Source organism: Actinoplanes campanulatus (genome assembly GCF_014647795.1).
GTDB lineage: Bacteria > Actinomycetota > Actinomycetes > Mycobacteriales > Micromonosporaceae > Actinoplanes > Actinoplanes campanulatus.
The window spans coordinates 1-107,802 of record NZ_BMPW01000027.1 but is presented as its reverse complement, the minus strand read 5'-3'; the positions used below and the strand labels follow the sequence as shown (position 1 = coordinate 107,802).

At 72.1% G+C, this 107,802-nt stretch carries 94 protein-coding genes and 1 riboswitch; of the genes, 21 read left to right on the top strand and 73 right to left on the bottom strand.

Going from position 1 to position 107,802, the window contains the following annotated elements; genetic code table 11:
* Positions 1-481: 481 nt before the first annotated feature.
* Positions 482-1,738: a tyrosine--tRNA ligase gene (tyrS, locus tag IEZ13_RS39325; protein ID WP_183226556.1), complete on the bottom strand. Its 1,257-nt coding sequence runs from the start codon at positions 1,736-1,738 to the stop codon at positions 482-484.
* 46 nt (positions 1,739-1,784) lie between these two features.
* On the opposite strand from tyrS, the gene IEZ13_RS39320 reads away from it, so the two are divergent.
* Complete coding sequence (locus IEZ13_RS39320) at positions 1,785-2,567, top strand: polyphosphate kinase 2 family protein (RefSeq protein ID WP_183226558.1); 783 nt, start codon at positions 1,785-1,787, stop codon at positions 2,565-2,567.
* 49 nt (positions 2,568-2,616) lie between these two features.
* Positions 2,617-3,237, top strand: a complete 621-nt coding sequence (locus IEZ13_RS39315) for a hypothetical protein (protein ID WP_183226560.1) — start codon at positions 2,617-2,619, stop codon at positions 3,235-3,237.
* A 31-nt stretch (positions 3,238-3,268) separates the two neighbouring features.
* Here IEZ13_RS39315 and ptsP read toward each other — a convergent pair whose 3' ends face one another.
* From ptsP to IEZ13_RS39245, 14 genes are all read right to left on the bottom strand, one after another.
* Positions 3,269-4,915 (bottom strand): phosphoenolpyruvate--protein phosphotransferase, encoded by a 1,647-nt coding sequence (gene ptsP / locus IEZ13_RS39310; protein ID WP_183226561.1) that lies wholly within the window; start codon positions 4,913-4,915, stop codon positions 3,269-3,271.
* Positions 4,908-5,183 (bottom strand): HPr family phosphocarrier protein, encoded by a 276-nt coding sequence (locus IEZ13_RS39305; RefSeq protein ID WP_183226563.1) that lies wholly within the window; start codon positions 5,181-5,183, stop codon positions 4,908-4,910. The genes ptsP and IEZ13_RS39305 overlap by 8 nt, the downstream gene beginning before the upstream one ends.
* A gap of 11 nt (positions 5,184-5,194) precedes the next feature.
* Positions 5,195-6,235, bottom strand: coding sequence for a zinc-dependent dehydrogenase (locus IEZ13_RS39300; protein ID WP_183226564.1), 1,041 nt, complete (start codon positions 6,233-6,235; stop codon positions 5,195-5,197).
* Positions 6,232-6,678, bottom strand: coding sequence for a PTS mannitol transporter subunit IIA (locus IEZ13_RS39295; protein ID WP_183226565.1), 447 nt, complete (start codon positions 6,676-6,678; stop codon positions 6,232-6,234). The genes IEZ13_RS39300 and IEZ13_RS39295 overlap by 4 nt, the downstream gene beginning before the upstream one ends.
* Positions 6,671-6,979: a PTS sugar transporter subunit IIBC family protein gene (locus tag IEZ13_RS39290; protein ID WP_183226566.1), complete on the bottom strand. Its 309-nt coding sequence runs from the start codon at positions 6,977-6,979 to the stop codon at positions 6,671-6,673. Before IEZ13_RS39290 ends, IEZ13_RS39295 begins: the two co-directional genes overlap by 8 nt.
* A 16-nt stretch (positions 6,980-6,995) precedes the next feature.
* On the bottom strand, positions 6,996-8,099 hold the full coding sequence (gene mtlA, locus IEZ13_RS39285) for a mannitol-specific PTS transporter subunit IIC (RefSeq protein WP_183226567.1): 1,104 nt from the start codon (positions 8,097-8,099) through the stop codon (positions 6,996-6,998).
* A gap of 117 nt (positions 8,100-8,216) precedes the next feature.
* On the bottom strand, positions 8,217-9,152 hold the full coding sequence (locus IEZ13_RS39280) for a 1-phosphofructokinase family hexose kinase (protein WP_183226569.1): 936 nt from the start codon (positions 9,150-9,152) through the stop codon (positions 8,217-8,219).
* Entirely contained in the window at positions 9,149-9,910 is a 762-nt protein-coding gene (locus tag IEZ13_RS39275; protein ID WP_183226570.1) for a DeoR/GlpR family DNA-binding transcription regulator, read from the bottom strand. The genes IEZ13_RS39280 and IEZ13_RS39275 overlap by 4 nt, the downstream gene beginning before the upstream one ends.
* A gap of 187 nt (positions 9,911-10,097) precedes the next feature.
* On the bottom strand, positions 10,098-10,808 hold the full coding sequence (locus IEZ13_RS39270) for an NUDIX domain-containing protein (protein ID WP_183226571.1): 711 nt from the start codon (positions 10,806-10,808) through the stop codon (positions 10,098-10,100).
* Between the two features lie 52 nt (positions 10,809-10,860).
* A complete protein-coding gene (locus IEZ13_RS39265) occupies positions 10,861-11,514 on the bottom strand; it encodes an adenylate kinase family protein (protein WP_183226572.1) in 654 nt (217 codons plus the stop codon).
* 17 nt (positions 11,515-11,531) lie between these two features.
* Complete coding sequence (locus IEZ13_RS39260) at positions 11,532-12,113, bottom strand: hypothetical protein (protein ID WP_183226573.1); 582 nt, start codon at positions 12,111-12,113, stop codon at positions 11,532-11,534.
* Positions 12,114-12,156: 43 nt separating this feature from the next.
* Positions 12,157-12,651 (bottom strand): type II toxin-antitoxin system PemK/MazF family toxin, encoded by a 495-nt coding sequence (locus IEZ13_RS39255; RefSeq protein WP_221246269.1) that lies wholly within the window; start codon positions 12,649-12,651, stop codon positions 12,157-12,159.
* 60 nt (positions 12,652-12,711) lie between these two features.
* Positions 12,712-13,464, bottom strand: a complete 753-nt coding sequence (locus IEZ13_RS39250) for a CAP domain-containing protein (protein ID WP_183226576.1) — start codon at positions 13,462-13,464, stop codon at positions 12,712-12,714.
* A gap of 128 nt (positions 13,465-13,592) precedes the next feature.
* Entirely contained in the window at positions 13,593-14,441 is an 849-nt protein-coding gene (locus tag IEZ13_RS39245; protein ID WP_183226577.1) for a hypothetical protein, read from the bottom strand.
* A gap of 235 nt (positions 14,442-14,676) precedes the next feature.
* On the opposite strand from IEZ13_RS39245, the gene IEZ13_RS39240 reads away from it, so the two are divergent.
* The gene (locus tag IEZ13_RS39240; protein ID WP_183226649.1) at positions 14,677-15,270 is read left to right on the top strand and encodes a DNA-3-methyladenine glycosylase; all 594 of its coding nucleotides are present in this window, start codon (positions 14,677-14,679) and stop codon (positions 15,268-15,270) included.
* Here IEZ13_RS39240 and IEZ13_RS39235 read toward each other — a convergent pair.
* The 3 genes from IEZ13_RS39235 to IEZ13_RS39225 form a co-directional block, all read right to left on the bottom strand.
* A complete protein-coding gene (locus IEZ13_RS39235; RefSeq protein ID WP_183226650.1) occupies positions 15,221-17,392 on the bottom strand; it encodes a HelD family protein in 2,172 nt (723 codons plus the stop codon). The two genes, IEZ13_RS39240 and IEZ13_RS39235, sit on opposite strands and share 50 nt — an antisense overlap.
* A 148-nt stretch (positions 17,393-17,540) precedes the next feature.
* Positions 17,541-17,963: an HIT family protein gene (locus tag IEZ13_RS39230; protein ID WP_183226578.1), complete on the bottom strand. Its 423-nt coding sequence runs from the start codon at positions 17,961-17,963 to the stop codon at positions 17,541-17,543.
* 48 nt (positions 17,964-18,011) lie between these two features.
* On the bottom strand, positions 18,012-18,494 hold the full coding sequence (locus tag IEZ13_RS39225) for a ricin-type beta-trefoil lectin domain protein (protein WP_183226580.1): 483 nt from the start codon (positions 18,492-18,494) through the stop codon (positions 18,012-18,014).
* 148 nt (positions 18,495-18,642) lie between these two features.
* On the opposite strand from IEZ13_RS39225, the gene IEZ13_RS39220 reads away from it, so the two are divergent.
* Entirely contained in the window at positions 18,643-19,158 is a 516-nt protein-coding gene (locus tag IEZ13_RS39220) for a hypothetical protein (RefSeq protein ID WP_183226582.1), read from the top strand.
* A 672-nt stretch (positions 19,159-19,830) separates the two neighbouring features.
* Positions 19,831-21,201, top strand: a complete 1,371-nt coding sequence (locus tag IEZ13_RS39215; protein WP_229795600.1) for a pyridoxal phosphate-dependent decarboxylase family protein — start codon at positions 19,831-19,833, stop codon at positions 21,199-21,201.
* A 211-nt stretch (positions 21,202-21,412) separates the two neighbouring features.
* On the opposite strand, the gene IEZ13_RS39210 is transcribed toward IEZ13_RS39215, so the two are convergent.
* Positions 21,413-22,417, bottom strand: coding sequence for an extracellular catalytic domain type 1 short-chain-length polyhydroxyalkanoate depolymerase (locus IEZ13_RS39210; RefSeq protein WP_203834061.1), 1,005 nt, complete (start codon positions 22,415-22,417; stop codon positions 21,413-21,415).
* Positions 22,418-22,579: 162 nt separating this feature from the next.
* Between IEZ13_RS39210 and IEZ13_RS39205 the strand changes: the two genes are divergently transcribed.
* Positions 22,580-23,614, top strand: coding sequence for a hypothetical protein (locus IEZ13_RS39205; RefSeq protein ID WP_183226584.1), 1,035 nt, complete (start codon positions 22,580-22,582; stop codon positions 23,612-23,614).
* A gap of 1 nt (position 23,615) precedes the next feature.
* Here IEZ13_RS39205 and IEZ13_RS39200 read toward each other — a convergent pair whose 3' ends face one another.
* From IEZ13_RS39200 to IEZ13_RS39190, 3 genes are read right to left on the bottom strand one after another with little or no spacing between them, the layout of a single operon-like run.
* Positions 23,616-24,029, bottom strand: coding sequence for a CBS domain-containing protein (locus tag IEZ13_RS39200; RefSeq protein ID WP_183226585.1), 414 nt, complete (start codon positions 24,027-24,029; stop codon positions 23,616-23,618).
* A 50-nt stretch (positions 24,030-24,079) separates the two neighbouring features.
* On the bottom strand, positions 24,080-24,925 hold the full coding sequence (locus IEZ13_RS39195; protein ID WP_183226586.1) for an NAD(P)H-hydrate dehydratase: 846 nt from the start codon (positions 24,923-24,925) through the stop codon (positions 24,080-24,082).
* A complete protein-coding gene (locus IEZ13_RS39190) occupies positions 24,909-25,625 on the bottom strand; it encodes a histidine phosphatase family protein (RefSeq protein ID WP_183226587.1) in 717 nt (238 codons plus the stop codon). The genes IEZ13_RS39195 and IEZ13_RS39190 overlap by 17 nt, the downstream gene beginning before the upstream one ends.
* A 178-nt stretch (positions 25,626-25,803) precedes the next feature.
* Here IEZ13_RS39190 and IEZ13_RS39185 point away from each other — a divergent pair, with 178 nt between their 5' ends.
* Both IEZ13_RS39185 and IEZ13_RS39180 read left to right on the top strand, forming a co-directional pair.
* Positions 25,804-26,682, top strand: a complete 879-nt coding sequence (locus IEZ13_RS39185; protein WP_183226588.1) for a sulfite exporter TauE/SafE family protein — start codon at positions 25,804-25,806, stop codon at positions 26,680-26,682.
* 54 nt (positions 26,683-26,736) lie between these two features.
* Entirely contained in the window at positions 26,737-29,148 is a 2,412-nt protein-coding gene (locus tag IEZ13_RS39180) for an EAL domain-containing protein (RefSeq protein WP_183226589.1), read from the top strand.
* A gap of 129 nt (positions 29,149-29,277) precedes the next feature.
* Here IEZ13_RS39180 and pulA read toward each other — a convergent pair whose 3' ends face one another.
* The gene (gene pulA / locus IEZ13_RS39175; RefSeq protein ID WP_229795598.1) at positions 29,278-34,653 is read right to left on the bottom strand and encodes a pullulanase-type alpha-1,6-glucosidase; all 5,376 of its coding nucleotides are present in this window, start codon (positions 34,651-34,653) and stop codon (positions 29,278-29,280) included.
* A 324-nt stretch (positions 34,654-34,977) separates the two neighbouring features.
* On the opposite strand from pulA, the gene IEZ13_RS39170 reads away from it, so the two are divergent.
* Entirely contained in the window at positions 34,978-36,021 is a 1,044-nt protein-coding gene (locus tag IEZ13_RS39170) for a LacI family DNA-binding transcriptional regulator (RefSeq protein WP_183226590.1), read from the top strand.
* Between the two features lie 127 nt (positions 36,022-36,148).
* Here IEZ13_RS39170 and IEZ13_RS39165 read toward each other — a convergent pair whose 3' ends face one another.
* From IEZ13_RS39165 to argH, 5 genes are all read right to left on the bottom strand, one after another.
* Positions 36,149-37,060, bottom strand: coding sequence for a sugar ABC transporter permease (locus IEZ13_RS39165; protein WP_183226591.1), 912 nt, complete (start codon positions 37,058-37,060; stop codon positions 36,149-36,151).
* A 1-nt stretch (position 37,061) separates the two neighbouring features.
* Complete coding sequence (locus IEZ13_RS39160; protein ID WP_183226592.1) at positions 37,062-38,063, bottom strand: carbohydrate ABC transporter permease; 1,002 nt, start codon at positions 38,061-38,063, stop codon at positions 37,062-37,064.
* Between the two features lie 66 nt (positions 38,064-38,129).
* Complete coding sequence (locus IEZ13_RS39155) at positions 38,130-39,431, bottom strand: extracellular solute-binding protein (protein ID WP_183226593.1); 1,302 nt, start codon at positions 39,429-39,431, stop codon at positions 38,130-38,132.
* Between the two features lie 400 nt (positions 39,432-39,831).
* Positions 39,832-43,200 carry a DUF4132 domain-containing protein gene (locus IEZ13_RS39150; protein WP_183226594.1) on the bottom strand — a complete coding sequence of 1,123 codons (3,369 nt, stop codon included), beginning with the start codon at positions 43,198-43,200 and terminating at the stop codon, positions 39,832-39,834.
* A 75-nt stretch (positions 43,201-43,275) separates the two neighbouring features.
* Positions 43,276-44,727 carry an argininosuccinate lyase gene (argH, locus tag IEZ13_RS39145; RefSeq protein ID WP_183226595.1) on the bottom strand — a complete coding sequence of 484 codons (1,452 nt, stop codon included), beginning with the start codon at positions 44,725-44,727 and terminating at the stop codon, positions 43,276-43,278.
* A 150-nt stretch (positions 44,728-44,877) separates the two neighbouring features.
* Between argH and dapE the strand changes: the two genes are divergently transcribed.
* Complete coding sequence (gene dapE, locus IEZ13_RS39140) at positions 44,878-45,936, top strand: succinyl-diaminopimelate desuccinylase (protein WP_183226596.1); 1,059 nt, start codon at positions 44,878-44,880, stop codon at positions 45,934-45,936.
* Between the two features lie 68 nt (positions 45,937-46,004).
* Here the strand turns inward: dapE and argG are convergent, their stop codons facing one another.
* From argG to egtA, 13 genes are all read right to left on the bottom strand, one after another.
* A complete protein-coding gene (gene argG / locus IEZ13_RS39135; protein ID WP_183226597.1) occupies positions 46,005-47,237 on the bottom strand; it encodes an argininosuccinate synthase in 1,233 nt (410 codons plus the stop codon).
* Complete coding sequence (locus tag IEZ13_RS39130; RefSeq protein ID WP_183226598.1) at positions 47,234-48,127, bottom strand: hypothetical protein; 894 nt, start codon at positions 48,125-48,127, stop codon at positions 47,234-47,236. Before IEZ13_RS39130 ends, argG begins: the two co-directional genes overlap by 4 nt.
* Positions 48,127-48,627: an arginine repressor gene (locus tag IEZ13_RS39125; RefSeq protein WP_229795596.1), complete on the bottom strand. Its 501-nt coding sequence runs from the start codon at positions 48,625-48,627 to the stop codon at positions 48,127-48,129. Before IEZ13_RS39125 ends, IEZ13_RS39130 begins: the two co-directional genes overlap by 1 nt.
* A complete protein-coding gene (gene argF, locus IEZ13_RS39120) occupies positions 48,624-49,553 on the bottom strand; it encodes an ornithine carbamoyltransferase (protein ID WP_183226600.1) in 930 nt (309 codons plus the stop codon). Before argF ends, IEZ13_RS39125 begins: the two co-directional genes overlap by 4 nt.
* Positions 49,550-50,695 (bottom strand): acetylornithine transaminase, encoded by a 1,146-nt coding sequence (locus IEZ13_RS39115; protein ID WP_183226601.1) that lies wholly within the window; start codon positions 50,693-50,695, stop codon positions 49,550-49,552. Before IEZ13_RS39115 ends, argF begins: the two co-directional genes overlap by 4 nt.
* Positions 50,692-51,558: an acetylglutamate kinase gene (gene argB / locus IEZ13_RS39110; protein WP_183226602.1), complete on the bottom strand. Its 867-nt coding sequence runs from the start codon at positions 51,556-51,558 to the stop codon at positions 50,692-50,694. The genes IEZ13_RS39115 and argB overlap by 4 nt, the downstream gene beginning before the upstream one ends.
* The gene (gene argJ / locus IEZ13_RS39105; RefSeq protein ID WP_183226603.1) at positions 51,555-52,727 is read right to left on the bottom strand and encodes a bifunctional glutamate N-acetyltransferase/amino-acid acetyltransferase ArgJ; all 1,173 of its coding nucleotides are present in this window, start codon (positions 52,725-52,727) and stop codon (positions 51,555-51,557) included. Before argJ ends, argB begins: the two co-directional genes overlap by 4 nt.
* Complete coding sequence (gene argC / locus IEZ13_RS39100; protein WP_183226604.1) at positions 52,724-53,725, bottom strand: N-acetyl-gamma-glutamyl-phosphate reductase; 1,002 nt, start codon at positions 53,723-53,725, stop codon at positions 52,724-52,726. Before argC ends, argJ begins: the two co-directional genes overlap by 4 nt.
* A 476-nt stretch (positions 53,726-54,201) precedes the next feature.
* Complete coding sequence (locus IEZ13_RS39095) at positions 54,202-54,654, bottom strand: hypothetical protein (protein ID WP_183226605.1); 453 nt, start codon at positions 54,652-54,654, stop codon at positions 54,202-54,204.
* A gap of 39 nt (positions 54,655-54,693) precedes the next feature.
* Positions 54,694-55,650: an L-histidine N(alpha)-methyltransferase gene (gene egtD, locus IEZ13_RS39090; RefSeq protein ID WP_183226606.1), complete on the bottom strand. Its 957-nt coding sequence runs from the start codon at positions 55,648-55,650 to the stop codon at positions 54,694-54,696.
* Positions 55,651-55,658: 8 nt separating this feature from the next.
* On the bottom strand, positions 55,659-56,402 hold the full coding sequence (gene egtC, locus IEZ13_RS39085) for an ergothioneine biosynthesis protein EgtC (RefSeq protein ID WP_183226607.1): 744 nt from the start codon (positions 56,400-56,402) through the stop codon (positions 55,659-55,661).
* On the bottom strand, positions 56,402-57,691 hold the full coding sequence (gene egtB, locus IEZ13_RS39080; protein WP_183226608.1) for an ergothioneine biosynthesis protein EgtB: 1,290 nt from the start codon (positions 57,689-57,691) through the stop codon (positions 56,402-56,404). The genes egtC and egtB overlap by 1 nt, the downstream gene beginning before the upstream one ends.
* Positions 57,688-58,890: an ergothioneine biosynthesis glutamate--cysteine ligase EgtA gene (gene egtA, locus IEZ13_RS39075; protein ID WP_183226609.1), complete on the bottom strand. Its 1,203-nt coding sequence runs from the start codon at positions 58,888-58,890 to the stop codon at positions 57,688-57,690. The genes egtB and egtA overlap by 4 nt, the downstream gene beginning before the upstream one ends.
* A 205-nt stretch (positions 58,891-59,095) precedes the next feature.
* On the opposite strand from egtA, the gene IEZ13_RS39070 reads away from it, so the two are divergent.
* Both IEZ13_RS39070 and IEZ13_RS39065 read left to right on the top strand, forming a co-directional pair.
* Positions 59,096-61,333, top strand: coding sequence for an exo-beta-d-1,3/1,6-glucosidase (locus IEZ13_RS39070; RefSeq protein WP_183226610.1), 2,238 nt, complete (start codon positions 59,096-59,098; stop codon positions 61,331-61,333).
* A gap of 86 nt (positions 61,334-61,419) precedes the next feature.
* A complete protein-coding gene (locus IEZ13_RS39065; RefSeq protein WP_183226611.1) occupies positions 61,420-62,247 on the top strand; it encodes a class I SAM-dependent methyltransferase in 828 nt (275 codons plus the stop codon).
* Here IEZ13_RS39065 and IEZ13_RS39060 read toward each other — a convergent pair.
* The gene (locus IEZ13_RS39060; protein WP_183226612.1) at positions 62,223-62,942 is read right to left on the bottom strand and encodes a GNAT family N-acetyltransferase; all 720 of its coding nucleotides are present in this window, start codon (positions 62,940-62,942) and stop codon (positions 62,223-62,225) included. The two genes, IEZ13_RS39065 and IEZ13_RS39060, sit on opposite strands and share 25 nt — an antisense overlap.
* Positions 62,943-63,165: 223 nt before the next feature.
* On the opposite strand from IEZ13_RS39060, the gene IEZ13_RS39055 reads away from it, so the two are divergent.
* Positions 63,166-63,804, top strand: coding sequence for a SanA/YdcF family protein (locus IEZ13_RS39055; RefSeq protein ID WP_229795604.1), 639 nt, complete (start codon positions 63,166-63,168; stop codon positions 63,802-63,804).
* 122 nt (positions 63,805-63,926) lie between these two features.
* Here the strand turns inward: IEZ13_RS39055 and IEZ13_RS39050 are convergent, their stop codons facing one another.
* The 8 genes from IEZ13_RS39050 to IEZ13_RS39015 all read right to left on the bottom strand — a co-directional run bounded on the left by IEZ13_RS39050 (position 63,927) and on the right by IEZ13_RS39015 (position 75,748).
* The gene (locus tag IEZ13_RS39050) at positions 63,927-65,924 is read right to left on the bottom strand and encodes a hypothetical protein (RefSeq protein ID WP_183226614.1); all 1,998 of its coding nucleotides are present in this window, start codon (positions 65,922-65,924) and stop codon (positions 63,927-63,929) included.
* Between the two features lie 73 nt (positions 65,925-65,997).
* Positions 65,998-67,113, bottom strand: coding sequence for a VWA domain-containing protein (locus IEZ13_RS39045; protein ID WP_183226615.1), 1,116 nt, complete (start codon positions 67,111-67,113; stop codon positions 65,998-66,000).
* The gene (locus IEZ13_RS39040) at positions 67,110-69,389 is read right to left on the bottom strand and encodes a DUF5682 family protein (protein WP_183226616.1); all 2,280 of its coding nucleotides are present in this window, start codon (positions 69,387-69,389) and stop codon (positions 67,110-67,112) included. Before IEZ13_RS39040 ends, IEZ13_RS39045 begins: the two co-directional genes overlap by 4 nt.
* Positions 69,386-70,495: an ATP-binding protein gene (locus IEZ13_RS39035; protein ID WP_229795593.1), complete on the bottom strand. Its 1,110-nt coding sequence runs from the start codon at positions 70,493-70,495 to the stop codon at positions 69,386-69,388. Before IEZ13_RS39035 ends, IEZ13_RS39040 begins: the two co-directional genes overlap by 4 nt.
* Positions 70,492-73,779 (bottom strand): DUF4132 domain-containing protein, encoded by a 3,288-nt coding sequence (locus tag IEZ13_RS39030; RefSeq protein WP_229795602.1) that lies wholly within the window; start codon positions 73,777-73,779, stop codon positions 70,492-70,494. The genes IEZ13_RS39035 and IEZ13_RS39030 overlap by 4 nt, the downstream gene beginning before the upstream one ends.
* A 228-nt stretch (positions 73,780-74,007) precedes the next feature.
* Positions 74,008-74,757, bottom strand: a complete 750-nt coding sequence (locus IEZ13_RS39025) for a GNAT family N-acetyltransferase (protein WP_183226618.1) — start codon at positions 74,755-74,757, stop codon at positions 74,008-74,010.
* A 179-nt stretch (positions 74,758-74,936) separates the two neighbouring features.
* Positions 74,937-75,152 (bottom strand): helix-turn-helix transcriptional regulator, encoded by a 216-nt coding sequence (locus IEZ13_RS39020; RefSeq protein ID WP_229795591.1) that lies wholly within the window; start codon positions 75,150-75,152, stop codon positions 74,937-74,939.
* 35 nt (positions 75,153-75,187) lie between these two features.
* Entirely contained in the window at positions 75,188-75,748 is a 561-nt protein-coding gene (locus IEZ13_RS39015; protein WP_183226619.1) for a TetR/AcrR family transcriptional regulator, read from the bottom strand.
* Positions 75,749-75,854: 106 nt separating this feature from the next.
* On the opposite strand from IEZ13_RS39015, the gene IEZ13_RS39010 reads away from it, so the two are divergent.
* The 3 genes from IEZ13_RS39010 to IEZ13_RS39000 all read left to right on the top strand — a co-directional run bounded on the left by IEZ13_RS39010 (position 75,855) and on the right by IEZ13_RS39000 (position 79,343).
* The gene (locus IEZ13_RS39010; protein ID WP_183226620.1) at positions 75,855-77,231 is read left to right on the top strand and encodes an FAD-dependent monooxygenase; all 1,377 of its coding nucleotides are present in this window, start codon (positions 75,855-75,857) and stop codon (positions 77,229-77,231) included.
* A 119-nt stretch (positions 77,232-77,350) separates the two neighbouring features.
* Entirely contained in the window at positions 77,351-78,412 is a 1,062-nt protein-coding gene (locus tag IEZ13_RS39005; RefSeq protein WP_183226621.1) for a DUF3616 domain-containing protein, read from the top strand.
* Between the two features lie 151 nt (positions 78,413-78,563).
* Positions 78,564-79,343, top strand: a complete 780-nt coding sequence (locus IEZ13_RS39000; RefSeq protein WP_183226622.1) for a DUF4253 domain-containing protein — start codon at positions 78,564-78,566, stop codon at positions 79,341-79,343.
* Positions 79,344-79,397: 54 nt separating this feature from the next.
* On the opposite strand, the gene pheT is transcribed toward IEZ13_RS39000, so the two are convergent.
* The 9 genes from pheT to IEZ13_RS38955 all read right to left on the bottom strand — a co-directional run bounded on the left by pheT (position 79,398) and on the right by IEZ13_RS38955 (position 87,225).
* Positions 79,398-81,875 carry a phenylalanine--tRNA ligase subunit beta gene (pheT, locus tag IEZ13_RS38995; RefSeq protein WP_183226623.1) on the bottom strand — a complete coding sequence of 826 codons (2,478 nt, stop codon included), beginning with the start codon at positions 81,873-81,875 and terminating at the stop codon, positions 79,398-79,400.
* Positions 81,876-81,879: 4 nt separating this feature from the next.
* Positions 81,880-82,941: a phenylalanine--tRNA ligase subunit alpha gene (locus IEZ13_RS38990; protein WP_183226624.1), complete on the bottom strand. Its 1,062-nt coding sequence runs from the start codon at positions 82,939-82,941 to the stop codon at positions 81,880-81,882.
* 230 nt (positions 82,942-83,171) lie between these two features.
* On the bottom strand, positions 83,172-83,945 hold the full coding sequence (locus IEZ13_RS38985; RefSeq protein WP_183226625.1) for a TrmH family RNA methyltransferase: 774 nt from the start codon (positions 83,943-83,945) through the stop codon (positions 83,172-83,174).
* A gap of 76 nt (positions 83,946-84,021) precedes the next feature.
* Complete coding sequence (gene rplT / locus IEZ13_RS38980; RefSeq protein WP_183226626.1) at positions 84,022-84,414, bottom strand: 50S ribosomal protein L20; 393 nt, start codon at positions 84,412-84,414, stop codon at positions 84,022-84,024.
* Positions 84,415-84,453: 39 nt separating this feature from the next.
* Complete coding sequence (rpmI, locus tag IEZ13_RS38975; protein WP_043528306.1) at positions 84,454-84,648, bottom strand: 50S ribosomal protein L35; 195 nt, start codon at positions 84,646-84,648, stop codon at positions 84,454-84,456.
* 54 nt (positions 84,649-84,702) lie between these two features.
* Positions 84,703-85,305, bottom strand: a complete 603-nt coding sequence (infC, locus tag IEZ13_RS38970) for a translation initiation factor IF-3 (RefSeq protein WP_183226627.1) — start codon at positions 85,303-85,305, stop codon at positions 84,703-84,705.
* 326 nt (positions 85,306-85,631) lie between these two features.
* Positions 85,632-86,078, bottom strand: a complete 447-nt coding sequence (locus IEZ13_RS38965) for a PH domain-containing protein (RefSeq protein WP_183226628.1) — start codon at positions 86,076-86,078, stop codon at positions 85,632-85,634.
* The gene (hisG, locus tag IEZ13_RS38960; RefSeq protein ID WP_183226629.1) at positions 86,078-86,920 is read right to left on the bottom strand and encodes an ATP phosphoribosyltransferase; all 843 of its coding nucleotides are present in this window, start codon (positions 86,918-86,920) and stop codon (positions 86,078-86,080) included. The genes IEZ13_RS38965 and hisG overlap by 1 nt, the downstream gene beginning before the upstream one ends.
* A gap of 41 nt (positions 86,921-86,961) precedes the next feature.
* Positions 86,962-87,225: a phosphoribosyl-ATP diphosphatase gene (locus IEZ13_RS38955; protein WP_183226630.1), complete on the bottom strand. Its 264-nt coding sequence runs from the start codon at positions 87,223-87,225 to the stop codon at positions 86,962-86,964.
* Between the two features lie 83 nt (positions 87,226-87,308).
* On the opposite strand from IEZ13_RS38955, the gene IEZ13_RS38950 reads away from it, so the two are divergent.
* Genes IEZ13_RS38950 through IEZ13_RS38940 form a run of 3 tightly spaced genes read left to right on the top strand, consistent with a single transcriptional unit; the run spans position 87,309 to position 89,760 of the window.
* A complete protein-coding gene (locus IEZ13_RS38950; protein WP_183226631.1) occupies positions 87,309-88,184 on the top strand; it encodes an ABC transporter substrate-binding protein in 876 nt (291 codons plus the stop codon).
* Complete coding sequence (locus tag IEZ13_RS38945; RefSeq protein WP_183226632.1) at positions 88,181-89,020, top strand: amino acid ABC transporter permease; 840 nt, start codon at positions 88,181-88,183, stop codon at positions 89,018-89,020. The genes IEZ13_RS38950 and IEZ13_RS38945 overlap by 4 nt, the downstream gene beginning before the upstream one ends.
* Positions 89,020-89,760: an amino acid ABC transporter ATP-binding protein gene (locus tag IEZ13_RS38940; RefSeq protein ID WP_275408374.1), complete on the top strand. Its 741-nt coding sequence runs from the start codon at positions 89,020-89,022 to the stop codon at positions 89,758-89,760. The genes IEZ13_RS38945 and IEZ13_RS38940 overlap by 1 nt, the downstream gene beginning before the upstream one ends.
* On the opposite strand, the gene IEZ13_RS38935 is transcribed toward IEZ13_RS38940, so the two are convergent.
* From IEZ13_RS38935 to ribD, 7 genes are all read right to left on the bottom strand, one after another.
* Positions 89,738-91,237 (bottom strand): hypothetical protein, encoded by a 1,500-nt coding sequence (locus IEZ13_RS38935; protein WP_183226633.1) that lies wholly within the window; start codon positions 91,235-91,237, stop codon positions 89,738-89,740. The two genes, IEZ13_RS38940 and IEZ13_RS38935, sit on opposite strands and share 23 nt — an antisense overlap.
* Entirely contained in the window at positions 91,230-92,072 is an 843-nt protein-coding gene (locus tag IEZ13_RS38930; RefSeq protein ID WP_183226634.1) for a hypothetical protein, read from the bottom strand. The genes IEZ13_RS38935 and IEZ13_RS38930 overlap by 8 nt, the downstream gene beginning before the upstream one ends.
* A 5-nt stretch (positions 92,073-92,077) precedes the next feature.
* Positions 92,078-94,285 carry a glycosyltransferase gene (locus IEZ13_RS38925; RefSeq protein ID WP_183226635.1) on the bottom strand — a complete coding sequence of 736 codons (2,208 nt, stop codon included), beginning with the start codon at positions 94,283-94,285 and terminating at the stop codon, positions 92,078-92,080.
* A 100-nt stretch (positions 94,286-94,385) separates the two neighbouring features.
* Positions 94,386-94,862 carry a 6,7-dimethyl-8-ribityllumazine synthase gene (gene ribH, locus IEZ13_RS38920; RefSeq protein ID WP_183226636.1) on the bottom strand — a complete coding sequence of 159 codons (477 nt, stop codon included), beginning with the start codon at positions 94,860-94,862 and terminating at the stop codon, positions 94,386-94,388.
* 47 nt (positions 94,863-94,909) lie between these two features.
* Positions 94,910-96,118 (bottom strand): bifunctional 3,4-dihydroxy-2-butanone-4-phosphate synthase/GTP cyclohydrolase II, encoded by a 1,209-nt coding sequence (locus IEZ13_RS38915; protein WP_183226637.1) that lies wholly within the window; start codon positions 96,116-96,118, stop codon positions 94,910-94,912.
* The gene (locus IEZ13_RS38910) at positions 96,111-96,710 is read right to left on the bottom strand and encodes a riboflavin synthase (protein ID WP_183226638.1); all 600 of its coding nucleotides are present in this window, start codon (positions 96,708-96,710) and stop codon (positions 96,111-96,113) included. Before IEZ13_RS38910 ends, IEZ13_RS38915 begins: the two co-directional genes overlap by 8 nt.
* A gap of 64 nt (positions 96,711-96,774) precedes the next feature.
* Positions 96,775-97,851, bottom strand: a complete 1,077-nt coding sequence (gene ribD, locus IEZ13_RS38905; protein WP_183226639.1) for a bifunctional diaminohydroxyphosphoribosylaminopyrimidine deaminase/5-amino-6-(5-phosphoribosylamino)uracil reductase RibD — start codon at positions 97,849-97,851, stop codon at positions 96,775-96,777.
* Positions 97,852-97,982: 131 nt separating this feature from the next.
* Positions 97,983-98,156, bottom strand: a riboswitch (FMN riboswitch).
* A gap of 127 nt (positions 98,157-98,283) precedes the next feature.
* Between ribD and IEZ13_RS38900 the strand changes: the two genes are divergently transcribed.
* Both IEZ13_RS38900 and IEZ13_RS38895 read left to right on the top strand, forming a co-directional pair.
* Positions 98,284-98,877, top strand: a complete 594-nt coding sequence (locus IEZ13_RS38900) for a TetR/AcrR family transcriptional regulator (protein ID WP_183226640.1) — start codon at positions 98,284-98,286, stop codon at positions 98,875-98,877.
* Positions 98,874-99,533, top strand: a complete 660-nt coding sequence (locus tag IEZ13_RS38895; protein WP_183226641.1) for a lysophospholipid acyltransferase family protein — start codon at positions 98,874-98,876, stop codon at positions 99,531-99,533. Before IEZ13_RS38900 ends, IEZ13_RS38895 begins: the two co-directional genes overlap by 4 nt.
* A 4-nt stretch (positions 99,534-99,537) precedes the next feature.
* On the opposite strand, the gene IEZ13_RS38890 is transcribed toward IEZ13_RS38895, so the two are convergent.
* The 7 genes from IEZ13_RS38890 to IEZ13_RS38860 all read right to left on the bottom strand — a co-directional run bounded on the left by IEZ13_RS38890 (position 99,538) and on the right by IEZ13_RS38860 (position 107,591).
* Positions 99,538-100,542 (bottom strand): GGDEF domain-containing response regulator, encoded by a 1,005-nt coding sequence (locus IEZ13_RS38890; RefSeq protein WP_183226642.1) that lies wholly within the window; start codon positions 100,540-100,542, stop codon positions 99,538-99,540.
* A gap of 45 nt (positions 100,543-100,587) precedes the next feature.
* Complete coding sequence (gene rpe, locus IEZ13_RS38885) at positions 100,588-101,265, bottom strand: ribulose-phosphate 3-epimerase (RefSeq protein WP_183226643.1); 678 nt, start codon at positions 101,263-101,265, stop codon at positions 100,588-100,590.
* A 94-nt stretch (positions 101,266-101,359) separates the two neighbouring features.
* A complete protein-coding gene (locus IEZ13_RS38880; protein ID WP_183226644.1) occupies positions 101,360-102,829 on the bottom strand; it encodes an RsmB/NOP family class I SAM-dependent RNA methyltransferase in 1,470 nt (489 codons plus the stop codon).
* Positions 102,830-102,884: 55 nt separating this feature from the next.
* Entirely contained in the window at positions 102,885-103,811 is a 927-nt protein-coding gene (gene fmt / locus IEZ13_RS38875; RefSeq protein ID WP_183226645.1) for a methionyl-tRNA formyltransferase, read from the bottom strand.
* Between the two features lie 4 nt (positions 103,812-103,815).
* On the bottom strand, positions 103,816-104,388 hold the full coding sequence (gene def, locus IEZ13_RS38870; RefSeq protein ID WP_183226646.1) for a peptide deformylase: 573 nt from the start codon (positions 104,386-104,388) through the stop codon (positions 103,816-103,818).
* 120 nt (positions 104,389-104,508) lie between these two features.
* Positions 104,509-106,797, bottom strand: coding sequence for a primosomal protein N' (locus IEZ13_RS38865; RefSeq protein ID WP_183226647.1), 2,289 nt, complete (start codon positions 106,795-106,797; stop codon positions 104,509-104,511).
* A 230-nt stretch (positions 106,798-107,027) separates the two neighbouring features.
* A complete protein-coding gene (locus tag IEZ13_RS38860) occupies positions 107,028-107,591 on the bottom strand; it encodes a histidine phosphatase family protein (protein WP_183226648.1) in 564 nt (187 codons plus the stop codon).
* Between the last annotated feature and the right edge of the window lie 211 nt (positions 107,592-107,802).

Here is a 107,802-nt window from a genome sequence, read left to right as displayed (position 1 = left end):
CTGTTGAACAATCGTCCCGGCAACATAAAGTTGCCAAAGGAATCCTCAACCTGTCCAAAGACAGGCCGGGGTATTGCCATAATTGGCACTGGCTTATCAAGCACCCTGTTGAGTTCTCAAAGAACAACCGCACACCTTTGCCCGTTCCGCTTTCGCGGCCCGTTCTCCGGGGCACTCGCTCTACTTTACCCGCCGTTTCCGCCGTGTCAAATCCGCGTTTCGCAACCGAATTCAACAAACGAAAACACACCGAACCACACGACCTAGTAAGATCGTCTGATCAAAGTTTGGGTTCCTCCAGGACGGCCGCGCCGGGCCCCTGAATCGGGTCCCGCTCGCTCGCCCGTCTCCCTGGCGGCTCGGACAACATTACTCGCCGCCCCTCGCAACTCCAAATCGGGGTCCCGCGACGGCCGTCACAGCCGGAAAGCCGAAGCCCCGGCCCTCGAAACCGAGGACCGGGGCTTGGCGAACGCGCAGGTCAGGGCAGCAGTTCCACGCCGGCGAAGGTGCGCTTGCCCCGGCGCAGGACCAGGAACCGGCCGTGCAGCAGTGCGGACGCCGGGATCACCGCCTCGCCGTCGGTGATGCGCTCGTTGTTGAGGTAGGCGCCGCCCTCGGTGATGGTCCGGCGGGCCTCATTGGCGCTGGCCACCAGACCGGCCTCCTTGAGCAGAACGCCGACGGGCGGGAGCTCACCTCGTACCGGATGAAGACCGGCCTCGGCCAGCGCGGCGCGCAACGTGTCCGCGGAGAGTTCGTCCAACGAGCCCCGGCCGAAGAGGGCCTGGCTGGCCGCGACCGCCTGGCGTGCCTCCTCGGCGCCGTGCACCAGCGCGGTGAGCTCCTCGGCGAGGGCTCGCTGCGCGAGCCGGGCCTGCGGCCGCTCCGCGGTCGCCTTCTCCAGCTCCTCCAGCTCCTCGCGGGATTTGAAGCTGAAGTAGCGCAGGTACCGGGTGACGTCGCGGTCGTCGCTGTTGATCCAGAACTGGTAGAAGGAGTACGGCGACGTCATGGTGGGGTCGAGCCAGACGGCGCCGCCCTCGGTCTTGCCGAACTTGGTGCCGTCGGCCTTGAGGACCAGCGGGGTGACGAAGGCCTGCACCGGGCCGGCGCCGCGACGGCGGACGAAGTCGACGCCAGCGGTGATGTTGCCCCACTGGTCGGAGCCGCCGAACTGGAGCTGGCAGCCGTGCTGGACGTGCAGCTGGTAGAAGTCGTTGGACTGGAGCAGCTGGTAGCTGAACTCGGTGAAGCTGATGCCGCTCTCCAGACGGTTCCGCACGACGTCGCGGGCCAGCATCTTGTTGACCGGGAAGTGCTTGCCGACGTCGCGCAGGAAGTCGATCACCGAGGTGGGGCCGGTCCAGTCCAGGTTGTTGACCAGGGTGGCGGCGTTGTCACCGTCGTAGGTGACGAACGGCGACAGCTGGGTGCGGATGCGCTGCACCCAGCTCTCGACCACCTCGGGCGGGTTGAGGCTGCGCTCGCTGGACTCCCGGGGGTCGCCGATCTGGCCGGTGGCGCCGCCGACGAGCAGCAGCGGCCGGTGGCCGGCGAGCTGGAGGCGGCGGGCGGTGCAGACCTGCATGAGGTGACCGACGTGCAGCGAGGCGGCGGTGGGGTCGAAGCCCACATAGAACGTGAGCGATCCACCGTCGAGCTTCTTGCGCAGCTCGTCGGGGTCGGTCGAGTCCTGGATGAGTCCGCGCCACAACAGGTCGTCTACGAGAGTCACGGTACGGATTGTCCCGCACGGCCGGTCGACAGGCGATGCTGGGTGGATGGGTCACCTTGGTAGGGCACATCCCCCGATCGACATCTCGAAGAAGAAGGCCGAGGCCCGGCTGGCGGCGGCGCAGGAGCGGCTGCTGCGGTTGCGACTGATCCTGGGCGGGCAGATCGGGGCGAAGAAGATCGGTCCGCCGTTGTGCGTGCTGTTCGAGGGGTGGGACGCGTCCGGTAAGGGCGGGGCGATCAAGCGCCTGGTGGCGCCGCTGGACCCGAGGCACGTCCGGGTGACGCAGTTCGCGGCCCCCACGTACGACGAGAAGCGGCACCACTACATGCAGCGGTTCTGGCAGGTGCTGCCGGGCCGGGGCGGGATGACCGTGCTGGACCGGTCCTGGTACGGGCGGGTGCTGGTGGAGCGGGTCGAGGGGTTCGCGACGCATGAGCAGTGGCGGCGGGCGTACGACGAGATCGCGGAGTTCGAGCGGACCCTGGCCGCCGAGGGCATGATCCTGATCAAGTTCTGGATGAACGTGTCGGACGAGGAGCAGTTGCGCCGTTTCGAGAGCCGGCGGGACGATCCGCTGCGGTCGTGGAAGCTGACCGACGAGGACTGGCGGAACCGGGCGAAGCGGGCGGAGTACGCGGCGGCGGTCGAGGAGATGATCGACCGTACCGACCGGCCGCGGGCGCGATGGCAGGTCATCCCGGGTGACGACAAGCAGTATGCCCGGTTCGCGGTGGTCGAGCACGTGTGCCGGGTGCTGGAGACGAAGCTGGCGAAGCGGGGCTTTGACCTGGGGGTCGCGGACCACCCCGGGAACCCGGAAGGCTGATTCGGCGTTTTGGTAATATTGCCCGCGAATGTCCGTTATCGTCGGGATCATGACCAGACGCAGGAACGCTCAGTCCCGCCTGCTCCGCGCGACCGGCCTGCTCGTGAGTCTCGCCGGCATCACGGTGAGCACCGCCGGGCCGGCCGGCGCGGCGGCGGGCGAGGACGCACCGGGTGTGGGAGCCGAACCGGTCGCGGCCCAGACCATGACGACACCCACCATGACAGCACAGACGGCGGTGGACCCGGCGGTGCAGGACCAGACGACGTGGACCGCCACCGACACCCGGCCCGGGTACCGGGCCACCTCGGTGAGCCTGATCCGGAGCGGCGGCGGGCGCGGCCAGCTCTCGATCTCCCTCCAGGGCACCGGCAACGGACACATCGGGCGGATCTACCGCCTCGCCTCCAGCCCGGCCTTCCTGGCGCTGCGCCCGGCCTACGTGCCGGCCAGCAAGTCCGGTAGGGCCCGGTACGAGCTGGAGGTCGGCTACCGCAACGGCCGGGAGAAGAAGGTCGTCACCTACACGAACACCCCGGCGCCCCAGGTGCTGACCGACATGATCCGCCTGCTCGAGCACATGCCGCCGCCGAAGTTCCCGGCGGGTTTCCCGTTCAGCGGAGGGAACCCGTTCCACAAGGGCTTCCCTTTCAGCAACCGGGGATTCTGATCCAGCGGGCCTCCACGGAGGCCCGCTCTACTCATCCGGCCGCCTCGCGGGCCTCCGCCGGGCCGGGGGCGGCCACCGCCAGCGCCGCCAGCCGCCGGCAGTCCTCCGCGGTACGCGTGGACAGCGCCGCCCGGACCGCCGGGAGCGCCCGCGGCGACATCGACAGGCTGGTCACCCCGAGGCCGACCAGCACCGGCGCGAGCAGCGGATCGGCCGCCGCCTCGCCGCACACCCCGACCGGTCTGCCGGCCGCCCGGCCCGCCTCGCCGCAGAGGCCGATGAGCTGCAACAGCGCCGGCTGCCACGGATCCAGCAGATCGGCCAGCGGACCGCACATCCGGTCCGCGGCGAACGTGTACTGGCTCAGGTCGTTCGTACCGATGCTCAGGAAGTCGACGACCCGCAGCAGGTCGGCGGCCCGCAGCGCGGCGGCCGGCACCTCGATCATCACACCCGCCCTCGGCAGCCCGGCCTCGTGCACGGCGGCCGCGAAGGCGCTCGCCTCGGCCACCGTGGAGACCATCGGGGCCATCACCCAGACGTCGGCGCCGGTCTCGGCGCGGGCTTCGGCGATCGCCGCGAGCTGGGTGGTGAGCACCTCCGGGCGCTGCCGCGCCACGCGCAGACCGCGCACCCCCAGGGCCGGATTGGGCTCACCCTCCTGATTCAGGAACGGCAGCGGTTTGTCGGCGCCGGCATCGAGGGTACGGATGACGACCCGCCGCCCGGCCATGGCGCGGAACACGTCCCGGTAGTCCGCTACCTGCTCGCCGTGCCCGGGTTCGGTGGCCCGGTCGAGGAAGAGCAGCTCGGTGCGGAACAGCCCGATCCCCTCGGCGTGCGCCTCGTCGGCGGCGGGCACGTTCCGGGCGGATCCCACGTTGGCGAGCAGCTTGACGGCGTACCCGTCGGAGGTCCGGCCCGGCCCGGTGAGACCGGAGGCCGCCGCGGTGAGCCGGGCCGACGCCTCGATCGCGGCCTTGACCTCCACGTCGTCGACGCCGGTCGCCACCCGCCCGGTGGCGCCGTCGACCAGCACCCGGGCGCCGTCCGGGACGGCGAGCACCCCGGCGCAGGCGACCACCGCGGGCAGGCCCAGCGCACGAGCCAGGATCGCGGTGTGGCTGGTCGGGCCGCCGATCTCGGTGACCAGGGCGATCACCTGGGCCGGGTCGAGGTCGGCGGTGTCGGCGGGGGCCAGGTCGCGGGCCGCCAGGACGTAGCGGTGGCCGGGCGACGGCACGCCCGGCATGGGCAGGCCGAGCAGCAACGCGACGGCGCGGTCCCGCAGGTCGTCGAGGTCGGCGACGCGCTCGGCGAGATAGCCGCCGGCCGCGGCGAAGATCTCCCGGAACGTCGCGAACGCGCCGTCGATCGCGTGCGGCGCGTCGTGACCGGCCTCGATGAGCTCTCGTACGCCGTCGCGCAGTTCCTCGTCGCCGGCCATCAGCGCCTCGGATCGCAACACCTCGGCCACCGTGGCGTCGGCGGCCCGGTCGGCGCGCCGCCCGAGTTCGGCGACCACCTCGGTGAGCGCCGCCCCGGCACGGGCGACCTCCGCCTCGATGTCGGTGACCGTGGTGGGGGCCGGCAGCGCCGGGGCCGCCGCGATCCGCAGCAGCGGGCCGGCGACGGTCCCGGGGCACACTCCGATCCCGGTGAGGACGGTGTCAGGCATGGTCGGCGTCCAGATCCTTCGCGAGCAGGGCGGCCAGGTCGTCCAGGGTCTCGTCGGCGCCGTCGCCCTCGGCTTCGAGGGTCACCTCGGTGCCCTTCCGGGCGCCGAGGGCGAGCACCGACAGCATGCTCCTGGCCGGCACCGGCTTCCGGTCGCCGGACCGGATGGTGACCTTGACCGGCGCCTTCGCGGCGGCCTCCACGAAGATCTTGGCAGGCCGGGCGTGCAGGCCGCTCGCGGATCCGATCGTCACCGTGCGCGTGGGCATGGCGTCTCCCTCTAGGGCTCGATGGTGACCTTGATGGCCTCGCCGCGGGCGACGATCCCGAAGGCGTCGATGGCGCTCTCCAGCGGCAGGCGATGGGTGATCAGGTCGGCGACCGGCACCGCGCCGGAGGCGACCAGGTCGAGCGCCTCGGCGTTGTGCGCGGGGCTCGACCCGTTGGCGCCGACGATCGTCAGCTCCCGGTAGTGGATCAGGTTGGAGTCGCAGGTGATGGTCGGCTGGTCCTTGGGCAGGCCGCCGAAGAAGCTGATCCGGCCCTGCCGGGCGGCCATCCGGATGGCCTGCTCCTGGGCCCGGCCGGAGGCGGCCGCCGTGATGATGACGTCGGCGCCGCGGCCGCCGGTCAGTCTCAGGATCTCCTCGACCGGGCCGGTCTCCCCGGCGCAGATCGCGGCGTCCGGCTTGACCGGTTCGGCGGCCATGTCCAGGCGCCGCCGGCTGAGCTCGACCAGGAACACCCGGGCGGCGCCGCGGGCGCGGGCCAGCCGGACGTGCAGGCAGCCGATCGGGCCGGAGCCGATCACCACCACGTCGTCGCCGACCCCGACCCGGGCCAGGTTCTGGGCGTTGAGGGCGCAGGCCAGCGGCTCGGCGACGGAGGCCTCGGCGAACGAGACGCCCGCCGGGACGCGGTTGAGGCCGCCGACCCTGAGGACCTCCCGGGGAACCACCATGTACTGGGCGAAGCCGCCCTCGAAGTGGTAGCCCATCGAGACCTGGTCGGGGCAGATCGTCATCCGGCCACGCCGGCACTCGGCGCACTCTCCACACGGGATGGCGGCGATCACCTGGACGCGGTCACCTTCCGACCAGCCGTCGACGCCGTCGCCGACCTCGACGATCTCGCCGGCGATCTCGTGGCCCATCACCCGGGGCGGGTGGATGTGGTGGTGGCCGAACCTGGAGATCTTCACGTCGGTGCCGCAGGTGGAGCAGTTCCGTACCCGGATCTTCACCTCACCGGGACCGGCCCCGGGCTCGGGCGCGTCCTCGAAGCGGACGTCGCCGGGAGCGTGGAATCGGACGACCTTCATCGCTTCGTCTCCTCCTGGATCGACCCGAGCAGCCGGATCACGGCGCCGGGCTCGGTGGCCTCGCGCAGCTCGCGGGCCTGGTCCTCGTCGAGCAGGATCTCGGCGAGGGAGGCGAGCAACTCGACGTGCCCGTCCCCCCGGGCGGCGATGGCCACGCACACGGTGACCGGCTCGCCGCCCCAGTCCACGCCGTCCGGGAAGCGCAGCACCGCGAGGGCGTCGCGCTCGACCAGGTCCTTGCCGGCGAGGGTGCCGTGCGGGATGGCGACCCCCTCGCCGACGTACGTGGAGATCGACCTCTCCCGGTCGAGCATCGTGTCGACGTAGCCCGGGTGGACGGCGCCGATCTCCACCAGGACCGCGCCGCAACGACGGATCGCGTCGTCGCGGCCGGCGGCGCTCTCGGCGAGCCGGACGGCCCGGGGTTCCAGCAGCTCAGACATTCAGATCGGTGCCCTGCTGGATGGCCTTGACCACGCGGGTCACGGCCGGGTCGCCCAGGAAGATCTGGAACGGCACGATCGGCTTGCCCGGGGCCACCGAGCGGGCGCGGGCGGCGAGGCCGCTGTGGCAGACCACCACGTCGGCGTCGGCCGGGATCGAGTTCACCGGGGTGTGCTCCACGGTGACACCCGTCTTGCCGAGTTGCTTGCGCAGCGTGCTGGCCAGCATCACGCTGCTGCCCATGCCCGCGTCGCAGGCGACGACGAGCTTGTGGATGTCCTTGCCGTTGATGGTTGCCATCGCGGTCCTCCTGGACTCAGACGTTTTCCTTGCTGGTCTCCGGTGCGGGCTCCTCCGCCGGCTCCTGGTCGGACTTGAGCCTGCCGAACCCGAGCAGCAGCGACGCGACACCGAAGGTCACCGCGGCCGCGATCGTGACGCCGAGGATCATCCCGGCGTGGCTGCCCTTGGCGGTCACCGCGAAGAAGGCGAAGATGCTGCCCGGAGCGGGCGAGGCGACCGTGCCGGCGCCGGTGACCATGAAGGTGGCGACCCCGGCCATGCCGCCGGCGATCATCGCGAGGATCAGGCGGGGCTTCATCAGGACGTACGGGAAGTAGATCTCGTGGATGCCGCCGAAGAAGTGGATGATCATCGCGGCCGGGGTGCTCGGGCGCAGCGACCTCGGCCCGAAGAAGAGGTACGCGGCGAGCAGGCCGAGACCGGGGCCGGGATTCGACTCGATCATGAACAGGATCGATTTGCCCTGCTCCGCCACCTGCTGCACGCCGAGCGGGCTGAGCACGCCGTGGTTGATGGCGTTGTTCAGGAACAGCACCTTGGCCGGTTCGACCAGCACCGAGGCCAGCGGCATGAGGCTGTGGTCGAGCAGGAAGTCGACCGCATCGCCGGCCGCCCGGCTGAGCCCGTCGACGACCGGGCCGATACCGACCTTGCCGAGGATCGCGAAGGCGCCGCCGACGATGCCGGCCGAGAAGTTGTCCACCAGCATCTCGAAGCCGGGCCGGATCCGGCCCTCGATCAGGCCGTCGAAGAGCTTCATGACGTACGCGGCGAGCGGACCCATGATCATCGCGCCGAGGAACATCGGGACGTCCGCGCCGACCACCACACCGGCGGTGGCGACCGCGCCGACGACCGCGCCACGCTGGCCGTGCACCATCCGGCCGCCGGTGTAACCGATGAGGATGGGCAGCAGGTACTTGATCATCGGGTCGACGAGCTCGGCCAGATTCTCGTTCGGCACCCAGCCGACCGGGATGAACAGGGCCGTGATCAGACCCCAGGCGATGAGCGCTCCGATGTTCGGCATGACCATGCCGGCGAGGTATCCGCCGAGTCTCTGGACCCGGGCTCTGAAGCCGGCTCCGGCGACCTCGGGGGTGTACGAAGAGGCCATGAGGGGATCTCCATTTCGGTGACGGAGAGATAGCGAGGGTGTGTTGAGGCCGCCTCCGGCTGTCGCGGGGTGGATCGGTGGGTTTCGTACCGGGGCGGGAGCTTGCCGGGGCGCCGGTCAGGTGAGCCGGCGGGCCGGATCGGGGTGGGGGGTCACGCGCACGCTCGTACGGTCGAGATCGGTGGGGCCGGGCATCCGGCTGCCCGGGAGGCTGACCGCGGCCGCGCCCCACGCCAGGCCCTCCACCAGCGCGGCGGCGTCGCACGCGCCGGTCGAGAGGAATCCGGCGAGCAGCGCGTCGCCGGCGCCGACCGTGCTGCGCGGGACGCTGACCGGGGAGACGCCGGCCAGCACGCCGTCGCCGTCGACCAGCACCGCGCCGTCGGCGCCGAGACTGGCCAGGACCGCGCCGGCGCCTGCGGCCCGGAGCCGGCGGCATCCCTCGACCACGTCGCCGAGGGTCGCGGGCATCCGGCCGACCGCCTCGGCCAGCTCCTCCCGGTTCGGTTTGACCAGGGCCGCGCCGGCCGCGACGCCGGCCAGCAGCGCCGGTCCGCTGCTGTCCACCGCGAGCCGGGCGCCTGAGCCGACCAGCCGGGCGCAGAGGTCGCCGAACGCGGCGAGGCTGGGGCCGGGCGGCAGGCTGCCGCAGATGACCACCCAGTCGGCCGCCGGCGCGGCGGTCAGCACCGCGTCGCTGACCTCGGCGAACTCGTCGTCGGAGAGGACCGGGCCGGCTTCGTTGATCTTGGTGACCGTGCCGTCCGGCTCGGCCAGGGTGATGTTGGAACGGGTCCGGCCGGCGATCGGCACGGCCAGCAGGTCGACCCCCTCGGCCTTGAGCAGGTCGACCAGTTGCTCGCCCTCGGCGCCACCGGCCGGCACAACGGCGGTGGATCGCACACCGTTGGCGAGCAGCGCCCGGGAGACGTTGACGCCCTTGCCGCCCGGGTCGATGTGCGAGCCGCCGGCCCGCAGCACCTCGCCGCGGGTCAGCGCGCCGACCTCGAGGGCCCGGTCGACGCTGGGGTTGAGGGTGACCGTGAGAATCACACCTTCACCATCCGAACTCCCGCGGCCTCGACCTCCCCGGCCAGGTCGTGATCCAGGCCGTTGTCGGTGATCAGCAGGTCGAGATCGGTCAGGGCGCCGAACTTGGCCAGGTAGTCGTTGCCGATCTTGGTGTGATCGGCGAGCAGCACCACCCGGCGGGCCGCGGCGATCATCGCCCGCTTGACCGCCGCCTCGGCCGGGTCGGGAGTGGTCATGCCGCGCTCCACGGTGCACCCGTTCGTGCCCATGAAGGCGACGTCGACATACATGTCGGCGAGCGGGCGCAACGCCCAGTCGTCCACGGTGGCCAGTGTCCGGCCGCGCACCCGGCCGCCGAGCAGCAGCACGGTCAGGTTCGGCTTGAGACCGAGGGTGGCGGCCAGCACCGGCGAGTTCACCACCACGGTGAGCTCACGGTCGGCGGGCAGGAGCTGCGAGAGGCGTGCCGTGGTGGTCCCGGCGTCCAGGATGATCGCCCCGTCCTCCGGCACCTCGGCGAGCGCCGCCTTGGCGATCCGCTCCTTCTCGCTGATCAGCACGGCGTCCCGGGTGGCCAGGGCCGGCTCGAAGCCGAGCCGCTCCACCGGGATGGCCCCGCCGTGGACCCGGCGCAGCACACCGGACCGCTCCAGCACCGTCAGGTCGCGGCGGATCGTCTCCGCGGTCACCCCGAAGGCCTCGGCCAGCGCGACGACGTCGACCCGGCCCTCGGCGCGGGCCCGTCGCACTATCTCCTGCTGGCGCTCCTCCGCGTACATCCCTGCTCACCCGCCTGGTTCGTTTTGGCTTTGTCTTTGTTTACGCCCGCTTCTGCCCGAGCGCAATATGTCGAAGAGATTTCGGTCCCCTTTCAGGGCGATGGCCTCGGCCTGATTTCCCAATTAATCCGCTCAATACCGATAAATCGTCCGCCAACCGGATGCCCGTTTGTGTGGGGTTGGCGGATCAGGCGAGGTGCCGCTCCACCACGACGATGCGGTCCCGCGTGCCGTGCAGGACGAGCAGACCGCCGTCCGGGACGGTCGCCTCCACCGGGACCGGCCCGAGCCGCCGCCGGCACAATTCCCCGAACAGTTCCTGCACGATCTCGAGGTCGGCGCGGATCGCGGCCGGGCGGCCCGTCTCGAACGATTCCCCGGCGATCCGCAGGCCCCATTCCCGGTCCGCGCCCCGCTCCTCGGCGATCCCATAGGCGGAGAGAATCGACCGGGTCGAATAGGACCCGTCACGGACCAGCAGGAAACAGCCCGCCCCGGATGCGGCCCGGTGTTCGAGTCCGTACAGAATCCGCACGTCATCGGGGCGGCTCAGCGCGTCGGCGGCCCGGCACGGGGCGAGCCACAGCAGGTCGTCACGGTCGGGGGCGCCGGAGTCCGCCTCAGCCGCGAAATAGTCGGCGCGTTCCGGCCAGCCCTCCCGCGAATAGCTGGTGGAACCGAGCCACGGCCCGAGCCGGACCGCGTGACCGGTGGATTCGGAAACCGCCCGCACGGCGGCCGCGGTCATGTGTTCCCCGGGCCGGATCCGCCCTTTCGGAAAACACCACTCACCGGCCGCCGCGCGTATCACGGCGACCTCCCGCGCCTCCCCCGCGCCACGCCACAGGACCGCGCCGGCCGCCATCACGGGCGCGGAGAACGACGGTCCTAGTTCCACCGGCCCACGGTAGGCCGATGCCCGACTTGATCGGATTGCCCTGTTAGAGGGATCAGTCGTCCGCGCGATACCCCGACAGGCCGAGGGTCTTGCGGATGGCGCTCTGCACCTCGTCGACCGGCGGGCGGCCGTCCACGTCGTGCACGACCTCCTTGCGCCGGAACAGCTCCAGCACCGGGCGGGTCTTCGCATGGTAGTCGGTCAGCCGGGCCTCCAGGGCCTCCGGCGTGTCGTCCACCCGGGTGATCAGCCCGTGGCCGCAGATGTCGCAGCGCCCCTCGACCTCGGGACGGTCGGCGATCAGGTTGTAGTCCATGCCGCAGTTCGGGCACAGACGGCGGCTGAGCACCCGGCGGCGCACCTCGTCGTCCGGCAGTTCGAGGTGGATCACCGCGTCGATGTCGTAGCTCTCCATGAAGAACTCGGCCTGCCGCCCGTTGCGCGGGAACCCGTCGATGATGAAACCGTAGTTCCAGTCGTGGATGCCCAGCCGGCGGCGCACCACCTCCTCGACCAGGTCGTCGCCGACCAGTTCGCCGGCCGCCATGGCCCGCTTGACCTGGGCGCCGATCTTGGTGTGCTGCCGCACGTGCCAGCGGAAGATGTCGCCGACGCTGATGTGCGCCAGGTCGAGGTCCTCGCGCAGCATCTTGGCCTGGGTGCCCTTGCCGCTGCCCTGCACGCCCATGATCACGTACTTGCGCATGTGCCCTCTCTCGATGATCAGCCGGTGAGGTCCGCCGCGCCGACGCGCAGCGGGCCGGGCGCGCGCCCGGACAACGTGGTCGGATCGATGCTCCAGGCGCCGGCCACCCGGAAGACATCCCGTTCGGCGACCAGCACGGACGCCTCCGGGTCCAGCTCCCCCGGCAGGCCGGCGTCGCGCTCCGCCGGATCGGGCACGCCGAACCACGACGTCACCTCACCGGTGTGCCCCACATATCCGAAGGCGCGCAGCAGGTCACCCTTCACCGCCCGCCGCCAGCGGTGCGACTCGGTGACCCGGTGGGTGGCGAAGAACTGCACCTCGGTGCCCAGCTCGGCGGAGAGGGCGACCACGTCCGGGTCGGAGCCCATCAGCCGGCGGCCGACGGCGAGCACCCAGCGGGTGTCCCGCGCGCCGGGCAGCGGCGGGGTGACCGCCACCCGGTCGTCGGTGAGGTGGGCCAGGTCCAGTCCGGACCGCCAGGGCACCGGGCCGAGGTCGCGGAGCCCGAGAGCGGCCAGGACCGCTTCCGGGTCGCCGCCGGCCACCGCCAGCCACGCCTGTTTGCCCCCGAACCCGGCCATGACATCGAGATCCATGTCAGTAACGCTAGCTTCAGCGCCGGACGCGGCAACTCGGGCGTCAGGGCCACCCGTAGTTGCGGCGCAGGATCGCGGCGACCCGGTCGAAGCGGGGCCGGTCCAGGATCGCGCCCTCCCGGCGGATCCCGTCCTCCTCCACCTCCAGGACCCGGTCCAGCCGGATCCAGCTCGGACGGGCGGTGCGGTCCCAGTCGCCGGGGCCGAGAGCCATCCAGTGCCGCTGACCGTCACGGTCGCCCTGGCTGGAGAGCATCAACCCGAGCAGGGTACGCGCGTCGCGCCCCACCACCAGGACGGGACGGTCCTTGCCCTGACTCGGGTCGTCCTCATAGGGAACCCAGGTCCAGACGATCTCGCCCGGGTCGGCGTCACCGTCCAGATCGGGCGAATAGGCCAGGTGGCGCCCCTGTTGGGGAGCCGGGACGGGACGCGCGGGCCTCGAGGGCCGGGGGGCCGGGGTCTCGACGGGCGGAGCGGTCTCCACCGGCTGCCGTTCCGGCGCGCCCGCGATCTGCCGGAGCCAGGTTTTGAGCAATTCGAGCACCGCGACACCTTACGGCCGAAGGACCCCGGCCGGACAGGGCCATGATCCTCACTATCCTACGAAGTCCTGGGTCATCCAGGTGACACCTTTGGCGTCGCGCACGATGCTCAGCCCGATCCGGGTGAAGGACTTGTTGAGCAGGTTCTTGCGGTGCCCGTCGTTCGGCGGCACCTCGGCCAGCATGGCGTCGGTGAGCCCGTTGGCCGCCCGGACCATCGCCGCGTCGCTGCTGCCACTGGATCCGTAGCCGATGTTCTCCCCGGCCGTGCCCCAGGAAACGCCCTGCGCGCTGAACCGCTCGCCCAGCCCGGCCTCGCCGGAGCACTGATGCGACAGCCCGCAGCCGTCGATCATCAGCTGGGTGTGCAGGGCCGCGGCCCTGGACAGCTTGGTGTTCAGGGTGAGCGGCTCGAGCCCCTCGGCGACCCGGGCCTCGTTGATGTGGGCGAGCACCTGCTCGGCCACCGTCCCGGAGGTCGCGGGCGCGCTGGTCCTCTTCGCCGTGCTCGCCGTCGCCTCGGTCTTCCTGCTGCTCGACTTTTTGACCGTCACCTTGGGACTCGCTTTCCGGGAAGCGGAGGCGGACGGGGCGGCCGGGGTGCCGGGAACGGCGCTCGCCGAGGGCGCGGTCGAGGGATCGGGGGATTCGGCGGCGGCGAGCGGGGTGTTCAACGACCGGGGGTCGGGGGCCGGCCCGGTGCCACCGTGCGCCAGCCCGGCCACCAGGAAGCCGGCTCCGATCACCACCGCCGTCGATCCCGCTGCCAGGGTGTACCGGAATCGGGCGGCGGCGGAGAGGGGCACGGTGAATTCACCTCGGTGAGCGGGGACGGGACGGACGCCCCCTCACTATGCGGCGGACACCCGCCCCGAGCGGCCCGGGAAAGGATTCCTTAAGGATCGGCTCACCGACTCCTAAGACACGCCCGGCCTCAGCCCTCCACCCGCGTGCGCAGCACGTCGTACAGCTGCTGGTCCTTGACCGCGCTGTAGAGCGTCGGCCCGGTGCTGGTCAGGATCACGAAGGGGCAGGCCCGGTCGCCGCCGGTCAGCGCCGCCTCGGCCACCTTGCGGCGGGTGGCCACCTCGTAGACGGTCAGCCGGTACTTCCCCTCCACCAGCGACAACTTCTCGGCGCCGGATTTACAGGCCCGGATCGGCTTCCCCGGGCCGATCAGATCGAGGCAGGCCACCAACTGCGCCCGCTGCGGCTCCGGCGCCCACGCCCGGCGCAGCGCGGCGGATCCGCCGTAGGCGACACGGTTCAGCGTCCGGGTGAACCGGTTCTCCGCGGTCAGCGACTCCCGCACGCTGATCATCGTCGGGTGCGGGCTGTCACCCCGGTGCTTCGGCGCCGCCGGGAAGAAGGTGCCGCCGCAGACCTGGTCCAGGTCGTCGTCGGCACGCACCGGCTGGTCACTCGCCAGCGGGCCGGTCGCGGCCGGCGCCGGGGCGCCCGCCGGCGGGGTGGCCTGCGGCGCCGGCTGCGCGGCCCGCGACGGGCCGGAGAAGTCCACGAACCGCAGAACCGCCGCGCCCAGGCAGCCCACCAGGACCACCGCGACCGCCGACGGGATCACCCAACCGCCGCGCCACCAGGCCGTTCTTCCCTTCTCCACGCCATCATCGGTACGCGTGCCGCCCGGGCGTGCGTCGAAGGGCGCCTCCGGACCGGCCGGGATCGCGTCGGCCCGCCCGACGCCGGCCGCGGCCAGCCGCGCGCCCAGCCCCGAGCCCTCCCCCGCCACCGCCGAGTCCGGTGTTTCCCCTGCATGTTGCATCGTTCGCTCCCCGCCCGCTCTCAGGACGACGAACTATATCGATGGGAACCGGGATGCGCACCGCCGCGACCCGAATCGCTCCCAGGTTGCTACCGGGACGACATCCGCCGATAGCCTGGACCGGGGTCGGCCCGGCCGGCGCCGGACCCACCGATCCGGTGGCGGCGCGCGTCGCCCGTACCCCCGAATCGAGATCGAAAGCCCCGGGTGAGGCACTGCCGTGAGCACCGACTGGATGGATCTTCCGGCGTCGGCCGTCGACGAGGCCGCGCGGCGGCTGCTCGGCTGGCGGATCACCGCGAACGGGGTGACCGCGCGGCTCACCGAGGTGGAGGCCTACAGCGGGCTCGGCGAGGACCCGGCCAGCCACGCCCATCGCGGCCGGACCGGCCGGAACACGGTGATGTTCGGCCCGGCCGGACGGCTCTACGTCTACCAGATCTACGGCATGCACTTCTGCGCCAACGTGGTCTGCGGCGAGACCGGGAAGGCGGCGGCCGTGCTGCTGCGGGCCGGCGAGGTGGTCGACGGGATCGAGATGGCGCGCGCCCGGCGCCCGGCCGCCCGGCGCGACACCGACCTGGCCGCCGGCCCGGCCAAGCTGATGCAGGTGCTGGCACTGACCCGGGCGGCCGACGACACGCCGCTGTTCGGCGCGGGCCCGGCCGTGCTGGCCCCACCGGACGCGCCGGTGGGGCCGATCTCGGCCGGGCCTCGGGTCGGGGTGACCTCCGCGCACGACGTGCCATGGCGCTTCTGGATCACCGGCGATCCGACGGTCAGCGGGTACCGCCGGCACACTCCGCGGGCCCGGTCCGGTAGATCGTGAGCCGCTGGGTGGCGCGGGTCAGGGCCACGTAGAGGTCGTTGACGCCGCGCCGCGACCCGGCCCGGATCTCCTCCGGGTCGACCAGCACCACATGGTCGAACTCCAGGCCCTTGGCCTGCGTCACGGTCAGCAGGACGGCCGGCTCCTCCACGTCCTGGCCCAGCTCCGGAAGCACCGCGGCGACCTCGGCGAACCGTCCGGCTCCGACGATCACGGCGAGACTGCCGCCGCCGGCCTCCGCGGCCACGATCGCGGCCAGGCCGGACAGGTCGCCGGTCAGCTCACGCGGCTCCACACCGGACGAGCGAACCGGGCGCGGCAGCTCGACCTGGGGGATCATCCGGCCGGCGTACGCCATGATCTCCGCCGGGGTGCGGTAGCTGACGGTCAGCTCGGCCAGCCGCCAGCGATCCGCCACGTACGGGGACAGCACCTCCGACCACGATTCGGCGCCGGCCCCCGCGCCGGTCTGGGCCAGGTCGCCGACCACCGTCATGGACCGGCTCGGGCAGCGGCGCATCAGCATCCGCCACGCCATCGGGCTGACCTCCTGCGCCTCGTCGACGATCACGTGACCGTACGCCCACGACCGGTCCGCCGCCGCCCGCTCGGCAGCCGAACGCCACTGCCGGTCGGCCAGGCGCTCGGCGAGCATGTCGGCCTCCATCACGTCGGCGATGTTCGGGATCTCGGCCTCGTCGTCGGCTTCCGCCTCGTACGACTTGGAGCCGGCCGTGATGTCCAGGACCCCTTGCGCGTATTCGAGCCGGGTCCGCAGCTCCCGGGCGGCCGCCGCCCGGGCCGCGCTGTCGTCCGCACCGAGCAGTTCGGCGGCCTCGTCGAGCAGTGGCACGTCGGCCGGGGTCCAGCCGCCGCCCGGCGCCCGGCGCAGATCCGGGTGGTCCGTGGTGGCGTACAGGTCGCCGAGGAACCGCTGCGGGGTGAGCACCGGCCACAGTTCGTCGAGCACCGCCCGTACGCCCGGGTCGGCGGCCAGGTCGTCGCGGATGTCGGCCAGGTCCGCGGCGTTCAGCAGGTTCCGCTCACCGGGCGCGTCGTCCTCGCCCAGCGGGTCGTCCCAGAACGGGTCGTCACCGATCCGCTCGGCGACCTGCGCGGCCAGCACGTCCAGGATCCCGTCGGCGAAGATCGGCCGGGCCAGGTTGTGCAGCCGCCCGGAGGCCCGCGCCCGCCGCCGGGCCGGCTCGCAGGAGGCGGCGTCCAGCCGCAGCACGTGCCGGTCCACCACGATCTCGATCGGCGCCGCCGGCACCCGCTGCCGGTCCCGGACCGCCCCGGCCAGGAACTCCACCATCGCGGCGCGGCCCTTCACCTCGGCCACCGCCTCCGGCTCGGCCCGTCGCGCGTCCACCCCCGGGAACAGGTCGCCGGGCGTGGCCAGCACCACCCCGGTCTCCGCGAGCGACGGCAGCACCTGCGAGATGTAGCGCAGGAACGTCGGGTTCGGGCCGACGATCAGCACACCGCGGGCGCTGAACTGCTCCCGGTGCGTGTAGAGCAGGAACGCCGCCCGGTGCAGCGCCACCGCGGTCTTGCCGGTGCCCGGGCCGCCCTGCACCACCAGCACGCCGCCGGCCGCCGACCGGATCACCCGGTCCTGTTCGGCCTGGATCGTCTCGACGATGTCGCGCATCCGGCCGGTCCGGTGCGCGTCCAGCGCCGCCATCAGTGCGGCCTCGCCGACCAGGGTGCCACTCGCGGCCGCTGCCGCGACGTCCGGATCGAGGACCTCGTCGTCCAGGCCCACGACGGTACGGCCACGCGTGCGGATGTGGCGGCGACGGGCGACGCCGTACGGGGTGACGGCGGTGGCCACATAGAACGGACGGGCGGCCGGGGCCCGCCAGTCGACGAGCAGCGGGTCCTCGGTGTCGTGGATGCCGATCCGCCCGATCCGCAACGGCGTGCCGTCGTGCGGGTCGAGGCGGCCGAAGCACAGCCCGGACTCGACCGCGTCGTACCGGGCCAGGCGCTCGGCGTGACCGCGGGCGGCGCTGTCCCGCTGGGCGCGCGCCTCCGGGGTGCCGCCGGTCCGGCGCCACGTCTCGGCGAGGCGGGTGCGTTCCCGGTCCCGCATCTCGTCGAGCCGGGTGTAGATCATCGTGACGTGGCGCTGCTCCTCGCCGAATTCCGTGGCGGAAACGCTTGACAGACTTGACACCCGTGCCTCCAGGCCCTATTCTGATACTGGAACTCTCTGCTTCGCGTGACAATTTCGCGCAGAGATGTATCAGAGTACTCCCCTCGCCTCAGTTCAGCAGCGCCTTCAGCGCCGCCGCGTCCGCGCGCCAGTGCGACGCGTCCAGCAGTGGCGGAGGCGAGACCGGCAGCGGGCCGTCGGCGCCCGCGTCGTCCGGGTAGCGGGCGATCACATGGGTGTGCAGATGCTCGCCGGGCCGCCCCAGGGTCAGATAGTTGAGCGTCGCCGGGCGGAAACAGTCACGGATCGTCCGGGCGACGGTCAGCACCTCACGGTGGTAGAGGTCCGACTCCACCGGGCTCAGATCGATCGGCTCGGCCACGTGCCGGCCACGCCAGACCACGACCGCGTGCCCGCGGACATACGCTTGCCGGGCGAAATAGGTGTCGGAGACCCGGCCCGACCAGACCCGCAGACCGAACTCGGTCTCCTCCCGCCGCTCACCGCACCAGCCGCACCAGTCCTCCGCCACATCGGAACCATAAACGATCCTCGATAGATCGCGGTGCCCCGCGCGGCCTCACCACAGGGCCTGGGAGCGCCACTTCTGGTTCGGCCTGCCGTTGCAGGCCTTCAACCGGACGGTGCCGTGCTTGCCGTCCGCGCTCACGGCGTTCTGGGTGACGCAGCGGCCGTTGCGGTCTCTGGACTGGAGAGCCGCGGTGAACCACCAGATCTGGCGGCCGTTCTGCGAGTTGCAGGCCGCGACCCGGATCCTGGCGCCCTCGGCGGTGCTGTCCGGCTGGATGCAGTCCAGGCCCACCCGGAGAATGCCGGTGCTGGTCAGGAACAGGTTCTGGAACCGGTTCGCCCGGTCGCAGACCCCGGTGGCCAGGACCTTGCCGACCGCGCCACCGGTCAGGCACAGGTTCGGGCTCTGCGCGGAGACGAGCAGACCCTGGTGCAGCGGCGGCGGGCCGGGAGCGGCGGCGACCGGGGTGGCCGGCGCGGCCAGTAACAGGGCGGCCATCACAAGCGGGGCGAACACACGACGGACGAACATCCTTCCATACTATGACAAAAAGGTTGGCCAGATCGGCGATTCGCCCGGCCGGAAGCCCCTCATGGGGGACCATCACCCCGGCCCCGATCGCGGGCGGCTGACCCGAAACGGCCCCGGGCCGCGCGGGCGGACACTAGCGTCAGCGGTGATGATCTCGCGTCGCGGCCTGTTGCTGCTGAGTCTGATGTGCGGTGCCGGCGTGCTGTGGTCGGCCGGGCTGATCGGCGCCCTCGCGTTCGGCACCCGTCCGGTGACCATCCCGATCGCGGTCGGGTTCTCGGCGATCCTGACGGTGCCGGCGTTCGCGGCCGGGATCCTGGCGAACCGGCGCGGCTTCCAGACCCGCCAGCCCCGACGGTTCTGGAGTCTGGCGTCGTGGGTGCCGCCGCACGTGCCGGTCTGGGCGGCCCTCGCCGCCGCGGCCGCGTTCTTCGGATTCTGGGTGGCGCTGGTCTGGGCGTTCGTAGCTCTGGACGGCACGCCCGGCCAGCGGGACGGGAAGTACGTGCTGGAGGATAACGATCAGGTGGTCGAGGTGAGCCGGGCGGTGTACGAGCGGCAACTCGACCACGAGACGCAGATCTCGCTGGCGGTGCTGGGGGCGTTCGCGGTCGGCGGGACGTTCCTGTGCGCGGCCCGCGCGACCGCCCACGAGGAGCCCTGAACCTCCCTCCCCCGCGATCTCGAACGTCTCACCACCGCTCCGCACCTCCCGCGACCTCGGACGTCCCACCACCACTCCCCACCTCCCCGCGACCGCCCCACCTCCCGCGACCTCGGACGTCCCACCACCACTCCCCCGCCTCCCCGCGATCTTGAACGTCTAGTCACCTCCACGAGTCTTTTGCTCGACTGGCCGCCGTCTGACGTCAAGCACCGCATCTGGTGAACCGCCGCCGAGACGCGGGGCATATGGCGTTGAAATCGCCTTTTGTCCTCACGTCGGCATCTCATCAAGCCCGTTTTGCGCGCTTTGACCGGCAGCTTTGCGCGATCTTGGTGAGTTGCCCACCTCGGGAGGTGGTCAACTCACCAAGATCGGCCCCGCCGCCCTTCCCTCGGTTGAGGGATTGCGGAAATGGGCGCGGACAGCCAAGAAAGAGGCTCCTACGGTGGCGAAACGTTCAAGATCGCAGGTGGTGGAGCACCTGCCGTGCGGGGAGCGCCTGATGTGCCGGTGGGGTGCCCGCCCCGCGAGTGAGGGCCCGCTGTACCGATGGAACGCCTGCCCCGCGAGAGAGGGCCCGCTGTGGCGGTGGAGTGCCTGCCCTGCGGGTGGGGGCCCGCTGTGGCGGTGGGGTGCCTGCTGTGCGGGTGGAGCGCCTACCGTGAGGTGGTGGACGACGACGTGCTCGCCAGGGCCGCGCGGATCGCAGCGGACTGGCTGGAATCGCTGGACGTGCGGCCGGTCGGCGAGACGGCCGGGCTGGAGGAGTTGCGCGAGCGGCTGGGCGGGCCACTGCCGGACGGCCCGGTGGATCCGCTGACCGTGGTCGAGGAACTGGCCGCGGCCGCCGATCCGGGGCTGATCGGCAGCCCCGGTGGGCGGTACTTCGGGTTCGTCATCGGCGGTGGGCTGCCGGCCGCGGTAGCCGCCGACTGGCTCACCACGGTCTGGGATCAGAACGCCGGGCTCTACGCCTGTTCGCCGGCGGCGTCGGTGGCCGAGGAGGTGGCCGGTGAGTGGCTGCGGGAGTTGTTCAGGTTGCCGGCCGGCAGCTCGTACGCCTTCGTGCCCGGCTGCCAGAGCGCGCACCTGACCTGTCTGGCGGCCGCCCGGCACCACGTGCTTCGCCGTGCCGGCTGGAACGTCGAGGAACGCGGGCTGGCCGGGGCGCCCGCCGTGCGGATCGTGGTGAGCGCGCGGCGGCACACCACGATCGACCGGGCGCTGCGGTTGCTCGGATTCGGTACGGCGTCGCTGACCGTGGTGCCCGCCGACGCCGCGGGCCGGATGGACGTGGCGGCGCTGCGGAATGCGCTGCACACCGGTGGGCCGGCGATCGTCTGCGCGCAGGCCGGCGAGGTGAACACCGGCGCCTTCGACGACCTGTCCGCGATCGCCGACGCGACCTCGGCCGCCGGGGCGTGGCTGCACGTGGACGGGGCGTTCGGGCTGTGGGTGCTGGCCAGCCCCCGGTTGCGGCACCTCGCGGCCGGGGCGGAACGGGCCGATTCGTGGGCGACCGACGCGCACAAGTGGCTGAACGTGCCCTACGACAGCGGGATCGCCTTCTGCGCCCACCCGGAGCCGCACCGGGCCGCGGTCAGCACCACGGCCGATTACCTGGTGCAGAGCGGTCCGGACGGGCCACGGGACCAGATCGACTGGACGCCCGGGTTCTCCCGGCGGGCCCGCGCCTTCCCGGTCTACGCGGCGCTGCGGTCGCTGGGCCGGCGTGGCGTCGCCGACCTGGTGGAGCGCTGCTGCGGGCACGCCCGGACCTTCGCGGCCGGGCTGGCGGACGTCCCGGGTTGCGAGGTGCTCGGCAAGGTCGTGATCAACCAGGTCCTCTTCCGCTTCGGCGACGACGACACCACCGACCGGGTGCTCCGGCACGTGGTCGACAGCGGCGAGGCGTGGCTGAGCGGCACCATGGCGGGCGGCCGCCGCGCCATCCGCCTGTCCGTGTGCAACTGGCGCACCAGCGCCGACGACATCGAACGAACCCTCACCGCCTTCCGCCGCGCCGTAGCCGCCACTTAGCCGCCACCGGCTGAGACACCCCGCACGACCCCCATCGGAACGCACGAAGACGTCAGCGACTCCGGGCGACTCCCGCACCGGAAGGGATGCGACGGCAACCCGGAAGCGAAATGACGGGGCCGAGGTAAGCAGGGGCGAGCTGACGGCGACAAGGCGACCCGACGCGAGACGACGGCGACAAATAACCGGGGTGAGATGACGGGGACGGCGGTCAGGTCAGGGCGATGAAGAAGTCGGCGATCGTGGCGGTGGCGTCCAGGGCGCCGGACGGTGGGTCGAGTTCGAGGAGGCGTTCGGCGGCCGCGCCGGGGCCGGTCGCGCCCGGCCACTGGTGACCGGCCCCGGCGACGCTGACCAGCTCGATCACCCGGCCGCCGGGGCAGTCCGCGGTGGTCGTGGTCACCGCGCCCGTGATGCGCTCGGCCGGTGGTGGGCAGCCGGCCCGGTCGCGCCAGCCGGCGACCAGATCGGGCACCGGTGGGCCGTCGATCCGGATGGGGACGCGGCCGGTGCCGTCGTTGTCGCGCTTTCCGGGGCCGCCGGACCACGGCACGCTGTGATCCTCCGTGCCGTGTATGTGGATCACCGAGACCGGGGCCGGGGACGGGCAGTCGCCGATCACGATCCCGGCGACCGGGGCGATCGCGGTGACCACGGTCGAGTCGCAGGCCAGGCGGTAGGCCATCATCGCCCCGTTCGACATGCCGGCCGCACGCACCCGGGCCGGGTCGATCGGCACACCCCGGCCGGTCTCCGCGACGACCGCTTCGAGGAAGGCGACGTCATCGACGCCGTCGCGGGTGGCGGGGCCGCAGCAGCCGGGTCCGGCATTCCAGCTGCGGTTCACCCCGTCGGGGTAGACGACCACGAAACCGTCACGGTCGGCGCGGGCATCCCACCCATACGATCTCTCGGCCTGCGCTCCGCTGCCCGCCCCACCGTGCAGGACCAGCACCAACGGCACCGGCCCGTCGGGAAGGGCGACCGGACGATACGTCCGGTAGGCCCGCTCCCGCCCATCGACCGTGATGGTGTGCGCGTGACTGCCGTCGGGCAGCTCCGGCCGGGCCGGACGGGTGCAGGCGGCGACCGGCAACAACAGCAGCAGCGCGGCGAAAAGCCGCCACGGTTCGGACATGCCCGCATCCTCGGCCGCGAAGGTCTGGATCCGGTAAAGGTGCGGTACGAACCCGGCCAGGATCCGTGGCGTGCTCACGAACGCCGGGTACGGTCGAGGTCCGCGGGTGGCCGCCGAGGGGGAGGCCACCCGCACGCACCCACCCGTGGAGGACCGATCCCGGGTCCAGTCCCGGGGGGGGTCCACCGTGTCCAGGCGGAGATTCGTTGCCCCCACGGCGGAGACGGTGCAGAGCCTTCGATGAGCGATGAGGGGAAGCGGATCCGCCTCTGGTCCGTCGTCGCCGAGGCCGGGGCGCTCGCCACGGCCGGGCCGCGGGCGAAGGTGCACGGCGAGGCGGGCGACCTGTTCGCCATCGGCCCCGCGGGGACCGTGGTGATCACCGGTGGCGTGCGCACCGCCGAGGACCTGACCGTCACCGGGCCGTTCGCGCGGCTGGTCGAGGGGCGGCTGACCGGCGGCGACGCCCTGCCGGTCCACGTGTTCGCCCGCCTGCCCGACGGTTGCCTGGCGCTGGGCACCGCGCGGGTGACCGACCTGGCCCGCCGCCGGGGTGTGCTCCAGCGGGCCGGTCTGCGGCTCTACACCCCGCTGCCGCAGCACCTGCTGGATCTGGCCCGCCCGGACGGCCCGCCTGCCGGGACCGACTGGCTGGACCTGCTGCCCGGCGATCCGATCGGTGCGCTGCGGGGGTTCGTCGCCGACTGGTACTCCGACGTCCCGCCCGCCGCGCCGGAGCCGGCCGACGGGCTGCCCGGGCCGTTGCGCGCGTTCCACGAGGCGGCCGCCGGGCGCCCGGAGGTGTCCGGCGGCGCGCTGCGTGTCCTGCCGGGGCCGCCGGCCGCCGGGCCGGACCGGACACTGGTGTTCGGCACGGCCTCGGACGGCACCTTCGATCTGCTGATCGAACCCGGCCTGGAGGATCCGCCGGTCTATTACCACGGGCTGAGCGATCAGCCGCTGCGCGAGCGGGAGCGGCTTTCCGCGTACCTCATGATGTCGAGTTTGACCCGTGCGGCGATGGACCGGGGCGGTGGCATGGCGTTCGTCGACCGGGCCCAGGCCCGGCGGATCGTGGCCCCGCTGCGCCGGGTGCCGCTGCGGCCGATGCGCTGGCCGTGCGCGCGGTCCCGGCTGTACGCGGGGCCGGACATGGTGGCGCTGGTCGGCGAGGACGACGCCGACTGGCTGGAGGTCTACGTCGGCGTCCGCCATCGCAAGGCCCTGCGCCGGCTACGGAGGCTGGGCCTGGACTGGGCCTCGCTGGAGGACTGAGTCATTCGCTGATCGCGTCGATCAGGTCGCCGACCGGACGGTCCGGCAACGCCCGGGCCACGTCGGCGACCGCGACGATGCCGACCAGCTGGTGGCCGTCGATGACCGGGAGGCGGCGCACCCTGTGCTGGGCCATGGTGCGCAGGATCTCGGCCGCGTCGTCGTCGGCGCCGACGGTGACCGGCTTGCCCTGCGCGAACTCGCCGGCCGTGCAGTCGGCCGGGTTACGTCCCTTGGCCAGCGCCTTCACCACGATGTCCCGGTCGGTGAGCATGCCGTGCAGCCGGTTGTCGGCGCCGCAGATCGGCAGGGAGCCGACGTTCAGGTCGGCCATCTTGCGGGCCGCCTCGGCCAGCGACTCCTTCTCACCCGCACAGGTGACGTCCGGGGTCATGATCTCGCGGGCGGTCGCCATGGGAATTCCCTTCTTTCGCCGCAACAGTGTCGTAACACGGCGTACCCGCTTCAGAGCGAGGCAATCGTCGATGCGACTTCGTCGACGAGCTCCCGGGCCAGGAAGCCGATCCGGCCGTAGCGGGGGGCCAGGCGCAGGCCGCTGACCGCGTGCGCGTAGGCGCCCCAGCAGGCGGCCTGTGCCGGATCGGCGCCGCGGCCGAGCAGTCCGGCCACGATGCCGGCGCGGACGTCGCCGCTGCCCGAGGTGCCGAGGCCGGCGTGGCCGCTCTCCTCACGCCAGGCCGGGCCCTCGGGAGCGGCGATGTGGCCGAAGAGCGAGACCACGGCGTGATGGCGTTCGGCCAGCTCGCGGGCGGCCGCGGCCAGATCGTCGCCGGGTTCGCGGCCGAGCAGGTGGGCGGCCTCGACCAGGTTCGGGGTGAGCACGGCACGGCGGCGGTCGAGCAGGCCGGGTTCCTTGCTGAGGGCGCCGAGGGCGTACGCGTCGAGGACCAGGGCGGTCTCCTCGGGCGCCCGGGCCAGGACGGCGCGCATCAGGCGTACGGTGTGGTCGACGTCGTCGAGGCCGGGCCCGAGGGCGATCACGTCCGCGCTGCCGGCCAGCCCGAGGATCTCGTCGGTGGGCGCACCGTCCGGCGCGAGACCCACCACTTTGGCCTCCGGGACCGCGATGCTCAGGGGGACGGCGGACTCCGCGGCCACCGCGAGCTGCAACCGCCCGGCGCCCGCGCGCAGCGACGCGACCCCGGCCAGCAGGACCGCGCCCGGGGTGCAGCGGGCGCCACCGACGACCAGCACGGTGCCGCGGGACTCCTTGCCGCCCTGCGGATCCGGCAGGGGCCAGTCCCGCAGCAGCGCGGGGGTGATGACCTGTTCCTCAGACCGGTTCGGCATTGACGTCCTCCTGCCGGGTCGGCGGGGCGCCGTGGTGGCGCAGGTGCTCGACCGAGTTGAACAGGACGGGTTCCAGGCGGTCGCCGGATCGGGCCCAGGTGCTGACCGAGCAGTTGGCTATGGTGGTGCCGTGGGCGATCGCCATGAGCTCCGCCTCGCTGAGCCGCTCGGCCAGGTAGCGCACCATGAGCACGGTGGCCTCGTGGGCGACGAGCACGACCCGGCCGCCGGGGTGGTCCTCGCCGATCTCGCGGAGCAGGGCGCGCAGCCGCAGCAGCACGTCGGCCCACGACTCGCCGCCGGGTGGCCGGTAGTAGAACTTGCCGAGCCGTTCCCGGCGGCGCGCCTCGCCGGGCAGCCGGGCCTGTACGCCGCGCGCCGTGAGCAGGTCGAGAACACCGAGCTCACGGTCGCGCAGCCGCTCGTCGACGACGATCTCGGCCGGGATCGAGCCGAGCGCGATCTCCGCGGTCTGCCGGGTGCGCAGGTAGGGCGACACCACGGCGAGCCGCGGTTGCTGCCTCGCCAGCCAGTGGCCGACCGCCTCGGCCTGTTCCCGGCCGGCCGGGGCGAGCGGCACGTCGGCGTCGCGTTCCGGGATGTCGATCAGCTCGGCGCCGCCGGCCTCGGCGTTCTGAGCGGTGACGTTACCGGTGCTGAGGCCGTGCCGGACGATTGCGAGCCAGTCCAATCGGTGCATGCCGGGGCCTTACCCGGTTCCGGGGAGGGCTACCCGCGTGGCGCGGACGTGCTCATGGCGCGTGCGGCGGACCAGGCGTTCGAATCCGGCATCGAACCGGTGACAGCCGTGCGAGAAACTCGACAAACTCAACTGATTTAGTAGACAAGGAGGGTGTTGGTCGGGCAGGCTGCGCCGCATGGATCCGATCATGGTGCTCGCCGGCCTGGGAGTCGGCATCATCGTCGGGCTCACCGGCATGGGCGGTGGCGCCCTGATGACGCCCATCCTCGTCCTGCTCTTCGGCGTGCACCCGGTCGCCGCCATCTCCAGCGACCTGGCCGCCAGCGCGATCATGAAGCCGTTCGGCGGCTGGGTGCACGCCCGCCGCGGCACGGTGAACTGGCGGCTGGTGGCCTGGCTGTGTGCCGGCAGCATCCCCTCCGCCTTCCTCGGCGTCCTGCTGCTGGACATGTTCGGCAGCGACGAGAGCATCCAGCACGCCGTCAAGATCGCTCTCGGCGCGGCGCTGCTGCTGGCCGCCGCCGGCATGCTGCTCAAGGCCTGGACCGGGCGCCGCAACGCGGACCGCCCCGTCGCCCCGATCACCGTCAAGCCCGTCCCGACCGTGCTGATCGGGATCATGGGCGGCCTGGTGGTCGGCCTCACCTCGGTCGGCTCCGGCTCGCTGATCATCGTGGCGCTGCTGGCGCTCTACCCGACGCTGCGCGCCAACGACCTGGTCGGCACCGACCTGATCCAGGCGGTGCCACTGGTCACCGCCGCGGCACTGGGCCACGCCTTCTTCGGCGACCTCCAGCTCGACATCGCCGGCGCGGTGATCCTCGGGTCCATCCCGGGCGTGCTGCTCGGCTCCCGGATCTCGTCGCGGGCGCCCGGCGGGCTGGTCCGGTCCGCGCTGGTGATCGTGCTGCTGGCCAGCGCCCTCAAGCTGTTCGACCTGCCCACCCTGGTGGTCGGGGTGGTCGCCGGCGTGGCGATCCTGGTCGCCGTCGGCATCGGCCTGCACGGACGGGCCAACCGGCAGAAAGAGCTGGCCGAAGCCGGCATCAGCTAATACCTCCCCGATCGGCTGCCGATGTGAGGCGGCGTCGAATCTCGGGGAGTACGGATGAACGTGCGGCAGAAGCTGCTCGGAGGCTATCTCCTGGTGGCCCTCATGGTGGCGGCCACCGCGCTGATCACGTGGCAGACCACCGCGTCGTCGGCCGAGCGGGCCGCCGCGCAGGAGGCCGCCCGGCTGGCCCGGGGCGTCGCCATGGACATCGCGCTGGGCCTCTCGGTCGACTCCGAGGGCGAGGTGCCGGAGCCGCTGTACTACAGCCCCGAGGCGCTCGGCAACTACCTCCACCGGATGCACGAGATCCAGCACCGCGACGCCGTGGTGGTGGACTCCGGCAAGTACATCCTCGGCGACGTCGTCACGGACAACATCGCGTCGGTCTTCGACCACGACCTCGGCAACGAGGTCGGCAGGACGATCGACGACGGCAAGTCCCGCGTCTTCGTCGAGACCAGCGTCGACTACCCCGACGGCATCAAGCAGGTCGTGGTGCCGTTGAACACCAAGGCCGGCAAGACGATCGGTGCGGTCATTCTCGAGTACACCCCGATCTACGAGCAGATGATGGATGCCACCCGGACTGCCCAGATCATCACCATGGTCAGCTCCGCCGTGGTGATCCTGCTGGTGCTCGCCCTCGGCTTCGGGCTGTCCGGCTCGCTGATCCGCCGGATCACCTCGCTCACCGCGGCGGTCCGCACCATCCGTACCGGGGACTACTCGCTGCGGATGCCGCCGGACGGCCGCGACGAGATCGGGCGGCTGGCCCGCGCCTTCAACTCGATGGCCGAACAGCTGGAGCTGTCGGCCCGGGAGATCCTGGCCAAGGAGTACACCGACAGCATCCTGGCCAACGCCGGCGAGGGCATCTGCGGCATCGACCCGGCCGGGAGGATCACCTTCGCCAACGAGGCGGCCGGGGGGATCACCGGCCTCGGCGTCGCCGGGCTGCTCCAGCGGGCGGCCACCGTGCTCTTCCCGGAGGCGGCCGACGGGCTGACCAGCGGCATCCGGGAGGGCCGTCTGCTGCGCCCGGACGGCACCACGGTCCGGGTCGAGTACAACGTCAGCTCCCTGGAGAAGGCGGGCCGGCCGATCGGCGCGGTCGTCGTGCTGCGCGACGTCACCCGGCAGCGCGACCTCGAACACGACCTGCGCCACCAGGCCCTGCACGACGGGCTCACCGGGCTGCCCAACCGCAAGCTGCTGCTCGACCGGCTGGACCACGCGCTCAACCGGTCCCGATCCTCCGGCGAGCACATCGCCCTGCTCTACCTCGACCTGGACGGTTTCAAGCGGGTCAACGACAGCCTCGGGCACAACGCCGGCGACCTGCTGCTGCGGACCGCGGCGGAACGGCTGAGCTCCGTCCTGCGCCCGCACGACACGGTGGCCCGGCTCGGCGGCGACGAGTTCGCCGTCCTGCTCGAGGGCGCCACCCCGCCGGTGGTGGAGATGCTGGCCCGCGCCTGTCTGGACGCCATCGCCCGGCCCTTCGTGGTGCACGGACGGGAGGCGGTGGTGACGGTGAGCGTCGGCGTGGTCCCGGACGCGGCCCGCTACACCGACGCCGACGAGGTGATCCGCAACGCCGACGTCGCCATGTACGCCGCCAAGGACCTGGGCAAGAACCGGTTCATGGTGTTCGAGAATCGGATGCACGAGCAGCTGCTCACCCGGCTCGACCAGGAGAACCGGCTGCGCGAGGCGGTGCACCGCGGCGAGTTGCGGCTGCACCTGCAACCGGTGTTCGCGGTCCAGGAGGGCCGGGTGGTCGGCGCCGAGGCGCTGGTCCGTTGGCAGGACCCGTTCCGCGGGCTCCAGCAGCCGGGCTCGTTCATCCCGCTCGCCGAGGAGACCGGCATGATCATCGAGATCGACCGGTGGATTCTCCTCGAGGCCTGCCGGACGCTGCGCCACTGGCAGGTGGAGAGCCCGTGGACCGCGCCCGCCTGGGTCAGCGTCAACCTGTCGGCCGCACACCTGGACCTGCCCGACCTCACCGACCACGTGGCGTACGCCCTGGCCACCACCGGGCTCTCCCCGCAGTGCCTGGTCCTGGAGCTCACCGAGACGGTGATGATGCGTGACGTGGCGGTCACCTCGGCCCGTCTCCAGGAGCTGCGCGAACTCGGCGTACGGATCGCCATCGACGACTTCGGCACCGGCTACTCGTCGCTCGGCTACCTCCGCGACATCCCGGTCGACGTGCTGAAGCTCGACCGCTCGTTCATCACCGGGCTGGTCGGCAACGGCCGCCAGCAGGAACTGGTCAGCGCCATCGTGCAGCTCGGGCACACCCTCGGCCTGCGGGTGGTGGCCGAGGGCGTCGAGGACGCCGACGAGCTGAACCTGCTCACGGTGATGGGCTGCAAGTTCGTGCAGGGCTACCACCTGGGCCGCCCGGAACCGGCCCACCAGCTCTACGAACGGCTAACCACCCCGGCCCTCCACAGCTAGCCGGAATGGAATCGGCCACCGCCCACCCGGGCAGGCGGGTGAGCGGTGGCCGTGATCGGGTGCTGAGCCGGATCGGCGCCGGGGTGGAAGGGGTCCGGCGCCGACCCGGGGGTCAGCGTGAGCCGAGGATCAGCTCTGCACGAAGACCGAGACGGTCCGTGCGGGGACGGTGAGCGTGCCGGTCGCCGCCGCGAAGGACGCGGAACGGGTGACCGGGTCGGCCGAGGCCCGCTGCACCGGGTGGAGGGCGACCTTCTTACCGGCCAGCGCGGGCACCTTCTGGGTGGCCGCCGTGGTGCCGGCGTTGAAGACGACCGTGATCGACTTCCACTGACGGTCCACGCCGCGGGCGTCGATCGTCATGGTGATCACGCCAGGGGTCTCGTTCAGGCCGGACAGCGGGAACGACACCCGCTGCCGCACCTGCGAGCCGGTGGCCAGACCGAACGCCGGGCTGGACTTCCGGATCCTGAGCAGCTCCTGGTAGAGGTTGTTGGACAGGTTCATCGAGGCGCAGTCCGGCACCAGGGCCGGGTCGGCCAGCAGCGGCTTGGCGTAGGCGTACTTCGACTCGTTGTCCGCCTTGGGCGGCAGGCCCCGGCCGAAACCGTTGCCCTGCGTGCAGTCCCAGATGATCTGGTTGAACCAGTCACCCGAGTTGAACGAGTTCCGGTCCAGCGACTTGGAGCGCAGGATCTCGCTGCCCGCGGTCACGAAGCCCACACCCTGCCCGAGCACCGTGGTGGCCAGCGCCACCGACTGCGCCCGTGCCCGGTCCGCGGCCGTGGTGGCCTGGGGCAGCTTGTACGCCAGCGCGTCGTACAGGATCTCGTTGTCGTGCGCGTCGACGTAGGTGATCGACTCACCGGGGTCGACCGTGTAGCCGGCCGGCGCCCCGTTGTAGTCGACCTGCGAGCCCTTGACGGTCGCGCCGGACGAGTCGGTGAACGTGTAGTCCGCCAGGTTGCCGGTCAGACCGACCTTGATCAGGTCCTGGTAGTGCAGCAGGCGCGCCTTCTGCTCCGCCGCGGTGCCGTTGACCGCGTCGCCGTTGGGGGCGCCGGCCAGGCCGGACGCGAAGCCCTGGATACGCGGGTTGTTGTCGAACGGGCCGCCGCCACGGACCGCGTCCCGGAGCCGGTCGTTGAACACGCCGATCCCGGTGCCGCCCATGTTCAGCTGGGTGGCCTGGATGAAGCGGGCGTCGTTCGCCACCTCACCGAAGTTCCAGCCCTCGCCGTACACATAGATGTTCTTGCCGTCGACGCCGTCCCGCGCCAAGGTCAGCTTGTCGAGGGCCTTGCGCACCGCCAGGATGTTCGCCTTCGGGTGGTGGCCCATCAGGTCGAAGCGGAACCCGTCGACCTTGTACTGCCTGGCCCACGTGACGATCGAGTCGACCACGAGCTTGCCCATCATCGCGTTCTCCGGCGCGGTGTTGGCGCAGCAGGTGGAGTTGGCGACGGTGCCGTCCTCCAGGAGGCGGTGGTAGTAGCCGGGCACGATCTGGTCGAGCACCGACTTGGCGTCGGTCCCGGCGGCCGAGGTGTGGTTGTAGACGACGTCCATGACCACCCGCAGGCCGGCCTGGTTGACCCCGGCGACCATGGAACGGAACTCCTTGGTCCGGTCGTCGGGCGAGACCGCGTAGCCACCCTCCGGAACCGTGTAGTGCAGCGGGTCGTAGCCCCAGTTGTAGCCGTCGGTGGCGGCCACCGCGGCGATGCAGGCCTGCTGCTCCTCCGAGTCGGCGGGCAGCGACGCCAGGTCACAGGCGGGCTGCTGCTGGTCGGCGCGCTTCTCCGGGATGGTGGCGAAGTCGAACGCCGGGAGCAGGTGCAGGTGGGTGACCCCGGCCTTCGCCAGCTCCTTCAGGTGCTTGGTGCCCTCCGACTCGACGGTGAAGGCGCTGAACGTGCCCCGCTTCTCCGGCGCCACCGAGGCGTCGGCGATCGAGAAGTCCCGGACCGACAGCTCCGAGATCTGGATCTTCGCGGGAGCGGTCGCCGCCGGCTTCCTGAGGCCCGCCCAGCCGGCCGGCGCGAGCGCCGGGTCGGACAGGCTGACGAAGCGGCTCCGGGTGGAGTCGGCGGTCAGCGCGACCGCGTACGGGTCGGTGACCGACGCCGTGACCAGCTTCTGCGCGGCCGGCTGCCACGCGGTGACCCGGAACTTGTAGTACTTGCCGGCCCAGTCGCCGCGGCCGGACCAGACGCCGGTGCGGTCGTCGCGGGTCAGCTCCACGAGGGTCGGGGAGACCTGGCCGGCGGTGTCGTAGACCTCGAGCTCGACGCTGCGGGCGGTCGGCGCCCACACCGCGACGCTCGCCTTCTTCCCGCTGACGACCGGGCCGAGGGTGGCGCCGGTCGCGGAGCCGTAGACGTCGTCGAGGACGCCGGAGAGCTGGACGCCGGTGGCCGAGAGCAGCTTGCCGGCGGCGTCGCGTTCGGTGACCACGACCTGGCTCTGGAGAACCGCTGCAAGATCTTTTTTGGAGGTACGGAACGCGCCGTACTGCCAGAGGTGCGGGAACGCCTCACGCTGGGCCTCGGTGAGACCGTCGCGCTGTGCCTGAAGAGACACGGTCTCGTACGTCCCGGTCAGCTCGCCGTCCTTGACGCCGATCCCGCCGGTGGGCGACCAGACCAGGTCGTAGACCTTGCCGTCGGTGCCCGCCCCGACCGGTTCCAGGGTGGTGCCGGTGCCGGTCTTCCAGGCGATCGTGCCCCGGTCCAGCCAGACCGCGGCGGACTTGGTCACGTCGGCCACGCCACCGCCGCCGGCGGTCTTGACCAACGGCAGCAGGCGGGTCTCCTGACCGGCCAGCAGCCAGACCTCACGGCCGGCCTTGGCGAAGTCGAGGGACTGGTCGCTCGGCAGGTCCTTCTCGTCGCCGCGGTGGATGATGTAGCTCAGCGAGGTCGCCCCGGCCGCGAGCGGCACCTCGAAGACCGCGCCGTAGCTGTCGATCCGGGCCGGGAGCAGCGGGCTCGACCAGTCGGTCGGGTTCGCGGCGCCGGACCAGACGTGCATGCCCCAGCCGTCGTAGTTCCCGTCGGCGCGGTTCCAGTGGACGACCGCCCTGGTGGTGTCCTGCGCCGGGTCGGGCTCGCCGGTGGCGGCCTGCCGGGAGGTGTAGACCTTGGCGTCGCCCTGCTTGACCCAGATCTCCGGGTTGTCGCCGACGTCGATGCTTCGGTCCGCGTCGACGTCCTTGTCGCCGTCGTCGTCGACCACGATGAACCCGACGCTCTTCGCGCCCGGCTTGAGCTTCACGTAGGCGAAGCGGCCGTACGAGTCGGCACCGGTGAACTGCTGACCGTTGGGCCAGCTGGTGGACATGGACGGGTCGATGTCGCCCCACACGTACAGATTCTGGTCGTCGTACTCGCCGTCCGGCCGCTGGTAGTGCACGACCGCGTAGCCGGCGGTGGAGGTGGCCTCCGGGGTGCCGACGGTGATGCCCGCGGTCGAGGACGCGAGCCGTCCCCTGCTGTCACGCACCACTGCCTTGTACCGCACCGGAGTGTCCCCGGCCAGCCCGGTCAGGTCGTGGTAGACGCGGTAGGGCGCCCGGTCCGCGGTGCCGAGCAGCTTCCATTCGCCGTTGCCGGCCTGGGCCGCGAAGGTCACGGTCGACAGCGGGTCGCCGACGACGTCGGCGACGATCTCGGCGCGGGTGGCGACCGAGGCGTCCGGCTTCGGGCCGCTGATGCTCACGGTCGGAGCAGCGGCGGGTACGGCGATCGCGTTCCCGGCCTTGAAGACCACGGAGGACAGCGCCGGAACCGTGATGGTGATCTTGCCGGAGGAGTCCGAGGTCACCGCCGTGGCGCCGCCGTAGATCCCGGTGAACGTGGCGTTCGGCGTGGACGTGGCGAAGCTGACGGTCTGCGTGGTGGTGGCGTTGTTGGACGCGACCACGTACTCGCCCCGCTTCGACCTGTCCAGGCGGGACGCCGCGAAGACGCCCTGGCCCTCGGCCGCGTACCGGGTCACCTGGACGCCGGTGACCAGCGCCGGGTTCGCCTTACGGAGCTTCGCGAGCGCCGCGATGGTCTGGTAGACCGGGTGCGCCGGGTTGTAGTTGTCCACCGCGTGGGTGCGGTCGGTGCCGATCAGGTCGTCGTCCAGGTAGTCCGCGCTCTTGCTCGCGTACAGGTCCTGGCGGGCGTCCTTGTCACCGCCCGGCCCGGTGAAGCCCTGCTCGTCACCGGAGTAGACGACCGGCTGGCCCCGGGTCAGGAACATCAGCTCGTGGGCGAGCTGGTCGCGCTTGAGCTGGGTGTCGGCGGTCGCCGCGGCGGCGATGAAGGAGCCGATCCGGCCCATGTCGTGGTTGCCGAGGAAGGTGGGCAGCCGGTCGGCGCCGGTGTTGCGGGCGGTGTAGAGGTCGTCCTTGGCGTACAGGGCGGACAGCGCGTCGGCGCCGCTGTTGCCGGTGACGAAGCCGCGCGCCGCCTCCTGGAAGGAGAAGTCCAGCGTGGCCGGGAGCCCGCCCTCGCGCACGTAGGTCGACTGGATCTCCTGGTCGGCGGTGTAGACCTCGCCGAACATGAAGAAGTCGTCCTTGCCGGCCTTCTTGGCGGCCCGCTCGATGCCGGGCGCCCACTGCTGCCAGAACTCCATGTTGGAGTGCTTGACGGTGTCCAGGCGGTAGCCGTCGATGCCGGTGTCGGCGATCCAGTCCGAGTAGATCTCGGTCATGCCCTCGACCACCTCGGGACGCTCGGTGAAGAGGTCGTCGAGGCCGACGAAGTCGCCGTACTCGCTGTTCTCACCGGCGAAGGTGGAGTCGCCGCGGTTGTGGTACATGTTCACGTCGTTGAGCCAGGACGGCTTCTTGACGGTCCGGTCCGCGGTGCTGCCGAAGACCGGGGTGTACGGGTACGACGTCGCGTCGGTCTCCGGGAACGTCGGGGAGTTCGCGTAGTTGCGGTCCTCGAACGGCTGCCCGTCGGTGTCGGTGTACGGGGAGTCGGCCTTGTCGACGTACGTGGTGGTGTTCTCCGCGTACTTGATGACGTCCGCGGTGTGGTTGACGATGATGTCCAGGTAGATCTTCATGCCCCGCTGGTGCGCGAGCTTGACCAGCTTCTTCAGGTCCGCGTTGGTGCCGAAGTGCGGGTCGACCTGGGTGAAGTCGGTGATCCAGTAGCCGTGGTAGCCGGCCGACACGTCGGCGCCGGCGCCCTGCACGGGACGGTTCTTGAAGACCGGGGCGAGCCAGATGGCGGTGGTCCCGAGGCCCTGGATGTAGTCCAGCCGGTCCATCACGCCTTTGAGGTCGCCACCGTGGTAGAAGCCCTTGTCGGCGGGGTCGAAGCCGGTCGACAGCCGGTCGCCGGAGAGCCCGCCCCTGTCGTTGCGGGCGTCGCCGTTGGCGAACCGGTCCGGGAGCACGAAGTAGAACTGCTCACCGGAGGACGGGTTGTCCGAACCCCACTTCGCGATCACCGCGTCGCTGGGAACGGAAGGAGCCGCGACGGCAGCGGAGGCCGGCACGGCAACGAGTGGGAGGAAGAGGCTGAGCAGAGCGGCGCCCAGCCTCGTACGGCGGTGTATGGATTTTCTCGGTGCCACTGCGCGCACCCTTCCGATTCGGTGGTATCGGATCGATTGTTATATATTTCCAGGCACCGCCCCGGCGTGGACGCCGCCCGATCGACTCCGTAGGGTGATCATGGAGCGGCCCACAGATCCGGGGCACGTTTCATCGAACGATCAACCTGTATCGCTCTTGTTGCCGGGACGTTAGCAAGGTCTTACATAGAATGGAAGACCTTTCAGGACCATGCCGAGCAGACAGCAGACCCGTAGAGTGAGACCATGCGTGCGCGAATGGCCGATATCGCCAAACAGGCCCAGGTCAGTGAGGCGACGGTGTCGCGTGTCATTGACGACCGCCCCGGCGTCTCAGCTGAAACCCGGCAAGCGGTTCTGACCGCACTCGACGTGCTGGGGTATGAACGACCGGAAAGATTGCGCAAGCGCAGCGCCGGCCTCGTCGGCCTGGTCGTCCCCGAGCTGGACAACCCGATCTTCCCGGCTTTCGCCCAGGTGATCGAGTCCACGCTGGCGCAGCACGGCTACACGCCGGTGCTGTGCACCCAGTCGCCGGGCGGCGTCACCGAGGACGAGTACGTGGAGATGCTCCTCGACCGGCAGGTCTCCGGCATCGTCTTCATCTCCTCGCTCGCCGCCGACACCACCTCGGACCGCTCCCGCTACCAGCGCCTGCTCGACCGGCCGCTGCCGATCGTACTGGTCAACGGCTATGCGAAGGAGCTGGAGGCGCCGTTCGTCTCGTGTGACGACCGGGTCGCCGGCGAGTTGGCGGTCACCCATCTGGTGGCGCTCGGGCATCGCCGGATCGGCATGATCTCCGGCCCCAACCGGTTCATCAACACCCAGCGCAAGCTCGAAGGCTACCGCAACGCCATGAAGCGCGAGGTGGGCCTGAGCGACGCCGAGGTGGACGAACTGATCTCGCTGACCCTGTTCGGCGTGGAGGGCGGCGAGGTGGCCGCCGACCGGCTGCTGACCAAGGGCGTGACCGGCATCATCTGCGCCTCGGACATGATGGCGCTCGGCGCGATCCGGGCCGCCCGGCGGCGTGGCCTGCGGGTTCCGGAGGAGGTGTCGGTCATCGGCTTCGACGACTCGGCGCTGATCCCGTTCACCGACCCGCCGCTGACCACGCTGCGCCAGCCGGTCGCCGCCATGGCGGTGGCCGCGGTCCGTTCCCTGGTCGACGAGATCAACGGGCACGGCGCGCCGCACTCGGAGTACCTTTTCCACCCCGAGTTGGTGGTCCGTAACTCGACGGCGATCGCTCCGATGCGCTCGGAGGTTTCCGTCACCGTCGCCTGACCGAAAATCGTGCGGATGGCGGCCGGGCCGCCGTCCGCACGATGAGAGAGCGTTCTCCCGGATGCGGGAAAGACGTCCAGGCGCCTACCGGAATCGGTAGACGCCTGGACGGAATTCGTTTAGCGAATCAGCCCTTCGTGCCGCCGGCGGTAAGGCCGGACACGAGATGCTTCTGAGCGAAGAGGAATACGATTCCGGCCGGGATCGTGACCAGAATGGCCGCGGCGGTCAGGTATTCCCACTGCGGATTGAACTGGGGCACGAACTGGCGCATGCCGTAGGCCAGGGTGAACTTCTTGTCGTCCTGGATGAAGGCCGACGCGTAGGCCACCTCGCCCCACGCGGTGAGGAAGGTGTAGAAGCCGGTCACCGCGATCGCCGGGCGGGCCAGCGGCAGGATCACCGTCCAGAACGTACGGAACGGGCCGCAGCCGTCCAGCGACGCCGCCTCGTCGAGCGAGTTCGGGATCGAGTCGAAGTAGCCCTTGAGCATCCAGGCACAGAACGGCACCGCGATGGTCAGGTACGCGATGACCAGCGACGGCAGCGTGTTGATCAGGCCCAGGTTGGCCATGATCGTGTAGATCGGCACGATCAGGATGGCCACCGGGAACATCTGGGTGACCAGGAAGACCATCATCAGCGACCGGCGGCCCGGGAAGTTGAACCGGGACAGGGCGTACCCCGTGGTGGCCGAGAAGAAGATCCCGAAGAGCATCGTGAGCGCCGCCACCAGCACCGAGTTGAGGAACCAGATCGGGAAGTTGGTGTCGAACAGCACGTACTCGTAGTTGGCCAGGGTCGGGTCCTTGACCAGGGTGAGCTCGCTGCTCTGCACGGCGTACCCGGGCTTGAAGGAGGAGAGCAGGACCCAGGCGATCGGGCCGATCGCGATGAGCGACGCCACGATCATGGTGGTGTGCAGCCCGATCGAGGCGGCGATGCTACGCCGGCCGCGCCGCGGCTTGTTGACCCGGGCCGGGCCGGACGGCGACGCCGGGGCGTCCGCGATCGGCGGAGTGGTCGTCATCTGAGCCATGTCACCAAACCTCGCCTTGCTTGCGCAGCACCCGCCGGTAGAACACCGAGAAGACGAGCAGGATCGAGAGGATCAGCACGCCGTACGTGGAGGCGAGCGAGTAGTTGCGGAGACCCTCGAAGGCCGCCCGGAACGCGCCGGTCACCAGGATCTCGGTCTGGCCCGCCGGCTGCCCCTCGGTCACCAGGAAGATGATCGGGAACATGTTGAAGGTCCAGATGGTGCCGAGCAGGATCACCGTCATGCTGACCGGGCGCAGGCCGGGCAGGGTGATGTTGCGGAACCGCTGCCACGGCGTCGCCCCGTCGATCTCGGCCGCCTCGTAGAGCTCGTCGGAGATGCTCTGCATGCCACCGAGCAGGGCCACCATCATGAACGGGACACCGAGCCAGATGTTGGTGACGACGGCCGTGAACATCGAGGTCCAGCGGCTGTCGAACCAGGCGACCGGATCGACGCCGATCCACCCGAGCATCGAGTTGATCACGCCGAAGCGCTCGTTGAAGAGGAACTTCCAGGCGAAGGCGCTGACGAACGCGGGGACCGCCCAGGGCAGCACGAGCAGCACCCGGTAGAGACCGCGGAACCGCATCTGCCGGTTGATCATGACGGCCAGGCCGAGGCCGAGACCGTAGTGGAAGGCCACCCCGACCACCGTCCACACCAGGGTGTTGGCGGTCCACATCCAGAACTCGCCGACCTTGCCGGTGAGGACGTTGAGGTAGTTGTCCAGGCCCACGAACGACCAGGCGTTCGGGTTCTCCTTGCAGACCTCGCCACCGGTGATGGACTTGGTGCAGATCTCGGCGAGCTGGTTGGCCTCGGTCTGGTTGGTGAACGAGATCCAGAAGCCGTTGATCAGGGGATAGAAGATCAGAATCGCGAGGACGAGGACGACGGGCATGACCATCGCCCACGCCGACCAGTTCTTGTCCCAGCTCTGCCGCAACTTGGTCGGCAGTCCGACGCGGCCCGGCGCCGGGTCGGCGGTCACAGTGCTCATCAGCTGTGCTCCAGGGGAACGACGGCGGGCGCCGGCCCTCGGAGGGCCGGCGCCTGCTTCAATCGGTCAGTTGGTGGCGTACGAGGGGACGACCTCGGCCTTGTACTTCTTGGCCACGGCGTCCAGCGAAGCCTTGGCGTCCTTGTTCTGGATCAGGACCTCGGTGGCCATCTGGTCGAGCGGGCCGAAGAACTGGCCACCCTCCGGGATCCACGGGCGGCTGACGGCGGCCTCGGCGACCGGCTTGAAGGCCGAGACGACCGCGTTGCTCTTCACCGACGCGACGTCGTAGGCCGACTTGCGGGTGGGCAGCAGGCCCAGCTTGCCGGCGAGGAACGCCTGCGACTCGGCGGAGTTCAGGAACTTGACGAACGCGACGGCGGCGGCGGCCTTCTCCTGCGGAACACCGGACCAGATCACGTAGTTGTGGCCACCGATCGGGGCGCCGGCCTTCGCCGAACCGGCCGGGACCGGGGCGATGCCGAGGTTCTCGACGCCACCGAAGGCCGGGGCGGTCTTGATGTTGTTGACCTCCCACGGGCCGTTGACGATGAAGGCGACCTTCTTCTCCTTGAAGAGGGTCATCATCGTGCCGTAGGAGTCGGTGGCCGACGGCTTGACCGAGGCGCCGCTGGCGATCAGGTCCTTCGCGACGTTGAGGCCGGCGACGTTCTGCTCGGAGTTGACCACGATCTTCTTGCCAGTGGTGTCGACCAGGTCACCGCCCTCGCCGTACATGAACGGCAGGGCGAAGTAGCCGGCCGCGTTGACGTACAGGCCGTCGACGCCGGTCTTCTGCTTGACGGCCTGGGCCGCGGTCTTCAGCTCGGCCCAGGTCTTCGGGACCTCGATGCCGGCCTTCTGCACCAGCTCCTTGTTGTAGAGCAGGGCGAGGCTGTCGGTGACCTGCGGGACGCCGTAGGTCTTGCCGTCGAACTTGTTGGACTCCATCGGGGCGGCCAGGTAGTCCGACTCGTCGGCGAGCAGCTCGGAGCCGTCCAGCGAGTACAGGTAGCCCAGGGAGGCGAACTCGGGAACCCAGGCGACCTCGGCGCGGAGAATGTCCGGCGCGCCGGTCTTCGCGGCGGCGGCGGTCTTGAACTTGTTCTGCGCCTCGGCGAACGGCACCGACTGGTAGTTGATCTTGACGTTCGGGTACGTCTTGTTGAAGTTCGCGATCAGCTCCTGGAAAGCCGGGCCCTCGTTCTTCGCGTCCGAGGTGTCCCACCACGTGAGCTCAGCGGACAGGGAAGCCGGGTCGGCCGCCTTGGTCTCCGTGGAGCCCGACTTCTCCTCGCCGCAGGCGGCGATCGTGAAGGCGAGGGCGACGGAGGTGAGAGCGGCGAGTCCCTTGTTTATGCGACGCATGTTGCGCTCCTTGAATACCTGCTGGGGTTCGACCGGACGGTAGCAAGAAGTTTCGGGCTTAGAAACCCCTTGCGAACGAACTTGCAACACGCCCGCTCGCAAGAACCTGCACGATCCCGACATCGCGGGCGTTGAAGGCGGTTCTAGCTGCTGTTCTGTTACCTACCGGATCGGCTTGGGGAACATGATGGTCATGGAAGCCGGTTACAGGGATCCGCCATCAGGACGGCCTCAGAAGACGGACAAGGGGATGCCTCCGATGCAACTTCTTGCACGATGAACTGAAAGCCCATGCCGGACAGCGACGAGCGTCCGGCCGGTCCGGCAAGAAAGACGACAGGCATGTAAAAAGGCGGTGACGGGCATACCGCACGTCACCGCCTTCACCGGCCACCGGAAGTCAGGTCAGCGACTCCAGATCGCGGAGCACCTCGGACACCACCGCCGGATCGAGATCGCCGAGAGCGGCCACCCGGCCGCGGTAGCCCAGCTCGCCGAGCGTCTGCTCCGGGAAGAGGTCCACGGCACCGACCGCGATGCCCGGGTCGAGATCCAGGACGACCTCCAGCCCGTCGATCGGCGACACCGTGATCTGGACCTGCACCCCGCCGTCGAGCGGCCGCTCCCGCCGCCACCCGCGGCGCTCCAGGCCCAGCACCGCACCGGTCGGCACCCGGCGGCCCTGGAAGCGGGTGATCCGGCAGCCGGCCGCCTCCGCCGGGGTCAGGGCCGCGGTCTCCCGGCCCAGCTGGGCGAACGGCTGCACGATCCGGTAGTCGGCGAAGACCTCCGACCACGGTGGCAGCGCCGCACCCAGGTGGACCGGATGGACCACACCGACCATCTCGTCACCGGCGATCGTGGTGACGTCGTCGCGCACGTCGGCGAACGTGCCGTCCTCCGCCACCCGGAACCCGCCGGTCAGGGCGCCGGTCGCGTCGTAACGGCCCCAGAGCAGCCGCCGGGCCAGATGACGCACCAGCGGATGCCCGGCGAAGTAGCGCCGGAACTCCTCCTCCGGCCAGCGGCGGCCGGTCACCATGGCGCGCTCCAGACGGCGGATCTGATCGGCGGCGAGCGCCCGCACCTCCTTCTTGAGCGCGGTGAAACGCCGCGACGCCGCCGTGGCCAGCTCGGCGTCGTCGCGGGCGCCCGGCCTGGGCAGGTCCTTCAGGCGCTTGCCGGCGCCGTCGGTCACGAACGGCCTCAGCTCCTCGTCGAAGCCGACGACGAACCGCCGCGGACCGTAGTCGAGGGTCAGGCCGCCGTCGCCGTCCAGGCCGAGGTCCGGGACCAGACGGTCGGCGAGCTGCTCGGCGGTGAGGCCCATCGTCTCGGCGACGTGGGCGACCTGCCGCTGGGCCGCCGCACGGAGACCGTTGAACCGGGACCGCTCGACGATGCGCTGGAGGTGTGTCAACGCGACGTCGGTGCCGATCGCGGCGAGGATCCCGGTGCCGGTGACCGCCCGGGCATGCCCGCTCTGCCCCGGCCACTCCATGATCAGCGGGGTGAGCCGCCGCACCACCTCGTCGTCGCCGACCAGGCCCAGCGCGTCCAGCGCCCAGCCCTGCCGGCCGTTGGCGCCGGCGGCCAGCCAGGCCTCGAACACCGCCCATGCGAACCGGGCGAGGTCCGCCGGCTCACACGCCTCCCGGACGATCTCCACTCCCGGGTACGGCTCGGTAGGGGGCTGGTGCAGCGCGAACACCATCGCCAACTCCCGCAGCACACCGGCCGGCAGGACGAGAGCCGGCCCATCAGCGGGCTCGGCCGGCCGCCGGAGACGGACCGGCGGCAGCACGGCGGGGTCGAACCACCGGGGGATGGCGGGGAGCTTGCCGGGCAGAATCGCCGTCGGCTCGGTGACGATCAGCTCCTCGACGGCGGCCGCGGCCTCCGGGCCGTAGGACGCGGCGACCGATCGGATCGCCTCGGCGTGACCGGCGGCGACTATGGACACCAGCGTGATCTGGGCCGCTCGCCGGGCGGGACCGTCCGGGCCGAACGCGCGCGGCAGGAGATAGCGCGCGGCGAACTCGGGATGCCGATCGAGCCAGGCCCGCGCCAGCAAGGCGTGCCGGCTCCGGTCGGACGGGCGCGCCTGCATCCGCCAGGCGACGTCCGCGGCGGTGAACGGTTGCATCAGCGCCCGGCCCTCCACCCCGTCATGGCGGGCCAGGTGACGCAGGGGCGGCAGCGCGTCCACCTCGAACCGGGCGGCGATCCGCCGCATCCAGGCGCCGCACCCCGGCGTGGGCACCGGCTTCCACTCGGCGAGCAGGGACCGGGCTGTCTCCTCCGGACCGGCGACGAAGAACTCGGCAGCCACGCGTTGATCGACCGTCTCGCCACGCCGCAGCCGCTCGGCGACGGCCGTCCAGTCGCCCGGTCCGACCAGGTCAAACGGAGTGGACAGCCACTCCTCCCGCTCGCCGGACCGCCACACCACGGCGTCCGGCGCATCGAGTGCCCGCAGATCGAGGACCACCGGCGGGGTCGCCCGCCGTCGGCGCCACGGCGGGTCGGCGAGCAGTGGCGGCAGCGCCTCCGGCGGAGCGGGCGCGATGCCGGCCACGCCGGCCAGGCACTCCCGGATCCGGGCCGCCGGGGCGCCGGTCAGCCCGGCCGCGACCCGCTCGGCGAGTGCCGGGTCGGCCCGCACCCGGCCGGCGAGCAGACCGCTCAGCACGGGCTTACCGGCCGGGATCGCGAGCAGCCGCAGCGCCCGCTCCGGGAACCGGCCGGTCGCCTCGATCAGTGCCCGGCGCACATCCGACTGGCCGGCACGGTCGATCAGGCCGCCGAGCGCCGCGTCGTCGGGCAGGACGGCGAGGAGAGCGATCAGCTTCCCCCGCTCAGTCATCGGGGGCCTGAGCTCGTCGAGCCTGCGCAGCAGCAGGGGGACCGCGGCCGGCCCGAGACCGTCGACGAGCGTCGCATATCCGCCGGGCCATCCGGCCCCCAGCGCCTCGGAGACAGCCAGCGCGGTAGCGGCCTGCTCGGGGGTGCCGATCGCGTTCAACAGCAACGATGCCCGGTAGAAGTCGCTCTTGCCCCGGAGGAACCGGATCCGGTCGTCGTGCCGGTCGGGCTCGGCGAGCGCCTCGGCCCAGTCCGCCGCCACCCAGCCACTCTGTGACGGGACCAGCACCGAGGTGGCGCACCGCGCGTGCGGGCCGAGGGCGCGCAGCGGGGCGAGGGCGGAGACGGCCTCCGCGTGGACGTCGGCCGGCGCGGCGGCCAGCGCCGCACGGATCCGCAGCAGCATCAGCATGTGGGGATCGGAGTACAGTGCCCAGGTCCCACCTTCGCCGACGCGGCGGCGGCGCACCCCCATGGTCTCCGTGCCGTCCCGGTGGATCTTGCGGAGCGGCTGTGCGTCGCCCTCGTCGACCACGAACATCGAGAACATCGCCCCGACCGCCTCGGCGGCGAACGGGAGGCCCCGCTCGCTCAGCCAGAGGTCGGCGAACCAGGGATGCCGCTCATGCTCGCCGGAGTCCAGATGGATGCCGGCGAGGGCGACGACGGCCGCGCCCTCGGCGGGCGCCGAGGGCTCCCGGTCGAGCCACGCCCGGCCGGCGGCGGCCAGGGCCGGGTCGGTGAACGCGCTGGCGAGCACTCCGGGGATGAAGACGGGCAGCTCCCGCATCTGCCCGTCGACCACCTCACGCGCACGGGGATCCGGAACGACCGGACGGACGCCCGCTCCGCCCCGGCGGGGATGGAGCTGGGACGACCAGGGTTCGGGGAGATCGAATGACATGAACCGCACCGTACCGGCCACTTACGACAGAAACGGGAGCGACCGATGCCGCTCCCGTTCAGATCGTGAGCCGGGTCAGCGGGGAACGACCTTCTCCACCGCCCACTGGCGCCATGTGTCCAGCTTGTGCTCCACGACGGCGAGCTGCTCGGCCACCGGGCCCGGACCGGTCGAGCCGGGCGTGGTGCGCGCCGCGAGCGCCGACGACACCGACAACACCTGCCGCACCGACGGGTCGAGATGCTCGCTGACCGTCTTCAGGTCGTCGTCGGTGAGATCCTCCAGCTCGCACTCACGGGCCGAGCAGAGCGCCACCAGCTTGCCGGTGATCTCGTGCGCGTCGCGGAACGGCACGCCCTTGCGCACCAGCCAGTCGGCGACCTCGGTGGCCAGCGAGAAGCCCACCGGGGCGGCCGCGGCCAGCCGGTCCACCCGGACCGTCATGGTCGAGACCATCCCGGCCAGCGCGGGCAGCAGCAGCTCCAGAGTGTCGACCGCGTCGAAGGCCGGCTCCTTGTCCTCCTGCATGTCCCGGTCGTAGGTCAACGGCAGGCCCTTGAGCATGGTCAGCACCGCGACCAGGCCGCCCACCAGCCGGCCGCTCTTGCCCCGGGCCAGCTCGGCGATGTCCGCGTTCTTCTTCTGCGGCATGATCGACGAGCCGGTGGCGAAGGCGTCGTCCAGCTCCACCCAGCCGAACTCGGTGGAGGTCCAGAGCACCACCTCCTCGCCGAGCCGGGACAGGTGCACGCCGATCAGCGCGGTCACGAAGAGGAACTCGGCCACGAAGTCCCGGTCCGCCACGGCGTCCATCGAGTTCGCCGCCGGGGCGGTGAAACCCAGCTCCTTGGCGACCGCCGCCGGGTCCAGCGGCAGCGACGAGCCGGCCAGCGCGCCCGAGCCGAGCGGGCTGATCGCGGTCCGCACGTCCCAGTCGCTCAGCCGCTCCAGGTCACGCAGCAGCGGCTGCACGTGCGCCAGCAGCCAGTGACCGAAACTGACCGGCTGCGCGTGCTGCACGTGGGTGAGGCCCGGCGCCGGGGTGTCGACGTTGCGGGCCGCCTGCTCGGTCAGCGCGTCGGCCAGCTCGATCAACGCCACGGCCACCCCACGGGCGTGGTCGCGCAGATAGAGCCGCAGGTCGGTGGCGACCTGGTCGTTGCGGGAACGGCCGGCCCGCAGCTTGCCGCCGAGCGAGCCGAGACGCTCCAGCAGGCCCCGCTCCAGGGCGGTGTGCACGTCCTCGTCCTCGATCGTGGGCCGGAACTCGCCGGCCGCGCAGGCGGACGCCAGATCGTCGAGGGCGGCCAGGATCCGGCCCAGCTCGTCGGCGTCGAGCAGACCCGCGTTCGCCAGGACCCGGGCGTGCGCACGGGAGGCGAGCAGATCATACGGCGCGAGCCGCCAGTCGAACTGGACGCTGACGCTCAGCCGGGCCAGCGCCTCCGCCGGGCCACCGGCGAAACGGCCACCCCACAGCCTCGTCGGCTCGTCGCTCTCCGGCACACCATCTCCTCGTTCGCTCACGTTTCGTTACCTTCCTGGACCCTATCGCTGCACACCGTGCCGTGGCTGGCGGCCCGGCATCGTCGCGGTGAGTGGGACGGCGCGGCGTCTCCGCGGGCGGCCCACGGAGGCGTACGTATAAAAATGCCCTTGATCTGATAAGTTTGCAACATGACCAGCCTCGATCTGACCGGTGATGTCGTCGACCTCACTCGGACCATCTGTGACATACCGTCCGTCAGCGGCGATGAGAAGGCCCTGGCCGACGCCGTCGAGGCCGCCCTGCGCGCATATCCGCACCTGGAGGTGCTGCGTGACGGTGACGCCGTGGTCGCCCGGACGTCGCTGGGCCGCCCGGCCCGGGTGGTGATCGCCGGCCACCTCGACACCGTGCCGATCGCCGACAACCTGCCCTGCGTCATGGACGGCGACATCCTCCGCGGCCGCGGAACGGTCGACATGAAGGCGGGCGTGGCCGTGATGCTCCGGCTCGCGGCCGGGCTGACCGCGCCGCGGCACGACCTGACGTTCGTCTTCTACGACCACGAGGAGGTCGCGGCGAAGCTCAACGGGCTGGGGCGGCTGGTCCGCAATCACCCGGAGTGGCTGGCCGGCGACTTCGCGATCCTCGGCGAGCCGTCCGACGGCACGGTCGAGGGCGGCTGCCAGGGCACCATCCGGATCAAGATCACCGTGCCGGGCGTGGCGGCGCACGCGGCCCGCTCCTGGAAGGGCAGCAACGCCATCCACAGCGCCGGGGCGGTGCTCGACGTGCTGCGCGCCTACGTGCCGCGGCAGCCGGTCGTCGACGGCCTGCGCTACCACGAGGGCCTCAACGCCGTGAAGATCGAGGGCGGCATCGCCGGCAACGTCATCCCCGACCTGTGCACCGTCTACGTGAACCATCGCTTCGCCCCGGACCGGGACGTGGCCGGCGCCGAGGCGCACCTGCGGGAGGTGTTCGCCGGCTTCGAGGTTGAGGTGGTCGACGCCGCGCCGGGCGCCCGGCCGGGGCTGGACCAGCCGGTCGCCAAGGAGTTCGTCGAGCTGGTCGGCCTTCCGCCGGCGCCGAAGCTCGGCTGGACGGATGTGTCCCGCTTCGCCGCGCTGGGCATCCCCGCGATCAATTTCGGTCCCGGCGACCCGCTGCTGGCCCACACCGACGGCGAGCACGTGCCGGTGCCGGAGATCCGCCGCACCCTCGAGGTGCTCACCACCTGGCTGAGCTGACCCCACCTCCGTGATCTTGGACGTCTCGCCACCGCTTCCGGTGGAGAGACGTCCAAGATCGCGCGCTGTCAGTCTGTGGGGTTGGCCGCCGCGCGGGCGATCGCGCCCGGCACCGAGTACATGTGGGCGAACGCGCGGGCCTGCTCGCCGGTCCACAGCGACGAGCCGTGGCCGTAGACCACACCGGAGCGGGTCGCGGCGTCCAGCAGGCTGTACGGGCTCTTCGAGCCCAGCAGCACGATGTTGCCCTTGTGCAGCAGCACCCGCACGGTGCCGGTCACCCGGGTCTGGCTGGAGTCCAGGAAGGCCCGGAAGTCGTCCATGATCGGGTCGAAGTAGACGGCCTCGTGCAGCAGGTCGCCGTAGGTGTTGCCGAGCGTCGCCTTGGTGGCCTGCTGCCGGTTGGACAGCACCAGCTTCTCCAGCTCACGGTGCGCCGCGATGAGGATCAGCATGCCGGGCGCCTCGAAACCGACCCGGGCCAGGTTGCCGACCATGGTGGAGCCCATGTGGATGCCCCGGCCGACACCGTGCTCGCCGCCCAGCACGTTGAGCGCGGAGAGGATGTCGTAGTTGTTCTCGTTCGGCAGCGGCTCGCCGTCCGCGGTCACCGCCGAGACGACCTCGCCCTTCTCGAAGCTGATCAGCAGCTCGACGCCCTTCTCCGGCGCCTCGTCGATCGACTTCGTGTAGGTCCAGGCGGACTCCGGAAGGTACTCCCAGGAGCCGTAGGTCTCCTCGCCACCGATCGAGGTGCCGATCAGGCCCTCGTTGATCGAGTAGAGCTTGACCTTCTCGCTGACCTCGTAACCCCGGCCGCGCAGGAACTCGGTCTCGCCCTCACGGGTGAGCCGCTCGTCCCGGATCGGGGTGACGATCTCCAGGTGCGGGGCCAGCGCCCGGATCACCGCGTCGTAGCGGACGTGGTCCGCCCCGGCGCCGGTCGAGCCGTGCGCCACCGCGTCCGCGCCGACCTCGAGGGCCACCTGGACGACCTTCTCCGCCTGGATCAGCCGCTCCGCGCCGACGCACGACGGGTAGGCGCCGTTGCGCAGGTAGTTCGCCTTGATCGCGTAGGTGACGACCCGGTCGTAGAGCTCGGCGCGGGCGTCGACCACGTGGTGCTCGACGGCGCCCAGCTCCTCGGCGCGCGCCTTGACGACCTCGGCCTCACCGCTGTGCAGGCCGCCGGTGTCGATGTTGGCGGTCACCACGTCCCAGCCCTTCTCGCGGAAGTCCACGAGGGCGTACGAGGTGTCCAGACCACCGGAGAAGGCGAGGACGATCTTGCGCTTGGTCATCGGGGCAGTTCCTTCTCGAGAATCGGTACATATGTCTTACCGTCCCGGCGGACGTGCCCGGGCGGCAGGACATAGAACTCACAGCGGCCCGCTTCGATGTCCTTCTGCATCGCCCGCTGGCGGCTGTAGTCGAACGGATCGAGCAGGAAGGTCGGCTCGGGCAGCTCTCCCCCGGCCGGCAGGGTCAGGTCGCTCTGGTAGACGAACGAGCCCGGCGAGGTGTGGAACGGAACCGTCGCCACCAGGATCTTCAGCGCGCCGAACTCGGTGTGCACCTTGAGCGCGCTGTTGTCGTACTGGGTGACGCCGTCCAGCTTCTGCGCCCGGTAGGCGGACAGGGCCAGCGCCTTCGCCGCCTTGCCCAGACCCACCGCCGGCATCAGCGACCACAGCGACCAGCCCACCCAGCGGCCCGGCTCGGCGGACGGGGCGGCACAGTAGCCGCCCACCGGGACCGGGCCCCGGTAGCCGGAGTCCCGCATGTCCTGCTGCACCTTGCGCAGCAACCGCTTCACGTCGGTGTCGAACCGGAAGGTGGACCGCTCGACCATGGCCGCGAACTCCTCCTGCGGCAGGCCGGCGATCAGCGCGGCGGCCGGCATCAGGATCAGGTCGACCATCACCCACTGCGGCATCGGGATGCCCCGGTCGCCGAACGCGATGCCGTTGATCACGTTGAAGAAGTTCAGGAAGTCCCGGATCGACCAGTCCTTCTCGGCGGTGTCGGTGAAGTCCAGCCAGGTGAGCTTGTGGCTGTACGGCGTCTCGTTGAGATGTGGCCGCAGCGTCCCGTTGGAGGCCAGGAAGAACTCCACACCGTGCCCGACCAGGCTGTCGGTGTGGTCGGCGAAGTCGGGGAAGCGCGCTTCCACCGCGGGCGGGAACATCATCAGCGGGCCTCCTCGTGGTCCGACCTGCTCCAGTTGCTGAGTTTCTCGGCCAGGGCGGCACCCGAGGTGGGCCCGGAGTCCCGGGCCACCACGAAGATCGTGTCGTCGCCGGCGATCGTGCCGACCACGTCCGCCAGACCGGACCGGTCCAGGGCGCTGGCCAGGAACTGCGCGGCCCCCGGCGGGGTACGCAGAACCGCGATGTTGCCGCTCGAGTCGGTGCCGGTCAGCAGCTCGCGCAGCAGCCGGATGAGCCGGGCCGGGCCGTGGCTGGTGCTCTCCCGCAGCGGCTTGTGCCCGTCCTCCGGGATGTAGTAGATCCCGGAGACCTTCACCGCGTTCAGCTCCTCCAGGTCCCTGGACAGCGTCGCCTGGGTGACCTGGACCCCCTCGTGGGCGAGGATGTCGGCCAGCTCGGTCTGCGACTTGACCTTGCGGGTGCGGATCAGCTCGACGAGCCGGGCGTGCCGCCCCGCGCGGGTAGCCGGGGTGCCATTCACTGATTCGCCGCCAGTAGCCATGTCAGCAGGGCCTTCTGCGCGTGCAGACGGTTCTCCGCCTGGTCGAAGACGGCGCTCTGCGGACCGTCGATCACCTCGTCGGTGATCTCCTCGTTGCGGTGCGCCGGGAGACAGTGCAGCACGATCGCCTCCGGGTCGGCCACCGCGAGGAGTTCCTTGTTCACCTGGTACGGCCAGAACGGGGTGAGCCGGTCCCGGCCGTCGCCCTCCTGGCCCATCGACGTCCACGTGTCGGTGGCGATCACGTGCGCGCCGTCGGCGGCCTCCCGCGGGTCGCGCAACACCTCCACCGAACCGCCGGTCCACGCCGCGATCTCCCCGGCCCGGCTCACCACGGCCGGCGCCGGGTCGAACCCGGACGGGCCGGCGACCCGCACGTTCATCCCGGCCATGGCGCCGGCGATCAGGTACGAGTGGGCCATGTTGTTGGCCGCGTCCCCGACATACGCCAGCGTCCGGCCGGACGTCGCGCCGAACCGCTCCCGGATGGTCAGCAGGTCGGCCAGCAGCTGGCACGGGTGGTAGCCGTCGCTGAGCGCGTTGATCACCGGAACGTTGACGCCGGACGCCAACTCGGCCAGCCGCTCGTCGCCGTGCGTGCGGTAGACCATCGCCGCGACATAGCGGGCCACCACCCGGCCGGCGTCGGCGAGCGTCTCGCCCCGGCCGAAGTGGGTGTTCTGCGTGTCCACGATGATCGGCTGCCCGCCCAGCTCGGCGATGCCGGCCTCGAACGACAGCCGGGTCCGCAGGCTGGCCTTGTCGAAGAAGACGGCGATCGAACGCGGGCCGGCCAGCGGCGTGTGCCCGAACCTGTTCGCCTTCATGGCGGCGGCCAGGTCCAGGATCTCGGACTGCTCCTCGGGCGTCAGGTCGTCGTCACGGAGGAAGTGGCGGGTGGTCACCGGATACCGTCCAGGGCCGCGATCAGGGCGTCCGCCTGATCGGAGGAGATGATCAGGGGCGGGGCGAGCCGGATCACGTTCGGCTTGGCGGGGTTCACCAGGAAACCGGCGTCGCGCAGCTTGGCGGCCACGTCGGCGGAGACCGGCTCATGGAACACGATGCCCAGCAGCAGGCCGGCGCCGCGGACCTCCTTCACCAGCGGGTGCCCTTCGATGCCCCGCCGGAGCTGCTCCCCCACCCGCTTCACGTGATCGAGCAGGCCCTCGCTCGCGATCGTGCGGATCACCGCGAGACCGGCCGCGCAGGAGACGGGGTTGCCGCCGAAGGTGGTGCCGTGCGCGCCCGGGGTGAACAGGTCGGCGGCCCTGCCGAAGCCGATGCAGGCGCCCAGCGGCAGGCCGCCGCCGAGGCCCTTGGCCAGGGTGACGATGTCCGGCTCGACGCCCTCGCTCTGGTGGTGGAACCAGTGCCCGGTCCGGCCGATGCCGGTCTGCACCTCGTCCAGCGCGAGCAGCGCGCCCGACGCCGCGGTGATCTCACGTGCTGCCGCGAGATATCCGGGCGGCGGGACCACGACGCCGTTCTCCCCCTGGATCGGCTCCAGGATGACCATGGCGGTCCGATCGCTCACCGCCGCGGCGAGGGCCGCGACATCGCCGAACGGCACGTGCGTCACCTCCGCCGGCAGCGGCTGGAACGGCTCCGACTTCGACGGCTGGCCGGTCAGCGCGAGCGCACCCATGGTCCGGCCGTGGAAGGCGCCCTCGGTGGCCACGACGTGCGTGCGGCCGGTGAGGCGGGACAGCTTGAACGCCGCCTCGTTGGCCTCCGCGCCGGAGTTGGTGAACAGCACCCGCCCGGACCGGCCGGCCAGCGCCAGCAGCAGGTCGGCCAGCGCCACCGGCGGCTCCGAGATGTACAGGTTGGAGACGTGCCCGAGCTGCTGGATCTGACTCGTGACCGCGGCGACCACGGCCGGGTGGGCGTGGCCGAGGGCGTTGACGGCGATGCCGCCGAGGAAGTCGACGTACTCCCTGCCGTCCTCCGCCGTCAGCACCGCGCCCTCGCCCTTGACCAGGCCGATCGCCGGGGTGCCGTAGTTGTTCATCATCGACTGCTGCCAGCGCTCGACGAGACTCATGCGGGGACCACCATCGTTCCGAATCCTTCTTCCGTGAAGACTTCGAGCAGTGTCGAGTGGGCGACCCGGCCGTCGACGACGTGCGCGGCGGGGACCCCGCCGCGGACCGCGCGCAGGCAGGCCTCCATCTTGGGCGCCATCCCGGACTCCAGGGACGGCAGCAGCTTCTCCAGCGCGTCGGCGTCGATCTCCGACGTCAGCGAGGAGGTGTCCGGCCAGTTGGTGTAGAGGCCGGGGACGTCGGTGAGGACGACCAGCTTGCGGGCGCCGAGCGCGACGGCCAGCGCGGAGGCGGCGGTGTCCGCGTTCACGTTGTGCAGCACCCCGTCGGCGTCCGGCGCGACAGTGGCGATGACCGGGATCCGGCCGGCCGCGATCAGGTCGTCGACGGCCGACGTGTTCACCTCGTCGACATCGCCGACCTGGCCGATGTCCACCGGCTCGCCGTCGACGACCGCCTGCCGGCGGACCGCGGTGAACAGGCCCGCGTCCTCGCCGGAGAGGCCCACCGCGTACGGCCCGTGCTGGTTGATCAGACCGACCAGCTCCCGGCCGACCTGCCCGACCAGCACCATCCGGACGACGTCCATCGCCTCCGGGGTGGTGACCCGCAGGCCGCCCCGGAACTCGCTCTCGATGCCGAGCTTCGTGAGCATCCGGCTGATCTGCGGGCCGCCGCCGTGCACCACGACCGGCTTGATGCCGACCAGCCGCAGGAACACCATGTCGGCCGCGAACGCCTCCTGCAACGACGGGTCGATCATCGCGTTGCCGCCGTACTTGATCACGACGGTGGTCCCGTGGAACCGCTCCAGCCAGGGCAGCGCCTCGATCAGGATCTCGGCCTTCTTCTGCGCCTTCACGACGAGTACGCCGAGTTCTCGTGCACGTACGCGTGGGACAGATCGGTGGTCCAGATCGTCGCGCCCATCTCTCCCTCACGCAGGTTGATCGTGACGGTCACGTCCCGCCCGGACAGGTCCACCTTGTTGCGGTCCTCGGCCGCGGCGCCGCCCTTGCAGATCCAGACGCCGTTGATCGCCACGTCGATCCGGTCCGGCTCGAAGGCGGCGCTCGTGGTGCCGACCGCGGCCAGGATCCGGCCCCAGTTCGGGTCGTTGCCGAAGAACGCCGTCTTCACCAGGTTGTTGCCCGCCACCACCCGGCCCACCTGCACCGCGTCGGCCTCGGAGGCGGCGCCCTGCACCTCGATGGCGATGTGCTTGGTGGCGCCCTCGGCGTCGGCGATGAGCTGCTGGGCCAGGTCGTGGCAGACCTCGGTGACCGCGGCGGTCAGCTCGGCCAGCGTCGGCTCCCGGTCCGAGGAGCCGTTGGCCAGCAGCAGCACGGTGTCGTTGGTGGACATGCAGCCGTCCGCGTCGATCCGGTCGAAGGTGACCCGGGTGGCGGCGCGCAACGCGGCGTCGAGCACCTCGTTGTCGGCGGACGCGTCGGTGGTGATCACCACGAGCATGGTGGCCAGGGCCGGGGCCAGCATGCCGGCGCCCTTCGCGATGCCGCCGACCGACCAGCCGTCACGCTGGGCCACCGCGTTCTTCGCCACCGTGTCGGTGGTCATGATCGCCTCGGCCGCCTTCGGGCCACCGTCGGCGGCGAGCGCCTTGGCCGCCGCGTTGACGCCCGGGAGCAACTTGTCCATCGGCAGCAGCTCGCCGATCAGGCCGGTCGAGCAGACCGCCACGTCGCCGGGGCCGATCATCATCCGGTTGGCGCCGCCGCGCAGCACGGTCGCGGTGTGCTCGGCCGTGGCGTGGGTGTCGCGGAAGCCCTGCGAGCCGGTGCACGCGTTGGCGCCGCCCGAGTTGAGCACGACCGCCCGGACGATGCCGCCCTTGAGCACCTGCTGGCTCCACAGCACGGGCGCGGCCTTCACCCGGTTGGCGGTGAAGACGCCGGCCGCCGTGTAGTCGGGGCCGTCGTTGACGATCAGGGCGACGTCGGCGTTGCCGCTGGCCTTGAGCCCGGCGGGGACACCCGCGGCCCGGAAGCCCTTGGGGTGGGTGACGGTCACGGCGCTACTCCGAAGACGCTCAGGCCCGTGGTCTCGGGCAGACCGAACATGATGTTGGCGTTCTGCACCGCCTGGCCGGCGGCGCCCTTGCCCAGGTTGTCGAGCGCGCTCACCACGATGATGCGGCCCGAGTCGATGTCGACCGTGGCCTGGAGGTGACACGAATTCGAACCGGCGGTGGCCGCGGTGCGCGGCCACGAGCCCTCCGGCAGCACGTGCACGAACGGCGCGTCCGCATAGGCCGCCTGGAGCGCCTCGCGCGGGTCGCCGCCGTTGAGCCGGCGCGCCGTGACGGTCGCCAGGATGCCGCGCGGCATCGGCGCCAGGATCGGCGTCATCGACAGCGAGCCGGCGCCGGTGGCCTGCTTGATCTCGGCGACGTGCTGGTGGGCGCCGACCTTGTAGGGCGACAGGTCGCCCATGATCTCGCTGGCCAACAGGTTGACCTTGGCGTTGCGCCCGGCGCCCGAGGTGCCGGAGCTGGCGACGACCACCACGTCCTCCGGGTCGGCGACACCGGCGGCGATCAGCGGGGCGAGCGCCAGGATGATCGTCGCGGCGTAGCAGCCGGTGTTGGCCACCCGGTCGGCGCTCGCGATCGCGGCGCGCGCGCCCGGCAGCTCGGGCAGGCCGTAGGTCCACGTGCCCGCGTGGCCGCCGCCGTAGTAGCGGGTCCACTGCTCGGCGCTCTCCAGCCGGAAGTCGGCGCCCAGGTCGACGACCTTGACCCCCTCGGCGAGCCGCGCCGCCACGGCCGCCGACTGACCGTGCGGCAGAGCGAGGAAGACCAGGTCGGCCCCGCTGAGCGTCTCGGCATCGGTGGCGCCGAGGGTCAGGTCGAGCCCGGCGAGCTGCGGATGCACCGCGCTGACCGGAGAACCCGCCTGGCTGTGCGCGGTCGCCGCGACGAGGTCGAACTCGGGATGCCCGGCGATCAGGCGCAGCAACTCACCGCCCGCGTAGCCACTGGCGCCCGCTACCGCGACCCGGATTCCCATGCTGCCCTCCGCATTACGCACTTCCGCATGAATATGCAAAGTACCGTATCAACTCGCATACTCGGCGGCAACAACATGCCGCCTCTTCCCGCATGCTGAGCCCAGGCATGGCACATCCATCAGAAAACCCCATATTTGGTACGGGCTACGCCGCCCCCGACCGCAAATCCCCCGTCCCGCCGCTCCACGCGAGCGTCTGCCCGGTCCCGCCCGTGCCGCGCCCCTCCGGGCTCAGATCGGTGGTCCGGCCGGCTCCCAGCGCTGTATCAACCGCATTGAGACAGCTCTCACGACCAGCCGCGAAGATCCACTCCCACGAGAGCTGGACGGCGGTGCGCTCAACGTCCCCCCGCAAAACGCCGCCGGTGTCGAGGCAAGTGATTTGCCGACGCCAGCGGGGTTTGCTGGCGGCGGGAAATCACCTGCCTCGACACCGGTTACCAGGCGTTTTGCCGCGGAGCGAAGCGGAGCAAAAGCTAGCCCAGTGATTTCGCCCAGGTGTTCCAGGCGGCGAGCCAATCGTCCTGGGCCGCGGCGATCGCGGAGACCCGGGCGTAGTCGACCGGGCGCAGGCCGCGCCGGCGCAGCCAGGCGACCTGGGCGGGACGGCTCGGGACGTCCGGGCCGAGGCCCGTGCCGAAGAGCAGGGTCTCGCTGATCGCGCGCCGCCGCAGTGCCGGGTCGGCGCGGAACCACTCGGCCTCCCGGTCCAGGCGGGTGAGCTGGTCGAGCATGTCCTGGACGGCCCGGCGGGAGGGCACCTCGGGCTCGCCGGTGAAATCCATCTGGCGGACGACGGCGTCGCGCCACAGCTGCTGCCAGGCGCGCGGCAGCTGTGGGCGCGGACCGCCCTCGGCCCACCAGTCGGCGTGCTCCCGGGAAGTCCGCAGCACCGCCTCCACCAGCAGAAGGTGCGGTTCGGACGTCATGTGGCACCTCCTCGGTGCCAGGAAAGCACGAAGCGTCAACTACCCGGCTTGGGCGAGCGCCACACCGAACCGGCCGTCCGGGTCGGTCCACCAGTGCCGCAGCGTGAAACCGGCGGCAGCCAGCTCGGCGGCGAGGCCGGCCCGGCGGAACTTGGCGGAGATCTCGGTGCGCATCTCCTCCCCGGCGGCGAACGGCACGGTGAGATCCAGCTCCGGGATGCGCACCACCTGGTCACGCGACGACCGGAGCCGCATCTCGATCCACTCGTGCCCGGCGTCCCAGAGGGCGACGTGCTCGAACGCCGCCGGGTCGAAGTCGGCGCCCAGCTCCCGGTTGATCACCCGCAGCACGTTGCGGTTGAACTCGGCGGTCACCCCGGCCGCGTCGTCGTAGGCGGGCACCAGGACGGCCGGGTCCTTGACCAGGTCGGCGCCGAGCAGCAGCCACTCGCCCTCGTGCAGCGCGCCGCGCAGAGCGGTCAGGAAGGCGGTCCGCTCCGGCGGCGTCAGGTTGCCGATCGTGCCGCCGAGGAAGGCGACCACCCGGCTGTCGCCCTCCGGGAGGTACGCCAGATGCCGGGCGAAGTCGCCGACCACCCCGGTCACGGTCAGTTCCGGATAGGCCGCGGTCAGCTCGCCGACCGCGGCGGTGAGGGCGCTCGCCGACACGTCCAGCGGCACGAACGAGCCGAGCGTGCCGCGCCGCAGCATCGCGTCGAGCAGCAGACGGGTCTTCTCGGAGGAGCCGGAACCCAGCTCCACCAGGCATTTGGCCTCGGTGATCCGGGCGATCGCGGGGGCGTGCCCGGCCAGGACCGCCCGTTCGGCGCGGGTCGGGTAGTACTCCGGCAGCCGGGTGATCTCCTCGAAGAGCTCACTGCCGCGGGCGTCGTAGAACCATCGGGGCGGCAGCCACTTCGGGGTCACGGTCAGGCCGGCGAGCACATCGGCGCGGAGCGTTCGGGCCAGATCCCGGTCGTCGATCAGCGTGAGCATGGTTCTCCTCAGAAGGTCGGTGTCATCTCCAGCGCGGTGGCGGTGGCGACCACCAGGTGGCCGTCCGGGACGGGCTGCCAGGCCGGGGAGGCGTCCAGGGGTTCCGAGCCGATCAGGACCGAGCCGCGGCCGGGTTGTACCGACAGGGCGTGGCCGTGGGCCGTCGCGATCAGCTGCGTGCCGTCGGTGAGCAGCAGGTTCAGCCGGGATCCGGGGGCCGCCGCGGTCACCTCGGCGACCAGCGCGGCGACCGCCTTGGGTGCGGGCTCGCCGGCTCTCAGCCGGGCTCGCAGCAGCGCCCAGAGGGTGGCCGAGTCGGTCGGCGCGTCCATCGTGAGCAGGTCCTCGACCGGCAGGTCACCGGCGAGTCCGGCGACCGCCGACGGCCAGCCGCGGACCACGCCGTTGTGACTGAACAGCCAGCGCCCGTCGGTGAACGGCGCCGCCGCGGTCTCCACGACCGGCAGGCCCACGGTGGCCGAGCGGACCGCGGCGAGGACCGCCCCGGACCGGGTGGCGGCCGCCAGCGACGGCAGCGCGGCGTCGGTCCAGATCGGCATGGCGCTGCGGTACCGCACCGGCTCGGCGGCGCCCGGCGGCCACCAGCCGACCCCGAAGCCGTCGGCGTTGATGGTGCCGCCGCCGCGCATGTCGCGCGGCGCCCACGCCTGCGTCACCAGCGCGTGCGGCGGATCCAGCAGGAGACTCGACAACGGTACGGGTGGGCCGAGATATCCCAGGTGGCGGCACATCAGGCGGCTCGGGCGCAGCGGAAGCCGGAGAAGATCTGCCGCCGGATCGGATGGTCCCAGTTGCGGAAGGTGCCCCGGCAGGCGGCCGCGTCGGTGCCGAACGAGCCGCCGCGCAGCACCCGGTAGTCGCCGCCGAAGAAGACCTCCGAATACTCCCGGTACGGAAAGGCCGTGAACCCCGGGTAGGGCTCGAAACCGCTGGACACCCACTCCCAGACGTCGCCGATCAGCTGGTGCACGCCGAGCGGGGAGGCGCCGTCCGGGTAGGCGCCGACCGGGGCCGGGCCGAGGTGCCGCTGCCCCAGGTTGGCGTGCCGGGCCTCGGGCGGGTCGTCGCCCCACGGGTAGCGGCGGGAGCGGCCGGTCGCCGGGTCGTGGCGGGCCGCCTTCTCCCACTCGGCCTCGGTGGGCAGGCGTTTACCGGCCCACGCGGCGTAGGCCTCGGCCTCGTGGTAGCAGACGTGGACGACCGGCTCGTGCGGGTGCACCGGCTCGACGCGGCCGAACCGCCGGCAGTGCCAGCCGTCGTGGTCGCGCAGCCAGTGCAGCGGCTTCTCCAGGCCGGCCCTGATCCGGTAGGCCCAGCCGCATTCGCTCCACCAGCGCGGGTCGTCGTAGCCGCCGGCGTCGATGAACGCGGCGTACTGCTCGTTGGTGGTGGGGGCGGCGTCGATCCAGAACGCCGGGACGTCGACTGCGTGGGCGGGGCGTTCGTTGTCCAGGGCCCAGGGCTCGGTGTCCGTACCCATAACGAATTTTCCCGCTTTTATCAGGATTTCCCCGGTGATTTCCCGCCCGGGTGGCGGCGGCGGGGCGGACAGCACCGGCGTTCCGGCCCGCAGCTGGTGGGTGGCCAGCATGGTCTCGTCGTGCTGCTGCTCGTGCTGGACGATCATGCCGAAGGCGAACCCGTCGTCGACCAGCCGCCGCGACGGGTCGAACCGCACCCGGTCGAGCACGTCCAGGACCTTGTCGCGGACCGTCGCCGTGTACGTCCGGGCCTCTGCCGGGTTCAGCAGCGGCAGAGCCGGCCGGTCCCGGCGGGCGTGCTTGAAGGCGTCGTAGAGCTCGTCGATGTCGCGGCGCACCGGGTCCCGGCCGCCCACGTCCCGGACCAGCCAGAGCTCCTCCTGGTTGCCGATGTGCGCGAGGTCCCACACCAGCGGGGACATCAGCGGCGAGTGCTGGCGTATCAGGTCGTCCTCGTCGACCGCGTCGGTGAGCAGCGTGGTCCGTGCCCGGGTTCGCTCCAACTCGGCGGCGATGGCCAGCCGCAGGTCCTGGGTCATGCGGAGATCCCCTCTCGGTGGCGGTGCAGCCGGCGCTGGACGGCCTCGACGATCTCCTCCCGGACGGCGGCCGGCAGCCCGGTCCGGTCCAGGTGGCGGCAGGCCAGGCCGGCCAGGTCGGCGGCGGACCGGCGGACCGGGCCGTCGGCCAGGCCGAGGCGCGCGGCGGCATGCCAGCGGCCGGCCCCGGCGGCGGCCAGTTCGCGGGCCCGGTCGGTGAGCGTGTCGGAGTCGAGCAGGGTGACCAGCACCGCGGCCGGGACGATCCACTCGTCGCCGGGCTGGGTGTCCAGGTAGCGGACCTCCAGGTAGCCCCGGGGCCGGACCGGCGGGAACAGGGTGCCGAGGTGGTACTCGAGGTCGGCCGGCGTGGGTGGACGGCCGATCGGGCCGGCGCCGATCGGGCCGGCTTCGATCCAGTCGGCGAACGTCACCTCGGGAGGGACGTCCCAGCAGCCGTCCGGCCGGGGCACGCACAGCAGCGGGGCGCGGACCGCGTACTCCGCCCAGGCCTGCGCCGGGTCCGCGGAGACCGGGACCGGGGCGGTACGGCGGGGGTCGATCCCGTACCACGAGGCCATCCGCCGGGACGCCCAGCCGTCGGCCGGGGAGTTGGCGAACAGGGCCAGCAGGGCCGGGCCCATCTCGTGCAGGGCCGCCCATCGGGGCACGATCTGGTGCGCCTCGCCGGCGTCGAGGCAGATCTGGAGGCCGGCGGTGGCGGTCATCATGGTGTGGCCGGAGCTGTCGAAGGCCCTCTCCATGGCGGCGTACCGCGGGGCGTCGAGGAGCCGGCGGCGCCGCCCGTACGGGTCGAGGCCCTGCTCCCCCAGCACGATCCCGGCATCGGCCAGCAGTGCGGTGAGGACCTCGCGGTCGGCGGTGACCGCGGTGTGCAACTCGGCCAGGGATCCGGCCGGGACCGAGGAGATCTCGACCTGACCGCCCGGTTCGACGGTGACCGCGCCACCGCAGGGCAGCGGCACGGGGTTCGGGTTGCCGAGGGTGACGGGCGCATGCTCGCCCAGTGCCCCGGCCAGGTCGCCGGCCCGCAGGTACGCGGACGGATCGGCGGCGCGGTGTGTGGTCCACTCCAACTCGGCGCCGACCTGCCGGGGCGGGCCGGTCTTGAAACAGATTCCGGCGATGTGCTCGATCGCCTCGGCGGTCCGACGCAGGACCCGGTCAGCCGAACCCATGACCCCCCTTGAATCACCACGCGTGATCAATAGACTCCACTGAGTGCGGTGCGGTATGGACCATACCGGCATCGCGGCGAATTCGCCTCCCCCTCGGATCGGTGGAACGATGAAGTTCCGGAACCGTGGCGGGGTGCCGGAACCGGTTCCGGACTGGAAGACTCCGAACCGTTCGTGTTCGGTACACCCCCTTGGGAGCGACGCCATGCCCATGCCATATCAGGACTCCACGCTCGGAGTTGCGGAGCGCGTGGAGGATCTGCTGGGCCGGATGACGCTGCCCGAGAAGATCGGCCAGATGCTCCAGCTCGACGCCCGCCAGGACCTGTCCGAGCTCGTTCTGGAGAAGCTCGCCGGATCGATCCTGCACACCTCACCGGCCAAGCTGGTCGAGGCGGCCGAACTCGTCGCGCGTACCCGCCTGCGGATCCCGCTGATCACCGCCGAGGACTGCATCCACGGCCACGGCTTCTGGCCCGGCGCCACGGTCTTCCCCACCCAGCTCGGCATGGCCGCCACCTGGGACCCGGAGCTGGTCGAGAAGGTCGGCCGGGCCACCGCCGTGGAGGCCGCCGCCACCGGCGTGCACTGGACCTTCTCACCGGTGCTCTGCATCGCCCGGGACCTGCGCTGGGGCCGGGTCGACGAGACGTTCGGCGAGGACCCGTACCTGATCGGCGAGCTGGGCGCCGCGATGATCCGCGGCTACCAGGGCGAGGGCCTCACCGACCCGACCGCCATCCTGGCCACCGCCAAGCACTTCGCCGGCTACTCCGAGACCCAGGGCGGCCGGGACGCCAGCGAGGCCGACATCAGCCGGCGCAAGCTGCGCTCCTGGTTCCTGCCGCCGTTCGAGCGGGCCGCCGCCGAGGGCTGCCGGGTCTTCATGCTCGGCTACCAGTCGATGGACGGCGTGCCGATCACCGCCAACAAGTGGCTGCTCAACGACGTGCTCAAGGGCGAGTGGGGCTTCACCGGCACGCTCGTCACCGACTGGGACAACGTCGGCCGGATGGTCTGGGAGCAGAAGGTCTGCGCCGACTACGCCGAGGCCGCGGCCCTCGCCGTCAAGGCCGGCAACGACGTGATCATGACGACCCCGGCCTTCTTCGAAGGCGCCCAGGAGGCGATCCGGCGCGGCCTTCTGCGTGAGGACGACATCGATGCGGCGGTACGGCGGATCCTGCGCCTGAAGTTCGAACTGGGCCTCTTCGAGAACCCGCGTACCCCGGACGCCGCCCGGCAGCGTGAGGTGATCGGGTGCGCCGCGCACACCGAGCTCAACCTCGAGGTGGCCCGGCGGTCGCTGGTGCTGCTGCGCAACGACGGCGTACTGCCCCTGCCGTCCGCGCCGTCGAAGCGCATCGCGCTGCTCGGGCCCAACGCCCACGACGTGTCCGCGCAGCTCGGCGACTGGGCCGGCGACTCCGGGCAGGTCGACTGGATGCCCGACGGCCACCCGCGGGAACTGACCACGACGGTCCTCGACGGGCTCCGCTCGCTGCTGCCGTCCGGCTGGGAGCTGGACTTCGACCCGGCCGTGGAGATCGAGCGGCTGGTGCCGGACCCGGACGGCGAGACGTTCCCGGACGGGCAGCCGCGGCCGCCGATCTCGGAGGGCGTCCCCGCGGCTTTTGAAGATCTTGAGCGTGCCCGGCGGCTCGCGGCCGCCGCCGACTACGCCATCGTGGTCGTCGGTGACACCGTCAACCTCAACGGCGAGCACAAGTCCACCGCCACCCTCGAACTGGTCGGCGGGCAGATCGCGCTGCTCGACGCGGTCGCGGCCACCGGCACCCCGATGATCGTGGTGCTGATCGACGGCAAGCCGCTCGCCCTGCCGCCATCGGCTCTCCAGGCGGCCGCCGTCGTGCAGGCCTTCAACCCGGGCATGCGGGGCGGGCAGGCCATCGCCGAGCTGCTGCTCGGGCTGATCGAGCCGAGCGGGCGGATGCCGATCTCGGCGGCCCGGCACGCCGGTCAGCAGCCGATCTACTACAACCAGCTGCGCGGCCAGCACGGCACCCGGTACGCCGACCTCACCCAGGACCCGCTGTTCGCCTTCGGGGAGGGGCTCAGCTACACCACCGTGGTCTACGACGGGCTCAGCATCGAGGAGCCGGACGTCGCGGCGGACGGGGTGGTGCGGGCCACCGTGCGGCTCACCAACACCGGGACACGGCCGGCGCTGGAGACCGTCCAGGTGTACGTCAGCGACCTCGTCACCAGCGTCACCTGGGCCGGCCGGGAGCTGAAGGCATACCGGCAGGTCACCGTCGAGCCCGGGGAGAGCGTCACGGTCACCCTGGAGGTGCCGGCCGCGGACTGCACGCTCGTGTCGGCGGACGGCGTGCGGATCGTCGAGGCCGGCGACTTCGAGCTGCTCGTCGGCCCGAACTCGCGGCCCTCCGCGTTGCAGTCCGCGAAGTTCCGCATCTCCTGAAACCCGGGGCGTCCGTCCGGAAGCGGACAGTCGGGTACGCATCGTGTACCCGACCGACCGCTTCCGCGACGCCTACCGTCAGTGACATGACGAATCCAACCGCTCCAACCGCTCCCACCGTGAAACAGAAGCACCGCGCCATGTGGGCCTCCGGTGACTACCCGGCGCTGGCCGCCGACATCGTCGCCCCGCTCGGGCCGGTCCTGGTGGCCGCCACGGAGATCGGTCCCGGACAGACCGTCCTCGACGTCGGCGCGGGCACCGGCAACGCCGCGGTCCCGGCCGCCCTCGCCGGCGCCACCGTCACCGCCAGTGATCTCACTCCGGAGCTGCTGGCGGTCGGCGAACGCCACGCCGCCACCCTCGACGCCAAGCTCAACTGGGTCGAGGCCGACGCCGAGGCCCTGCCCTTCGACACCGGCTCGTTCGACACGGTCATCTCGTGCATCGGCGTCATGTTCGCCCCGTTCCACGAGACCGCCGCCGCCGAGCTGCTCCGCGTCTGCCGTCCCGGCGGCACGATCGGCCTGATCAACTGGACGCCGGAAGGCTTCATCGGGCAGATGTTCGCCACCATGAAGCCGTACGCCGCCCCGCCGCCGGCCGGCGCCCAGCCCCCACCCCGCTGGGGCGACCCGGCCCACCTGGAGTCCCTGTTCGGCGACGGCGTCTCCGGGGTGACGGTGGAACGCCGCAACCTGCGGGTCACCCACTTCGGCACGCCGGAGGAGTTCCGCGACTACTTCAAACGCGTCTACGGCCCGACCATCGCCGTCTACCGCAACATCGCCGGCGACCCGGACCGCGTCGCCGCCCTGGACGCCGACCTGGCCGCCCTGGGCGCCCGCTTCGACCAGGGCGGCGGCACGCTGGACTGGGAGTACCTGCTCTACACCGCCACCCGTACGGCCTGAGATCGCCGTGCCGCGGCCACCCGCCGGGTCGTGAAGCCGAGCCGGGTGTAGGTGGCCAGCGCCGCGGTGTTCCAGTAGTCGACCAGGAGCGCGACCCGCTCCCGGCCGGGCAGCAACTCGTCGGCGACGAACGCGCAGATCGCCGCCCCGAGCCCGCGGCCCCGGGCCGACGGACGGGTCGCCACCCCGGACATGAACCCGGTCTCCGCGGTCGACCACGCCTCGGCGGCGACCGTGAGCAGCGTTCCGTCGGCGTCCCGGATGCCCGCCCACCGCCGGACCCCGGCGCCACCCGGCCGGGCGTACGACTCCGGGTAGGCCTCGTCGATCAGCGCGGTCACCTCGGCCCGGTCCTCGTCGCCGAGCCAGGCGGCGGCGCCCGTCGCCCGGCCGACCGGCTCGGTGGTCTCCATCCAGGCGAAGGTCGCGCTCACCTCCAGCCCCGGGAGCCGCGCGACCACCTCGGTGACCAGCTCCTCCGTCCCGAACGGCCGGAACGTCTCCCCGGTGCCCGCCAGCACCTCGGGCAGCAGTGCCGCCACCGCGCCCGGCTCGCCGTTCATCACCAGCCGGTCCCAGTGCGACAGATCGGGACACGCCACGACGACCGCGCCCGGCCGTCGCCAGACACGGGCGCCGGGCGCGTGCAACGCCCACCGGACCAGCGGATCCCCCTCCACGGCAATATCGATCATGGGCCCCATGCTGCCATCGACGGCGTTCCGCTCCCCGCTGCCCTCACCTGCTCTGCTCCCCCCGCTGCCCGCACCCCGCGGCAGGCTGCGGTTGACCGGATTTGCCATCCTCGGTCCCGTGCCGAAGCGTTCCCTGTTCCACAGCTGGTTCCCGTCCGACGGCGAGCGGCGTCTGCCGTCGCTCCGCGCTCTTCTCCAGGGCCGGCGGCTGCGCCGCCTACTGGTGGCGGGCACGCTGAGCGCGATCCTCGCGGTCGCCGTCGCCATCGGATGCACCACATGGGTCCGCTCCGCGGCCGACGGTCACCTCTACGACGCCGCATCGGTGCCGGCCGCACCTGTCGCGCTGGTCCTCGGCGCCCAGGTCGACCCGAACGGCCAGCCGTCGGCGTTCCTCGCCGCCCGCCTGGAGATCGCCCGGCAGCTCCTGGAAGCCGGCAAGATCAAGGCGATCCTGGTCTCCGGCGACCACGGCGAGTGGGCCTACGACGAACCGGGCGCCATGCAGGCGTGGCTGGTCGCCCGCGGTGTCCCCGCCGACCGGGTGGTGCTCGACCACGCCGGCTTCGACACCTACGACTCGTGCGTCCGGGCCCGCAAGATCTTCGGCGTCCAGCAGGCGATCGTCGTCACCCAGAACTTCCACCTTCCCCGGGCCGTGGCCCTCTGCCGCGAGCAGGGCATCGACGCCGCCGGCGTGGGCGACGACACGGCCCGCGCCTACAAGGACCTGTGGCTGCGGGGCGAGGTCCGCGAGTACGGCGCCGCGGTCAAGGCCGCCGCCGACGTCCTCACCGCCCGCGACCCGGTCTTCCTGGGCCCGCACGAGACCGGCGTGGAAACCGCCGTCCGCAACGGCTGACCCACCCGCCGACGCCTCCCACCACCGTCCGGCCGCGCATCGTCAAGGCGCCCGTCAGCGGAGGCCGACCGCACCGCCAGGGCAGCCGCCGGCCGAGGCCGACCGCACCGCCAAGGCAGCCGTCAGCGGAGGTCGGCGGCCAGGCTGACGCGTAGGTAGGCGTCGACCCAGGCCCGGGTGGCCTCGGCGCCCGGGTCGGGGCCGAGACGGGCCACCATCTCGTCGAGGGACGCCGCCACCCGGTGCAGGCCGACCCGGGCGAGCGCGGCCCGCGCCGACCGCAGGCGATCGGTGTGGGCGCCGGGCAGGTGGGCGAGTCCGCTGTGCGCCGCTTCGGCGAGCACGTCGCGGGCCACCGCCACCGCCTCGGCCAGCGGATCGCCCGGATCGGCGGACCCGGCGGGCCCATCCGCGCTCCCGAGGCCCTGGCCGGTGGGTGGCACGGCCAGGTCGGGGACGACCGGCGGACCGTCGGCGGCGATCGCGTACGGATCGATGACCACCCGCCCACCGCTGCGGTGCACACTCCCGGCCACGAACCGCGGCCGGCCCCGGCGCCCGTCGAGCGCTGCCGCGACCGCGTCGAGACGGCCGGGAGCGACCGCCGCGTGGGTGGCCTCGACCGTCGCCGTGACACCGGAGCCGTCCCGGATCTCGACACTGAGCCGCTGGGCCCCCGGCGCATACCGGCTCTCGCCCACCTCGGCGATCGCCAGCACCCGGACCAGTTCGGCGCGGACCCGGGCGCGGACCGGGCGCGGTGGCATGGCGTCCAGTTCGGCGGCCAGTTTCGCGTAGTCGTACGCGAGCAGCCCCGGTGGCAGCCCTTCCCAGGCGCCGTTGGACACCGTGACCGTGGACTTGGCGATCCGGCCGGCGCCGAGCCGCACGGTCCGGCTGGCGCTGCGGATCGCGGACTCGGTGACCAGCGCCCCGGAGGCGATCGCGTCGACGGTGGCTCCGGCGATCCGCCGCCGGCCGAGGGCGGGACCGTCCTCGTCGGTCTCCCACTGCCGGTGCGACACCAGGACGACACCGCTGGCCGCCTGCCCGTGAAAGATCTCCACCCGCCGCTGGCCGTCGACCGCGGTGACCCGGGCGCCGAGACCGTCCAGCCGGACCCGGCGCAGTGGTGTCTCGGCCGCCTCCTCGGAGCCGAGCACCCGGGCCCGGTGCCCGGCGCCGCTGTCGGCGCTGACCGCGCGATGCCGGGCGAAGAGTTCCGCGATCAGGTCGGCGAGCCGCTCGGGCGTGTACCGGGCGCTGCGGTCCCGGTACGCGGTGACCTGGTCGGCGAGTTCGGCGGTGGCGTCGAGGGGCCACCGCAGCCCGGCCCGGTCGAGGGTGGCCAGGTGCCCGGCGGCGGCCGCGACGAGGCCCGGACCGGCGTGCACGGCCCCGGCCCGCAGCACCTCGGCGGCGAACTCGATCACCGTCTCGAGCCCGGAGCCGGTGACGGCGGCACCCGGCGCCCCGCCGACGTCGACGGAGCACTCGTCGACGCCGGGGTACTGCTCGTCGGCCGCCCGGAAGGCCCAGACGGCCAGGGCGATGACGTCGTCGCGGACGCCGGCGCGGGCGTCGGTGTGCACATAGCCCAGGTCGCCGGGCACCAGGAACCGCACGGTCGCGGCGGGCAGCTCGGCCACCGGGACGGCGCCGCGCCGGATCCGGGCCGTGTACCCGCCCCGGTGGGTGCGGCGGGCGGTCTCGACCAGCCGGCTCCCGATCCGGGTGACCAGGTCCTCGTCGGTGAACCCACCCGGTGACCAGGCCGTCGCCTCGGCGGGCGGCTCGTCCTCCGACGGCGCGGTCTCCGGCAGCGCGGCCTGGTAGGCGAAGATCAGCCCGAGCAGGTGCCGGCAGGCCCCGGTCGCCCCGCACGTGCAGCGGCCCTGCTCCAGGCCGCCCTCCGGGAGTTCGGCGCGGACCCCGTCGGTGAACTCGGCGACGACCGTGGCGCCCGCCCCGGCCGACAGCGCGGGTGGTTCCCGTTCGGCCTCGCGGGCGGCCCGTTTCACCAGGCCGCGGTTGGCGAGAGCGGCCAGCGCGTCGGCGTCGAGCGCCCGCAGGTCGGCCCGCACCGGCAGGCTCACCGATCCGCCGATGACCTCGCTCATCGCGCCACCTCCGCTGCGCTCCGGCATCGCAATGAGTACACGACTGAGCCCGATGATTCGCTCGCAAGCTCGCTCATCGGCCCACCCGCTCGGCGACGAAGGCGGCCAGTTCGCCCGGTGTCATCGCGCCCACCCAGGCGCCGACGTTGGCGAGCTTCTGCGCGCACACCCGGTCGTACGCCGGATCCGCCTGTTCGTCCAGGGCCGCCAGCCCGAGCACGATGGTCCCCTGTTCGACAAGCCCCCGTACGCCGCGCACCAGGTCGGCCTCCGATCCGCCCTCGAAGAAGTCACTGATCACCGCGACGATCGTCCGGCGTGGCTGCTCGACCAGCTGGGCCGCGTACCGGACCGCGCGGGCGATGTCGGTGCCGCCGCCGAGCTGCGACTTCATCAACAGCTCGACCGGGTCGCTGACGTCCGACGTCAGATCCACCACGTCGGTGTCGAAGGCGATCAGATGGGTACGCACGCCGGGCAGCCCCCACAGGCAGGCCGCCGTGACCGCCGAGTGGATCACCGAGGACAGCATCGACCCGGACTGGTCGACCAGCAGGATCACCTGCCACTGGGAGAGCTGCCGCCGGGTGCGCGACATGAAGTAGGGCGTCTCGACATACACCCGCTGCTCCTCCGGCCGGTAGTTGCCGAGGTTGGCGCGGATGGTGCGCCGGGCGTCGAAATCGCGGGCCTGCTTGAACCGGCTGGACCGCCGGGACCGGGCGCCGGAGAAGCTGTGCCGCACCTCGGTGGCGAGCCGTTCCATCAGCTCCCGGACGACGGCCTCGACGATGCGCCGGGCCAGCCGCAGCACCTCCGGGTTCATCAGATGTTTGGTCCGCAGGACGGCCCGCAGCAGGGACGGGTTGGGTTCGATGCGCTGGAGCACGTCGGGATCGGTGACGATGTCGTCGATCTCGTACCGTTCCACGGCGTCGCGCTGCAACCGCTCGACCGTCTCCTTGGGGAAGAGCCGGGTGATGTCGTCCAGCCAGTCGACGGTGGTGAGCTGGGACGGTCCGGTGCCGCCCTGACGGCGGATGTCGCGCTGGTCGAGCTGCTCGTCGCGCCCGTACAGCCAGTCGAGGGCCGCGTCCTGGGCGGCCGCGTCGCCGGAGAGGCCGCCCAGACAGCTCCCGGCCGGCTCGCCGAGGATGAGCCGCCAGCGTTCCAGGCCGATGTCGGTCATCGGGTCTCCCCCGCACTGATCAGCCCGGCCTGGGCCAGGCGCCGTTCGACGGTCTCGTCCAGGGCGAGCCCGGCCGCCACGATCTCGGCCGGCACGGTGGTGCGCAACAGGTCCCGGGCGTAGCCGTCGACGCCACGGTGGGCCATCAGCCGTTCGCCGATGGTCTCCCGCTCGCGGGGCGGGAAGTATTCGAAGGCCTGCCGCAGCGCCGGGAGCGCCACCAGGAAGTCCTCCGCGCCGAAACCAGTGACGAGCTCGTCCAGGAGGCCGAGGATGCCGCCGGGGGCGAGCACCGGCTCGCGGGCCACACCGAACAGCCCGGCCAGCCAGTCACCGGCGGTCCCGGCCGCGAACGCGCCACGGACCGCCTGCGCCGGATCCTCCAGGAACGACTCGGCGAGGACGTGACCGAGCCCGTAGAAGGCGCCACGCAGGTCGGGTGGCGCGGCCCGGTCGGCGGCCACCCGTGCGGCGACCTCCACGGCGGCGACCCGGTCGACGCCCACCGCTGCGGCGTGCAGCACCGCGTCCCGGACCGCCGCGACCGCCGCGATCCGCCCGCGGTCGGCCGGGGCGCCGGCGGCGTGCCAGCCCTCGGCCAACCACAGGATGCGGCGGGTCGCGGCGGCCACGACCACGGCGAGCGCCTCGCTGCCGGCGGTGCCGAGGAGCCGGTCGTGCCGCCACAGCGCCAGCGTCACGGCGAGCACCCGGCCCAGGACGGGCAGGTCGCTGCCGGCCGCGACGCCCTGGCGCAGCCGCTCGGGCACGTCCTCGCCGAGGTCGGTGACACCGCAGAGGGCCGCGTCGAAGAGGGTGCCGGCCAGCGCGCCCAGATCACCGGCGGCCTGGTCGATGCTCTCCGCGATCCGGGCGGCGGCCGCGGTCTCCAGGGTCGGGCCGTACCCGCCGGCCTCGATGAGGGCGGTCAGCCGCTGCTCGTGGTTCTGCACCGTCCAGCGTTCGGCGAGGACCGGGTCGATGCCGGTGGCCGGGCCGGTGATCCGCCGGAAGCCGGGCACCGCGAGCACCCGGAGCCGGTGCAGCACCCGGCTGATCTCGCGCCCGCGCGGGTCGAGCAGGTCGGCGCCGTGCTCGCCGGCCCGGTCGAGGCCGTGCCGCTCCAGTTCGGCGGTGGCGGCGTGCACGAGCGGCGGCAGGGGTGTGTCCGGGTGCAGGCGGCCGTGCCGGTCGCCGCTGAGGGCGGCGGTCATCTCGATCACGGCCGGGTGCTGCCCGGCCGTGACGGTGCCCCGCACGGCCCACGGCAACGGCACGTCGAGGGCTTCGCTGACCAGGGCGGCGGCGAGGCCGTCGAGCACGTCCACCCGGGCCGGGCAGGAGTGGCCGCGCAGCCGGGCGAGCGCCTCGGCCCCGGCCCGCGCCGCGATCAGGTCGGCCGTGGAGACCGCCTGGCCACGTTTGCGGAGCCGCTCGGCGACGGCGGTCACCAGATGGCGGGCGGCCTGTTCCGGGCCGCTCTCCCAGAGCTGCTGGTAGTACTCCGGCGACGGCATGCCGGACTGGTAGCCGCCGAACGCGTCGAGCCGCCGGAACGAGTAGGGCACCAGGTAGCTGCGCGCGGTGGCCCCGTCCGGCGGCTGCGGGATCTCCGGCCAGCCGGGGCCGGCCGCGGCGGAGGCGGTGAGGCGGAGCAGCGCGGGCCGGTGGAACCCACCCACCACCGCGACGACCGGCCGGTCCCCGGCGTCGGCGAGCGCCGCCCGGATCCACCGGGCCATGTACGCCTCCCGGGCGGTGTCCGAGGGCCCCGCCTCGGCATCGCCCCGGATCACGTCGAAGTAGGCGGTCAGCCGCTCCGCGAGCCCCTCGTCGGGCCCCATCTCGACCACGTGGTCCCACAGCGCGTCGCTGTTGTCCACCCCGAAGGACTCGCACAGCCGCCCGACCGCCTCGGCGTACCGCAGCTCGGCGTCGGCGTACCGGTTGTCCCGGTCGGCGAACGCCTCGTGCCAGGCCGGCAGGTCGATGAACCGGGTCTCGGCCCCGCACTCGCGGGCGGCCCGCAGCGCCTCCCACTCCGGCGAGTACTCGCAGAACGGCGCCCACGACCCGTGCCGGCGCCGCTCGTCGGCATAGCTGGTGAAGATCGCGACCGGCAGCTCGTGGCCGAGCAGCAGCTCACCGATCCGCTGGTTCATGTCGGCCGGCCCCTCGATCAGCACGTGGGCCGGCCGCAGTGCGGCGATGGTGGCGCCGACCAGGCGAGCGCAGGCGGGGCTGTGGTGCCGGACCCCGATGACGGTGAGGCTCATCCGCCGGGCAGTTCCCGCCGGGCGTCACGCAGCTCCCGCCACTGCGCGCCGGCCCGCCAGCCGGTGTGCTGTTCCAGGTAGCGGCGCAGTTTGGCGAGGTCCTCCGGGTTGTCCTTGGCGGCCGTGCCGGCGAGGCAGGAGGCCAGATCGGCGGCGCTGCCGGCGGTGCCGCGCAGGAACCAGCCGCGCAGCCCGACGGCGTGCGCCACCGCGACGGCCTCGGCGGTGCTCATCACGCCGGACAGCCGGTCCATCTCGTCGCCTCGCGCGGTCCGCCCGGTACGCAACTCGCGGAACGCCGTGACCAGCACCTCCAGCACGTCCCGACGGGGTGCGACGGTCACCCCGGAGCGCCGCAGCAGTGCGCCCGCCTCGGCTTCGACGAGCGCCAGCTCGGTGTCGAAGTCGGCGATCGGGAAGACCGTCTCGAAGTTGAACCGCCGCTTCAGCGCCGAGCTCATGTCGTTGACCCCACGGTCGCGGGTGTTGGCCGTGGCGATGATGTTGAAGCCCTCCTTGGCGAACACCATGCCGGCCCCGCCGGGCAGCTCCGGCACCGCGAGGACCCGGTCGGAGAGCGGCGAGAGCAGGCAGTCCTGCACTTCGAGCGGGCACCGGGTGATCTCCTCGAACCGGACGGTCCGGCCCTCGGCCATCCCCCGCAGCAGCGGCGCCGGCACCAGCGACCGCTCGCTCGGCCCCTCGGAGACGAGCAGCGCGTAGTTCCACGAGTACTTGATCTGGTCCTCGGTGGTGGCCGCACCGCCCTGGATGGTGAGCGTCGAGTCTCCGCTCACCGCCGCCGCCAGCAGCTCGGACAGCAGCGATTTCGCGGTGCCCGGCTCGCCGACCAGCAGCAGCCCCCGGTTGGTGGCGAGACTGACCAGCGCCCGGTCGATCAGCGACGGGTCGCCGACGAACTTGCGGGTGACGCCCAGCGCGTCGTCACCGACGACGAAGGCGCGGGCGGCGCGCAGGCTGAGCGCCCAGCCGGGCGGCGTGGGCGCGTCGTCGGCGGCGCGCAGGCGGGCCAACTCGTCCGCATACCGAACCTCGGCGGGCGGGCGCTGCATGGCGTCGGCGGGGATGGTGACGGACAGGGTCATGTGAGCACCTCGGTCAGGTCGCGCAGCGCCTCGGCCGCGGTGATGGGGTCGAGTTCGGAGAGCCGGTCGTCGGAGTCGCCGCGGCGCCGGTGGTAGCCGGACGCCGGGGCCAGGAAGACGGCGGTGACGGTCTGGTCGCCGAGGACGTCGACCGCCCCGACCGCGATGCCGGGCGAGATCTCCAGCACCAGGTGCCGGCCGCCGGGCACGTCCCGCTGGAACCAGCCCTGCACCCCGGCGTCCTGTGGGGCGCCGCGCCGCCAGCCACGGCGTTCCAGCCCGAGCAGCCGGGTGCTGGGCACGGTCACGCCGGTGAGGGCCGCGGCCCGCTCCGAGGTGAGCGGCTCGGTCCCCCGGGCCAGTTGGGGGAACGGCTGGGTGATCTCGTAGTCGGCGAACACCCCGGCCCAGGCGGCCAGGTCGGCGCCGAGGTGGACGGGGTGGGCGATGCCGATCGGCTCGTCGTCGCCGAGGGTCACCGTCTCGTCGGTGACGTCGGCGAGGCTGCGGTCCTCGGCCAGGCGCACCCCGCCGGCCGGGGCGCCGGCGGCGTCGAACCGCACCCAGACCAGGCGGCGGACCAGGTGCCGGAGCAGCGGATGGCCGGCGAAGAACTGCCGGAAGTCCTCGCCGGTCCACCGGCGCTGGGCGGTCATCGCCTCTTCCAGACGGCGGACCTGGTCGGCGGCGATCGCCCGGACGTCCTTCTTCAGCGCGGCGAACCGCTCATACGCCTCCGCCGCCGGCACCGCGTCGTCCTGGGCGCCCGGCTTGGGCAGCGCCTTGAGGCGGCGGCCGGTCGCGTCCGTCACGAACGGCTTGAGCTGCTCGTCGAAGCCCACCGTGAAGGAGCGCCGCCCGTAGTCGAGGACCATGCCACCGTCGGCGTCCAGCCCGAGGTCGGGCACGAGCCGGTCGGCCAGCTCGTCGGCGGTGAGCCCGAGTTCCGCCGCCAGCTCGGCGATCTTCTCCTCGGCCCGTTCCTTGAGCCCGCGGAACCTGACCTTCCGCGCGATGCCGTTGAGATACAGGAGAGCCACGTCGGTGCCGATGGCGGCGAGCACGTCGAGGCCGGTGACGGCGCGGGCGTGCCCGCCCTCGCCGGGCCAGGCCCGGATGACCGGGGCCAGCCGCCGGACCGTCTCGTCGTCGCCGAGCAGGCCGAGCGCGTCGAGCGCCCAGTTCTGTTTCGCCGGGTGCCCGGCCGCGCGCCACGCCTCGAACAGCGCCCACCCGAACCCGGCCAGGCCGGCCGGCTCGCACTCGGGCACCACCACGCCGACGCCGGGATAGACGGCGTCGAGCCGGGAGAGGGCGAGCATGGTGATCAGATTGCGGACGGCGTCGAGGGGCAACTCGCCGCGGTCGCCGGTGAGCCGGACCGGCGGCAGCGTCGCCGGGTTCGCCCAGTCCGGCAGCACCGGCATGGTCTTCGGCAGGACGGTCAGCGGGTCGACGGCGAGGATCTCCTCCACCGAGGCGACCGCCTCCGGGCCGTACCGCCCGGCGGCGGCGAGCACCTCGTCGCGCGGCAGCACACGCAGCGCGGCCTCGGCGTCGGTCCGGGCGTTGCCCCGCTTGCCGACCGCGATCGGGACGAGTGCCCGTGCCGCGAACGTGGTGTGCCGCGCGAACCAGGCGGCGGCCGTCCGCCGGATGGGCCGGGACCGCGCGTGCCAGCCCGCCATCAGCAGGGCCACCTCGGGCGCGGCGACCGGGGCCAGCACCGGCGCGCCCACGAGGGGCGTGCGCCGGGCGGCCTCGGCGAGCGCCGGGGCGGCCGCCTCCTCGTAGCGGGCCAGCAGCTCGGGACCCCAATCCTCCAGGTCGTACGAGTAAACGGGCCGCCAGGCGCCCACCCGTGGACGGGTCAGCTCGTCGGGGCCCTGGAGGAAGAAGAAGATCGCGTCCCAGGTCGGGTTGCCGCCGTTGTCGAGTTGCCCGGCGATGTCGGCCCAGTCCCGGGAGCCGCCGTGGCGGGCCGCCCAGGAGCCGTCGGCCCAGCTCTCCCGCTCACCGGCGGCCCAGACCACCGTGGTCTCCCCGGTGCCGGCCAGCCCGTCGACGACGATCGGGTGGCGCTCCACCGGAGATTGCCAGGGCGGGTCGAGCAGGATCGCCGGGACGTCCCCGGAAGCGGCCTTCGCCGTCTCGGCGGCGGTCAGCACGGCCTCCGCCTCGTCCAGGCGGGCGGCGGCCTCGGCGGCGAGCAGCGGCCGGACCTCGGCGGCGAGGCTCCGGTTGCCGGCCAGGTGGTTGGCGAGCAGCCGGCCGTCGTCCGGTGTGGCGGCCATCAGGCGCATGGCGCGGGCCGGGTGGCGGGCGGCCGCGTCGGCCAGGGCGGCCGGGACATACGGCTGGCCGCGCCGGTCGAGCAGGGCCTGGAAAGCCTGGTCGCCGCCGATCACGGCCAGCATGCCGAGCAGTTTCTGCCGGCTCTGGGCGTCGGTCTGGCGCGGCGAGTCGCACCACTGCGCCAGGGCGGGCGCGGCCTCCGGGCCGAGCGTGCCCACGAAGGTGTGGATCACCTCGCTCTGCCGCAGCGCCGCCCAGGGGTTCACCTGCCCGGCGAGCGGGGTGGCGATCTCCTCCCGGTCGACGACGGTGAGCAGCATCTGCTTGATCGCATCGAGGCCGGACCGGGCCGTCGCCTCGGCGCAGATCTCCGCCGCCCAGCCGGACTCGTCGGGCGCCATCACGGAGATCACCGCGCGCTGGGCGAGCGACGGCCCGCGCACCGCGGCGAGCGCCTCGACCACCCGCTCGTACTCCCCCGGGCGGGCGGCCACGACGGCCCGGCGCAACCGGTACGCCATCCGCCGGGCGAGGACCGTGGTGTAGCCGGCGGCGTCACGGTCGGGAACGCTGCGGGTGATCGCCCCGCCGGTGGTGAACGCTGTGGGGTAGAACGCGGCCAGCTCGGCGACGGCCGCCGCGGCGAACGGCAACCCGCGGCGGGAACGCCAGAACCCGAGAAGGGCCAGCGACTCGTCGAGCCGGGGCCACTGGAGCTCCCGGGCGACCGCCTGGGTGACGGCCGCCGCCCCGAGCGGTGGGGCGGCCGGCTCCCCGGCGAGCCAGGCACGCCCGGCGGCGGCGATGTCCGCCGGCGTCAGCGGATTGTCCACCGCCGCCCGTGCTTCGCCCTCGAACGTGGTCAGCAGCGCCTCGGCGGCTGTGACGTCGGTCGCTTTCACGCTCGGCGAGGCGGCCGCCGACGATCGGCGGGGCAGCACGAACCGTTTCCATCCCACCGGGACGACGAACGTCTCCACGCTCGGCATCTCGCTCACCGGCCACTCCCCAGGGTTCGGCTCCATCGAACGGCTGCACCCTAGCGACTCCCACCGACAAAAACGGGGCGGGCGGCGGGCGGCATCGACTCCCATGGACTTCTCGACCACGGTGCACCAGAGTGTCTGGCAGGACCGGCGCGGGCCGCGCAGGCGGCCGGCCCGCGCCGGTGCTCCGCAAAGGCGCTCGTCAGGGGCGAGCGCGAGACGGGAGCCGGATCAGCCGAGCGAGATGTAGAGCCGGTGACCGGCCGGGATGAAGCCGACCCGCTCGTAGACCCGCCACGAGTCGTCCCCGCCCGCTTCCAGCCAGGCGATCTCCAGGCCGCGGGCGAACATCCGGTGGGCCACCTCGGCGGTGATCGCCGCGGCCAGCCCACGTTTCCGGAAGGGCTCCCGGACGCCGATGCCGCCCACTTCGCTGAGCCGGTCCTGCGGCGGGCCGGCCTGCCCACCGCCCGCGCACTCGCCGCCGTCGGTGAACGCCGCCAGCGCGATCCCACCGCGGTCCTGGCCGCGGCGGATCCGGGCGATGTCGGCATCGGTGGCCCACGACTCGCCGAAGGCCTCGCCGACGGCCGCGGCCATGGCGGCCCGGTCCGGGTCCGTGCCGGGTTCCACGAGACGCAGACCTTCCGGTACGGGACACGCCGTCAACGATTGCGGAGTGCAGATCAGGTACTGATGCCGGGCCTCGATGGTGAACCCGGCCGCGAGCAGCAGTTCCTCCAACTCGGGGGCGCTGCTGCACACGTACTCGAACCGGGGTTTGCGCCCCGCCGACCGGAACGCGCCGATCAGGGCCGTGACGTCGGCCTCGGTGATCGGCGCGCCCGGCACCGGTGACGCGTAGTTGAGGTAGGGACTGGTCGTGTCCGGGTCGAGACCGGCCACGAAGGGGCCGATCTCGACAACCTGCGGACGGGTCCGGAGGTGGGACACGACGGAGCGCTGGATGCGCAGATCCATGGTGAGGAAAGCCTTTTCAGAGTGAAGAAACACCTGCGGGAATGGGGCATGCAGGGCCGCCGCGGGCGGAGAATGCTCAGCGGCGGCCGTAGGGCCAGGCCGTGATCATTGGCTTCACTCTTTCAGGAAATCGGGACCGCACACCCTCGGCGCGATCACGGGCCGACACTGTCACGAACTCACGGCGGGCGCAAGTCACCCTCCTCAGAGGACTGCTGCGTGGTGAGCCAGGCCTCCACCTCGTCAACGAGCCAGACCTTGCCCTGGGCCAGCACGGCCACCGGCTGGGGGAAGTCCGGGCGGTTGACGAGCAGGTAGGCCTGCTGGCGGCTGAGGTCTCCGATGCGGACGCGGATCTCGTGGACGCCCATCAGGCGGAAGGTCGACGACTCCATGCCCCCACTCTAGCGCCATGACAATCGTCATGGCGCTAGAGCGAATCGGGCCCGGTGAGGTACCGCTGGACGGTCGGGCCGAGCCAAGCGACCGCTTCGTCCCGCTCCAGACCGGCCATCGGGGGCAGCCGCAGAACGTACCGGCAGAGGGCGAATCCGAGCATCTGGGAGGCGACCAGACCGGCCCGGAGGGGGGCCTGATCCGCCTCCGGGGCCAGCCGGGCGGCCAGCGGACCGAGCTGCCCGGCGAAGATCGCCCGCATCCGTTCGGCGGGCCCCTCCTGGGTGACCGCGGCGCGCAGCAGCGCTAGCAACGTGTCATCCCCCTCCCAGCGCTCCAGGAAGTGCCTGACCAGCACTTCTCCGACCGCGGTCGGCTCGGCGCCGGCAAAATCCGGCAGCCGCAGATCGAACTCGGCGGCCGCGGCGAACAGCCCCTCCTTGTTGCCGTAGTAACGCATGACCATCGATGGATCTATGCGAGCGTCGGCGGCGATGGCGCGGATGGTGGCACGCTCGAACCCGTCGGCGGCGAAACGCTCCCGCGCGGCGGTCAGGATCGCGGCGCGGGTGGCGTCGGAACGACGGGTCGTCATGCATCGCACTCTATGCCAACCGGCGTTTGCCAACAACTGTTGACTACACCGGAGAGTGACATCTATGGTTTTGCCAACACCTGTTGGCAAGCGAGCGGAGGACACCATGCACACCACCGTCGCGATCATCGGCGCCGGCCCGACCGGACTCCTTCTCGCCGGCGACCTGGCCCACGCCGGCATCCCGGTCACCGTCTTCGAGCGCCGGTCCGGGACGTCCAACCTGACCCGGGCCTTCGGCGTGCACGCCCGCACCCTGGAGATGCTCGACGCCCGCGGCCTCGCCGACGGCCTGATCGCCGAGGGCGCCCGGGTGCGGCGGCTGCGGCTGTTCGACGGGATCGAGCTGGACCTCTCCCGGCTGCCCTCCCGGTTCCCGTACCTGTTGATCACCCCGCAGTACCGGGTGGAGAACGCGCTGGCCGAGCGGGCGCTGAAGGCCGGCGCCGAGTTCCGCCACGGCGCCCGCCTCACCGGCCTGCGGCAGGACGACGGCCTGGTCACCCTGGAGTTCGAGGACGGCGACACGGTCACCGCCGACTACGTGGTCGGCGCCGACGGCCTGCACAGCACCGTCCGGCAGAGCCTCGGCCTGCCCTTCCCCGGCCGGGCCGTGCTCACCTCGATCATGCTGGCCGACGTGCGGCTGGCCACCCCGCCCGGGGACGTGCTGGCGGTCGACGCGGTCGGCGACGCCTTCGCCATGGTCGCCCCGTTCGGCGACGGGTGGTACCGGATCTTCGCCTGGAACCGCGACAACCAGGTCGACGACCGCACCCCGGTTACGCTCGACGAGATCCGCGCGGTCACCCGCCGCGTCCACGGCACCGACTTCGGCATCACCGAGACCCGGTGGATGTCCCGCTTCCACAGCGACGAGCGTCAGGCGCCGCGCTACCGGGTGGGCCGGGTGTTCCTCGCCGGCGACGCCGCCCACGTGCACTCACCGGCCGGCGGCCAGGGCATGAACACCGGCCTCCAGGACGCCGCGAACCTGTCCTGGAAACTCGTCGCCACCGCCCAGGGCCGGGCCCCCGAGGGCCTGCTCGACACCTACGAGGCCGAACGCCACCCGGTGGGCCGGATGGTCCTGCGCAGCAGCGGCACGCTGATCCGGGCCGCCATGATCCGCTCCGCGGCGGGCCGCCGGGCACGGAACACCCTCGGCCGGATCCTGCTCGGCCTGCCGCCGGTCGCCCGCCGCGCCGCCGGGATCATCTCCGGCGTCGGCATCTCCTACCCGGGCACGCCGCGGGCCACCGACGTCACCCTGCGCGACGGCGGGCGCCTCTACGAGGCACTGCGCGACGGCCGGCACGTGCTCCTCACCGATCAGAACCTCGAGGGGTACGAGGACCGCGTGCTCGTGGCGGCCCCCGGGTCCACCGACGGCACGGCGTGCCTGATCCGCCCGGACGGCTACGTGGCGTGGCGTGGCCCGGCCGGCGAGGCCCCCGCCGCGGTGGCGCGATTCCTGCCCTGACCGGCGGCCGGACCGCGCTCCGCCCACTTCGAGATCGGGTGGGCGTACCGGAAAAAGGAAGCGTAAGGCTGACGCCAAGATCTCCACCGGGGGTGCGCGGCGGTGGGAGCATGTGGACCATGACGGTCGACTACCGGGTGCGGCTGCGGTTCTCCAGCGAATCGCAGGACGCGGCCACCCACACCAACCTCTCCGCGGTCCGTCTCGACGGGCGCGCGCTCTGGATCGCCGGGGACGAGACCGCCACGATCGAGCGGCTGATCGCCGACGATCCGGCCGAGCCCACCGAGTTCGGCGACGAGACCCGGTTCCGCCTCGCCGACTTCGTCGCCCTGCCCGGCGCGGACGCCGACGAGGAGGCCGACATCGAGGGGCTGACCCGCAGCGGCCGGTTCCTCTGGGCGGTCGGCTCGCACAGCCTGCGCCGCAAGCAGATCAAGGACCGGCACGAGGGCTCCAAGGCGCTGCGCCGGCTCGGCCGGGTAGAGGGTCAGGCCAACCGCCAGATCCTGGTCCGGCTGCCGATCGCCGACGTGGACGGGGTGCCGACGCCGGTCCGGGAGATCGAGTCCGGCGGGCAACGGCACCGGGCGGCCGCGCTGTCCGGCCGCGACGACCTGCGCCGGCTGTTGCAGGACGACGAGCACATCGGTCCGTTCCTGCCCATCCCGGGCAAGGACAACGGGCTGGACGTCGAGGGCATCGCGGTCCGCGACGACCGGATCTACCTGGGCCTGCGCGGGCCGGTGCTGCGCGGCTGGGCGTTCGTGCTGGAACTGCGCCCCTACGTCACCCCCGACGACCCGGGCCGGCTGCGGCTGCACCGGTTCGACGACGGGCGGCTCTACCGCAAGCACGTGCTCGACCTGGACGGTCTCGGCGTGCGCGACCTGTGCCCGGCCGGCGACGACCTGCTGATCCTGGCCGGCCCCACGATGGACCTGGACGGGCCGGTGCGCGTCTACCGGTGGCACGACGCCTGCCGGGCCGAGATCCCCACCATCGTGCGGCACGACCAGATCACCCGCGAGCTGGAGCTCACCTACGGCGAGGGCGACGACCACGCCGAGGGCCTGAGCCTGATCGGGACCGACCGGGTGCTGGTCGTCTACGACAGCCCCGCCCGGCACCGCCTCACCCCCGACGGCGCCGTGATCGCCGACGTGCTGCGCCTGCCCTGAACGCGGCGTGGGTGGGCGTCCACGGTCACACTGCCGTGGCCGCCCACACGTGCCACGGCCTCAGCGATCACACACGCGGCGACTTCCGTGTGCGGCTTCCCGCTGTCGGGGCCCGAGCTGAATGTCGTACCCGGGGTCTAGCCTCGGGCGCATGTCAGCTCCCCGGCTCGAGACGGATCCCACCGACGGCGGCTGGGAGCCGTCCCCCGACGGTCGCCTCTGGATCAGCGCCGGCCCACCGGAGCCCGGCTGGTGGCGGGTCCTGCACGAGCAGCACGAGCGCACCGGCCTGTGGCCGCTGCTGCTGGGCAGCCTCTCCGACCGCGACCCGGACCGGCCATGGCGTGATCCGGACGACCGCTGGCCGGGGCAGATCCGTTCCGCGCCGGGCGACCACTATCCCGGGGCGCTCCTCGGGGGCTGGTGGTCATCGGTCGAGCCCGAGGAGGAGGACGGCGAGGAGGAGCTGATGGCGAGCATCGGCCCGTTCCGCGCCGGCTGGCCCGGCCTGGCCCGCCGTGGCCGGTTGCAGGCCGATCCCGGCGAGCGCGCATCCGAGATCGCCGACCTGGTCTCGGCCAAGGGCTGGCTCATCACGCCGCGGCTCGGCCTGATCAGCTCTTCCCGTGGCGCCGACTCGCTGACCGACGCGGCGTGGACCGGTCCCACCAACCACGAGAACGACACGGCCAAGATCTCGTGCGTCCTGCGGAACTGGGAGGACCGTTTCGGCGTGCGCGTCGTGGCGGCGAGTTTCGCCAGCCTCTATCTGAGTGTCGCCGCCCCACCGCTCGACGCGGATCACGCGATGGAGATCGCCGCGGAGCATCACGCCTTCTGCCCGGACAACGTCCTACAGGGTTGCGGCTCGCTGGCGGATTACGCGGCGTCGCTGGTCGACGCCCCGCTCTGGTCGTTCTGGTGGGACTAGGAGTTCGCCCGGCCGGCGGGGAGTTCCCCACCGGCCGGACGGGAGCGGGGCGGGTCAGGCGCCGCGGAGAGTGGCTCCGAAGCGGGAGGCGGTCACGGCCACCGCGGCGTCGCGGGCCGTGATGGTCTCCTCCGAGGTGAGCGTGCGGTCGGTGGCGCGGAAGGTCAGCTTGTAGGCCAGCGACCGCTTGTCCTCGCCCAGCTGCGACGACTCGTAGACGTCGAACAGGGCGACCGACTCCAGCAGCGGGCCCGCGCCCTCGGTGAGAGCGGCCTGGACCTCGGCGGCCGGGACGGTGCGGTCGAGGACCAGGGCCACGTCGATCAGCGCCGGCGGGAAGGTGGAGATCTTCACCGCCTCGACGACCGGGGCGTCCGGCAGGGCGTCCAGGTCGATCTCGGCGGCCGAGGTGCGCTTGGGCAGGTCGAGGGCCGCGAGGACGGCCGGGTGCAGCTCACCGGCGTGACCGACGACCGCGCCGTCGACCAGGATCTCGGCGCAGCGGCCGGGGTGCCAGGGCGCCTGCTCGCCCGCCCGTACCGTGACGAGGTCGTCCGGAACGCCCGCCGCGGAGAGCGCGACGCGCGCCGCCTCGATGGCGTCCGCCCAGGTCGCGGCCCGGCCCTGGCCCCACCAGCCGGCCGGCTCGATGTCGCCGGCGAGGACCACGGCCAGGTGCCACGGTTGCTCGGGGACGATCGCGTTGGCGGCCGCCCACTCCGCGTTGGTGGGACGCCGGTCCACGCCGAGCGTGGGCGGCGCGGTCGAGGTGAGGTGCGGCAGGAAGACCGTGCCGGCCTCGTAGAGCGCGACGTCCCGCCGGCCGCGGCCCAGGTTGCGCTTGAGCGTGCCGAGCAGCGGGCCGAGCAGGGTGGTCCGCAGCAGCGGCTCCTCCTCGGACAGCGGGTTGGTGAGCCGCACCGCGCTGCGCCGCGGGTCGGCCGCCGGCAGTCCGAGGGTGTCGGCCAGCCCGGGGCCGACGAACGGGTACGACAGCACCTCGACGTAACCGTTCTCGGCGAGCGCCCGGCCCACCGACCGGCGCCGTTTCTGCGCCGGGGTGAGCCCGTTGCTGCTGCCGGCCGGCGGCAGCACGCTGGGGATCTCGTTGTAGCCGCCGAGCCGCGCCACCTCCTCGATCAGGTCGATCGGGGCCACCAGGTCGGGCCGCCACGTCGGCGGTACGACGCTGAGCACCTCGTTCCCGGTGACCTCGCAGCCGACCTTCCGTAGCAGGCCGGCGATCTGCTCCGCCGAGTACGGCAGCCCGACGATCCGGCCCGGCGCGTCGGCGGGCAGGGTCAGCGGAACCGGCGCGGCCACGTGGTCGATGTCGAGGATCCGCTCGTCGACGGTCCCGCCGGCGTGCTCGGTGAGGATCCGGACGGCCCGCTCCAGGGCGACCAGCGGCAGGGCCGGGTCGACGCCCCGCTCCCACCGCTTGGCGGCCTCGCTGAAGAGCCTGTGCCGCCGCGCGGTCCGGCCCACCATGACCGGGTCCCAGTGCGCGGCCTCGAGGAGCACGTCGACCGTGCCCTCCTGCCACTCGCTGGTCTCGCCGCCCATGACGGCGGCGAGCGAGATCGGCCCGGTCTCGTCGCAGATCACCATGTCCTCGGCGTCGAGCGAGCGCGCGACACCGTCCAGGGTGGTCAGCTTCTCCCCGGCCCGGGCGCGGCGCACGACGAGGCCACCGCCCAGCCGGTTCAGGTCGAAGACGTGCATCGGCTGGCCGAGTTCGAGCATCAGGTAGTTGGTGATGTCGACGGGCAGCGAGATGGCCCGGATGCCGGCCGCGACGAGCCGCCGCTGCATCCACTCCGGCGACTGCGCGGCCGGGTCGATGCCGCGGACCACGCGGGCCGCGAACCGGTCACAGCCGACGGTGTCCTCGACGGAGATCGCATGGGGCACATCGGTGGTCCCACCCGGCGCGGCAAGAAGACCCGGGTCGGTGAACGGCACGCCGAAGTACGTGGACAGCTCCCGGGCGATGCCGCGGACGCTCATCTCGTAGCCCCGGTCCGGGGTGATCTCCACCTCGATCAGCACCTCGTCCAGGCCGACCACGGCCCGCCCGTCGGCGCCCGGCTGAGCCGAGTCCACGGGCAGCACGATGATGCCCGAGTGGTCACCGGACAGGCCCAGCTCGGCGGCGGAGCAGATCATGCCGTGCGAGTTCCGCCCGTACGTCTTCCGCGCCCCGATCTTGAACCCGCCCGGCAGCTCGCCACCCGGGAGGATGACCACGACGAGGTCGCCCTCGGCGAAGTTGCGCGCCCCGCAGACGATCTCCTGCGGCGCGTCCCGGCCGACGTCGACCGTGCAGAACCGGATCGGCTTCTTGAAACCGGTCAGCTCCTCGATGGTCAGCACCCGGCCGACGACCAGGTCACCGAGGATCGTGCCGGCCTGGTCGACGATGGACTCGACCTCCATGCCGAGGTTGGTCAGCGCCGCGTCCAGCTCCGAAGCGGTGATCCCCGCGGGCAGCTCGACGTACTCGCGCAGCCACGACAGTGACGTCTTCATCGCTTCAGGACTCCATTCCGAAGTTCGTGGTGAACCGCACGTCGCCCTCGACCATGTCCCGCATGTCGGAGACGCCGTTGCGGAACATCAGGGTCCGCTCGACACCCATGCCGAACGCGAAACCCGAGTAGACCGCCGGGTCGATGCCGCAGGCGGTGAGGACCCGCGGGTTGACCATGCCGCAGCCACCCCACTCGACCCAGCGCGGCCCGTCCCGGTGCTCGGCGAACCACACGTCGAACTCGGCGGACGGCTCGGTGAACGGGAAGTAGTGCGGCCGCCAGCGGGTCTTCGCGTCCGGGCCGAACATCGCCTTGGCGAAGTGGTCGAGCGTGCCCCGCAGGTGGGCCATGGTGATGCCCTCGTCGATGACCAGGCCCTCGATCTGGTGGAACACCGGGCTGTGCGTGGCGTCCAGCTCGTCGGTCCGGTAGACGCGGCCGGGGCTGACCACGTAGATCGGCGGCTGCCGGTCCAGCATGGTGCGCACCTGGCCGGGCGACGTGTGGGTCCGCATGACCAGGCCGGGCAGGTCGACGAAGAAGGTGTCGGAGGCGCCGCGGACCGGGTTGTCCGGGCCGATGTTGAGCGCGTCGAAGTTGGCCCACTCCAGCTCGAGCTGGGGACCGTCGACGATGTCGTAGCCCATGCCGACGAAGATGTCGCCCATGTGCTCCATGAGCGTGGTCAGCGGGTGCCGGGCGCCGCGCGGGCGGCGGGTCCACGGCAGGGTGACGTCGACGCGTTCCTCGACCAGCACCCGGGCGGCGCGATCGGCTTCCAGCTCGGCCTGGCGCGCGTCGTAGGCGGCCTGCACGGCCTGCCGGGCGATGTTGACGCGCTTGCCGGCGTCGGACTTCGCGGCCGGCGGCAGCGAGCCGATCTCCCGGCGGGCGAGCGACACGGGCGAGCGGTCGCCCAGGTGGGCCGGCTTCAGAGCGTGCAGCGCGTCGAGGTCGGCGGCGGTGGCGAACGCCTTTTCGGCCTCCGCCACCGCGGCTTCGAGCGACGCGGGATCGAGCAGGGCGGCCTGCTTCGGATCGTACGGATCGTTGCGGTAGGACATGATCGGGCGAGCTCCCTAATACCGGATTTGCCACGTGGCAAGTCGGGACTGAGTGCACCGAGCGCAGCGCGGGCCGCGAAGGGGCGACACAGTTGGCACAGTCTACGGAGGCACGGCTGGGCCGCGGCCCGCCGGTCAGGGAGTGCGCGCAGAAATGTCAGATCCGGCGCCCGCGACCAGCGGGCCGGATAAACGAAAGCCGAGGACCTGACATGCCGCCCAGCATACCCTCAGCGCTGCGCGCGGGCCGAGGCATATAGGCAGACGGCGGCGGCCGCGGCCAGGTTGAGGCTTTCGGCGCCGCCATAGATGGGCACCCGCACACGCCGGTCGGCCGCGCTCAGCACGGAGGCGGGCAGCCCGTGCGCCTCGGAGCCGAACAGCCAGGCCGTCGGAAGGGCGAGCTGACCGCCGTCGAGCAGGGAGTCCACGTCGTCCTCGCCGGTGCCGCTGGTGGCGAGCACCTGGAGGCCGCTGTCCTGGAGCAGGTCCACGACGCTCAGCGGGGACCGGACGACGTCGACGTGGAACAGCGAGCCGGCCGACGACCGTACACATTTGCCGTTGTAGGGGTCGACGGCGTCGCCGGCGAAGACGACCGCCCCGGCGCCCGCGGCATCCGCCGTGCGCAGCACGGTCCCGGCGTTGCCGGGGTCCCGGATCTCGGCGACCACCGCGACCAGCCGGGGGTTCTTGGCGAGGGCCTCGCCGATCGGCACGTCCGGCTGCTCGCAGACGGCGACCAGGCCCTGCGGGTGGACGGTCTCGGCGAGCGCCGCCAGGGCGTCGTCGGTGACCGGCGACAGCTCCGGGGCCTGCGCGGCGAGGTCGGCGTACCGGTCCAGCGCGGCCGGCGTCCCGAACAGTTCGATCACCGCCCCCGCGGCCAGCGCCTCACGCACGGCCTGCGGGCCTTCGGCCAGGAACCGGCCGCTCTGATCGCGATCCTTACGGCGCTGCAGACGCCGGGCCGCGACGATCCTGGGGGTACGAGGTGTGAACATCCGCTCCGACCTACAGAAATGGAGACGCCCCCCATCAAAGTGAGGGGGGCGTCCCAGAAACGTGCTACGCGAATTCTCAGGCAGCCTGCGCGGCGGCGCCGCCGGTGCCCTCGGCCGCGACGGCCGCGCGAGCGATCTCGACGATGGCCGCGAAGGCAGCCGCGTCGTTCACCGCGAGGTCGGCCAGGATCTTGCGGTCGACCTCGACCTCGGCCAGCTTGAGGCCCTGGATCAGGCGGTTGTAGGTCATGCCGTTCGACCGGGCCGCCGCGTTGATACGGGTGATCCACAGCTGACGGAAGTCGCCCTTGCGGTCACGGCGGTCACGGTACGAGTACTGCATCGAGTGCAGCACCTGCTCCTTGGCCTTGCGGTACAGGCGGGAGCGCTGACCGCGGTAGCCGCTCGCGGTCTCGAGCAGGGTGCGGCGCTTCTTCTGGGCGTTTACCGCCCGCTTGACGCGTGCCATTCTCAGTTACTCCTTACAGGGGTACGGGTCAGGCGCGCGTCAGCGGCCCAGAAGCTTCTTCACTCGCGCGGTGTCGGCCTTGGCCACAACGACCGTTCCGGTCATCCGGCGGGTGACGTGGGAGCTCTTGTGCTCCAGCAGGTGACGCTTGCCGGCCTGCTCGCGCACGATCTTGCCCTTGCCGGTGACCTTCACCCGCTTACCCATGCCGGTGTGGCTCTTCATCTTCGGCACTTGACGCCTCTTTCTGATCTTTCCCCGCAACCGGGGGGTTGAGGGAAAAAGCTGTTATTCGACGGTGGTCTCAGCAGGAGCGGCCGGCGCAGCGCCCTCATCCTCGCGCGGCTCACGGCCGGGCTTGGCGCCCGCCGCGGTGGCAGCAACGGCGGCGGCCTTGGTGGCCCTGTGCGGGGCCAGCACCATGATCATGTTACGGCCGTCCTGCTTCGGGCTGGCCTCCACGAAGCCCAGCTCCGAGATCTCCTCGCTGAGCCGGCGGAGAAGCCGGAAGCCCAGCTCGGGGCGGCTCTGCTCACGACCACGGAACATGATCGTCACCTTGACCTTGTCGCCCGCCTTGAGGAACCGCACCACGTGACCCTTTTTGGTCTCGTAGTCGTGCGGGTCGATCTTCGGCCGCAGCTTCATTTCCTTGATGACGGTCTGCTGCTGGTTGCGCCGCGCTTCGCGGGCCTTGAGTGCGCTCTCGTACTTGAACTTGCCGAAGTCCATGAGCTTGCACACCGGCGGCCGCGCCATCGGAGCAACCTCGACCAGATCCAGATCGACATCCGCGGCCAGCTGGAGAGCACGCTCGAGCGGCACGATGCCGACCTGCTCACCCTCCGGACCGACCAGGCGGACCTCACGAGCCCGGATCTGTTCGTTCACGCGTGGTTCGACGCTGATGGGGCCTCCTCAGTTGATACCTCACCCGGCCGGGTGGGCCGGGTGCTGCCAATGTCGGTCGGCCCCGAGTGTCCCGCTGGCCGCGGGACGCCGGGAAAGCAGAAGGCCCCGCCTGCGATCTCGAAAGAGCGCAGGCCGGGGCCCGCTCGACCGGTCATCGGCGCCCAAAAGAGGACGCGCACCCAGCAGGGATCAACCCCTGCCAGGGAGACCGGACCCGGCCACTGATGTGACTCGGGTGGGAACCAGCGGGCTCCTCTTTCGCGCCCCTGAACAAGCAAGGGCGTGGTCGACTGCCCGCAATCCTATCAGGCCTCGTGAGAGGCGGAATGAAGAGCCCGCAGGGTGCGCACCCCGTCGACCGCGTAGTCCTTGTCGACGGCCTGCAACGCGTGCACCGGCACCTGCTCGTCGTTCTCCAGCTCCAGGTGGGCCCACGCCGAGTTCCGGTCGAACCGGACGGCACGCACCACGGTCCACGGCAGGTCGTAACCGCCGATCACGTTGCGCACGTGCACACCCTCGTCGTCGGCGGTGACCCGCGGCCGGCAGAACGCCAGGACGCCCAGGCCGAGCAGCACCCCCAGCCCGATCATGGCGATCTGGTCACCGCGCTGGAAGCTGGCGTTCGAGTTCTGGAAGCCGGCCGAGCCGGTCAGCCCGAAGCTGATCACCGTGAAGAAGAGCATCAGACCCACGGCCAACGGTACGGCCACCCAGCGGATCTTCTTGGGGCGGTAAAGGACGGCTGTCATCAGAGCCTGCAGTTCGCGATGTCGGTGACGAGGATCGCCCGGGCGCCCAGTTCGTACAGCTCGTCCATGACCCGGTGCACGTCACTGCGCTGGACCATGGCCTCGACCGCGACCCAGCCCTCCCGGTGCAGCGGCGACACGGTCGGGGACTCGATCCCCGGGGTCAGGCTGATCGCCTGGTCGAGCAGGTCGGCGCGGACGTCGTACGCCAGCATCACGAAGTTGCGCGCGACAAGCACACCGTGCAGGCGCCGCAGCAGCTGGGCGGCGCCGTTGGGCACCTGCTCCTCGCGTCCGATGAGGATGGCCGACGACTTCATGATCGGCTCGCCGAGCGTGACCAGGCCGGCCTGGCGCAGCGTGGCGCCGGTCTCCACGACGTCGGCGATCAGGTCGGCGACGCCGAGCCGCACCGCGTTCTCGACCGCGCCGTCGAGGCGCACCACGTCCGCCTTGAGCTCGTGCTCGTCCAGGTAGCGGCCGACCACCCCGGGATAGGCGGTGGCGATGCGGCGGCCACCGATCTGGCCGACGTCGGTCAGCGTCCCGGCCGGGGCGGCCCAGCGGAACGTGGCCCGGCCGAAGTTCAGGTCGAGCAGCTCGGCCGCCGGAACACCGGAGTCGACCAGCAGGTCCCGGCCGGTGATGCCGAGATCCAGATCACCCGAGCCGACGTACGTCGCGATGTCCTTCGGCCTCAGGTAGAAGAACTCGACGTTGTTGGCTTCGTCACGGCAGATCAGGTCTTTGGGGTCGGTGCGCTGGCGGTACCCGGCGTCCCGCAACATCTGTGACGCCGGCGCGGAGAGGGTGCCCTTGTTCGGAATGGCGATGCGCAGCATGGACGTGCTCCTTCGATCAGTGAACGGGTCGGCGACACGTGTCACAGATGTCGGTAGACGTCCTCGAGCTCCAGTCCGGAGGCGATCATCAGGACCTGGGCCTGGTAGAGCAGCTGGGAGATCTCCTCGGCAGCGCGTTCCGGCCCCTCGTGCTCGGCGGCCATCCACGACTCGGCCGCCTCCTCGACGACCTTCTTGCCGATGAAGTGGACTCCGCGTTCGAGCGCCTCGACGGTGCCCGAACCGGGTGTCTTGTCCGCCGCCTTGCGTTGCAACTCGGCAAACAGTTCTTCGAACGTCTTCACGAGTAGCGATTGTGGCAGCTCATCACGTCTTGACGACGAACGGCCCCAGCACATGGGACGTCTTCCGGCGCTAGGCTCCCGTCATGCTCAGCCGACACACCCCCGTGGCCCTGGGTGGCGCAGCGTTGCTGCTCGCCGCCGTGACGGCCTGCTCCCCCGTGGAGGAGAACGACTCCGCCACCGCCACCTCCCCCTCCGCGGCCGTCGAGCCCTGCGCCCCCGCCTCCCTCGCCACCAAGACCGCCGGCAAGCTCACCGTCGGCACCGACAACCCGGCCTACGAGCCGTGGTTCAGCGAGAACAAGCCGGACAACGGCAAGGGGTACGAGTCGGCCGTCGCCTACCAGGTGGCCGAGCGGCTCGGCTACCAGAAGTCCGACGTCGTCTGGACCGGCGTCACGTTCAACAACGCGATCGCGCCCGGCCCCAAGGCGTTCGACATCGACGTCAACCAGTTCTCGATCACCGACGAGCGCCGGGCCGCGGTGGACTTCTCGTCGCCGTACTACCTGGTCCGGCAGACCGTGATCACCACCAGGAAGTCCAAGATCGCCGGAGCGAAGTCGCTGGCCGACCTCAAGGACGCCGAGCTCGGCGCCCAGGTCGGCACGACCAGCTACCAGGCGATCACCGACGTGATCAAGCCGACCGCCGGCCCGGCCGTGTTCAACAACAACGACGACGCCAAGAAGGCGCTGGAGAACGGCACCGTCGACGGCATCGTGGTGGACCTGCCGACCGCGTTCTACATGACCGCCGCCGAGCTGGAGGACGGCGTCATCGTCGGCCAGCTGCCCCAGGTCGGCGTGCCCGAGCAGTTCGGCATCGTGCTGGACAAGGGCTCCCCGCTGACCGGCTGCGTCAGCAGGGCGGTCGACCAGCTGCGCCAGGACGGCACCCTCGCCGTACTGGAGAAGACGTGGCTCGCCGGCAGCACCGGAGCCCCCGAACTCCAGTGAGCCGCACGCCGAGCACCCGGCAACAGGAACGGATCGCCTACCGTCGCGGACGGGCGGTCCGTTCCGTTCTGCTGGCCGCCGCCTCGACGGCCGTCGTCGGCACGGTGCTCACGGTGGGCATCACCGGGGCGCCCGGCTGGGAGCGGGTCAAGGAGTCGTTCTTCGACCCGGAGACCGCCGTCGAGTACCTTCCGGAGATCCTCCAGGGACTCTGGCTCAACGTGAAGCTGCTGGTGATCTGCGCCACCCTGGCCATGGTGCTGGGCCTGCTCATCGCGGTGCTGCGCACGCTGCGGGGCCCGGTCTTCTTCCCGGTGCGCGCGATGGCCACCACCTACACGTACTCGCTCCGCGGCCTGCCCCTGATCATCGTGATCTACCTGTTCGCGTTCGGCATCCCCGGGCTGCGGCTGCAGGGCACACCGGACGTGCTGTGGCTGGGCGCCGCGGCGATCACCGTGACGTACGGCGCCTACCTGGCCGAGGTGTTCCGGGCCGGCATCGAGTCGGTGCACCCGAGCCAGATCGCGGCCGCCCGCTCGCTGGGGCTGAGCTACCGCCAGGCGATGCGCCACGTGGTGCTGCCGCAGGCGGTCCGCCGGGTGGCGCCGCCGCTGCTCAACGACACCGTGGCGCTCCAGAAGGACGTCGGCCTCATCTCGCTGGCCGGCCCGGTCGACGCCATCCGGGCCGCCCAGATCGGAGTGGCCCAGTCCGCCGACTTCACCCCGTACGTGGTGGCCGGTGTCCTGTTCGTCCTACTCGCCCTGCCGTTGATCGCGGTCACCGACTGGGTGACGCTGCGGGCGGCCCGCCGTCAGAACGCGGGGTCCTGATGCTGCTGGCCATCGACAAGGTCCGGAAGGTCTTCGGCGACCACGTCATCCTCGACGACCTCAGCCTGGACGTGGCCGAGCACGAGGTGGTGGCCCTGATCGGCGCCTCCGGCTCGGGCAAGTCCACCCTGCTGCGCTGCGTCAATCTGCTCACCGAGGTCGACGACGGCACGATCCACCTGGACGGCGAGGAGATCACCGACCCGCGGGCCGACCCGGACCTGGTCCGGCGGCGGATCGGCCTGGTCTTCCAGTCGTACAACCTGTTCCCGCACATGACGGTGCTGGAGAACATCATGCTCGCGCCGGTCCGCGTACACCGGAGGTCTTCGGACCAGGCGCGGGCGCAAGCGATGCAGTGGCTGGACCGGGTCGGGCTGGCGGAGAAGGCGGGCGCCTACCCGGACCGGCTCTCCGGCGGCCAGCAGCAGCGGGCCGCCATCGTCCGGGCCCTGGTGAACAGCCCGCGCCTGCTGCTGCTCGACGAGGTCACCTCGGCGCTCGACCCGGAGCTGGTGGGCGAGGTGCTCACCATGATCCGTGAGCTGAAGAGCGACGGCATGACCATGGTGCTGGCCACCCACGAGATGGGTTTCGCCAAGCAGGTGGCAGACCGGGTGGCGTTCCTGGACGGCGGCCGCGTCCTCGAACAGGGACCGCCCGAGCAGGTGCTGGGCGACCCCGTCGAACCGCGGACCCGCCAGTTCCTGGCCCGGATCATCGAAGCAGGAAGGCTTTAGCCCGCCGCTTGACCGCGCTGGCGAGGCGTTTCGGGTCGCGCAGCCGGGTCACCCGCCCGACGAACGACACGGCCCGGACCGCCCGCCCGCTCTTGAGCCGGCGCAACTCGTCGCGCAGGGTGCGCAACTGCTGCTCCCGGGTGCGCAACTGCTGGTCACGGAAGCGCATGGTCCGCTCCAGGCCGAAGATGTGCCCGGCCTGCTCCTTGATCGTCTGCTCGGCGGCGGCCGCACCGGCCAGGGCGCCACGCAGGTCGGTCTTGTCCTCCGCCGGGCCGGCGAGCGCCCGGCCCGCTTCGAGGATCTCCGCCGTCGGCTCGACGCCGGACATCGCGAGCCAGGTCTTCACCAGGTCGTCGCCGTCGGCCATCCACGGCGGCCACGGATGCCGCCGGTGCCCGCCGACCAGCCGGTCCCGGAAGCGGAACCAGGCGGCCGCGAGCGGGATCTCCGGTCCGGTCGGCACGGCCACGAAGTCGTGGATCTCGTCGAGGAACGCGCCGCCACCGAGTTCGCCGAGCTTCGCGGCGCAGGCCCGGAAGCCCGGCACGTCCTCGGCCGCGGCCAGCCGGAACAGCACGGTCTCCGCGTTCTCGGCGTCCGGCACGGCCCGGTCGCCGATCCGCCAGCCGTCCGCGCCCAGGTCCGCGGTCAGGGAGCCGGTGTAGGCGGTGTGCGCCGGTCCGGCCGGGCCGAGGACCACCAGCCATCCGGGCGCGACCGCGTCGAGCATTCCGGCGCGTGCCGCGGCTTCGGCGGCATCGGTCACCGGCGCGAGGAGCGGCGTCGCCGAGGCCTCTGCCGCGATTCCGGCCATTGCGAGACGCGCTCCAGGAAAACCGGGTCTGGTACGCCGCAGAGCACCCGAATCCAGCAGGGTGTGCGCCGCGAACCGGGCGTACCGGTGAGTCACCGGGCCGAACACCGCCTCGATCTGTGCCGGCGAGGTGGGCCGCCGCGGGTCGTCGTGCAGCGGCCGCCACTCGTCGTCCCCGTGCCGCTCGTGGGCCGGCCGCCGGTCGAGCAGCCCGGTGATCGAGAACTCGTTCTCCACCGCGATGACGACCAGCGCTCCCGGCGCGGCCAGCCCGCGCAGCAGATCCGCCCGTTCCGTCCAGTTCAGCGCCGGCGAGTCCGGTCCGAGCAGCCGGTCCAGTCCGTCGGCCGCGATGATCACGTCGTACCGGGCGGGGTTCTCGGCGGCCAGACCGTCGAGCGCGCCGTTGACGACGGCGCCCCGGTCCCGCAGAGCGGCGGCGTCGCTGACCGACCGGACCAGCACGGTCAGGTCGGCGCTGCGCCGGGCCAGGAGGTCCAGCACGCCCGCGTCGTGCGGCCCGGCGACCAGCGCCCGGCCGATCCGGACCGGCAACAGGTCGGCCAGCAGTGCGGTGAGCGCCGGCCCGCCGGCCGGGTTCTCATCGGTCCACGGCTGGAGCTCGCCACGGACGACGGGCGGCAGTTCGGTCTCAGTCACGGGGGTTCCAATCGAAGAGCATGCGCATCTCGGCCGCCCGCATGAGGTGGGCCCGGCCCAGTTCGACGTCGGTGGTGGCACGGGCGGCGGCCAGGTCGACGTCCTTGCCGAGCATCTCCGGCCAGAGCCGGGCGATCCGGGCCTGCCCGCCGAAGACCGGGTTGTCGCCCTCCAGCTCCATCGCGTCGCCGTACACCGCGGGCTCGCAGCCGGCCGCGACACCGAAGAAGACCGCCGTGCTGAGCCGGTTGGCGGCGACCCGCTTGAACCGCCGGAACGTCTCCAGTTGCTTGTAGAGGAACCGCCGGTCGGTGCCCTCGTAGTTCCACCCACGCTTGCCGAAACAGATCACTTCAAAACCGGCTTTTTCGTACGCTCGGCGCACCTCGGCCCGTTCGAACTCGGTGTAGTAGAGGCTGATCGTGACCGGCTCGGTCTCGGTCTCCTTGATCTCGGAGATGAGCCGGGCGTGGTCGCCCTCGATCCGGCCGCCCTTGCCGCCGCCCTCCCAGCCGTGGAAGAGGAACCACAGCGTTCCGCGGCGCTCCTGCTCCGGCACCACGCCGAGGTCCGGCTCCAGCTCCATGAGGTAGAGGAACGGCGCGCCGACCACGTGGTAGTTCCGCCGCCCGAGCGCGTGCCCCCGCCGCCGGTTGGCGTCCGTCCAGGTGTATCGCCACGCCCCGTCGAAGAACTCGTGCACCGGGTTCCAGCCGCAGCCGACGTTCCACCCGTGCTGGAGGTAGCCCCGGATCCGCGGCGGGTGCTCGTCGTCCAGGCCGCAGTACCGGGCCAGGATGTGGGTCTGACCGTAGTAGTGGTTGTGGTGATGCATGCCGATCAGCTCGTCTCCAGGTGCAGGGTGCCGGCCCGGGTGTAGAGGAGGTGACCGGCCAGGCGCCGGGGCAGGCTGGTGAGGGCGAACGTCTCGGCCTGCACCGCGTAGTCCCCGGCGAAGAGCGTCCAGTCGGCCTCGTCCGCCGGTTCCAGGGCCGCGGTGTCCAGGCGCGCCGCCCAGCGGCCCGGGTCGAGCGTCATGGCGCAGGGGGCGTCCACGGCGTCGTCGGAGTTCGGCTGAAACCGCCGCCACACGATCCGCCGGTAGTCGACACCGTCCCAGCGCGGGCCGGAGACGGTGATCACGTCGCCGTCCACGGTGATCGCGGAGGCGCTCACCGTGGACGGCGCCTCGACCAGGTTCAGGTACTGCCCGGGCGAGCGGGCGATGCTGAGCACCCGGTCGCCGTAGGGCACGCTCACCGCCCCGGAGAGGCCGGTGATCAGCAGCAGCGAGTCGCCGATCTTGGGGATCAGCAGGGTGCGGCCGAGGAACGGGTCGTCCGGGCTGGTGGCGTCGACAACCGCACGCACCGGGATCCGGGCGGTGAACGTGCCGTCCGGGCCGGCCTCCAGCGGCACCCGCACGTCCCGGGCCGCCCGCGACAGCACCAGCTCCCGGGCCGCCGTGCCGGACGGCAGCCGCCCGCTCAGCACCAGCGCGTCGCCGTCCGCCACGGCGCCGGTCAGCTCTGCCTCACCGGCGATGCGCCGCAACTGCATGCGGCCGTCGGGGGCGCGGGCCGGCTGAAACCAGGCGTCGCCGATCCGGGCCCCGACCGGGTAGAGCGTCTGCAGCCCGAGCAGGCTCCGGCGGCGGACCGGGCCGCTGCGCATGGTGGCCATCAGGCGCACCGAGCCACGCTGCCGGGGGATGGCGGCGAGCACGCTGCGCGGCACCCGCGTCTCGAAGCCGGTGACCCGTTCGCCACCGCCCGGAACCGGGATCCGCCGAACTCGCAGCGGGGTGGCCCGCAGGCCGGCGAGCAGCGTCATCCGCAGCGTCGCGTCGTCGTCCGCCGGCATGTGCAGGATCTCCGCCGTGCCGCGCAGCACGAGCGCGTCGTCGGCCCATTCCAGGTGGGTGGCGGCGGCCCGCAGCTCCAGCTCCTTGCGCGCCAGCCGGTAGACGTCGGCCGGCACGCCGGTGGCGTCCCGCGAGCCCGGGTAGGCGCTGCGGTACCGCCAGGGCAGGATCGGGTGCCGGTCGGCGCGGACCCCGGCCGCCAGGCCGCCGTCGGCGCGGAACCGGGCCAGGCGCTGGAGCAGCTCGACGTCGCCCGACCGCAACGCGTAGTACTCCAGCCGCTGGAACGCCGGGACCCGCTCCAGCACCTGTTCGTCGAGCCGTCCGGTGAGCCGCCGGCCCAGCCCGAGCAGGGCCGGCACCTCGTGCTCGGCGGCCGCGGCGAACGCCTGCACCACCGTGGTGAGGTCGATCTGGGCCAGATGGTGGTGCACCTCGGGGCGCAGTTCGGGCGCGCGACGGTCCACCATGTCCAGCACCATCTCGGCCGAGACGACCCGGTCCTCGAGGTTGCCGAACACGAACTTCTGCTGGGTGATGGACTCGCCGGACTCCCGCTCACGCCAGTAGTAGGTGGGCGCGGCCAGACAGTCGACGGTGACCGCGTCGAGGTGGGCCTTGAGCGTGACCGGGTAGTCCTCGTAGCGGATCGCCGGGAACCGGTACGCGAACTGGTCCCAGAAGCGCCGCCGGTAGACCTTGTTCCACACCATCCGGTCGATGGCCAGCCCGGGGAACTCGAGCACGTGGGTGGCGGGCCGGTCGGCGGCGAAGGCGAACCGGTGCACGTACGACTGGCGTACCCCGGCGGTGTTGTTGAACCGCCGGGCGTTGCCGCCGGCCAGCGACGAGGAGGTGCGGTCCAGTGACCGGATCAGCATCTCGTAGGCGTGCCGCGGCACCAGGTCGTCGCTGTCGACGAACGTCAGGTACTCGCCCTGAGCGTGCTCGACACCCAGGTTGCGGGCCGGACCGAGGCCCTGGTTCGCACTGGTGACCAACCGGAACCGCGGGTCCGCGGCGCAGAATGCCCGGGCGATCTCGGCGCTGCCGTCCCGTGAGCCGTCGTCGACCAGGACGACCTCGAAGTCCCGGAAGGTCTGCCGGGCCAGCGAGTCGAGGCACGCGGCCAGGTAGCGCTCGACGTCGTAGTACGGCACGACGATGCTGAGCCGTGGGAACACCGTGGGGCACCAGTCTCGGAATAGGGCTGCGGACCGGGGAAGCATCCCGGCGCCGGGCACCTATTCCGAGAACGGAGGGTGTCCTCAGGGTGAAGACGCTCTATTGCTTGGAGACCTCACGGATCGTGAGTGCGGCGTCGAGCACCGCCACCGTGCTCTGCCAGCCCTTGTCCTCGATCGAGTCCTCCAGGCCGGCCCGGTCGCGGGCCTGGCCCAGGCTGTGCACGGTCAGCACGCCGTGCGCCACCGGAGTCTCCTCGTCCAGCGCCACCCGGGTCAGGCCGGTGGTCACCGCGTCACACACGTACTCGAAGTGCTGGGTCTCGCCCTTGATCACCACACCCAGGGCGACCACCGCGTCGACCCGGCGGGCCAGTGCCTGCGCCACCACCGGCAGCTCCACCGACCCGGCCACCCGGGCGGTGATCACCTCCGTGACGCCGCACGCCTCGGCGGCGGCCTGCGCCCGGCGGATCATGTGACCGACCAGGTCGTCGTGCCACCGGGAACCGACGATGCCGAGCCGGAGCCCGGCAGCGTCGACGGTGTGCAGGTGTGGATCACCGAAGCCGGCCATATATATCCTCCTTTTTCATTGCACCATCACCCGAATCGGGGCGGTTCTCAGCCTAGTGCTTCGAAGAGGTGGCCCATCCGGTCCCGCTTGGTACGCAGGTACCGGACGTTCTCCGGGTGCAGCCGGACGGGCAACTCCTCCCGCCCGGTGACGCGCAGACCGTACCCCTCGAGGCCTGCTCTCTTGGCGGGGTTGTTGGTGAGCAGCCGCATCGATCGGATGCCGAGATCCGCGAGGATCTGCGCGCCGGTGCCGTAGTCGCGGGCGTCGGCCGGCAGCCCCAGCTCCAGGTTGGCGTCGACCGTGTCGAGACCGCGGTCCTGCAGTTGGTACGCCTGCAACTTGTGCAGCAGGCCGATGCCGCGGCCCTCGTGACCGCGCATGTAGAGCACCACCCCGCGCCCGGCCGCGGCCACCCGCTCCAGCGCGGCGTCCAGCTGCGGGCCGCAGTCGCAGCGCCGGGAGCCGAAGACGTCCCCGGTGAGGCACTCGGAGTGCACCCGGACCAGCACGTCCTCGCCGTCGGCCAGGTCGCCGTAGACCAGCGCCACGTGCTCGCCCTGGTCGGCCTCGGTGCGGTAGCCGACCGCCGTGAAGACCCCGTGCTCGGTCGGCAGGACCGTCTCCACCACCCGCTCCACCTGGCTGCCCTGACGGTGCCGCAGGTAGGCGACGAGCTCCTCGATCGAGATCAGCGCCAGGTCGTGCTCGGCCGCGAACTTCTCCAGGTCCGGGCGGCGCTGCATGGTGCCGTCGTCGTTGACCATCTCGCAGAGCACCCCGGCCGGCCGGCAGCCGGCGAGCACCGCCAGGTCGATGGAGGCCTCGGTGTGGCCGGGGCGGCGCAGCACGCCGCCCGGCTTCGCCCGCAGCGGCACGATGTGGCCGGGCCGGGACAGGTCGCCCGGCTCGGTCTCGGCCGAGGCGAGCAGCTGGATGGTCCGCGCCCGGTCGGCGGCCGAGATGCCGGTGCTCACGCCGTGCTTGGCGTCCACGGTGACCGCGTACGCGGTACCGCGCTTGTCCTGGTTCGTGTGGAACATCGGCGGCAGGTCGAGCCGGTCGGCCTCCTCCTCCGGGAGGGGCACGCAGATGTACCCGGACGTGTAGCGGACCATGAAGGCGACCAGCTCCGGCGTCGCGTGCTCGGCCGCGAAGATCAGGTCTCCCTCGTTCTCCCGGTCCTCGTCGTCTACCACGATGACCGCTTTACCGGCCGCTATGTCGGCGATGGCGCGCTCGATGCTCTCAAACATTGCGGCTCCCCAGCATCTTCTCGACGTACTTGGCGATCACGTCGACCTCGAGGTTGACCGGATCGCCGATGGCCTTGCTGCCCAGCACGGTCAGCTTCGACGTGGCCGGGATCATCCCGATCGCGAAGCTGTCCCCGTCGACCGCCATGACGGTGAGCGAAACCCCGTCCACGGTGATCGACCCCTTCTCCACCACGTATTTCGCCAGCTCGGGCGGCAGCGAGAAACGCACCACCTCCCACTGGTCGGCGGGCTCGCGGGCGATGATCCGCGCCACCCCGTCCACGTGCCCCTGCACCAGGTGGCCGCCGAGGCGGCTGCCCAGGGCGGCGGCCCGCTCCAGGTTCACGTTGCTGCCCGTCCGGAGGGCGCCCAGTGAGGTCCGCCGCAGCGTCTCGCCCATCACATCCGCGGTGAACACCCCGTCGACGTTGTCGATCACGGTCAGACAACAGCCGTTCACCGAGATCGAGTCGCCGTGCCGCGCATCCGAGGTGACCAGCGGGCCCCGGACGGCGATGACCGCCGAGTCCTCGCTGCCCTCGGTGAGGCGCACGACCTCGCCCAGCTCTTCCACGATTCCGGTGAACATCAGTGAAGCCTTCTTTCCGATTTACGGGTGGTGGGCGGGGTGGGCGGCAGGCTTTCAGTCCGATTCACGGGTGGAGGGCTGGGTGGTCGGAAGGCTTGGGACGCAGGGTCGCTATGAAACGCAGATCGCCACCGATCGGCGTGATGTCGGTGATGTCCAGCTCGACGGCGTCGGCGATGGTTCCGACGCCGGCGTCGACCAGGGCGGTCCGGCCCGCCCCGAGCAGCTTCGGCGCGACGTATCCGATGACCCGATCGACCAGTCCGGCGCCGAGAAAAGCACCGGCGAGTGTGGGCCCGCCCTCCAGCAGCACGTTGCGGACGCCCTTCGCATACAGCCCGGCGAGCAGCGCGGACAGGTCGACGCGGCCGTCCGGCCCGGCGCCGACCGCGGCCGTCGTGACGATCCAGGTGGGTGCGGCCGCGTCACGCACCCGGGCGTTCTCCGGGGTACGCCCGGCGGAGTCGACGACCACACGCAGCGGCTGCTTGATGGCGAGGGTGCCGTCCCGCAGGTCACGGACGGTCAACTGGGGGTCGTCGGCCAGCACCGTCCCGACGCCGGCGACGATCGCGTCCACGGTGCCGCGCAGCACGTGCACGTCGGCCCGGGACTCGGCCGAGGAGATCCACTGGCTGGTGCCGTCCGCCGCGGCCGAGCGCCCGTCCAGGGTCGCCGCGTACTTCCAGGTCACGTAGGGCCGGCTCCGGCGCACCGCGGTCAGCCAGGCGACGTTGCCCTTCTCCGCCTCGGCCCGCCGCACCCCGGTGACCACCTCGATGCCGGCCGCCCGCAGGGTCGCCGCGCCGCCCGCCGCCACCGGCGTCGGATCGTCGACCGCGATGACCACCCGGCGCACCCCGGCGCTGATCAGCGCCTCGGAGCACGGCCCGGTCCGCCCGGTGTGGTTGCACGGCTCGAGCGTCACCACGCAGGTGCCGCCCCGGGCCCGCTCCCCGGCCTGCGCCAGCGCCACGATCTCCGCGTGCGGGCCGCCGGCGTACGCGTGGAAGCCCTCGCCCACCACGTCGCCGTCCGGGCCGAGCAGGAGGCAGCCGACCACCGGGTTCGGGCTGGTGGTTCCGAGGCCCCGGGCGGCCAGCGCGACAGCGCGGCACATCGCCTCGTCCTCGGTCACCATCTCCGGGTCCTCTCACGCGGAACGGTCACGCGCCGAGAAGAGTGGGAGAAAACGACAAGAATCGGACAGCGAGGGTACGCTTCGCGCACCCCGGCCGCATCGCGCCGACAAGGGCACGACCGTCCGATTCCGCGCGCTGTCTCCCATCCGGACTGTCTGACCAGCTTTCGCCGATCAACCGTCGGCCCTGGAGTCTCACCAGGTCCACCGGCTGCCGTGGTGCGGGCAGCCGGGTCGCGGGCTTACCGGCACGAGTGTGCCGGATCACCGCCGGTTCGGAATTTCACCGAGTCCCGCCAGCGCGTGGTGGGTCAACCCCGAGTCTTGCACGATGACGAGATTTTGCCACCTCCCCCGCGACCTACCTCACATCGCGGCGCTCACCCCGGAACCGGGATAGACACTGTCTACCCGCCTTGGTAGACAGTGTCTATGGACCTGGACCAGGGACTCCGCGCCCGGCTCGTGGAGGTCGGCGTCGAGCTGTTGCAGGCCGAGGGACACACCGCCCTGTCGCTGCGGGAGATCGCCCGGCGGGCCGGCGTGTCGCACGGCGCCCCCCGGCGCTACTTCCCGACCCACCTCTCGCTGCTCTCCGCGATCGCCCGGGCCGGCTTCACCGCCCTGGCCGCCGAGATCGACACCGCCCTCACCGCGGCCCCGCCCGAGCCGCGCGCCCGCATCCTCGCGCTGTCCCGGGCGTACACCGGCTTCGCCTCGACTCGGCGCGGCATGTTCGAGCTGATGTTCCGGCACGACCTGCTCCAGAGCGGCTACCTCGGGCTGCGCGAGGCCGGCCTGCCGCTGTTCCGGCTGCTCACCGGCCTGGTCGCGGAGGCCCGGCCGGGCGCCGGCCAGCGGCCCGAGGTCACCGCCGGCGTGCTCTGGGCGGCCCTGCACGGCATGGCCGAGCTACGCAACTGGGGCAGCCTCCAACTGGCCACCGGCGCCTCCGACCCGGCCCCGTTCCTCGACGCCATCCTCACCGCCCACCTGGGCCCCGACTCGGGAGATGACCCGGCATGACCCGCACCCCGCCGCTGTACGCGCTGACGAAGGGCACCCTCGGCGCCCTCGCCCGGACCGTGTGGCGGCCCACCGTCACCGGGCTGGAGCACCTGCCCCGGGACAGCGGCGCCATCCTCTGCCCCAACCACCTGGCCATCGCCGACCAGATCTTCCTGGGCATCAGCACACCGCGGCACATCACGTTCTGGGCCAAGGCGGAGTATTTCAACACCCCCGGCCTGCGCGGCGGACTGAACCGGCGGGTGGTGTCCGGCATGGGCGCCATCCCGGTCGAGCGGGCCGGCGGGCGGGCGGTGCTGGACGCCTTCGCCTCCGCCGTACCGGTGCTGCGCTCCGGCGGCCTGGTCACCGTCTTCCCCGAGGGCACCCGCTCGCCGGACGGCCGTCTCTACCGGGGCCGCACCGGCGCGGTCCGGCTCGCCGTCCAGGCGGGTGTGCCGATCATCCCGGTCGGTATCACCGGCACCGACCGCATCCGGCCGACCGGCTCCCGGCTCCCCCGGCCCGTCCCGATCACGATCACCTTCGGCCCCGCCCTGCCGGTGGCCGGGCTCGCCACCGGTCCCCGCGACTTCCGGGCCCACACCGACGAGGTGATCCGCCGCATCCAGGCGCTGACCGGCCAGGAGTACGTGCCCGCCTACGCCCGCTGACCCGTCACTCCGCCTCGCTGCGCCGGCGGTCGATCGCCACGTACGACCCCGGCTGGGACTTCGCCACCTTCTTCATCTCCGAGGCGACCCCGATCACCACCCTCGGGTCGGTGAACCGGCGGCCGTCGTTGGTCGCCTGGGCCACCCCGATGGAGAGCGTGACCAGCGCGGCCTTCTGCTTGTTGCCCCGCCGGTCGGGCACCTCGATGTAGCCGCGCCGGGCGTCCTCCGGCTCGTACAGCCGGTCGGCGGCGGCCTCGAAGTCGGTCACCGTCCGCTGGGTGAGCGGCAGCACCTGGTCCGGATGGCAGATGAAGACGAAGTCGTCACCGCCGATGTGGCCCAGGAAGATCGACGGCTTGCCGGTCTGCGCGCTGGCCCGTTGCAGGCTGCGGGCCAGGGCGATGATGAACTCGTCGCCACGGTCGAACCCGTACACGTCGTTGACGCTCTTGAACCGGTCGACGTCGATGTAACCGACCGAGTAGTCGCCACCACTGCGCATCCGGTCGCCGATCTCCCGGCGCACCCGCGCGTTGCCGGGCAGGCCGGTCAGCGGCGACACCTCCCGGGCATCCTTGTTGCGCCGCAACGTGGTGGTCACCCGGGCGAGCAGCTCGGCCGTGTCGAACGGTTTCACCAGGTAGTCGTCGGCGCCCGTGGTGAGCCCGAAGACCTTGTCCACGGTCATGCTCTTGGCCGTCAGCATGATCACCGGAGTAGCCGAGGTGAGCGGCTCGGCGCGCATGTGCCGGATCAGCTCGACGCCGTCCATCCGCGGCATCATCCAGTCCACCACGGCCAGCGCCGGCCGGTGCTGCTCCAGCAGCTCGAGCGCCTCCTGCCCGTCCCGGGCCCGGATCACCTCGAAACCGTGCACCTTGAGGTTGAACTCGACGAAGCTGGCGATGTCCTGGTCGTCGTCGACGACCAGGATCAGGTCGGGACCCTCCTCCGGGTCGAGCTCCGGGTCGGGGCTCTCGGGGAGTCGCGACTCAGCCGTGCTCATCAAACCCTTCCTGCCATGCGTTGCATTCTGGCCACAGGCGGCCGATCACGCCAGCCCCATCCGGCCCGCGGCCAGACCGCGCAGTTTCCGGATCGCCTCGGCCGGGTCGGCGGCGCCGTAGACCGCGGTGCCCGCCACGAAGGCGTCCGCGCCGGCCTCGGCGGCCTGCTCGATGGTGTCGGCCGCGATGCCGCCGTCCACCTCGATCCGGATCTCCAGGTCGTTGACCTCGGCCCGGCGGCGCACGTCCCGGACCTTGTCCAGCATCTCCGGCATGAACGCCTGACCGCCGAAACCCGCCTTGATCGTCATGATCAGGATGGTGTCGAGGTACGGCAGCAACTCCAGATACGGCTCCACCGGAGTGTCCCGGTCGATGGCCAGCCCGGCCTTGGCGCCCGCCGCCCGCAGCGTCTTCGCCAGCGCCACCGGGTCGTCGCACGCCTCGGCGTGGAAGGTCACGTTGTAGGCGCCCGCCTCCGCATACCCCGGCGCCCAGCGCTGCGGGTCGGCGATCATCAGGTGCACGTCGAACGGGATGGTCGTCGCCTTACGCAGGCTCTGCACCACCGGCAGGCCGATCGTGAGGTTCGGCACGAAGTGGTTGTCCATGACATCCACGTGCACCCAGTCGGCCGCTCCCTCGATGGCGTGCACCTCCTGCCCGAGGCGGGAGAAGTCGGAGGCGAGGATGCTCGGCGCGATGATGGGCGATCGTTCCACGGCACGAAGTCTATGACCTGCGCCCGCCACCGGGTGCGGGCCGGGCCGATCACCGGCCCGGCCCGGGTCCTGTCCCGCGGGACAGGACCCGCCGTCAACTGGTCCGGCGAAGAACCGCCAGGAACATGGCGTCCGTCCCGTGCCGGTGCGGCCACAGCTGCACGGTCGGGCCCGAGCCCAGCCCCGGCATCCCCGGCGGCAGCAGCGGACGGGCGTCCACGAAGTCGACCTCGACGCCGCTGCGCCGGGCCCCCTCGCTCACCGTCACCTGGGTCTCCACCATGTGCGGGGAACACGTCACGTACGCCACCACACCGCCCGGGCGGACCGCCCGCAGCGCCGCCACCAGCAGCTCCCGCTGGAGCCGGGTGAGCGTCGGCAGGTCGGACGGCTGACGCCGCCAGCGCGACTCCGGCCGCCGCCGCAGCGAACCCAGCCCGGTGCACGGCGCGTCCACCAGCACCCGGTCGAACGACTCCTCCGGCAGATCCGGATCACGGCCGACGGACCGGCCGTCCATCGGCAGCACCGTCACCGGCATGCCCTCGGTGGCGATGTCCACCAGACGGGCCCGGTGCTCGGCCACCTCGACCGCGGTCACCTCGGCGCCCCGCCCGGCCGCGATCGCCCCGATCAGGCCGGTCTTGCCGCCCGGCCCGGCGCACAGGTCGAGCCAGCGGGTGTCCTGGCCCTCGATCGGCGCGGCCAGCAGCGCGGCGGCCACCAGCTGCGAACCCTCGTCCTGGACGTGGGCGCGACCATCGCGGATGGCGGCCAGGTCGCGCGGCGCGCCTCCGTTCAGATAGACGGCGTACGGCGAGAAGGCGCCCGGCACCCCGTCCACCTCGTCGGCGAGGTCCACCGCGTCGGCCCGCCCCGGACGGGCGCACAGGTGCACGGCCGGCGGCTGGTTGTCCTCGATGAGCAGCCGGGCGGTCTCCTCCAGATCGCCGCCGAGCGCCTCGGCGAACGACCGGATGATCCACTGTGGGTGGTGGTGGATGACCGACAGGTTGCCGATCGGATCGTCCTCGTACGACGGGGCGACCCGCTCCAGCCAGCCCTCCAGCGGGGTCTCGGTGACCGTGCGCATCACCGCGTTGGCGAACCCGGTCGCGCCGGGCGCCACCGAGCGGACCAGGTCGACGGTCTGGTTGACCGCGGCGTGCGGCGGCACCCGGGTGTAGAGCACCTGGTAGACGCCCAGGCGCAGCGCGTCCCGCGCGGGCGGGTCGATCCGGGCCACCTCCCGCTCGGCGGCCGCCGCGATGATCAGGTCGAGGGTGCCGAGGGCGCGCAGGGTGCCGTAAGTCAGCTCGGTCGCGAACGCCGCGTCCCGCCCGTGCAGGCCCATGCCGTTCAGGATGTCGGCGAGGACCAGGTTCGCGTACGCGTCGTCGCGGTGGACGGCGGCGACCGCCTCGTACGCCGCCTGCCGGGCCGGATCCGCCGGCGGCCGGCCGGCGCGCGGTGCCCGGCCGCTTCGGTCGTCCCGTGAATGGCCGGGACCGCTCGGCCGGCTCGGTCGTCCGCCGTGCGGGCGGGACGCCCTGTGCTCCGTCACGCTGTTTCTCCTTCGGCGTGCTCTCCTGGCCCTTGCGTCGCTGCGGTGCAGTCGATCACGCCAGTTGTTCCCCTGCTTCGATTCGCATGCCGCGCGCCCAGTCGGTCGCCGACATCGCCTTCTTTCCAGCCGCGCGCACCTCACCGAGTTGCACGGGCGTCGTGGCCGTACCGGCCAGCACCTGCTTGCGCTCCACCAGCAGCTCGCCCGGTCGCAGCGCGGGCGCGTTCGCCACCGGGCGCACCGGGCCCAGCTTGAGCCGCTCGTCGCGCAGCGTGGTCCAGGCGCCCGGGGCCGGGGTGCACGCCCGGATCCGGCGGTCCACCGCGAACGCCGGGTCGGTCCAGCGGACCCGGGCGTCCTCGACGGTCAGCTTCGGGGCGAGCGACACCCCGTCGTGCGGTTGCGGGTGCGCCCGGGCGGTGCCCGCCTCGATGGCGTCGAGCACCGCGACCAGCAGCCCGGCGCCCTCCACGGCCAGCCGCTCCAGCAGCGCGCCGGAGGTGTCGTTGAACCGGATCTGCTCGGTCAGCGTGCCGTAGACCGGGCCGGTGTCCAGCCCGGCCTCCAGCTCGAACACGCTGGCGCCGGTCACCTCGTCGCCGTGCAGGACGGAGTGCTGCACGGGGGCCGCGCCACGCCAGGCGGGCAGCAGCGAGAAGTGCAGGTTCACCCAGCCGTGCTTCGGGATCTCCAGAGCGGTTGGCGGGACCAGTGCCCCGTACGCCACCACGGGCACACAGTCCGGCGCGAGCCCGCGCAGCCGCTCCTGGAACTCCGGGTCCCGCGGCCGCTCCGGGGTGAGCACCTCGATGCCGCGCTCGTCGGCCCACGCGGCGGCGGGCGAACGGACCAGGCGGCGGCCCCGGCCGGCCGGCGCGTCCGGGCGGGTCACCACGGCGAGCAGCTCGTGCCCGGAGGCGGCGATCGCGTCCAGGCTGGGCACCGCCACGGCCGGGGTGCCGGCGAAGATCAGGCGCATCGGCTCACCTGCCCGGGCTGAACAGGCCGGACCCGAAGACGCCCCGGCCGTGCGGGCTGTCCTTGACCGTGGGGGGCTTGGCGGCGTCGTACCACTCCGCGGAGCGGATCTGCTTCATCGCCTCCTTGCGGGCCGTGGCGTCGAGCCGGTCCAGGAAGAGCACGCCGTCCAGATGGTCGGTCTCGTGCTGCACGCAACGGGACATCAGGCCGGTGCCGACCAGCTGGACCGGGTCGCCGAACTCGTTGAAGCCGTTGGCCACCACGTTCTGCCGGCGTTTGGTGTCGATGTAGATCCCCGGGATGGACAGGCAACCCTCCGGGCCGTCCTGCTCCTCCTCGTCGGGGAAGGAGAGCACCGGGTTGACGATGTGCCCGACCACGTCGTCCACGTCGAAGCTGAACACGCGCAGACCGACACCGAGCTGCGGGGCGGCCAGACCGGCGCCGCCCTCGTCCCGCATGGTCTCGATCAGGTCCTTCACCAGATTGCGCAGTTCCTTGTCGAAGTCGACGACGGCATCGGCCGGGGTGCGCAGCACCGGATCACCGAAGAGACGGATGGGCTGGACGGTCACGCGCGGAGACTCCTGACTCTGGTGGGCAGCACCTGCCCAGTCTACGGAGTGACGCGCGCAACGCCGCGCGTGACAGCGGCCCGCGTTCGCGCCCTGGAGACCATCGGTGGCTCGCCGGGGTCAGAAGAGGTCGGCCGGGTCCACCTGGATGCGAACCGGGAGGGCGGCCTTGCGGGCGCTGCGCACCCCGGCCGCCTCGTGCAGGGCGTGCGCCAGGTCGGCGGCTCGCGAGCGGGACACCCGCAGCAGCATCCGTTCCTGCTCCTCGGGCGCCGGGACCGGGCCCAGGATCTCGGTCTCCTCCGGCAGCCGGGCCAGCGACAGCAGCTCGGCCACCGCGGCCGCCTGGCCGGTCACGCTCGCCATCCGCGCGGCCGGTGGGAAGCCCAGGTCGCGGCGCTCGGCGAGCTCACGGGCCGCGAACCAGCCGGGATCCCAGCGCAGCAGCGCCTGCACCGGGGCGAGCGCCCCGTCCGCCACCACCACGACCCGGCCGCCGTCCGGGGCGGACCGGGCCAGCGCCGCCGCGTTCAGCCAGCGGCGCATGGTCTCCTCGGCGGCGCGCAGATCGGCCCGGCTGAGCAGCGCCCAGGTGTCCAGCAGCAGTACGGCGCCGAAGCCGCCCTCGGCCACCGGCTCGGCCCCCGGGGTGGCCACCACCAGAGCCGGCGCGGCGGGAACCGTGTCCAGCACCTCGTCCCGCCCGGAGGTCCGCACCGGGACCCCGGCGAACGCCCGCCCCAGCTCCTCGGCGGTCCGCCGGGCCCCGATCACCGAGGCGCGCAGCCGCTGCTCGCCGCAGGCCGGACAGCGGAACGCCGCGGCCGCCCGCGCGCACCAGTGACAGACCGGGACGTCCCGCGCCCCCTGCAGGCCCAGCGGCCCGGAACACTTCGGGCAGCGCGCCGGGGTGCGGCACTCGGCACACGCCACCGAGGGCAGATAGCCACGGCGGGGGACCTGCACCAGCACCGGGGCGCCCGCCTGCAACGCCTGCCGGGCCGCCTGCCAGGCCAGGCTCGGCAGCCGGGCGGTCACCGCCCCCGGGTCCCGGGCCAACTGCGGGTCGTCGCCGGTCGGCGAGATGATCGGCGAGCGGCGCCGCAGCGTCATCCGCTCGGCGGCGATCTCCCGCGCCCAGCCGGTCTCCAGCAGCAACTGCCCTTCACCGGTACGCGCGAAGCCCGCCACCAGCGCCGCACAGTCCGCCAGCCGCGCCCGGGTGAGCAGCACGTCCCGCGCGTGCGGGTAGGGCGCACGCGGCTCGGCGTGCAGATCGTCCCCGTCGTCCCAGATGACCACGAGCCCCAGGTCGGGCACCGGCGCCCACATCGCGGCGCGGGTGCCCACCACCACCGGCACCTGATGACGGCCGGCGGCGAGGAACCGCCTGTACCGCTCGGCGGGCCCGAGCGCCGCGTTCAGCGCGACGTGCCGTCCCTCGCCCAGCACCGCGAGCAGCGCCCGGTCGGTCCGCTCCAGGTCACGCGCGTCGGCGACGACGATCACCACGCCGCGCCCGCCACGGACCGTCGCCGCGGCCGCCTCCGCGATGCGTTGCGCCCAGTCCTCCCCCGGCAGCGCCGACCAGACCGCCCGCGCGGGCCGCCGGTCCGTCAGCGCCCGCAGATAGGCCGGTCCGGCCGGATACGCATCCCACCCGCCCGCCACGGGCTCCCGAATCCCGGCCCACCCCCGCGCCGGAATCTCCGCGGCCCGCTCCGGCGCGCTCTCGTCCGCGGCCGGCCCCCGCCCGGACGGCGCGTCATCGCCCGCCTCCACCTCAGCCGCGGCAGGCGGACCGGCCACAACTCCCACCTCAGCCTCAACCGCGGCCGCCGGACCGGCCACAACTCCCACCTCAGCCTCAACCGCGGCGGCCGGACCGGCCACAGCTTCCGCCTCCGACGACGAACCCGGCACAGGAACGGGGGAAGCGGGTGAGGCCGGCGAAGGCGGGGCGGACGGAGACGAGGCCGGCGCGGCGGGCGCAGCAGGCGTCGCCGGGGTTCGGGAGGGCGCCGACTGGCTCTCCACCCGGGCGTGGCGGGGTGGCACCGCGAGCCGGAGGACATCAGCCAGATTGCCCGCGTAACGATCGGCCACCGCGCGGGCCAGCCGGGCGATCTCCGGGTCGAGCACCCGCTCGGGGGACACCACCTTCTCCAGGTAGGCCAGCTTGCCGTCGTGGTCCGAGGACTCGGCCCGGCCCAGCAGGAAGCCGCTCACCAGCTGCCCGGCGAAGCGGACCTTGACCCGCACACCGGGCTGGGCCGCCTCGTCGTCGGCCGCGGAGACCAGGTAGTCGAACGGGCGGTCGAGATGCGCCAGCGGCATGTCGACGCACACCCGTGCGATCGGCAGCCGCTCAGCCGGCTCCCGATCGGCACGCACTCCCCTGGTCCCCATCGCCGACCATTCTGCCCGGACCCCCTGACACTTCCGGCCGTCGCCGGGCCCGGCGTGCGGAACCACTCAAGCGGCACGACAGGGACGGCGCGGCTCCGGGCGTGCGGGACCACTCAAGCCGCGCGACCGGGACGGCGCGGCTCCGGCGTGCGGGACCACCCAAGCGGCGCGACAGGGACGGCGCAACGGTGGCTCCCACGGGGCCCGGCTCCGGCGTACCGGAAGAAAGGTCAATGGGTGAGGCAGCTGACGGTCTGATGCCGGAGGTCGATCTCGACGATGTCCGGGAAGCGCAGATCCGCCCAGAAGCGGGCCGGATCGGTCGCCAGCTGATAGCGGCTGGCCATCCACACGGTCGGGGCGAGGCCGTGGGTGCCGATGACGAGTGTCCGGTTCTGTTCGGCGGCGGCCGCCGCATGCCGGACCACGGCCGCGTCGAAGCGCTCGATCACCTGGTCGCGCGGCTCCCAGCCGTCGGGGCACTCGCCGCGGGCGTAGGCCAGCGCCGCCGAGTGGTAGCCCTCGTCGGTGAACCAGACGTGCGGCCGGTGCACCTCGGCCAGGCCGGGGTCGGTGGCCACCCGCTGCGCCCCGGCGATCTCCTGCATGGTCTGCGCGGCTTTCGGCTCGGGGCTGGCCACGTAGTACGCCGGATGGCACACGTGCAGCCGCATCAGGCGGGCCGCCACCCGGCTCTCCTGTGCCAGCTGCCACTGCTCCGCAGGCACGTTCGGATCGACCGCCGGCATCGCGTGCCGGACGACGATGACCCGCTCACCCTTGACGGCCGTCATCACGGAAGAGTAGCCGCCAGAACCACCCATGACTCTCATGCGAACGAACACGCAAAACAGGCCTCGGCGGATCAAGCAGAACGGCGCCCTCCCCGAAACGGGAAGGACGCCGTTCGATGAAACCGGGTCAGGACGCGGCGTTCTTCAGGTCCTGGGCGCGGTCGGTGCTCTCCCACCGCAGGTCCGGCAGTTCACGGCCGAAGTGGCCGTA

Bases quoted from the DNA above. Each gene is read 5' to 3' on its own strand.
- IEZ13_RS39010 (WP_183226620.1), top strand. From the start codon at position 75,855: ATGCACACCACCGTCGCGATCATCGGCGCCGGCCCGACCGGACTCCTT.
- IEZ13_RS38860 (WP_183226648.1), bottom strand. From the start codon at position 107,591: ATGACGGCCGTCAAGGGTGAGCGGGTCATCGTCGTCCGGCACGCGATG.
- IEZ13_RS39245 (WP_183226577.1), bottom strand. From the start codon at position 14,441: ATGCAACATGCAGGGGAAACACCGGACTCGGCGGTGGCGGGGGAGGGC.
- dapE (WP_183226596.1), top strand. From the start codon at position 44,878: ATGACCAGCCTCGATCTGACCGGTGATGTCGTCGACCTCACTCGGACC.
- IEZ13_RS38915 (WP_183226637.1), bottom strand. From the start codon at position 96,118: ATGTTTGAGAGCATCGAGCGCGCCATCGCCGACATAGCGGCCGGTAAA.
- IEZ13_RS39000 (WP_183226622.1), top strand. From the start codon at position 78,564: ATGTCAGCTCCCCGGCTCGAGACGGATCCCACCGACGGCGGCTGGGAG.
- IEZ13_RS39015 (WP_183226619.1), bottom strand. From the start codon at position 75,748: ATGACGACCCGTCGTTCCGACGCCACCCGCGCCGCGATCCTGACCGCC.
- egtA (WP_183226609.1), bottom strand. From the start codon at position 58,890: ATGGGTTCGGCTGACCGGGTCCTGCGTCGGACCGCCGAGGCGATCGAG.
- IEZ13_RS39170 (WP_183226590.1), top strand. From the start codon at position 34,978: ATGCGTGCGCGAATGGCCGATATCGCCAAACAGGCCCAGGTCAGTGAG.
- IEZ13_RS38950 (WP_183226631.1), top strand. From the start codon at position 87,309: ATGCTCAGCCGACACACCCCCGTGGCCCTGGGTGGCGCAGCGTTGCTG.
- rplT (WP_183226626.1), bottom strand. From the start codon at position 84,414: ATGGCACGCGTCAAGCGGGCGGTAAACGCCCAGAAGAAGCGCCGCACC.
- IEZ13_RS38865 (WP_183226647.1), bottom strand. From the start codon at position 106,797: ATGGGGACCAGGGGAGTGCGTGCCGATCGGGAGCCGGCTGAGCGGCTG.
- IEZ13_RS39265 (WP_183226572.1), bottom strand. From the start codon at position 11,514: ATGCGCAAGTACGTGATCATGGGCGTGCAGGGCAGCGGCAAGGGCACC.
- IEZ13_RS39160 (WP_183226592.1), bottom strand. From the start codon at position 38,063: ATGAGCACTGTGACCGCCGACCCGGCGCCGGGCCGCGTCGGACTGCCG.
- fmt (WP_183226645.1), bottom strand. From the start codon at position 103,811: ATGCGCCTGATCTTCGCCGGCACCCCGGCCGTGGCGGTGCCCAGCCTG.
- IEZ13_RS38940 (WP_275408374.1), top strand. From the start codon at position 89,020: ATGCTGCTGGCCATCGACAAGGTCCGGAAGGTCTTCGGCGACCACGTC.
- IEZ13_RS38890 (WP_183226642.1), bottom strand. From the start codon at position 100,542: ATGAGCACGGCTGAGTCGCGACTCCCCGAGAGCCCCGACCCGGAGCTC.
- IEZ13_RS39320 (WP_183226558.1), top strand. From the start codon at position 1,785: ATGGGTCACCTTGGTAGGGCACATCCCCCGATCGACATCTCGAAGAAG.
- IEZ13_RS38900 (WP_183226640.1), top strand. From the start codon at position 98,284: ATGGACCTGGACCAGGGACTCCGCGCCCGGCTCGTGGAGGTCGGCGTC.
- egtD (WP_183226606.1), bottom strand. From the start codon at position 55,650: ATGCTCACGCTGATCGACGACCGGGATCTGGCCCGAACGCTCCGCGCC.
- IEZ13_RS39305 (WP_183226563.1), bottom strand. From the start codon at position 5,183: ATGCCCACGCGCACGGTGACGATCGGATCCGCGAGCGGCCTGCACGCC.
- IEZ13_RS39205 (WP_183226584.1), top strand. From the start codon at position 22,580: ATGAGCGATGAGGGGAAGCGGATCCGCCTCTGGTCCGTCGTCGCCGAG.
- IEZ13_RS39115 (WP_183226601.1), bottom strand. From the start codon at position 50,695: ATGAGTCTCGTCGAGCGCTGGCAGCAGTCGATGATGAACAACTACGGC.
- IEZ13_RS39095 (WP_183226605.1), bottom strand. From the start codon at position 54,654: ATGACGTCCGAACCGCACCTTCTGCTGGTGGAGGCGGTGCTGCGGACT.
- egtC (WP_183226607.1), bottom strand. From the start codon at position 56,402: ATGTGCCGCCACCTGGGATATCTCGGCCCACCCGTACCGTTGTCGAGT.
- egtB (WP_183226608.1), bottom strand. From the start codon at position 57,691: ATGACCCAGGACCTGCGGCTGGCCATCGCCGCCGAGTTGGAGCGAACC.
- IEZ13_RS39070 (WP_183226610.1), top strand. From the start codon at position 59,096: ATGCCCATGCCATATCAGGACTCCACGCTCGGAGTTGCGGAGCGCGTG.
- IEZ13_RS39025 (WP_183226618.1), bottom strand. From the start codon at position 74,757: ATGGATCTGCGCATCCAGCGCTCCGTCGTGTCCCACCTCCGGACCCGT.
- hisG (WP_183226629.1), bottom strand. From the start codon at position 86,920: ATGCTGCGCATCGCCATTCCGAACAAGGGCACCCTCTCCGCGCCGGCG.
- IEZ13_RS39060 (WP_183226612.1), bottom strand. From the start codon at position 62,942: ATGATCGATATTGCCGTGGAGGGGGATCCGCTGGTCCGGTGGGCGTTG.
- IEZ13_RS39290 (WP_183226566.1), bottom strand. From the start codon at position 6,979: ATGGCAACCATCAACGGCAAGGACATCCACAAGCTCGTCGTCGCCTGC.
- IEZ13_RS39130 (WP_183226598.1), bottom strand. From the start codon at position 48,127: ATGATGTTCCCGCCCGCGGTGGAAGCGCGCTTCCCCGACTTCGCCGAC.
- IEZ13_RS39300 (WP_183226564.1), bottom strand. From the start codon at position 6,235: ATGAAGGTCGTCCGATTCCACGCTCCCGGCGACGTCCGCTTCGAGGAC.
- IEZ13_RS39240 (WP_183226649.1), top strand. From the start codon at position 14,677: ATGGATCTTCCGGCGTCGGCCGTCGACGAGGCCGCGCGGCGGCTGCTC.
- IEZ13_RS38990 (WP_183226624.1), bottom strand. From the start codon at position 82,941: ATGTCCTACCGCAACGATCCGTACGATCCGAAGCAGGCCGCCCTGCTC.
- IEZ13_RS39150 (WP_183226594.1), bottom strand. From the start codon at position 43,200: ATGTCATTCGATCTCCCCGAACCCTGGTCGTCCCAGCTCCATCCCCGC.
- IEZ13_RS38930 (WP_183226634.1), bottom strand. From the start codon at position 92,072: ATGCATCACCACAACCACTACTACGGTCAGACCCACATCCTGGCCCGG.
- pheT (WP_183226623.1), bottom strand. From the start codon at position 81,875: ATGAAGACGTCACTGTCGTGGCTGCGCGAGTACGTCGAGCTGCCCGCG.
- IEZ13_RS39065 (WP_183226611.1), top strand. From the start codon at position 61,420: ATGACGAATCCAACCGCTCCAACCGCTCCCACCGTGAAACAGAAGCAC.
- IEZ13_RS39190 (WP_183226587.1), bottom strand. From the start codon at position 25,625: ATGCACCGATTGGACTGGCTCGCAATCGTCCGGCACGGCCTCAGCACC.
- IEZ13_RS39030 (WP_229795602.1), bottom strand. From the start codon at position 73,779: ATGCCGAGCGTGGAGACGTTCGTCGTCCCGGTGGGATGGAAACGGTTC.
- IEZ13_RS39035 (WP_229795593.1), bottom strand. From the start codon at position 70,495: ATGACCCTGTCCGTCACCATCCCCGCCGACGCCATGCAGCGCCCGCCC.
- mtlA (WP_183226567.1), bottom strand. From the start codon at position 8,099: ATGGCCTCTTCGTACACCCCCGAGGTCGCCGGAGCCGGCTTCAGAGCC.
- IEZ13_RS39315 (WP_183226560.1), top strand. From the start codon at position 2,617: ATGACCAGACGCAGGAACGCTCAGTCCCGCCTGCTCCGCGCGACCGGC.
- IEZ13_RS39005 (WP_183226621.1), top strand. From the start codon at position 77,351: ATGACGGTCGACTACCGGGTGCGGCTGCGGTTCTCCAGCGAATCGCAG.
- IEZ13_RS39185 (WP_183226588.1), top strand. From the start codon at position 25,804: ATGGATCCGATCATGGTGCTCGCCGGCCTGGGAGTCGGCATCATCGTC.
- IEZ13_RS39235 (WP_183226650.1), bottom strand. From the start codon at position 17,392: ATGATCTACACCCGGCTCGACGAGATGCGGGACCGGGAACGCACCCGC.
- IEZ13_RS39045 (WP_183226615.1), bottom strand. From the start codon at position 67,113: ATGACCGACATCGGCCTGGAACGCTGGCGGCTCATCCTCGGCGAGCCG.
- IEZ13_RS39020 (WP_229795591.1), bottom strand. From the start codon at position 75,152: ATGGAGTCGTCGACCTTCCGCCTGATGGGCGTCCACGAGATCCGCGTC.
- IEZ13_RS39260 (WP_183226573.1), bottom strand. From the start codon at position 12,113: ATGGATCTCGATGTCATGGCCGGGTTCGGGGGCAAACAGGCGTGGCTG.
- IEZ13_RS38985 (WP_183226625.1), bottom strand. From the start codon at position 83,945: ATGTTCACACCTCGTACCCCCAGGATCGTCGCGGCCCGGCGTCTGCAG.
- IEZ13_RS38895 (WP_183226641.1), top strand. From the start codon at position 98,874: ATGACCCGCACCCCGCCGCTGTACGCGCTGACGAAGGGCACCCTCGGC.
- ribD (WP_183226639.1), bottom strand. From the start codon at position 97,851: ATGGTGACCGAGGACGAGGCGATGTGCCGCGCTGTCGCGCTGGCCGCC.
- IEZ13_RS39165 (WP_183226591.1), bottom strand. From the start codon at position 37,060: ATGGCTCAGATGACGACCACTCCGCCGATCGCGGACGCCCCGGCGTCG.
- IEZ13_RS38965 (WP_183226628.1), bottom strand. From the start codon at position 86,078: ATGACAGCCGTCCTTTACCGCCCCAAGAAGATCCGCTGGGTGGCCGTA.
- IEZ13_RS39040 (WP_183226616.1), bottom strand. From the start codon at position 69,389: ATGAGCCTCACCGTCATCGGGGTCCGGCACCACAGCCCCGCCTGCGCT.
- argG (WP_183226597.1), bottom strand. From the start codon at position 47,237: ATGACCAAGCGCAAGATCGTCCTCGCCTTCTCCGGTGGTCTGGACACC.
- IEZ13_RS39200 (WP_183226585.1), bottom strand. From the start codon at position 24,029: ATGGCGACCGCCCGCGAGATCATGACCCCGGACGTCACCTGTGCGGGT.
- IEZ13_RS39275 (WP_183226570.1), bottom strand. From the start codon at position 9,910: ATGTACGCGGAGGAGCGCCAGCAGGAGATAGTGCGACGGGCCCGCGCC.
- IEZ13_RS39050 (WP_183226614.1), bottom strand. From the start codon at position 65,924: ATGAGCGAGGTCATCGGCGGATCGGTGAGCCTGCCGGTGCGGGCCGAC.
- IEZ13_RS39295 (WP_183226565.1), bottom strand. From the start codon at position 6,678: ATGTCTGAGCTGCTGGAACCCCGGGCCGTCCGGCTCGCCGAGAGCGCC.
- IEZ13_RS38910 (WP_183226638.1), bottom strand. From the start codon at position 96,710: ATGTTCACCGGAATCGTGGAAGAGCTGGGCGAGGTCGTGCGCCTCACC.
- IEZ13_RS39180 (WP_183226589.1), top strand. From the start codon at position 26,737: ATGAACGTGCGGCAGAAGCTGCTCGGAGGCTATCTCCTGGTGGCCCTC.
- ptsP (WP_183226561.1), bottom strand. From the start codon at position 4,915: ATGCCTGACACCGTCCTCACCGGGATCGGAGTGTGCCCCGGGACCGTC.
- IEZ13_RS39195 (WP_183226586.1), bottom strand. From the start codon at position 24,925: ATGCCGAACCGGTCTGAGGAACAGGTCATCACCCCCGCGCTGCTGCGG.
- IEZ13_RS39225 (WP_183226580.1), bottom strand. From the start codon at position 18,494: ATGTTCGTCCGTCGTGTGTTCGCCCCGCTTGTGATGGCCGCCCTGTTA.
- ribH (WP_183226636.1), bottom strand. From the start codon at position 94,862: ATGGCCGGCTTCGGTGATCCACACCTGCACACCGTCGACGCTGCCGGG.
- IEZ13_RS39220 (WP_183226582.1), top strand. From the start codon at position 18,643: ATGATCTCGCGTCGCGGCCTGTTGCTGCTGAGTCTGATGTGCGGTGCC.
- argC (WP_183226604.1), bottom strand. From the start codon at position 53,725: ATGGGAATCCGGGTCGCGGTAGCGGGCGCCAGTGGCTACGCGGGCGGT.
- IEZ13_RS39155 (WP_183226593.1), bottom strand. From the start codon at position 39,431: ATGCGTCGCATAAACAAGGGACTCGCCGCTCTCACCTCCGTCGCCCTC.